97 protein-coding genes and 1 pseudogene (1 of these 98 only partly in view) are annotated in these 112461 nt (G+C 72.3%); 40 read left to right on the forward strand and 58 right to left on the reverse strand.

Features of this window, described 5'->3' with window-relative positions; all coding sequences use genetic code 11:
* Positions 1–122: 122 nt before the first annotated feature.
* From ACLJQZ_RS30875 to ACLJQZ_RS30885, 3 genes are all read right to left on the reverse strand, one after another.
* Positions 123–5840, reverse strand: a complete 5718-nt coding sequence (locus tag ACLJQZ_RS30875) for an RHS repeat-associated core domain-containing protein (RefSeq protein WP_410623358.1) — start codon at positions 5838–5840, stop codon at positions 123–125.
* A gap of 681 nt (positions 5841–6521) precedes the next feature.
* Positions 6522–7250 carry a S1 family peptidase gene (locus tag ACLJQZ_RS30880; protein ID WP_410623359.1) on the reverse strand — a complete coding sequence of 243 codons (729 nt, stop codon included), beginning with the start codon at positions 7248–7250 and terminating at the stop codon, positions 6522–6524.
* A 117-nt stretch (positions 7251–7367) separates the two neighbouring features.
* Positions 7368–7643: a hypothetical protein gene (locus ACLJQZ_RS30885; protein WP_410623360.1), complete on the reverse strand. Its 276-nt coding sequence runs from the start codon at positions 7641–7643 to the stop codon at positions 7368–7370.
* 529 nt (positions 7644–8172) lie between these two features.
* Here ACLJQZ_RS30885 and ACLJQZ_RS30890 point away from each other — a divergent pair.
* The gene (locus tag ACLJQZ_RS30890; RefSeq protein WP_410623361.1) at positions 8173–11877 is read left to right on the forward strand and encodes a S8 family serine peptidase; all 3705 of its coding nucleotides are present in this window, start codon (positions 8173–8175) and stop codon (positions 11875–11877) included.
* Here the strand turns inward: ACLJQZ_RS30890 and ACLJQZ_RS30895 are convergent.
* Positions 11874–12938, reverse strand: a complete 1065-nt coding sequence (locus ACLJQZ_RS30895) for a helix-turn-helix domain-containing protein (RefSeq protein WP_410623362.1) — start codon at positions 12936–12938, stop codon at positions 11874–11876. The two genes, ACLJQZ_RS30890 and ACLJQZ_RS30895, sit on opposite strands and share 4 nt — an antisense overlap.
* A gap of 309 nt (positions 12939–13247) precedes the next feature.
* Between ACLJQZ_RS30895 and ACLJQZ_RS30900 the strand changes: the two genes are divergently transcribed.
* Positions 13248–14474, forward strand: coding sequence for a TetR/AcrR family transcriptional regulator (locus ACLJQZ_RS30900; protein ID WP_410623363.1), 1227 nt, complete (start codon positions 13248–13250; stop codon positions 14472–14474).
* Here ACLJQZ_RS30900 and ACLJQZ_RS30905 read toward each other — a convergent pair.
* Complete coding sequence (locus tag ACLJQZ_RS30905) at positions 14421–15632, reverse strand: oxygenase MpaB family protein (RefSeq protein WP_410623364.1); 1212 nt, start codon at positions 15630–15632, stop codon at positions 14421–14423. The two genes, ACLJQZ_RS30900 and ACLJQZ_RS30905, sit on opposite strands and share 54 nt — an antisense overlap.
* 183 nt (positions 15633–15815) lie before the next feature.
* On the opposite strand from ACLJQZ_RS30905, the gene ACLJQZ_RS30910 reads away from it, so the two are divergent.
* Positions 15816–16979, forward strand: a complete 1164-nt coding sequence (locus ACLJQZ_RS30910) for an acyl-CoA dehydrogenase family protein (protein WP_410623365.1) — start codon at positions 15816–15818, stop codon at positions 16977–16979.
* 20 nt (positions 16980–16999) lie between these two features.
* Here the strand turns inward: ACLJQZ_RS30910 and ACLJQZ_RS30915 are convergent, their stop codons facing one another.
* From ACLJQZ_RS30915 to lanKC, 3 genes are all read right to left on the reverse strand, one after another.
* Positions 17000–17608, reverse strand: a complete 609-nt coding sequence (locus ACLJQZ_RS30915; RefSeq protein WP_410623366.1) for a class I SAM-dependent DNA methyltransferase — start codon at positions 17606–17608, stop codon at positions 17000–17002.
* Between the two features lie 50 nt (positions 17609–17658).
* Entirely contained in the window at positions 17659–18903 is a 1245-nt protein-coding gene (locus ACLJQZ_RS30920) for an MFS transporter (protein WP_410623367.1), read from the reverse strand.
* A gap of 205 nt (positions 18904–19108) precedes the next feature.
* Positions 19109–21724, reverse strand: coding sequence for a class III lanthionine synthetase LanKC (gene lanKC / locus ACLJQZ_RS30925; protein ID WP_410623368.1), 2616 nt, complete (start codon positions 21722–21724; stop codon positions 19109–19111).
* A gap of 314 nt (positions 21725–22038) precedes the next feature.
* Between lanKC and ACLJQZ_RS30930 the strand changes: the two genes are divergently transcribed.
* Positions 22039–22632 carry a M15 family metallopeptidase gene (locus ACLJQZ_RS30930; protein ID WP_410623369.1) on the forward strand — a complete coding sequence of 198 codons (594 nt, stop codon included), beginning with the start codon at positions 22039–22041 and terminating at the stop codon, positions 22630–22632.
* A gap of 264 nt (positions 22633–22896) precedes the next feature.
* On the opposite strand, the gene ACLJQZ_RS30935 is transcribed toward ACLJQZ_RS30930, so the two are convergent.
* Entirely contained in the window at positions 22897–23928 is a 1032-nt protein-coding gene (locus ACLJQZ_RS30935) for an aldo/keto reductase (protein WP_410623370.1), read from the reverse strand.
* A 64-nt stretch (positions 23929–23992) separates the two neighbouring features.
* Entirely contained in the window at positions 23993–24460 is a 468-nt protein-coding gene (locus tag ACLJQZ_RS30940) for a VOC family protein (protein ID WP_410623371.1), read from the reverse strand.
* A gap of 113 nt (positions 24461–24573) precedes the next feature.
* On the opposite strand from ACLJQZ_RS30940, the gene ACLJQZ_RS30945 reads away from it, so the two are divergent.
* Positions 24574–25554: a helix-turn-helix transcriptional regulator gene (locus tag ACLJQZ_RS30945; RefSeq protein ID WP_410623372.1), complete on the forward strand. Its 981-nt coding sequence runs from the start codon at positions 24574–24576 to the stop codon at positions 25552–25554.
* Positions 25555–25743: 189 nt separating this feature from the next.
* Here the strand turns inward: ACLJQZ_RS30945 and ACLJQZ_RS30950 are convergent, their stop codons facing one another.
* The 3 genes from ACLJQZ_RS30950 to ACLJQZ_RS30960 are packed head-to-tail and all read right to left on the reverse strand — an operon-like array spanning position 25744 to position 29353.
* Positions 25744–26922, reverse strand: coding sequence for a cytochrome P450 (locus ACLJQZ_RS30950; protein WP_410623538.1), 1179 nt, complete (start codon positions 26920–26922; stop codon positions 25744–25746).
* On the reverse strand, positions 26922–27629 hold the full coding sequence (locus tag ACLJQZ_RS30955) for a thioesterase II family protein (RefSeq protein ID WP_410623373.1): 708 nt from the start codon (positions 27627–27629) through the stop codon (positions 26922–26924). Before ACLJQZ_RS30955 ends, ACLJQZ_RS30950 begins: the two co-directional genes overlap by 1 nt.
* On the reverse strand, positions 27626–29353 hold the full coding sequence (locus ACLJQZ_RS30960) for a non-ribosomal peptide synthetase (RefSeq protein WP_410623374.1): 1728 nt from the start codon (positions 29351–29353) through the stop codon (positions 27626–27628). The genes ACLJQZ_RS30955 and ACLJQZ_RS30960 overlap by 4 nt, the downstream gene beginning before the upstream one ends.
* A 687-nt stretch (positions 29354–30040) precedes the next feature.
* On the opposite strand from ACLJQZ_RS30960, the gene ACLJQZ_RS30965 reads away from it, so the two are divergent.
* Together ACLJQZ_RS30965 and mdlC are read left to right on the forward strand one after the other, a co-directional pair.
* Positions 30041–30820, forward strand: coding sequence for a class I SAM-dependent methyltransferase (locus ACLJQZ_RS30965; RefSeq protein ID WP_410623375.1), 780 nt, complete (start codon positions 30041–30043; stop codon positions 30818–30820).
* Between the two features lie 178 nt (positions 30821–30998).
* A complete protein-coding gene (gene mdlC, locus ACLJQZ_RS30970; RefSeq protein WP_410623376.1) occupies positions 30999–32585 on the forward strand; it encodes a benzoylformate decarboxylase in 1587 nt (528 codons plus the stop codon).
* A gap of 188 nt (positions 32586–32773) precedes the next feature.
* On the opposite strand, the gene ACLJQZ_RS30975 is transcribed toward mdlC, so the two are convergent.
* Positions 32774–33784: an ABC transporter substrate-binding protein gene (locus ACLJQZ_RS30975; protein ID WP_326951569.1), complete on the reverse strand. Its 1011-nt coding sequence runs from the start codon at positions 33782–33784 to the stop codon at positions 32774–32776.
* A gap of 662 nt (positions 33785–34446) precedes the next feature.
* Between ACLJQZ_RS30975 and ACLJQZ_RS30980 the strand changes: the two genes are divergently transcribed.
* Together ACLJQZ_RS30980 and ACLJQZ_RS30985 are read left to right on the forward strand one after the other, a co-directional pair.
* Complete coding sequence (locus ACLJQZ_RS30980; protein ID WP_410623377.1) at positions 34447–35442, forward strand: YncE family protein; 996 nt, start codon at positions 34447–34449, stop codon at positions 35440–35442.
* A gap of 105 nt (positions 35443–35547) precedes the next feature.
* Positions 35548–35847, forward strand: coding sequence for a hypothetical protein (locus tag ACLJQZ_RS30985; protein WP_410623378.1), 300 nt, complete (start codon positions 35548–35550; stop codon positions 35845–35847).
* Positions 35848–35896: 49 nt separating this feature from the next.
* Here the strand turns inward: ACLJQZ_RS30985 and ACLJQZ_RS30990 are convergent, their stop codons facing one another.
* Both ACLJQZ_RS30990 and ACLJQZ_RS30995 read right to left on the reverse strand, forming a co-directional pair.
* On the reverse strand, positions 35897–37594 hold the full coding sequence (locus ACLJQZ_RS30990; RefSeq protein WP_410623379.1) for a caspase, EACC1-associated type: 1698 nt from the start codon (positions 37592–37594) through the stop codon (positions 35897–35899).
* A 4-nt stretch (positions 37595–37598) separates the two neighbouring features.
* Positions 37599–37970, reverse strand: coding sequence for an effector-associated constant component EACC1 (locus ACLJQZ_RS30995; protein WP_410623380.1), 372 nt, complete (start codon positions 37968–37970; stop codon positions 37599–37601).
* 180 nt (positions 37971–38150) lie between these two features.
* Here ACLJQZ_RS30995 and ACLJQZ_RS31000 point away from each other — a divergent pair.
* A pseudogene (locus ACLJQZ_RS31000) lies at positions 38151–38321 on the forward strand (endo alpha-1,4 polygalactosaminidase); the annotation flags it as partial.
* Positions 38322–38342: 21 nt separating this feature from the next.
* Here ACLJQZ_RS31000 and ACLJQZ_RS31005 read toward each other — a convergent pair.
* From ACLJQZ_RS31005 to ACLJQZ_RS31035, 7 genes are read right to left on the reverse strand one after another with little or no spacing between them, the layout of a single operon-like run.
* Positions 38343–39143, reverse strand: coding sequence for a DUF427 domain-containing protein (locus tag ACLJQZ_RS31005; RefSeq protein WP_410623381.1), 801 nt, complete (start codon positions 39141–39143; stop codon positions 38343–38345).
* Positions 39140–40162 (reverse strand): 2OG-Fe(II) oxygenase family protein, encoded by a 1023-nt coding sequence (locus ACLJQZ_RS31010; protein ID WP_410623382.1) that lies wholly within the window; start codon positions 40160–40162, stop codon positions 39140–39142. Before ACLJQZ_RS31010 ends, ACLJQZ_RS31005 begins: the two co-directional genes overlap by 4 nt.
* 1 nt (position 40163) lies before the next feature.
* Positions 40164–40709, reverse strand: a complete 546-nt coding sequence (locus ACLJQZ_RS31015; protein WP_410623383.1) for an alpha/beta fold hydrolase — start codon at positions 40707–40709, stop codon at positions 40164–40166.
* On the reverse strand, positions 40706–42712 hold the full coding sequence (locus ACLJQZ_RS31020) for an ABC transporter ATP-binding protein (protein ID WP_410623384.1): 2007 nt from the start codon (positions 42710–42712) through the stop codon (positions 40706–40708). Before ACLJQZ_RS31020 ends, ACLJQZ_RS31015 begins: the two co-directional genes overlap by 4 nt.
* Positions 42709–43584, reverse strand: coding sequence for an ABC transporter permease (locus ACLJQZ_RS31025; RefSeq protein ID WP_410623385.1), 876 nt, complete (start codon positions 43582–43584; stop codon positions 42709–42711). Before ACLJQZ_RS31025 ends, ACLJQZ_RS31020 begins: the two co-directional genes overlap by 4 nt.
* Complete coding sequence (locus ACLJQZ_RS31030) at positions 43581–44534, reverse strand: ABC transporter permease (protein WP_410623386.1); 954 nt, start codon at positions 44532–44534, stop codon at positions 43581–43583. The genes ACLJQZ_RS31025 and ACLJQZ_RS31030 overlap by 4 nt, the downstream gene beginning before the upstream one ends.
* Positions 44531–46099: an ABC transporter substrate-binding protein gene (locus ACLJQZ_RS31035; RefSeq protein WP_410623387.1), complete on the reverse strand. Its 1569-nt coding sequence runs from the start codon at positions 46097–46099 to the stop codon at positions 44531–44533. Before ACLJQZ_RS31035 ends, ACLJQZ_RS31030 begins: the two co-directional genes overlap by 4 nt.
* A gap of 327 nt (positions 46100–46426) precedes the next feature.
* Here ACLJQZ_RS31035 and ACLJQZ_RS31040 point away from each other — a divergent pair, with 327 nt between their 5' ends.
* On the forward strand, positions 46427–46981 hold the full coding sequence (locus tag ACLJQZ_RS31040) for a peptidase inhibitor family I36 protein (protein WP_410623388.1): 555 nt from the start codon (positions 46427–46429) through the stop codon (positions 46979–46981).
* Between the two features lie 364 nt (positions 46982–47345).
* On the opposite strand, the gene ACLJQZ_RS31045 is transcribed toward ACLJQZ_RS31040, so the two are convergent.
* Positions 47346–47735: an HPF/RaiA family ribosome-associated protein gene (locus ACLJQZ_RS31045; protein WP_326952459.1), complete on the reverse strand. Its 390-nt coding sequence runs from the start codon at positions 47733–47735 to the stop codon at positions 47346–47348.
* An 85-nt stretch (positions 47736–47820) separates the two neighbouring features.
* Positions 47821–48855: an alpha/beta fold hydrolase gene (locus ACLJQZ_RS31050; RefSeq protein WP_410623389.1), complete on the reverse strand. Its 1035-nt coding sequence runs from the start codon at positions 48853–48855 to the stop codon at positions 47821–47823.
* A gap of 134 nt (positions 48856–48989) precedes the next feature.
* Here ACLJQZ_RS31050 and ACLJQZ_RS31055 point away from each other — a divergent pair, with 134 nt between their 5' ends.
* From ACLJQZ_RS31055 to ACLJQZ_RS31065, 3 genes are read left to right on the forward strand one after another with little or no spacing between them, the layout of a single operon-like run.
* Positions 48990–49637, forward strand: coding sequence for a class I SAM-dependent methyltransferase (locus tag ACLJQZ_RS31055; RefSeq protein WP_410623390.1), 648 nt, complete (start codon positions 48990–48992; stop codon positions 49635–49637).
* 48 nt (positions 49638–49685) lie between these two features.
* Positions 49686–49874: a hypothetical protein gene (locus ACLJQZ_RS31060; RefSeq protein ID WP_410623391.1), complete on the forward strand. Its 189-nt coding sequence runs from the start codon at positions 49686–49688 to the stop codon at positions 49872–49874.
* Positions 49875–49905: 31 nt separating this feature from the next.
* A complete protein-coding gene (locus ACLJQZ_RS31065; protein ID WP_410623392.1) occupies positions 49906–50631 on the forward strand; it encodes an NAD(+)/NADH kinase in 726 nt (241 codons plus the stop codon).
* Positions 50632–50675: 44 nt separating this feature from the next.
* Here ACLJQZ_RS31065 and ACLJQZ_RS31070 read toward each other — a convergent pair whose 3' ends face one another.
* Together ACLJQZ_RS31070 and ACLJQZ_RS31075 are read right to left on the reverse strand one after the other, a co-directional pair.
* Complete coding sequence (locus ACLJQZ_RS31070) at positions 50676–51446, reverse strand: polysaccharide lyase family 7 protein (protein ID WP_410623393.1); 771 nt, start codon at positions 51444–51446, stop codon at positions 50676–50678.
* 80 nt (positions 51447–51526) lie between these two features.
* On the reverse strand, positions 51527–52108 hold the full coding sequence (locus ACLJQZ_RS31075; protein ID WP_410623394.1) for a TetR/AcrR family transcriptional regulator: 582 nt from the start codon (positions 52106–52108) through the stop codon (positions 51527–51529).
* 104 nt (positions 52109–52212) lie between these two features.
* On the opposite strand from ACLJQZ_RS31075, the gene ACLJQZ_RS31080 reads away from it, so the two are divergent.
* The 4 genes from ACLJQZ_RS31080 to ACLJQZ_RS31095 all read left to right on the forward strand — a co-directional run bounded on the left by ACLJQZ_RS31080 (position 52213) and on the right by ACLJQZ_RS31095 (position 55176).
* A complete protein-coding gene (locus ACLJQZ_RS31080; RefSeq protein WP_410623395.1) occupies positions 52213–52386 on the forward strand; it encodes a hypothetical protein in 174 nt (57 codons plus the stop codon).
* Between the two features lie 40 nt (positions 52387–52426).
* Positions 52427–52894, forward strand: coding sequence for a cupin domain-containing protein (locus ACLJQZ_RS31085; protein ID WP_326950658.1), 468 nt, complete (start codon positions 52427–52429; stop codon positions 52892–52894).
* Positions 52895–53079: 185 nt separating this feature from the next.
* Positions 53080–54399, forward strand: a complete 1320-nt coding sequence (locus tag ACLJQZ_RS31090) for a GH25 family lysozyme (protein ID WP_410623396.1) — start codon at positions 53080–53082, stop codon at positions 54397–54399.
* A gap of 48 nt (positions 54400–54447) precedes the next feature.
* Entirely contained in the window at positions 54448–55176 is a 729-nt protein-coding gene (locus ACLJQZ_RS31095; protein ID WP_410623397.1) for a D-Ala-D-Ala carboxypeptidase family metallohydrolase, read from the forward strand.
* A gap of 152 nt (positions 55177–55328) precedes the next feature.
* On the opposite strand, the gene ACLJQZ_RS31100 is transcribed toward ACLJQZ_RS31095, so the two are convergent.
* The 3 genes from ACLJQZ_RS31100 to ACLJQZ_RS31110 form a co-directional block, all read right to left on the reverse strand.
* Complete coding sequence (locus ACLJQZ_RS31100; protein WP_410623398.1) at positions 55329–56327, reverse strand: helix-turn-helix domain-containing protein; 999 nt, start codon at positions 56325–56327, stop codon at positions 55329–55331.
* A 114-nt stretch (positions 56328–56441) separates the two neighbouring features.
* On the reverse strand, positions 56442–56639 hold the full coding sequence (locus tag ACLJQZ_RS31105; protein ID WP_410623399.1) for a hypothetical protein: 198 nt from the start codon (positions 56637–56639) through the stop codon (positions 56442–56444).
* Between the two features lie 11 nt (positions 56640–56650).
* On the reverse strand, positions 56651–58228 hold the full coding sequence (locus ACLJQZ_RS31110) for a long-chain-fatty-acid--CoA ligase (RefSeq protein WP_410623400.1): 1578 nt from the start codon (positions 58226–58228) through the stop codon (positions 56651–56653).
* Positions 58229–58444: 216 nt separating this feature from the next.
* Here ACLJQZ_RS31110 and ggt point away from each other — a divergent pair, with 216 nt between their 5' ends.
* The gene (gene ggt / locus ACLJQZ_RS31115; RefSeq protein ID WP_410623401.1) at positions 58445–60235 is read left to right on the forward strand and encodes a gamma-glutamyltransferase; all 1791 of its coding nucleotides are present in this window, start codon (positions 58445–58447) and stop codon (positions 60233–60235) included.
* A gap of 18 nt (positions 60236–60253) precedes the next feature.
* Here ggt and ACLJQZ_RS31120 read toward each other — a convergent pair whose 3' ends face one another.
* Positions 60254–61135, reverse strand: a complete 882-nt coding sequence (locus ACLJQZ_RS31120; protein ID WP_410623402.1) for a helix-turn-helix transcriptional regulator — start codon at positions 61133–61135, stop codon at positions 60254–60256.
* 114 nt (positions 61136–61249) lie between these two features.
* Here ACLJQZ_RS31120 and ACLJQZ_RS31125 point away from each other — a divergent pair, with 114 nt between their 5' ends.
* Positions 61250–61948 (forward strand): SDR family NAD(P)-dependent oxidoreductase, encoded by a 699-nt coding sequence (locus ACLJQZ_RS31125; RefSeq protein ID WP_410623403.1) that lies wholly within the window; start codon positions 61250–61252, stop codon positions 61946–61948.
* An 8-nt stretch (positions 61949–61956) separates the two neighbouring features.
* Here the strand turns inward: ACLJQZ_RS31125 and ACLJQZ_RS31130 are convergent, their stop codons facing one another.
* From ACLJQZ_RS31130 to ACLJQZ_RS31150, 5 genes are all read right to left on the reverse strand, one after another.
* Positions 61957–62469, reverse strand: coding sequence for a roadblock/LC7 domain-containing protein (locus tag ACLJQZ_RS31130; protein WP_410623404.1), 513 nt, complete (start codon positions 62467–62469; stop codon positions 61957–61959).
* The gene (locus ACLJQZ_RS31135; protein WP_247052939.1) at positions 62466–62834 is read right to left on the reverse strand and encodes a hypothetical protein; all 369 of its coding nucleotides are present in this window, start codon (positions 62832–62834) and stop codon (positions 62466–62468) included. The genes ACLJQZ_RS31130 and ACLJQZ_RS31135 overlap by 4 nt, the downstream gene beginning before the upstream one ends.
* Complete coding sequence (locus ACLJQZ_RS31140) at positions 62831–63295, reverse strand: hypothetical protein (RefSeq protein ID WP_410623405.1); 465 nt, start codon at positions 63293–63295, stop codon at positions 62831–62833. The genes ACLJQZ_RS31135 and ACLJQZ_RS31140 overlap by 4 nt, the downstream gene beginning before the upstream one ends.
* Positions 63296–63318: 23 nt before the next feature.
* On the reverse strand, positions 63319–64416 hold the full coding sequence (locus tag ACLJQZ_RS31145; RefSeq protein ID WP_410623406.1) for a glycoside hydrolase family 3 N-terminal domain-containing protein: 1098 nt from the start codon (positions 64414–64416) through the stop codon (positions 63319–63321).
* Positions 64417–64774: 358 nt separating this feature from the next.
* Positions 64775–65329 carry a CGNR zinc finger domain-containing protein gene (locus ACLJQZ_RS31150; RefSeq protein ID WP_410623407.1) on the reverse strand — a complete coding sequence of 185 codons (555 nt, stop codon included), beginning with the start codon at positions 65327–65329 and terminating at the stop codon, positions 64775–64777.
* A gap of 148 nt (positions 65330–65477) precedes the next feature.
* Here ACLJQZ_RS31150 and ACLJQZ_RS31155 point away from each other — a divergent pair, with 148 nt between their 5' ends.
* The 3 genes from ACLJQZ_RS31155 (at position 65478) to ACLJQZ_RS31165 (ending at position 68045) form a co-directional block, all read left to right on the forward strand.
* Positions 65478–66161: an AzlC family ABC transporter permease gene (locus ACLJQZ_RS31155; RefSeq protein WP_326952478.1), complete on the forward strand. Its 684-nt coding sequence runs from the start codon at positions 65478–65480 to the stop codon at positions 66159–66161.
* Positions 66158–66478: an AzlD domain-containing protein gene (locus tag ACLJQZ_RS31160; RefSeq protein WP_410623408.1), complete on the forward strand. Its 321-nt coding sequence runs from the start codon at positions 66158–66160 to the stop codon at positions 66476–66478. The genes ACLJQZ_RS31155 and ACLJQZ_RS31160 overlap by 4 nt, the downstream gene beginning before the upstream one ends.
* A gap of 643 nt (positions 66479–67121) precedes the next feature.
* Complete coding sequence (locus ACLJQZ_RS31165) at positions 67122–68045, forward strand: LysR family transcriptional regulator (protein ID WP_410623409.1); 924 nt, start codon at positions 67122–67124, stop codon at positions 68043–68045.
* Between the two features lie 364 nt (positions 68046–68409).
* On the opposite strand, the gene ACLJQZ_RS31170 is transcribed toward ACLJQZ_RS31165, so the two are convergent.
* The 14 genes from ACLJQZ_RS31170 to ACLJQZ_RS31235 are packed head-to-tail and all read right to left on the reverse strand — an operon-like array spanning position 68410 to position 82399.
* Positions 68410–69111 carry a flavin reductase family protein gene (locus ACLJQZ_RS31170; RefSeq protein ID WP_410623410.1) on the reverse strand — a complete coding sequence of 234 codons (702 nt, stop codon included), beginning with the start codon at positions 69109–69111 and terminating at the stop codon, positions 68410–68412.
* Positions 69108–70622 (reverse strand): amino acid adenylation domain-containing protein, encoded by a 1515-nt coding sequence (locus tag ACLJQZ_RS31175; protein ID WP_410623411.1) that lies wholly within the window; start codon positions 70620–70622, stop codon positions 69108–69110. The genes ACLJQZ_RS31170 and ACLJQZ_RS31175 overlap by 4 nt, the downstream gene beginning before the upstream one ends.
* A gap of 5 nt (positions 70623–70627) precedes the next feature.
* Positions 70628–71614, reverse strand: coding sequence for a hypothetical protein (locus ACLJQZ_RS31180; RefSeq protein ID WP_410623412.1), 987 nt, complete (start codon positions 71612–71614; stop codon positions 70628–70630).
* Positions 71615–71618: 4 nt separating this feature from the next.
* Positions 71619–72299 carry a 4'-phosphopantetheinyl transferase family protein gene (locus ACLJQZ_RS31185; RefSeq protein WP_410623413.1) on the reverse strand — a complete coding sequence of 227 codons (681 nt, stop codon included), beginning with the start codon at positions 72297–72299 and terminating at the stop codon, positions 71619–71621.
* Positions 72296–73426 (reverse strand): acyl-CoA dehydrogenase family protein, encoded by a 1131-nt coding sequence (locus ACLJQZ_RS31190; RefSeq protein ID WP_410623414.1) that lies wholly within the window; start codon positions 73424–73426, stop codon positions 72296–72298. Before ACLJQZ_RS31190 ends, ACLJQZ_RS31185 begins: the two co-directional genes overlap by 4 nt.
* Positions 73419–74570 carry an acyl-CoA dehydrogenase family protein gene (locus ACLJQZ_RS31195; RefSeq protein WP_410623415.1) on the reverse strand — a complete coding sequence of 384 codons (1152 nt, stop codon included), beginning with the start codon at positions 74568–74570 and terminating at the stop codon, positions 73419–73421. Before ACLJQZ_RS31195 ends, ACLJQZ_RS31190 begins: the two co-directional genes overlap by 8 nt.
* Entirely contained in the window at positions 74567–74818 is a 252-nt protein-coding gene (locus ACLJQZ_RS31200) for an acyl carrier protein (protein ID WP_410623416.1), read from the reverse strand. The genes ACLJQZ_RS31195 and ACLJQZ_RS31200 overlap by 4 nt, the downstream gene beginning before the upstream one ends.
* Positions 74819–74829: 11 nt before the next feature.
* Positions 74830–76122, reverse strand: a complete 1293-nt coding sequence (locus ACLJQZ_RS31205) for a type III PLP-dependent enzyme (RefSeq protein WP_410623417.1) — start codon at positions 76120–76122, stop codon at positions 74830–74832.
* Complete coding sequence (locus ACLJQZ_RS31210) at positions 76106–77608, reverse strand: class I adenylate-forming enzyme family protein (protein WP_410623418.1); 1503 nt, start codon at positions 77606–77608, stop codon at positions 76106–76108. The genes ACLJQZ_RS31205 and ACLJQZ_RS31210 overlap by 17 nt, the downstream gene beginning before the upstream one ends.
* Positions 77605–78711: an acyl carrier protein gene (locus ACLJQZ_RS31215; protein ID WP_410623419.1), complete on the reverse strand. Its 1107-nt coding sequence runs from the start codon at positions 78709–78711 to the stop codon at positions 77605–77607. The genes ACLJQZ_RS31210 and ACLJQZ_RS31215 overlap by 4 nt, the downstream gene beginning before the upstream one ends.
* Positions 78701–80065, reverse strand: coding sequence for a TrpB-like pyridoxal phosphate-dependent enzyme (locus ACLJQZ_RS31220; RefSeq protein ID WP_410623420.1), 1365 nt, complete (start codon positions 80063–80065; stop codon positions 78701–78703). The genes ACLJQZ_RS31215 and ACLJQZ_RS31220 overlap by 11 nt, the downstream gene beginning before the upstream one ends.
* On the reverse strand, positions 80062–80349 hold the full coding sequence (locus ACLJQZ_RS31225) for an acyl carrier protein (protein ID WP_410623421.1): 288 nt from the start codon (positions 80347–80349) through the stop codon (positions 80062–80064). Before ACLJQZ_RS31225 ends, ACLJQZ_RS31220 begins: the two co-directional genes overlap by 4 nt.
* Positions 80350–80405: 56 nt before the next feature.
* Positions 80406–81134 (reverse strand): alpha/beta fold hydrolase, encoded by a 729-nt coding sequence (locus ACLJQZ_RS31230; protein WP_410623422.1) that lies wholly within the window; start codon positions 81132–81134, stop codon positions 80406–80408.
* Positions 81134–82399: a glutamate-5-semialdehyde dehydrogenase gene (locus ACLJQZ_RS31235; protein WP_410623423.1), complete on the reverse strand. Its 1266-nt coding sequence runs from the start codon at positions 82397–82399 to the stop codon at positions 81134–81136. Before ACLJQZ_RS31235 ends, ACLJQZ_RS31230 begins: the two co-directional genes overlap by 1 nt.
* 225 nt (positions 82400–82624) lie before the next feature.
* Here ACLJQZ_RS31235 and ACLJQZ_RS31240 point away from each other — a divergent pair, with 225 nt between their 5' ends.
* The 4 genes from ACLJQZ_RS31240 (at position 82625) to ACLJQZ_RS31255 (ending at position 86962) form a co-directional block, all read left to right on the forward strand.
* On the forward strand, positions 82625–83626 hold the full coding sequence (locus tag ACLJQZ_RS31240; protein WP_410623424.1) for an aldo/keto reductase family protein: 1002 nt from the start codon (positions 82625–82627) through the stop codon (positions 83624–83626).
* Between the two features lie 216 nt (positions 83627–83842).
* Positions 83843–84901 carry a fatty acid desaturase gene (locus ACLJQZ_RS31245; RefSeq protein WP_410623425.1) on the forward strand — a complete coding sequence of 353 codons (1059 nt, stop codon included), beginning with the start codon at positions 83843–83845 and terminating at the stop codon, positions 84899–84901.
* Positions 84888–86225, forward strand: coding sequence for an O-acetylhomoserine aminocarboxypropyltransferase/cysteine synthase family protein (locus ACLJQZ_RS31250; RefSeq protein ID WP_410623426.1), 1338 nt, complete (start codon positions 84888–84890; stop codon positions 86223–86225). The genes ACLJQZ_RS31245 and ACLJQZ_RS31250 overlap by 14 nt, the downstream gene beginning before the upstream one ends.
* Positions 86222–86962 (forward strand): gamma-glutamyl-gamma-aminobutyrate hydrolase family protein, encoded by a 741-nt coding sequence (locus ACLJQZ_RS31255; RefSeq protein WP_410623427.1) that lies wholly within the window; start codon positions 86222–86224, stop codon positions 86960–86962. The genes ACLJQZ_RS31250 and ACLJQZ_RS31255 overlap by 4 nt, the downstream gene beginning before the upstream one ends.
* Before the next feature lie 5 nt (positions 86963–86967).
* Here the strand turns inward: ACLJQZ_RS31255 and ACLJQZ_RS31260 are convergent, their stop codons facing one another.
* Both ACLJQZ_RS31260 and ACLJQZ_RS31265 read right to left on the reverse strand, forming a co-directional pair.
* A complete protein-coding gene (locus tag ACLJQZ_RS31260; RefSeq protein WP_410623428.1) occupies positions 86968–87606 on the reverse strand; it encodes a YczE/YyaS/YitT family protein in 639 nt (212 codons plus the stop codon).
* A 3-nt stretch (positions 87607–87609) separates the two neighbouring features.
* On the reverse strand, positions 87610–88260 hold the full coding sequence (locus ACLJQZ_RS31265) for a DUF4230 domain-containing protein (protein WP_410623429.1): 651 nt from the start codon (positions 88258–88260) through the stop codon (positions 87610–87612).
* Positions 88261–88357: 97 nt separating this feature from the next.
* On the opposite strand from ACLJQZ_RS31265, the gene ACLJQZ_RS31270 reads away from it, so the two are divergent.
* Positions 88358–88528 carry a hypothetical protein gene (locus ACLJQZ_RS31270; RefSeq protein ID WP_410623430.1) on the forward strand — a complete coding sequence of 57 codons (171 nt, stop codon included), beginning with the start codon at positions 88358–88360 and terminating at the stop codon, positions 88526–88528.
* On the opposite strand, the gene ACLJQZ_RS31275 is transcribed toward ACLJQZ_RS31270, so the two are convergent.
* From ACLJQZ_RS31275 to ACLJQZ_RS31285, 3 genes are all read right to left on the reverse strand, one after another.
* Positions 88483–93804: an RHS repeat-associated core domain-containing protein gene (locus ACLJQZ_RS31275; protein WP_410623431.1), complete on the reverse strand. Its 5322-nt coding sequence runs from the start codon at positions 93802–93804 to the stop codon at positions 88483–88485. The genes ACLJQZ_RS31270 and ACLJQZ_RS31275 overlap by 46 nt on opposite strands.
* Before the next feature lie 136 nt (positions 93805–93940).
* The gene (locus tag ACLJQZ_RS31280; protein WP_410623432.1) at positions 93941–94564 is read right to left on the reverse strand and encodes a response regulator transcription factor; all 624 of its coding nucleotides are present in this window, start codon (positions 94562–94564) and stop codon (positions 93941–93943) included.
* A gap of 99 nt (positions 94565–94663) precedes the next feature.
* Positions 94664–96811 (reverse strand): ATP-binding protein, encoded by a 2148-nt coding sequence (locus tag ACLJQZ_RS31285; RefSeq protein WP_410623433.1) that lies wholly within the window; start codon positions 96809–96811, stop codon positions 94664–94666.
* A 680-nt stretch (positions 96812–97491) separates the two neighbouring features.
* On the opposite strand from ACLJQZ_RS31285, the gene ACLJQZ_RS31290 reads away from it, so the two are divergent.
* From ACLJQZ_RS31290 to ACLJQZ_RS31320, 7 genes are read left to right on the forward strand one after another with little or no spacing between them, the layout of a single operon-like run.
* Positions 97492–98352 (forward strand): 3-hydroxybutyryl-CoA dehydrogenase, encoded by an 861-nt coding sequence (locus ACLJQZ_RS31290; RefSeq protein ID WP_410623434.1) that lies wholly within the window; start codon positions 97492–97494, stop codon positions 98350–98352.
* A gap of 19 nt (positions 98353–98371) precedes the next feature.
* On the forward strand, positions 98372–99577 hold the full coding sequence (locus ACLJQZ_RS31295; RefSeq protein WP_410623435.1) for an aminotransferase class I/II-fold pyridoxal phosphate-dependent enzyme: 1206 nt from the start codon (positions 98372–98374) through the stop codon (positions 99575–99577).
* A complete protein-coding gene (locus ACLJQZ_RS31300) occupies positions 99574–101178 on the forward strand; it encodes a carboxyl transferase domain-containing protein (RefSeq protein ID WP_410623436.1) in 1605 nt (534 codons plus the stop codon). The genes ACLJQZ_RS31295 and ACLJQZ_RS31300 overlap by 4 nt, the downstream gene beginning before the upstream one ends.
* 7 nt (positions 101179–101185) lie before the next feature.
* Positions 101186–103156, forward strand: a complete 1971-nt coding sequence (locus tag ACLJQZ_RS31305; RefSeq protein WP_410623437.1) for an acetyl/propionyl/methylcrotonyl-CoA carboxylase subunit alpha — start codon at positions 101186–101188, stop codon at positions 103154–103156.
* The gene (locus tag ACLJQZ_RS31310; RefSeq protein WP_410623438.1) at positions 103149–104447 is read left to right on the forward strand and encodes an ATP-grasp domain-containing protein; all 1299 of its coding nucleotides are present in this window, start codon (positions 103149–103151) and stop codon (positions 104445–104447) included. The genes ACLJQZ_RS31305 and ACLJQZ_RS31310 overlap by 8 nt, the downstream gene beginning before the upstream one ends.
* A 15-nt stretch (positions 104448–104462) precedes the next feature.
* Entirely contained in the window at positions 104463–105503 is a 1041-nt protein-coding gene (locus ACLJQZ_RS31315) for a 3-oxoacyl-ACP synthase III family protein (protein ID WP_410623439.1), read from the forward strand.
* 12 nt (positions 105504–105515) lie between these two features.
* Positions 105516–106736, forward strand: a complete 1221-nt coding sequence (locus tag ACLJQZ_RS31320; protein WP_410623440.1) for an MFS transporter — start codon at positions 105516–105518, stop codon at positions 106734–106736.
* Between the two features lie 4 nt (positions 106737–106740).
* On the opposite strand, the gene ACLJQZ_RS31325 is transcribed toward ACLJQZ_RS31320, so the two are convergent.
* Positions 106741–107679, reverse strand: a complete 939-nt coding sequence (locus ACLJQZ_RS31325; protein ID WP_410623441.1) for an amidohydrolase family protein — start codon at positions 107677–107679, stop codon at positions 106741–106743.
* 57 nt (positions 107680–107736) lie between these two features.
* Between ACLJQZ_RS31325 and ACLJQZ_RS31330 the strand changes: the two genes are divergently transcribed.
* A complete protein-coding gene (locus tag ACLJQZ_RS31330; RefSeq protein ID WP_410623442.1) occupies positions 107737–108210 on the forward strand; it encodes a MarR family winged helix-turn-helix transcriptional regulator in 474 nt (157 codons plus the stop codon).
* On the opposite strand, the gene ACLJQZ_RS31335 is transcribed toward ACLJQZ_RS31330, so the two are convergent.
* Positions 108188–108826: a TetR/AcrR family transcriptional regulator gene (locus ACLJQZ_RS31335; RefSeq protein WP_410623443.1), complete on the reverse strand. Its 639-nt coding sequence runs from the start codon at positions 108824–108826 to the stop codon at positions 108188–108190. The genes ACLJQZ_RS31330 and ACLJQZ_RS31335 overlap by 23 nt on opposite strands.
* A gap of 114 nt (positions 108827–108940) precedes the next feature.
* Here ACLJQZ_RS31335 and ACLJQZ_RS31340 point away from each other — a divergent pair, with 114 nt between their 5' ends.
* From ACLJQZ_RS31340 to ACLJQZ_RS31355, 4 genes are all read left to right on the forward strand, one after another.
* Positions 108941–110119: an acyl-CoA dehydrogenase family protein gene (locus ACLJQZ_RS31340; protein WP_410623444.1), complete on the forward strand. Its 1179-nt coding sequence runs from the start codon at positions 108941–108943 to the stop codon at positions 110117–110119.
* Positions 110120–110219: 100 nt separating this feature from the next.
* A complete protein-coding gene (locus ACLJQZ_RS31345) occupies positions 110220–110657 on the forward strand; it encodes a VOC family protein (RefSeq protein WP_410623445.1) in 438 nt (145 codons plus the stop codon).
* A gap of 69 nt (positions 110658–110726) precedes the next feature.
* Entirely contained in the window at positions 110727–110993 is a 267-nt protein-coding gene (locus ACLJQZ_RS31350) for a nitroreductase/quinone reductase family protein (protein WP_410623446.1), read from the forward strand.
* A 262-nt stretch (positions 110994–111255) separates the two neighbouring features.
* Positions 111256–111930, forward strand: coding sequence for a fasciclin domain-containing protein (locus tag ACLJQZ_RS31355; RefSeq protein ID WP_410623447.1), 675 nt, complete (start codon positions 111256–111258; stop codon positions 111928–111930).
* 329 nt (positions 111931–112259) lie between these two features.
* Here the strand turns inward: ACLJQZ_RS31355 and ACLJQZ_RS31360 are convergent, their stop codons facing one another.
* Positions 112260–112461, reverse strand: partial view of a vWA domain-containing protein gene (locus ACLJQZ_RS31360; protein ID WP_410623448.1) — the final stretch only. 1436 nt of this gene lie beyond the right edge of the window; the window shows 202 of its 1638 coding nt (coding positions 1437–1638); its start codon lies beyond the right edge, outside the window; it ends in the stop codon at positions 112260–112262.

Below are 112461 nucleotides of genomic sequence, written 5' to 3' on the forward strand. Positions count from 1 at the left end.
CGCGACCAGCGAATCAACTGCTCACGCTCGACATCAGCCAACACCAGCTCAGCCTTCGGACGCCCGGTTCTCGACATATCCCCATACTACCCACTTAACTCACGAATTTACGACGCGACACACTAGGAGAACGGCGAGTGGGCGGTGGGAGCCTGGACGGTGGGATCGTCCTCGATGACGTTGTCGTAGCGCCACGCCCGGTACTCGCTGTTCGGGTGACTGTCCAGGGTCCGATCGTTGATGTTGGCCGTGCGGTGCTTCACCGGGGTGGAGCCGAACGAGTAGTACTCGAAGTTCCCCTTGTTGTCGATCCACCGGTGGAAGAGGACCACGTGGTGCTCGGCCGAGTTGAGGATGTCTCCGGGCCTGAGGTCGTCGCGGCTGATCTCGTGCGAGTAGTCGGGCAGGGTCCACGTGCTCGCGCTCCAGCTGAGGTGCCAGGCCATCGAAACGTAACCGGAGCAGTCGCGGCGGTACGAGCGCCCGTCGCCCGGTCCGGGTGAGAAACCGGTGTCACCGGGTGCGAGGTTCTCCGGGTCGTAGTACGGACCGGGCTGGTGATCGACCCAGTTCTGCGCGCGGTCGATGATTTCCGACCTGCTGATCTTGACCTCGTCCTTGGCGTCGCACTTCTTGCCGGCGGACGTCTGGCAGGAGAGGCCGGTGTGGTCGGTCTGGTTCACCGGGTCGTTCGCGGCGTAGGCGTACCGGTTGAGGCCGACGGTGTCCTCGCCGTCGATGGTGGGGTCGGGCGAGATGAACCGGCCGAGCTGCGGGTCGTAGTAGCGGGCGTTGAGGTACACCAGCCCGGTCGAGTCCTGGCGTTCGGCGGTGAAGCCGCGCGACTCGAAGGGCAGCGACCCGCCGGCCGACAGGACCTCGCCGAAGGGCCGGTACTTCTTGCGGTGGACCTCCACGCCGGCGGCGTTGGTCTCGGCCTGGATCGAGCCCTGGATGTCGGTGTGCACCCAGTACTTCGTCCCGCCGTCGACCCGGGCCACCGGGGTTCCGTCGATCGAGATGTACTTGGTGGTGGTGCCGGCGGAGACGTCGACCTCGTAGTCGGCACCGAGGTAGCGGCGCGTGGAACTGCCCTCGACCTGCTGGAGGCGGGCGCCGTCGGCGTCGTAGGTGAAGGTGGCGGTGACGCCGTTCTTGACGACCGAGGCCAGCAGCCCGTCGCCGTTCCAGGTCAGGGTGCGGCCGGCCCCGGAGGTCATGTTGCCCGCCGCGTCGTAGGTGTAGGCGTTCGCACCGGCGGTGGTCACCGCGTGCGGGTGCGCCGCGTCGTAGGTGTAGTCACCGGTCCGGGAGTTCGCGGCGATGTTGCCGGCCGCGTCGTAGGACACGGACTGGTTGTTCGCCGTGCCGGTGTCCGCGGTCGCGCTGGTGAGCTGGTCGGCCTCGTCGTAGGCGTACGTCCAGCTCTCGTCGGGGAACGGGCTGGTGACCTTCGTGATCTTGCCGCTCGCGTCGCGGGTGAACGCGTTGTCCTGCACGACGTTCGCGCCCGACTTCGTCTCGATGCCGGTGAGCCAGCCGCGGGCCCCGTCGTGCGGGCGGGTGGTCACGGTGCCGTTGGCGTTGGCGATCGTGGTCACCTTGCCGTCGGCGTTGTAGGTCGCCGAGGTGACGTAGCCGGGAATCGCCGCGAGCCGGCCCGCGCCGTCGTAGCGCAGCGGCGCCGCCGCGGTGCCCTGCGTGTCACCGTCGGGGTAGGTGGTCCACAGCTTCCGGTCGCCCGTGTCGAAGCCGTACCGGAACTCGTAGGCCGTGCCGCCCACGGTGCGCACCGTCTTGACGACGTGGCCGAGGGCGTCGTAGCCGAACGTCCTGGTGCCGGCCGCGTCGGCGTTCGAGGTGACCTTGCCGACGTTGTAGAAGCCGTCCTGGACCTGGTCGTAGGTCCAGGACACCGTTGCGGCGGAAGCGGTGCCCGCGTTGGACGTCTTGCCGGTCTCGCGCCCCAGCAGGTCGTTGGTGAAGGTCGTGCGGTGGTTGTTCGCGTCGGTCTGCGCGGTCGCCCGGCCGGCGTCGTCCCACTCGTAGGTGGTGGTGCCCTTGTCCGGATCCGCCACCTTCGTCTGCCGGCCGAACGAGTCGGTGGTGTAGGCGATGACGTACCCGGACGGGTCGGTCGACTGCGCGAGGTTGCCGCGCAGGTCGTAGCCGTACCGCGCGGTACTGGGCTTGCCGCCGACGACCTGCTGACGCTCGATGCGCTTGCCGTACGCGTCCGTGCGGTCGGTCGTGGTGTGGCCGCTCTCGTCGGTGGTGGTGGTCGACCACGGGCCGTAGCTCTTGGTCTGGGTCGCGCCGTCCGGCAGCGTGGTCCTGGTCGACCGGTCGAGTCCGTCGTAGGCGGTGGTCGTCGGGTAGGTCGCCGGCTGCGCCTGGCCCGCCACGCGGTAGTAGGGCGCGGTCTTCGACGCGACCTGGCCGCGGGCGTTGTACGCCGTGTCGACGTAGATGTCGCCGGTCGCGGCGTCCGGGCCCTTCGCCGCGGTGCGGTACGGGCGCTGCAGACCGTCGACGTAGCGGCGGCTCCACTGCGGAGCGCTCGTGCCGTCCGCGGCCGGCTTCTCGATCTGCTCGTACTGCCCGGCCGGATCGCCGACGTTCACCCACTTGTGGCGTTCGAACTTGCCGCCGGGCTGAGTGGTCTCGACCACCCGGCACAGCGGGTCGTAGGTGAGCGTGGTCGGCTGCTTGTTGAGGTCGTTCACCCGGGTCGGCGTGCCGCAGCCGGCGTCCCACGTCGCGTCGACCGCCTGGGACAGCGCGTTGGTCTCCGAGGTCTGGAACACGTGGTAGGCCGGGTCGTAGCCGAGCGTCGTGCGCGCGCCGACCGGGTCGATCTCCGCGGTGAGGTTGCCCCAGGCGTCGTACTCCTTGCCGGTCTCGACGAACGCGTCCCTGGTCGAGAGCCACCGCGCGGACGTCGTCTCGAAGCCGGCCGTCGGCGCCTGGTCCCACGCTTTCACGCCGTCATAACCGGTGCGGGTCTCGCTGAGCCTGGTCCCACCGGCGCCGACGCCGGCGACGACCTTCACCGCGGCGGGTTTGTTCACGATGTAGGCGGCCGTGTTGGGCACGAACGTGGTCACCGTCGTGCGCTCGTCGCCCGTCTGCTCTTCGTCGCCGTGCTCGATCCGGGTCACCACCTCGCCGTAGGCGTTGTACGCCAGGCTCGTGTGGGTGCGCTTGCAGTCCGCTCCGGGGCAGACCGCGCTCCGGCCGGTGTACGCGTACTCCCAGGTGCCGGTCGGCAGCACCGTCCTCGGCACGGTCGTACCGTTGGTGGCGTATTCGGTGACCGTCGCGCTCAGCAGCGCGCCGTCACCCTCGTGGTTCTCGACGCGCTCCGGCCGGCCGATCGCGGCGAGGTCCTGGCGGAAGGTCGTGTCGGTGTACGGGCACGCCGTCTCGCCCGCGTTGCAGGGCTTGGTTTCCCGCTGCGTGCGGAACCCGAGGAACGTGCGCTCCGGGTGGTAGTACGTTCCGCCGGCGTAGCTGTAGTTCGTGGTCGCGGCGCCGCCCGGGCCGGCGTCGTCGGTCACCGCGGACACCGTCTGGGTCAGCGGCGGGTTGTTCGTGTTCGCCCACGCCGACGACGGCTGGTAGCTCACCGTCGTCTTGGCGCCCCACTCGTTGGTGCGGGACGTCAGCACGTCGGTCGCCGCGCCACCCATGTTCCAGATGTGGCGCCCCTTGTTGAGGCCGAAGTTGGTGTTGTAGAGCTCCACCATCTCCGTGCGCATGTCGCCGTTGACGTCCATCTCGAGGAAGTCGGCGGTGCAGTTGCCCTTGCTGCAGGAGTAGGTCCCCATCGTCGGGTCGCTCGCGCCGGGCGTGAAGCCGGTTCCGGTGGACAGCCAGATGTCGCGCTTCGTCGAGGCCCCCAGGAATCCCGGGGAGAGGGTGACCATGTCCATCCGGTGGTCGCCGTTGACGTCCATCACGAGCTGTTTGGACGCCGGGCTGTAGCCCATGCTCGTGTCGGTGGCCCCCAGCTTGTAGCCGTAGCCGGTGGAGAGCCAGGTCCGGCGGGTGTACGTGCCGAACGCCGGGTAGAGCTCGACCATGTCGGCTTTGTCGTCGTCGTTGACGTCCATGATCAGGAACCGGCTGCCGGCGCCCTCCGCGTCCGGCGCGCTCCAGGAGATGCCGCCGTCGGTCGCCCCGGAGACGAAGCCGGTGCCGGTGGACAGCCAGATGTGCCGGGTACCGGCGCCGAACAGCGCGGGCAGCAACTCGATGAAGTCGGACTTGCCGTCGCCGTTCACATCGGCGGCCTCGAACTGCCGATCCGCGCTCATCCCGATGCCGGCGTCGTTGGAGGCGAGGGTGAAGGTGGTGCCGTCCGAAAGCCACGTCGCGCGGCAGAAGTTCACCGGGAAGATGCCGCAGGAATACAGTTCCAGTACGTCGGTCTTGCCGTCGCCGTTGACGTCCATCGGGATGAAGCGCGAGTTCGCGTCGTTGCGGCCCTGGGCCGCGCCGGTCGAACCCGCCGTGAAGCCGGTGCCGGTGGACACCCACAGCTGCCGCGCCATGCCCAGGCCCGAGGGGGAGAACTCCAGCAGATCGGACTTCCCGTCACCGGTGAAGTCACCGGGCAGGTAGCGCGCGTTCTGGTTGAGCGACGTCGCGCCCTCCGTCGACGCGAGCGTGAAGTCGGTACCGTTGGAGAGCCACGTCTTGCGTTGGTAGGAACCGAAGTTCGGCCACAGCTCGAGCATGTCGGTCTTGCCGTCGCCGTTGATGTCCATCGGGAAGTTCTTGGCGGTGTTGTTGTTGCCGGTGTACGCCTGGTTGTTGTTGCCGGAGACGAACGCGGGCGCGCCGGCCTGGTAGGTCGCCGAGACGGCCGGCATCGCCGTGCCACCGGTGACGGTGCCGGTGGCGTCCAGCACGGCGTCGGTGCCGAACTGCTGCACGGCCGACAGGAGCGACCGTCCCGTCGCGTCACTGGTGGCGTAGGTCAGCTTGTACGCGCGGACCCGGCTGCCGCTCACGCTCACGTCGACGGTCTTGATGCGCCCTTGGACGGTCCGGAGGCCGCCGTTGCCCATCGCCTCGAGGTCGGTGTCGGTGCGCTGCTCGTAGGTGAACTTGACCGTCGTCCCGTTGTAGGTGACCGAATCCAGGTACTCCCAGCAGCACGCGAACTGGTTGACCGCCCAGTTGTAGGAGACCGTGTTGCCCAACGCGTCGACGACCTGGCTGAGGCCCCACCGGTAGACGAGATCGGTCGCGGCGGACAGCACCGGCGCGTAGACGCGCTTGACGCCGTCCTTCGCGGTCAAGGTCCACCGGCTGGCGGCGCCGGTGCCGGTCAGCGCGACCCTCCCGAAGGACTCGTTCTTGGTCGAGTGCGTGCCACCCGAGGTACAGCTCGGGCTCACACTGCCGGCGGCGCAGGGCACGAGCTCCTCGCCGTCCAGGAGGTAGCCGTCCGAGCCGTCGTACCGGGGCGCGCCCTTGCCGGTGCCGGCCCGCTCGATCTCGCTCAGGCCGTTGAGCGTCCAGCCGACCCCGGCCAGCCCGTTGCGGGCCGAGGAATCGTAGGCCAGCGAAAGTTCCGGGGTGATGTTGTGGAAGGCCGGGACGCGGATCGCGATGTCGTCGGTGAACGTGCCGTTGCCGTCGACCTGCCAGGATTTGTCCGGGACCTGCGGTTCCGGCGTCTTGGCGACGTCGGCGAGCGGAGTGCGCGCCGCTTCTTTCTGGCTGTCGGCGGGCGCGGTCACCGCCCCTGCCGTGCTCACACTGCCGGCGACCAGCACAACGGCGACGAAGAATCCGCGCAGCGCGCGGCCGACTCCTACCGACCTCATGGGTCCGACACCTCGGCATGGGAGTGGACGGGCGAACCGTCCAGGAGATTGTGCCGTCCGGGCCCCGATTCCGTCGGCTTGATCAACTCCGATGGTACATCGCAGACTGTGCACTGAAAAGGGTAAGTGTCACATTGCGGCTACGGGCCGCTACCTCGCCCGTGCCCTCTCGATCACTCACGGTTACGCTTCAGAGGGGCCGCGGGTAGTAGTCCGACTCGACACACCGTGACCGAAACGTCGGCGGGATCCGCAGGGTGCCCGTTCCGGGACTTCGGCGCGAAAGCGGTTGATCAATGGTGTCACGATCAATTCCGCTGGGTTTCGGGGTCGTCGAGCGGCGCCGATACCCGGCGCTGCCCGATGTGGGCAGGTTCGCGGGCGAGGATGGTGACCCTGCGCGACAACGAGCGCATGATTTCCCCGAAACGAAGCGTCTTCGGTCGGCCTCAGCGGGTGTCGGCGAGGTTCGGGTGAGAGCCTGCGGAAGGTGCTGGTGCGAACGGGCTCGACCGGCGATCGCCAGTCACGACGTCGAATTCGCCTACGACGACGCCGGGCGGGAAGCCGTCCGCAGCATCGACGGCGCGGTGGTGCTCCGGCGGCGGTTCGACGAACAGGACCGGTTCGCAGAGGAAGACGTCGCCGGGGTCGGGCGGCGCACCTACCGCTACCGGCCGGTCAGCCGCCGACGACCCGGCGGATCCAGCTCAGCTGCCGGAAGACGTCGCCGGCCCCGGCGATGGTGTCACGGTCGGAGGTGTCGAAGACCCCGACGAGCGTGCCCGCCGCGGCGCCGGTGCCCATGACCGGGCCGCCGGAGTCGCCGCCCGCCGGGATGCCGGTGACGCCCGTGGTGCAGAAGTCGGTTCCGCCCGGGACGGCGAAGCCGTCGCAGCGCGGGTCGTCGGCGGACAGGACCCGCAGGAGCGACTGCTTGAGCACGTCCGACTGGCAGCTGTTCTCGTCGCCCTGGCAGGTGGCGCCCCAGCCGTACTGCCGCACGTGCCGCCCCGGCCGGACCGGGCCCGTGGTGGGGAGCTTCGCCGGGGTGACGGTCATCGGCGGCACCTTGATCAGCATCATGTCGGCGTCCGCGCTGCCCTGCCTGCTGCCGGGCACCGGCCGGACCACGGTGCCCTTCCGCTGGTCGAGGCGGCCGACGTGGAACTCGATGCGGGTGTCCGCGATGGCCTCGGCCTGCTCGAAGAAGCAGTGCGACGCGCTGATGATCCAGTCGCGCGTGATCGCGGTTCCGGTGCACTCGCCCTTGCCGTCGACGAGCATCCGCACGGCCCACGGCCCGCTGGTGCTGACCGAGCCGCCGATCACCGCCGACGCCGCGGGGGCCGTGGCCAGCGTGGCCGGCGCGACCAGCGCCAGCAGGACGAGCAGACGGCGAAGCCTCATGCGGAGTCCGTTCATCGGTCGGTGTTCGAGGCGGATCGGGCGTTCGTGAATTCTTCCGGCTGCCGGCCCGATCGGCTCGGCGAGGACCGATCGATCACCCAGGCGATCTCGGTTTCTTCAGCTGCACCATCCGGTGAACGCGTGGTCCGCCTGGTAGCGGAGGTTCACCGTCCGGGTGTTGGGCGGGAGCCTGATCGGGCCCGGGCGGTCCGGGTCGAACGCGAAGCCGCCGACGAAGGTCGCGCGTGAGCGGGCCGGGTCGGCGGGGCTGTCGCCGACGGCCCAGATCTCGATCGCGGTGACCTTGCGGCCGAAGTGGGCGGCGACGAACAGGCTGCTCCTGCCGTCGCACGGGATCGAGACGTAATCGTCGGCAGCGGCGGGAGCCAGCATGGCAAGAACTTCTTCCGATGTAGGGGGCCGGGGGTCGGGGTCGACGCCGGGCCAGTGGCCGGCGACCGACGAGACGTCGTAGCCGGGGCGACGTCGCCGCGGTACTGCTTGGCGACCGCGCCGGCGGGGATCGTGGGATCGCCGTCGAACCGGGCGATCCAGTAGTGGGGCTCGGCCACCCCCGCCGAGCCGAAGGCGGCGCGGACGGCCGGCCAGGTGGACGCGTTGCAGTAGATCGTCGGATCGGTTCCGGCGGCGCGGCGCAGCCGGACCCAGGCGGGGGCTTCCGCGGGCGTGGCGTCACCGGGTTCGACGTCGAGCACGTGCCCGGCGTTAGCCGGCGACCATGGCCGCCGTGCTGGGGATGTGCGCCGCCGTCACGGCGTCGTACAGGGTGCACATGCTTCCTCCGTCGGCGACAATCCGCCGACAACGGCGACCGGTGAGCGGCTGACGAAGATGCGACGTGTCGTGTTTTGGACGCGGCCGCCCTAGTGACGGATGACGATCACGGCGCGAGCCTGGTGCGATGCACTGGAGATCACGTGTTCTGGTCCTGACCTGCGTCGCCACCCTGGTCGCGGGCACCGCCGGAGCCGCGGACGCGGCCCCCGGCCCGACAGCGGCGCCGGCACCGTCGGCCACCGAACGGCATTCGGTCACCCTGCTCACCGGGGACGTCGTCCAGGTCGAACGGCAGCCCGGCGGCAAGCAGGCCGTCACCGTCCAGCCCGCGCCGGGCCGGGAGAAGATCCGGTTCCACCAGCAGGAGATCGACGGCCACCTCAGCGTCTTCCCCGAGGACGTCGCCCCCCGGCTCGGCTCGAAGCAGGTCGACCGGAGCCTGTTCGACGTCACCGAGCTGATCGCCGAGGGCTACGCCGACGAGCAGTCGAAGACGCTCCCGCTGATCCTCACCTACCGCAAGGGCGCGGACCTGCGCACCGCCGAGGCGGCCCCGAAGGCCGCCGAGCTGGGCGTGACGCTGACCAGCGTCAACGGCCGTTCCGCGCGAGCCAGCAAGGCCAACGCCACCGCGTTCTGGACCTCGTCGGCGGGCAACGCGATCGAGCGGATCTCCCTGGACCGCAAGGTCCGTGCCTCCCTCGACCGGAGCGTCCCGCAGATCGGCGCCCCCGAGGCGTGGGCCGCGGGCTACGACGGCACCGGCACCACGGTCGCGGTGCTCGACACCGGCTACGACCCCACGCACCCCGACCTGGCCGGGCGCGTGAAGGAGGCGGTCAACTTCACGACCAGCCCCGACACCACCGACCACTTCGGCCACGGCACGCACGTCGCCTCGACGATCGCGGGCTCCGGCGCCGCTTCGGGCGGGCGGCTCAAGGGCGCCGCGCCGGGCGCGAAACTGCTCGTCGGCAAGGTCCTCGACGACGACGGCTTCGGCTACGAGTCCTGGGTCCTCGCCGGGATGGAGTGGGCGGCGCACTCCGGCGCCAAGGCGGTCAACATGAGCCTCGGCGGCGGCCCGACCGACGGCACCGACGAGCTCAGCCTCGGCCTTGAGGCGCTCAGCGCGCAGACCGGCACGCTCTTCGTGGTGGCCGGCGGCAACGACGGCGAACTGGGCGCGTACACGATCGGCTCGCCGGGCACCGCCGCGGCCGCGCTGACCGTCGGCGCCGTCGGCCGTGACGAGAGCCTGGCGCCGTTCTCCAGCCGCGGCCCGCGCCTGGGCGACAACGCCGTCAAGCCCGACATCACCGCGCCCGGCGTCGGCATCGTCGCCGCGCGCGCCGCGGGGACCGCCATGGGCGACGTCGTCGACGACCACTACACCGCCGCGTCCGGCACGTCGATGGCCACGCCGCACGTCGCGGGCGCGGTGGCGATCCTCGCCCAGCAACACCCCGACTGGCCGGGCAGCCGGCTCAAGGACGCGCTGGCCAGCACCTCCCTGGCTAGCGCGTCTCAACTCTCGGTGTTCGAGCAGGGCGGTGGCCGGGTCGACGTCGCCCGCGCGGTGAAGCAGAAGGTCTTCGCCACCGGCACGCTCGACCTCGGCGCCGTCGAGGACGGCAAGGCGCCGGTGGCCAAGCAGGTCACCTACACCAACGTCGGCACCACGCCGGTCTCCCTGAAGCTCGCCCTCGACGCCAAGTCCCTCGCCGGCGTCCCCGCCGCCGACGGGATCCGGCTCGGCAACTCCACTGTGGACGTTCCGGCCGGTGGCCAGGCGAGCGTCACGATCACCGGCGACCCGGCGAAACTGGCGGCGGGCACCTACAGCGGGCGGCTCACGGCGACCGCGTCCGGCGTGGTCGTGCACACCTCGCTCGGCGCGGACAAGACCGCGCCGAAGCACAAGGTCACGCTCACCGCCCTCGACCTGCAGGGCAAGCCGACGGTCGCGCCGTGGCTGCTGATGTACGGCGAGGACTACCGCTTCGACGTGAACACCTGGCTGGCCGGCGACGGCCTGACGGTCGAGCTCGGCGACGGCGTGTACTACCTGACCGCGCAGGTCAACGGCGTCCCGAGCAGTGACTACGTCTACCAGGTCGTCCAGCCGGAGATCCGGATCACCGGCGACACGACGATCGTGCTGGACGCCCGCAAGGCGGTGAAGGTGCAGATCGAGACCCCGAAACCGTCGGAACAGGCCGGGATCTGGAGCTACTACACCTACCGCGAACTCGGCTCGCGCAAGATCGCGAACTACGCCATGCAGTTCGACTACACGCGCGAACTCTGGGTCACGCCGACGCCGAAGGTGACGACCGGGGCCTTCGAGTTCGGCTCCCGCTGGTCGCGGATCGCGCCGCCGTTGACGGCGAACGTCCTGGGCGGCCGTGCTCCGCTCACGACCCGCTACCTCGCCGGATCGCCCAAGCTGGACGGCTGGCGGCTGCTGCAGGCCGTCTCCGCGGGGGCGGGGAAACCGGCGGACTTCACGAAGGCGAACGTGCGCGGGAAGGCCGCGATCGTCGACCCGGACCCGGCGGACTACAACCGCGACGAGGTCTCCCGCGCCGCCGCGGACGCCGGGGCGGCGATCGTCTTCATCGTCGTGCCGGACGGCTGGGGGACCGCCGCGGTGCCGTCGATCAGCGCGGCGCCTTTCCTGAGGATCCCGACCGTCCAGCTCGACCGGGACGAAGGCGTGGCCCTGCTCGCCAAGATCAAGCGTTTCCCGGCTTTCCTGAGCCTGCAGGGGATCGCGGTCAGCCCGTACCTCTACGACGTGGTGCAGACCGAGCGCGACCGGATCCCGGAGAAGCTCGTCCACCGGGTCACCGCGGCGAACACCGCGACCGTCACCACCCACTACCGCCAGACCGGCAGCGGCGGGGAGGCCAAGGAACAGCGGTTCGCGTGGAAGCCGTGGCAGGACTTCGCCGTCAACGAGTACCAGCGGTACGTGGCGACGCCGTCGACCCGGGAGGAGTACGTCAGCTCCGGGGACATCCAGTGGCAGCACCGGGTCAAGCACGGCCTGGTCTGGGACAACGACTCGCCGCTCGACGGCGGCATGACCGCGGCGCCGCGCACCTACACGGGCAAGGAAAACCTGACCGAGGACTGGTTCGCACCGGTCGTGCGGCCCGCCATCCCGCGGGGCGTGCCCGGCATGGATTCGACCCGCGAGGGCGACAACCTGCACATCCGGATCCCGGAGTTCGTCGACAGCCAGGCCGGTCACTACGGTTTCAACGAAGGTGACGACCAGGCCGCCCCGGCCACCACGTCGGCGAAACTGTTCCGTGACGGCAAGCTCGTGTCGGAACAGCCCTACGCGTTCGGCACCTTCCCCGCCGGCGCGGACCCGGCGACCTACCGGCTCGACCTGTCGGTGCGGCGCGATTCGCCGGAGTGGCTGTTCGGCACCAGCACGCAGACGTCGTGGACGTTCCGCTCGGCCCGGTCGGCGGCACCGGCGCTGCTACCGTTGCTGCAGCTGGACTACGCGGTGGACGCCGACTCCGGCAACCGGCTCCCGGCCGGTCGCAAGGCCAGGATCGGCCTGAGCGCGCGGTTCCAGGATGGGATGGCCGCGCCGGACGTGCGGGCGGTGAAGGCCTGGGCGTCCTACGACGACGGCAGGACCTGGCGCGCCGTCGACGTCAAGCGCACCGGGAAGTCCTACGAGGCCACGATCGACCACCCGTCGCTCGGGGCCACGAACAAGTACGTCGCGCTGCGGGTGCAAGCCACCGACAACGCGGGCGACACCGTCGACCAGACGGTGGTCCGGGCGTACGGGCTGCGCTAGCCGGTTTCGCTCAAGGGCTCCGGGTGCCTTCCGCCGGTTCGCGGCAGGAGGTGCCCGGGGCTCGGCTCGTCCAGCCAGCCGAGTTTGCTGGCCTGCCAGGCCAGCTGCATCCGGGTGTGGGCGTTGACCCGGCGCATCAGGTCCCGCAGGCGCCGCTGGACGGTCCGGTAGCTGACGTCGAGCTGCGTGGCGATCGACTTGTCGCTGACCCCGCCGATGAGCAGGGACAGCAGCCGCCGCTCGTCGGGGTCGAGGTGGCTCGTGGGCGCGGTGTCGCCGATCCGCAGCGGCGACGCGCGTTCCCAGTAGACCTCGAACAACGCGACCAGCGCGGACAGCAGGCTGCTCTCCCGGACGAGCGCGGCGGTCGGCTCGCCCGTGCTGTCGTGGCTGACCAGCGGGCACAGCGCCACCGAGCGGTCGGAGATGGCCAGGCGCACCGGCAGCTTCGAGATCGAGCGGGCGATTTCGCCACCTTCGATCCCCTCCAGGACGTTGACGATCCGGCCGGGTTCCTCGAGCAGGCCGGTCTCGTAGATCACGCGGTAGCGCACGCCGCGGGCCTGCGCCAGCGCCTCCTCGACGTTCTCCGACGCCGCCATCGCGACGTTGCCCTCCAGGCAGAACCACAGCGACTCCTCGCGGGCCCCGCGCTGGATGGCGAGGGCCTGCCGCCGGATCGCGTCCACCCCGGTGACGACCTCGACGAGCTGCGCGGAGTCCCGCCGCCGCGCGCTGCCGCGGTACTCCTCGGCGAGCTGGGACACCGCGGCCCTGGCGGCCTCCAGCTTCTCCTGGCCGTGCACCAGCAGCGGGCCGAGCGAGACGTCCGGCGGCGCGGACACGTAGTGCTCGTCGGTCTTGTTGACGAGCCCCTTCGCCAGCAGGACCTCCAGGATCGGGTCCACCTCGCCGCGGCCCACGCCGGCCTTGTCCGCGATCTCGTCGGGCGCGGTCCGGTAGCCGCCGACGATCGCGCGGTAGACCCGTTCTTCATCGGGGGTCATGCCCAGTGCTTCCAGCACAATGCCTCCTGGCCACGTGGCCGGCGGGTGTCCCATCGACGCTGACGGCTTGTCGACAACGTACAACGCGGGCGCAAACGGGTGAACGGGTCACACCGCTTCATGATCTTGCCGGTCGCCCCGCGGCGATGCCGGGACGTGCCCGGGTGGCGCGCACCGCCAGGCCGGCCGCGGGCTTCACCGTGCCCGGCGAAGGCACTGGCCAGGACGGTGCAAGTCAATCGACAATCGCATGGGAGGCGGCCAGGGGACGTCCGGGTCGTGCTGATCCCGGGCCCTCGGTCCGGCTCGTGATTGACTGGCACGCATGGCCCTGCACCCGCGTCCGCTCGCCCGGGTCCGCCGATGACCGCCGAGTCGCCCGCGGCCACCCGGCCGCGCAACCGCAAGCAGCTCATCGTCGAAGCGGCGGGCCGGGTGTTCAGCGAGCGCGGCTACCACGCCGCGTCCATGGAGGAGATCGCCACCACGGTGGGCATCACCGCGGCGGCGCTGTACCGGCACTTCCCGAACAAGTACGCGTTGTTCGCCGAGTGCGCGAACGTCATGGTGGACCGGCTCGTCGCCGCGGTCGACGAGGTGCCGCCCGAAGCGGCCTTGGCGGACGTGCTCGCCGCCGTCACCCGGGTCACCGTCGCCCATCGCGCGGCGGGCGGGCTGTACCGGTGGGAGGCGCGGTACCTCGACCGCGGCGACCGCCGGGTCCTCCGGGCGAAGTTCGCGCACGTCGTCGCGCGGGTGACCGGGGTGGTGCGGCGTGAGCACCCGCTGCCGGACGAGCACCTGCGGGCCGCTGCGGCCCTCGGCGCGATCGCGTCGGTCACGATGCACCGCACCTCGATCGCCCCGCGCCGGGCCGAGGACCTGCTGCTGGCGGCCGCCTTGCGCGTGGCCGCGACCAGCCCCGCGGCGGCCGTCGGGAGCGCGCGCGCCGTCGAGCTGCCCGTCCTGCCCGTGCCGCGCACCCGGCGCGCGGAGATCCTCGCCGCCGCCGTCCCGCTGTTCGAACGGGACGGCTTCGCCACCGTCACGAACGGCCGGATCGCCGAGGCCGCGGGCCTGGTCCCGTCGACGATCTACCGCCACTTCCCCGCCAAGGCCGACATCCTGGCCGCGGCCTGCCTGCAGGCCGCGGGGCTGCTGGCCCAAGCGGTGGAACAGAACCTGCACGGGGTGGCCGGCCCGTACGACGCCGTCGTCGCACTGGCGGCGACGTACGTGGCCTACAGCTTCGAGCACACCGCGCTCACCAGCGTCGCCGACGCCGAGGTCGCCGGCCTGCCGGCCGCCCTGCAGCGCCCGCTGGCCGTCGCGCAGCGCGAGCACATCGCCGTCTGGGAGCAGCAACTGCGGCTGGCCCGCCCGGACCTCGATCCGCGCCAGGCCCGGGCCCTGGTGCACGCGGGGTTCGGCGTGGTGGTCGAGGCCGGACGGCGACTGCGGTGGCAGGACGGCCCGGACCACCGCGCCGCCGTCACCGCGTTGGTCGTCGGGGCGCTGGGACTCCCGGCGCGCCGGTCAGGCGCCGGGCCGGTTCGCGGTGGGGATCACGATGGTGGTGCTCGTCGGTGACGTCCCGTTGTTGAGGAACAACATCGCCAGCGCGCGCACGAACTGGTCGAACATGTAGAACCCGACGGGCAGGACGGGCAACAGCCCCTCCCGGAACGCGATGTAGGCCGGCCACCCGGTGCGGACCAGGGTGGCCGCCGCGTAGTCGCGGGGCAGGGAGAGCCAGTCGCCGATCTTGTCGTTCAGCACGTAGCGCACGAACTCGTTCAGGAATCCGCGTGTGACACCCAAATCGACCTGCGCGGTCAGGCCGAGCAGGTCCTTGGCCAGTTCCTTGCCCTCGGTCGTCGGGGCGAGGATCGGCGTGAGCGCGTACGCCGACTGCGCGTTCGCGTCGGCCCACGTCTGGGGGATGAACTCGTCTCGCACGCCGAGCAGGTGGATGGCGACCTGCCACATGTGCAGGAAGGCGTCCTCTTCCGCGGCCGTCATCGGGACCCTCCACTCGACCAGCTTCCGGTGCACGAAGGTGCCCAGGCTGTGGAAGGTGACCAGGATGTCGCCGTTGCTGATCGGGATCGGCGTGTCGGTGGCCGCCCGCCAGTGCGCCGACCGCGGCAGCAGGTGACGCACCGCGGCGTGCACCAGCCGCGTCTTGTTGGCGGTGACGACGAACTGACCGGTGGGTTCGTAGGCGGTCAGCTCGCTCAGGTCGTAGCCGAACGTGAACGTCTTGGCCGCGCGGTCCTTCATGTTGGCACCGCCCGCGGACCAGTAGACCGACTCGGCCTCACGCGGGATGACCGTGCTCATGATGCCGCTGCCGAGGCCGTACAGCATGAACAGGTAGGTGTCCTTGCGCCGGTTGAAGTCGGCGGCGAGCCGGAGCTTGGCGCGGTCGGCCCAGGCGGGCAGGGTCGCGGCCTGCTGAAGGTGGGCGGCGAGGGCGGCCGGCAGGCTGCCGGGCAGCGGGTCGTCGTTGTTCGCCCACGACGCCAGCGCGGTGTTGACCGCCGGGACCTGGCCGTTGTCGAGCAGCGCCGCCACCAGACCGTCGACCGGGTCGTCCCAGACCTGCCACGGGTCGGCTCCCGTGCCGGTTCCGGCCACCGACCCCGTCGACGACCAGGCCCACGCGGGGGCGGCCGTGCTCGCCACACCCGCGAGCCCCAGCGCCGCGCCGAGGGACAAGACACTCCTTCTGCTGAGATTGCTCATTTACATACCTGCTTCCTTGGAGGCATCTCCGTGCATCTCTGCTGTCTGGCCTGGACTTGGTGCCACGACTTCGTGTTCGAGCTTGTCTACAAGTGCGATTCCTCGTTAACATATCGAAGCGGGGTGCCGGTCAGCAAGGCCGGCGCCGGCCGGAACCGGTTCGCAGGCGTCGAAGGAGTTCGTGTGACCACAGTCAGCCCGGCCAAGCGGTCGCTCTACGACCAGGACCACGAGCTCCTGCGGGACACGGTCCGCGCGTTCGTCGACAAGCACGCCGCGCCCCACGCCGAACGGTGGCGGGCGGCGGGCAAGGTCGACCGCGAGCTCTTCCGGGAGGCCGCCCGCGCCGGGATCCTCGGCTTTTCCATCCCCGAGGAGTACGGCGGGGGCGGGATCACCGACTACCGCTTCAACGCCGTGATCGGCGAGGAGTTCTCGCGTTACCCCGTGTCGGACGGGCTCGCCTGCGTGGCGCTGTCCAACGACATCGTCGTGCCCTACTTCACCGACCTGACCGACGACGAGCAGAAAGCCCGCTGGCTGCCCGGTATCGCCGCCGGCGAGCTGGTCGTCGCGGTCGCGATGACCGAGCCCGGCACCGGCAGCGACCTGGCGGGGATCAGCACCACCGCCGTCCGCGACGGCGACGGCTACGTGGTCGACGGCAGCAAGGTCTTCATCTCCAACGGCCAGAACGCCGACCTCGTCGTCACCGCGGTCCGGACCGGCCCGGACCGTCACGGCGGGCTCAGCCTGCTGGTCGTCGAGGCCGATCGGGCCGGCTTCTCCCGCGGCCGCAACCTGGAGAAGATCGGCCTGCACGCCCAGGACACCAGCGAGATCTTCTTCCAGGGCGTCCGGGTGCCCGCCGCCAACCGGCTCGGCGCGGAGGGGGCGGGCTTCGCCGGCCTGATGCGCAACCTGCCGCAGGAGCGGATCTCGATCGCCGCCAACGCCGTCGCTTCGTCCGAGGGCGTGCTGGAGCGCACCCTGGACTACGTCAAGCAGCGCGAGGCGTTCGGCAAGCCGATCGGATCGTTCCAGAACACGCGCTTCGAGCTGGCGGAAATGGTCACCGCCGTGCGGGTGAGCCGCAGCTACATCGACGACCTGCTCGCCAGGCATTCCCGCGGCGAACTGTCCGCAGTGGACGCCGCGGCGGCGAAGTTCTGGACCACGGAACAGTACGTCGACATCGTCGGGCGGTGCCTGCAGCTGCACGGCGGTTACGGCTACATGCTCGAATACCGCATCGCGCACGACTACCTCGACTCACGCGTCTCCACCATCTACGGCGGCACCACGGAGATCATGAAGGAGATCGTCGGCCGCGACCTGGGCCTGTGAGTCTCGCTTCGCCCGGGACGCTAAGACTCGCGGCGTGCGAAGAGAACCGCTCCCGGTTTCTCGTCCGGGTGCAGCAGAAACTGGGCCTCGATCGCGAAACCGGCTTCGCGCAGCCAGGTGGCCACCTGCTCCGGCCGGCGGAGGTGCTCGGTTTCCGACGGTGATCCGTCGCCGACGTGGAATCCCAGTTGCAGTGGCCCGCCCGGCCGCAGTGCTCGGTGGAAGTGCCCGAACACGGCCGGCACCTCGTCGTCGGGGATGTGGATCAACGACCACCAGGCGATCAGGCCGGCCACCGAGGCGTCGGGCAGGGCCAGGTCCGTCATCGAGCCCACTTCGAACCGCAGGCCGGGGTGGTCGCGCCGGGCCACGTCGATCATCCCGGGGGAGAGGTCGACGCCGAACGCGTCGACGCCGAGTTCGTGCAGGTGGGCGGTGACGTATCCGGGTCCGCAGCCGACGTCCGCCACCGGTCCGCCGCCGGCGGCCCGCACGTTGCCGGCGAACAGCGCGAGAGCCGTTCGCAGGTACGGCTGCTCGGTCAAGAGATCGCGCACTTGGTCGGCGTAGCGGACGGCGATGGTGTCGTACGAGGTCCGGATGTCGCCCAGCCAGTCGTCGGTGCCCATGATCCGCACGGTAGCCCACGATCCGGCGCCGGCGACCGGAATGCCGGATCTCAAGCCGCGTCCGGCGATGTCCCTGCTCGGCTCCGGCGCGACACCCACAGCAGCACCAAGGCCGCGAAACCGTCGAGTGCGACGCAGATCCAGATGCCGTCGCGGGTGCCGAACGACTCGGCGAGCACGCCGCCGGCGACGGCGCCCAGTGTGCCGGCGAACGTGCTCGTCGTCGCCAGGAGCGTGGCCACCCGGCCGAAGAACTCGTCGCCGATGTCGGCACCGAGCATCGTGATCAGGCCGATGTTCGCCAGTGCCCCGAAGAACGCCGGCGCCGCGATCCCGAACGCGGTCGCCACCAGTACCCACGCGGTCGGACCGCCGGCCGCGGGCAGGGCCGCGGTGGTGACCGCCGCGGCCGGCAGGCCGACCAGCACCAGCCGCCGGGGCGCGACGCCGCGGGAGATCAGCCGCGGGGCCAGCAGCGCGCCGCCGGCCCCCAGCAACGTGGCCGCGACCGTCGGCACCGTGAACAGGGCGACCGGCAGGTCAAGGTCGTCGAGAAGGAAGATCGCCCGCTGCGCCAGGACGCCGCTCGAGGCGACACCGCCGATCAGCAGGTAGACCACGAAGCCCGTGAGCACGGGATGCCCGCGCAGGACGCGCAGTCCGTCGGCGAACTCGCGCCGGAACCCGGCCTTCCGGTCCGCCGTCCCGACGCGCCGGTCGGGCGAGCGCAGCGACAGCAGGGCCCCGGCGCTGACCAGGTAGGTCAGCGCGTCGACGAGGAACAGCAAGGGCACGGCGAGGGCCGCGGCGAGGGGGCCGGCCACCGAGCCGGCCGCCGATCTCGAAAACAGCTCGCCGGCCTGCAGCCGGGCCCGTGCCGTCCCGATGTCCGACACCCCCAGGCCGTGCAGGTGCGGGAAGTACAGGCCCTCCATCACGATCCCGACCGTGCCGAGGACGAAGTTGAGGGCGGCCAGCACGGCGACGCCCATGACGCCGGTGAGGCCGGCGACCGCGGTGGCGCCGACCGCGCCCGCCGCGATCAGGTCGGCCGCGATCAGGGTCCGGCGGGGCCGGTTCACCCGGTCGAGCAGCACGCCGATGACCGGGCCGAAGAGCAGCATCGGCACCACGCCGGCCCCGACGATCAGCGCGACCCCGACCGGCCCGGCGTGGAGCACCACGACGGCGATGACCGACATCGCGGTGGCCGTCAGGGTGCCGCCGAACACCGAGGTCACCTGTCCGGCCAGCAACCGGCGAAGGTCCTGGGCCGTGCTGGAGATCGTGGTCATGACGCCCCCTTTCCGAGGAGAGCCGGGTGCGGAGCAGGTCGCTCCGCACCCGGCGGTGCGGTGCTCGATCAGCCGTTGCTGCACACGATGCTGAAGCTGCTGGCGAAGCCCAGCACGTCCTCGGCGGTCGAATCCGTCAGAATCTGCAGGTTCAGGACCTCGGTCATGGTTACCTCCCCTCATGAGTCGGTGATCGGTACAGTCCTCAGTGGACCATCGAGGACTGGCTGACAGGCGGTGCTTCCACGGTCGTTTCGGCGACCGCCTGGTCGAGGGTGAACAGCAGGTCACGCCGGCGCGTGAGCATGCGTTCCAGCGCGAGCAGGACACCAGCGGACCCGCTCCACAGTTCCGCGCTCAGCCGGTGCCCGTAGCCGCCGGTCCAGCGCACCCCCGAGGAATGGGGCACCGCGTACTTGAACAGCGCGCGGCCCGCGTCGATCTCGGCGTCGTGCAGTTCGGGCCGGTCGTGCAGGCCGGCGATCTCCCCTTGCACGAAAGCGAGTCCGGCCTGCCCGGGGAACAGGCCACCGGCGACGGTGAACCGGATGGTCAGCGTCCGCAGGCAGCGCTCGAGCACGACGGCGAGGTCCGGCTCGTCGACGCAGGTGAGGTACCGGGCGAGGACGTGCGCGTAGCCCGCGCTGCCGATGTGCAGGTAGTCCAGGTTGCGACTGTCCACTGTGGACCCACGGAAGCCTGTCGCGTCGTTGTCCATGGGCAGGGCGTACTTCAGCTCGTCGCGCAGGAGCTTGGTCCCCCGGATGAGGTGCTCGGTGTCCCCGGTGAACCGGCCCAGGTAGTACAGGGCGAGCGCGACTCCCGGGCGGCCTTGGGCAAGCCCGGAGGCTTCGTGGGCGCCCAGCCGCCCGGCCAGCGACTCGTCGTCGGGCACCCGGCCGAGCAGCTCTTCCGCGCGATCGAGGTGGCTCTTGTCGCCGGTGCGGCAGTAGACCGAAAGCTCGGCCATGGCGACACCGGCGGCGCCGCCCGCCAGGGTCGCCGATCGCGTGGCGAGCGGGTGGTCCGCCGCCGCGGTCAGCAACGTCGAAGCGGCTTCGTGCTCACCGAGGTCGTCGAGCACCCAGGCGATGCCGGCGTTGCCGAAGAACAGGCCGGGCGCGGTGTCCGTCCGCGCGGCGAGGGAGTCGTCACGCAGCCGCGTGACGATCGACCGCTCGACGGGCCGGCCGGCCGCGAGCAGGGCGTGCACCACCCCGGCGGTGCCGTAGGCGACGCAGCGGAGGTTGGCCCGGTACCCGTCCGGAATGGACGGATAGATCCGGTCGCGGTGGTCGTGCTCCGCCATGGCCGTCAGCGCGTCGGCGGTGCGGTCGCGCAGCCACCGCAGGTGCGTCAGCGGGGCGTCGGCGACTTCGGCCGGGCTGGGCAACGCCGGCCGGCCCGGCCGCGGGCGGAACCTGGTCGCCGCGCGCCACAGCTCACACGGTACCGGCCCCAGCTCGGCCAGTCCGGCGTGCACGTGGTCGAGGACGTCCGGGCTGCGTTCGGCGATCGAGTGCACCGGGAAGAGCAGCAGCTGGATCAGTGCCGCGACGGCGTATTCGTCGTAGTGCCGCGGGTCGAGCGAGGCGCGCTTGCGCGGATCGGTGGCTTCCGGCGGGGTGAAGCCGGGCGTGCCGATCAGCCCGACCTCCTCGCCGATCCGCCGCACGGTCTCGAAGTCGATCAACCGGACGTGATCGTCCTCGTCGACCAGGACGTTGCCCGGGCTGAGGTCCGCGAACACGGAGCCGAGCGCGTGCAGCCGGTCGACGGCCGCCCGGATCTGCTTCGCGATGGAGAGGCAACGCCGGTAGTAGCCGGCGAACGCGCGCGGTGACTGCCCGACCCGGATGGCGGGGGAATGGGTGACGACCCAGTTGTTCAGCGCGATTCCCGGGACGAGCTCGGTCGCCAGGTAGGTGTGCTCCCAATGGGTGAACAAGTCCAGCGGCTCCGGGCCCAGCCCCGGCGCGACGGCGTGGAGGGCCCGCAGCGTGAGGTACTCGCGTTCGAGGGCGGCGCGTGCGTCGACGGATTCACTGGTGTACCCGTTGCACGCCCGGGCTTCCTTGAGGAACGCGGGAGTGCCGTCGGGGCCGTGGGCGCGGTACGCCCCACCGGCGTTGCTGTGCCGGACGACGGCGTCGAACGTGAACCCGTTGAGCGTGACCGCGCCTTCGTGGGGCTGAGGTGCGGCTTCGGTGAACGGATCGGTCATGCCGGCGGGCAGCCGGAACGCGGGGACGCGTTCGTCCGGGATCGCCTGTCCGTCCGGCGTGACCATGACCAGGGTGCTGGTGCCGTCCGCTTCCAGCCGCTCCTGGCGGCGGAACGCGCCGTACCGGTAGGAGACGCACCGCGAAGCGCCGAACCGCCGATCGGTGAGGACGAACGGCCCGGCGACGCCGGCGAGGTCGCGTTCCAGGCGGCGCAGCAGCTCGCCGGCCACGCGCTCGTCCGGTGGGTAGAGCGTGCAGAACTTGCCGCTCTGCACCCGGCTGGAGTGCTTGCTGTGCAGCCACAGGAAGTAGTTCCGCCCGGCGAGGTGCTTGAACGCGACGCCGAACTCGACGCACGCCGCGGCGACGACGTCCACGACCACGGACGCGTTCGCGGCGGCCGTGGAAACGTGGATCTTCCAGCCCTGGCCGGGTAACTCCGTGCCGGGCGGCGTCCACGACGCCCACACGTCGTGGGCCGAGTGCGTCCAGTCTTCCGGCAGGCCGGCGGGGGAGTAGCGCGGCCCGGCGTCGGCCGCCGCGACCGGTGCGTAGAAATCGGGATCCGCGAGAGTGAAGTGCAGGTCGTAGCGCACCCGCCGCCCCTTTCCTGCTCGGCGCCCCGGAATGTGGAGCCCTTGTCGAGAGGGATCGTGGCAACCGGCGTCGACAGTCCGTCGACAGTCCGTCGACATCCGCCATGCCCGGAGCTACCCGGCCGCGGCGGAAACCGGGCCAGAGCCGGAGAACCGGCCCGGCTGTGGCGAATCCGACTCCGGCTAAGCCGAACCGCGGGGCCAGGCGTGGTGGCTTCATGAGACCGAGAACAAAAGTCTTCGCTGTCATCACGTTCCTACTGTCCGTGGTCTTCGCCGGTGCCACGCCGGCGCCGGCCGCCACGGTTCAGACCGTGGAAGTCGCCGCGCCGGTGGCCGGCGGCCTCCCGCCTTACGTCGCCTTCATCAGACCGGTCACCGCGCAGCGGCTCGCTTCCAGCTGGCACGAGGGCTGCCCCGTCGGTCCCGACCAGCTGCGGCTGATGAGCTTGCGGTTCTTCGGCTTCGACGGCGCGGTGCACCAGGGTGAACTGGTCGTCAACGCCGATCGCGCCGTCGAAGTCGCCTACGCCTTCGCCGACCTGTACGCCGCCCGGTTCCCGATCGAGCGGATGGAGACCGTGGAGAAGTACGGCTCCGACGACGACGCGTCGATGGCGGCGAACAACACCTCGGCGTTCAACTGCCGGGCGATCACCGGCGGCACCGCGTGGTCCAACCACTCCTACGGGCGCGCCATCGACGTCAACACCGTGCAGAACCCCTACATCTCCGGCAGTGGCGCGGTCTACCCGCCCAACGGCGCGCCCTACGCCGACCGCACGCAGAGTGTGCCGGGCATGATCCACGCGGGCGACACCACCGAGCGCGCGTTCAGCACCCGCGGCTGGACCTGGGGCGGCTCCTGGGACACCCCGATCGACTACCAGCATTTCGAGAAGCCCTGACACCGTAAGGAAAACCGAAGGAGCGGAACACGCCCAGGATCGCCGCCGGACGGGTCGGCGGCGGCCCTGGGCGGGTCGTCGTGGCGGCAGCGGGCCGCGCGGCGCTAGGGTGTTTCCCTTGGCGAGAAGGGGAACGACCTCACGGAGGGCAGCGAGGTGTTCTCGCTGCTGCGGAACAGCTCCTTGCCGAAGGAGGCGTACCTGGACCGGCACTTCGACACCGGCGGGGAACACCAGAGCGCGCGCTGACCGGCCGAGCCGGCGTCAAGATCGGTGCGCCGCCGCGCGCCGGCGGAGTTCCGGGTGCGCGAGTGCCGGTGGGACGTAGGCGACGTCGATCGGTCCGACGTCCGTTCCCGGCGGGACGATCTCGTCGATGCGGTCGAGCAGGTCGTCGTCGAGGCGCGTGCCGGCGCCCGCGAGCAGGTCGTCGAGCTGCTCGGGCGTGCGTGGGCCGATGATCGCCGACGTGACCGCCGGGTGGGCGGCCACGAACGCCAGCGCGAGGTGGGGCAGCGACAGCCCGGCCTGGTCGGCGACGCCGGCGAGGGCTTCGACGGCGTCGAGCTTGCGTTCGTCGGTCAGGTGCCGCCCCGCCCAGTGCAGCCGGCCGGCCGAGGCCGTTTCCGCGCTGCCCTTGCGGAGACGCCCGGCGAGCAGGCCCATCGCCAGCGGGCTCCACACCAGGACACCCAGCCCGTACCGCTCGCAGACCGGCAGGATCTCGCGTTCGATCCCGCGGTTGAGGATCGAGTAGTGCGGCTGTTCGGACCGGAAGCGGGCCAGCCGGCTGCGCTGCGCCACCCACTGGGCCTCGACGATGTCCGACGCGGGCAGGTTGGAGTGACCGATCGCGCGGACCTTGCCCGCACGCAGCAGGTCGGTCAGCGCGCCGAGGGTTTCCTCGACGTCGGTGCCGGGCTCGGGGTGGTGGGCCTGGTAGAGGTCGATGTGGTCGACACCCAGCCGCCGCAGCGATCCTTCGACGGCGGACACGATCCACCGGCGGGAACTGCCGCGTTCGTTGGGGCCGGAACCCATCGGGCCGTTGAACTTCGTGGCCAGGACGACGTCGTTGCGGCGGCCGCGCAAGGCTTTCCCGACGATCTTCTCGGATTCGCCGTCGCCGCCGTAGACGTCGGCGGTGTCGATGACGGTGATGCCGCCGTCGAGGGCGCGGTGGACGATGCGCACGCAGTCGTCGGGATCGGGATTGCCGTACGGCCCGAACATCATCGTGCCCAGGGCGTAGGCGCTGACCTGGATGCCGGTCCGGCCGAGCGGGCGGGTCTGCATGGGTTTCTCCGGTGGGGGGTGCGGGGAGTGCGGCCGGGACCCGGCCGCACTCCCCGCGGGGTGGTCAGGCCTGGGCGTACTCGGCCGCGACGTCGACGATCCAGGTGACGCCGAAGCGGTCGGCGAGCATCCCGAAGGCGGGCGCCCACGGGGCCGGGCCGAACGCCTCGATCACGGTCGCGCCCTTGGCGAGGCCCTCCCACACGGGGGTGACCTCGTCGACGCTGCCGCCGCGGACGGAGAGGAAGAACGGCTCCGTGGTGATCGTGGTGCCGTTTTCGCGACGCGTGGTGGGCGCGCCCGGGCCGGCCGGCGTGTGCTCGCCGGGCACGTCGTAGGCCATGACCCGGAAGCCGTTTTCGGCGACGACCTGGCCGAACACGACGCGGTCGGCGCCGGGCACGTCGGCGGGCATCCCGAAGTCGGCGTAGGTGGCGACGGTGAGCTGCCCGCCGAACACCGACTGGTAGAACTCCAGGGCTTCGCGAGCCTGGCCGTGGAAGTTCAGGTGGGTGACAGCGTTGAGCGACATGGTGTTCCGGTCCTTCACGAGTGGTTCCCGGCGCCGGAGGTTTCCGGCGACAGGAACGACGATGTCAGCAGTAGCGGTCAGGGAACGTCCGCTACTTGTGGCATGGTGAAACCATGCCGATCGCCTCCTCGACGACCACCTCCAGCCGGCTGCTGTCGCTGCTGTCCATGCTGCAGGCCCGCCGTGACTGGCCGGGCGGCCTGCTCGCCGAGCGGCTGGGCGTCAGCGAGCGGACCGTGCGCCGCGACGTCGACCGGCTGCGCGAGCTGGGCTATCCCGTCCACGCGGTCAAGGGCCCCGACGGCGGCTACCGGCTCGAAGCTGGCAGTCAGCTGCCGCCTCTGTTGTTCGACGAGGAGCAAGCGGTCGCGCTCACGGTGGCGCTGCGGATCGCCGTCGGCACCGGCGCGGGCATCGAGGAGGCGGCCGCACGGGCCCTGACCACGGTGCGGCAGGTGCTGCCGTCACGGCTGCGGCAGCGCGTCGACGCCCTCGAGCTCAGCGCGGCCGGCCCCGGCGGACCCCAGGTCGACACCGGGGTGCTGCTCACGCTGAGCGCCGCGGTCCGCGCGGGGGAGGAGCTGCGGTTCGGCTACCGCTCGCCGGGGCGCCCCGAAGACGCCGAGCCGGGCCCGCCGCGGCGAGTGCAGCCCCACCACCTGGTGGTGCGGGCCGGGCGCTGGTACGTCGTCGGCTGGGATCCCGACCGCGAAGACTGGCGGACCTACCGCGCCGACCGGATGACACCGCGGGTCCCGAACGGGCCGCGGTTCGCGCCCCGCGAAGTGCCGGGCGGCGACGTGGCCGCGTTCCTGTCGGCCCGGTTCAAGGGATCCGGGAGCGCGGACGCCTGGCCCTGCCGCGGCGAGGTGATCCTCGACCTGCCGGTGGCGGAGGTGGCTCCGTTCGCCGGCGACGGCGTCGTCGAGGAGTTCGGCGCGGCCCGGACCAGGCTGACGTCGGGCTCCTGGTCCTGGGCCGCCCTCGCCGCGGCGCTGGCCCGCTTCGACACCGAGATCGAGGTGATCGCCCCGTCGCAGCTGCGTACGGCGTTCGCGGAGCTGTCCCGCCGGGCCGGCCGCGCCGCCGGTTAGTGTCGTGCGTCTGAGGTTCGTCGACGGGGTCCGGGCGATGCGCCCCAATGTGGCGTTGGGTGCGTTGGACGCACCGAACGCCACATTGGGTGCGTTGGACGCACCCAACGCCACATTGGGGCGTTTGGGGCCGGGACGCTCCCGGAGGTCGCGGCCCGGCTGGGGGACTCGCGACGCGACACCAGGCGGTCAGGCCGAGTGCAGGCGCACCGGCAGTTCGCGCACACCCCAGGTGAAGTTCGACGCCGTGTAGCGGGGCTCGCCCACGATGTCCACGGCCGTCACCCGGTTCAGCAGCTCCTCCAGGAACACGGTCAGTTCCAGGCGGGCCAGGCGCGCCCCCAGGCACTGGTGGCGGCCGCCGCCGAAGGCGAGGTGGCGGTTGGGCGTGCGGTCCACCCGGAAGCGGCCGGCGTCGCCGAACTCGGCGTCGTCGCGGTTGGCGGAGACGTTCCACAGGGTCACCCGGTCGCCCGCGGCGATGTCGACGCCGCCGATCGTGGTGGGCGCGGTCGCGGTGCGCAGCACGTGCACGCCGGGGGTGGTCCAGCGCAGGACCTCCTCGACCGCGCTCGGCAGCAGCCCGGGGTCGGCACGCAGCGCGGCCCACTGGTCCGGGTGCTCGATCAGGGCGAGGACGGCGCCGGCCGCGGAGTAGCGCGTGGTCTCGTTGCCGCCCGCGAGGACACCGTTGCAGTTCACCACGATCTCGGTGTCGGTCAGCGGCCGCTTCGTGCCGTCCGCCGTGGACCGCCGGTCGGCGGCGATGCGGCTGACGAAGTCGTCGCCCGGGTGCTCCCGGCGGTCGAGCACCAGTTCCGAGAAGTACAGGAAGATCTCGGCGTGCGCGGCGAGCCGGCTCTGTTCGTCCTCGCCCTCGAAGGCGTCGTTCATCGTGCCGCCGAGCCAGTCCCACTCCTCACGCGGCACGCCCATCAGCGCGCACACCACGCGGGTCGGCAGCCGGCGCGCGGTCTCCACGACGTCCACCTCGCCCGCGGCGACGGCGTCGTCGAGCAGGCCACGCACCACGGTGCGCACCAGGTCCTCCGCGTGCGGGATCGCGGCGGGCGAGAAACCCTTGGCCAGCACGGTCTTCAGCTGCGCGTGGTCCGGCTGGTCGGAGACGATCAGCATCTGCCCGGTCACGGCGTCCACCGCGGTCTGGTTGGTGCCCAGCCGCATCCCGTGCCGGGAGCTGAACCCGGCCGCGTCGCGGTAGACCGACAGCACGTCGGCGTACCGGCTGACCACCCAGAATCCGCCGTGGGCGTCGGGGTGCCGGCTCACCGGGTCGTGTTCGCGCAGCCACGCGAAGTGCGGCCAGAATTCGGTGCCGGCGAAGCTCAGGTCGTCGGTCAGGTCCATCAGCACAGCAGGCTCCCCAGCGCGGGCACGGTTTCGTCGGCGAGGTCGGTCAGGAAGGTGTGGCTCCCGGCGAAGGCGCGCCGGGTGGTGCCGGCGGTGCTGTAGCCGGCCCAGCCGTCGAGCAGGTGTCCCGGCACGACCTCGTCCAGGTCGCCGGACCAGGCGTGGATCGGGCAGTCCACCTGGAACTTCTCGGCGAGCACGTGGGTGTCGGCGAGCTTGTCGTCCCGGCGCAGCACGTCGAGCAGGAACTCCTGGCTGTCCTCGTCGAGATCGCGGAGCTCGGGCGGGCCGGAGACGAACAGGTCGCGCAGGATCTGCTCGTCGATGACCAGGTGCTCGGCGGCCGACCGGTTGCCCGGCGGCTCGGTCGCGGCGAGCACGAGCGCGTCCGGCCCCACCGCCCGCGCGAGCTCGTAGGCGAGCAGGCCGCCGAAGCTCTCGCCGACGATGACGAGCGGCGCGCCCGCCCGGAGCTCGGCGAGGTCCGCGGCGACGGCGGCGACGGCGTCGGCGAAGGTCGCCGGATGCTCTTCGGCGAACCGGTTCTCCCGCCCGGGAAGCTGCACGCCGACCACCGAGACGGCCAGCCCGAGCCGGGCCTGCCAGCCGCGGAAGCGGTTGCAGCCGGAGCCGCCGGGCGGCGCGCAGACCAGGGTCGGGCGGCCGGCGGGGGAGGGGTGCCACGGCACCACCCAGGCGCTCACGCGGACACCGCCGCGAGCAGGTCCAGCTCCCGGGCCAGCGCGGCCGGGTTGGGGTTGCCCAGCAGCAACGGGATCGACGCCCGCAGCCCGGTCCGCTTGCGCAGCGTGGCCACCATCCGGGCGGCGAGCAGCGAGTGGCCGCCGAGCTCGAAGAAGTCGGCGGCCACGTCGGCCACCGGCTGGTCGAGCACCTCGGCGAAGACGGCGCAGACCTCGTGTTCGCGGGCGGTGGCCGGCGCCCGGCCCGCGGGGCGCGCCGCGTCGGCGGCCACCGCGAGCGCGTCCCGGTCGACCTTGCCGCGGTCGGTGTAGGGCAACGCGGGTACGAAGTCCACTGTGGACGGCAGCAGGTGCTCGGGCAGGAACGTCCGGCAGTGCTCGCGCACGAGCAGGGCGCCGGCGACCGGGTCGTGCCCGTCGGCGAGCACGGCGGCGACACCGAGGGTGCCGCCCGCGGTCCGCACGAACGCCGTGGCCGCGAGCACGGCCGGCAGCTGCTCGACGACCCGCTCGAGCTCGCCGAGCTCGATCCGGAACCCGCGCACCTTGACCTGGGTGTCGAGCCGGCCGAGGAACTCGAGCTGCCCGTCCGGGCGGGCGAGGACCTCGTCACCGGTGCGGAACAGCCGTTCGCCGTCCACGGTGACGAACCGGCGCGCGGTGAGGTCGGGGTCGCCACGGTAGCCCCGGGCGAGCGCGGGGCCGCCGAGGCACAGCTCGCCGCGGGTGCCCGCGGGCACCGGTCGCAGGCCGTCGTCGAGCACCCGGGCCAGGTAGCCGGGCAGCGGGCGCCCGATGGTCGTGACGTCGTCGCCGCGGGCGCTGTCGGCGCAGGTCGCGGCGATCGTGGCCTCGGTGGGGCCGTAGACGTTCAGCACCCGGTGCCGGGCCAGCAGCACCTCGAGCAGCCCGCGCGGGCAGCGTTCCCCGGCGACCACCACGACCTCGGCCCCGGCGAGCGCGTCGGCGCAGGAGGCCAGCAGCGACGGGGTGAGGCTGGCCGTGCGCGGCGCGATCGCGGCGATCCGGCCGGCGAGGTCGACGTGCTCGCCGTCGTCGGCGAGGTCGAGGATCGCCGTGCCGATCCCGTTCAGCAGGTGCAGCAGCACGCACCAGAGCCAGCCGTCGAACGCGGGCGAAAGCGGGTTGATCCCCAGGCCGCCCGGTCCGATGTGGAGGGTGCTCATGGCGCCCAGCGCGGTTTCCAGGCCCGCGTAGGTGACTTCGACGCCCTTCGGCTGCCCCGCGCTGCCCGAAGTGTGGATGAGGTAGGCGATCTCGCCCCCGGCCGCGGCGAACGCGCCGCCCCGGGCGCTCTCCGGGTCGAGCACGAGCAGGTCGGCCGGCGCACCCGGCGGCCGCCGGCCGAGGATCAGCGACACGCCGGCGTCGGCGAGCACGTCGGCGGTCCGGGCGGCCGGGTGCCGCTCGTCCAGCGGCGCCGCCGTCGCGCCGAGGCGCCACACGGCGAGCAGGCTCGCCACGGCCAGCCGGGACCGTCCGGTGGTCAGCGCGACGGTGGTGCCCGGTCCCGCACCGGCGGCCGCCAGCGCCCCGGCGATCGCCGTCGTCCGCTCGGCCAGGCCGGCGAAGTCGAGCACGCCGTCCGGCGCGGAGCACGCCGTGGCGGTGGGCCGCTCGGCCGCCCACCGCTCGACCGCGGCCTCCAGCAACCCGATGCTCCTGCTTCGGGCGGCGTTCACCGGCAACGCGAGATCCGTCATCGTGCTGGAATCCATTCTTTCGGACGCGACAATGAAACCGACAAAGGGTGACCCGGCGCGTTCGTCGACGGGGGGTGATCGTCAGGACCGGGGAAGGGCCGACTGATCGCTGGAGAAGTTACGGTGAGATCGCGTCCGAAGCAATACCACTCGAAGGTGTTCGACCCTCTTCGCCTAGTCGGACTGTACGCAGCGCAACTGCTCCGAATGCGCCGCCGACCATGGTATGCGACCGTTCGTGGCAGGGTGGATAACCCGATTAGCGTAGGAGCGGTCGGATTCACCAATGATTTGACAGTATTGCGAAAAGTGACTATCCACATCGCGCGCCGCGCGAGTTTGTGACTGCCTGTGACAGTGATCGGCGGCGGCTGGTCCCAAGTTCCGGAACCGGCTCCCGCGCCTTGGATCGCCGCGGCGCTTTCCCGGTCGCCGGTCCGGCGTGGATAGTGCGGTAGCCGGCCGGGCAGTGATGCCCGTCACGTCCGGCGGCGGTGATTACGCCAGTCGGTCCAATTCGGAGCGTCGACGGCGGACCGCGACGACGGCTTTTGCGATCGCCGGCGCGTTCGGCAGGCCGGCTTTGTTCGAGGGCGCCGAAAAAAGGGGAGTTCGGGCCTGTCGGACGCGACGCGGCGAGCCGTACGATGCGGCGTCGCCCGATCTGATCGAATGAGGAAACACCGGATGTCACAGACCATCGGCTGGAACAACTTCGTCGACACCCAGGCGGAGGCCGAGCGCCGCCGGCTCGGCCTGCTGGAGAAGAGCTTCGACCCGTTCAGCTTCCGGCAGCTCGAAAGCCTCGGGGTGCGGCGGGGGTGGCGGTGCCTGGAGGTCGGCGCCGGAGCGGGTTCGGTGGCCGACAGGATGGCCGACCTGGCCGGCCCGGAGAACGTGGTGGCGACGGACCTCAGCCTCGCGTTCCTCGGCCCGCTCGCCGACCGCGGGGTGACCGTGCTGCACCACGACGTCACCACGGACGACGCGCCCGGGGAGTTCGACGTCATCCACACCCGGTTCGTGCTGGAGCACCTGCCCGCGCGCGACGCCGTGATCAAGCGGTTGTCGTCGTGGCTCAAGCCCGGTGGGTGGCTGCTCATCGAGATCGGTGTCACGCTGCCCGAGCTGTCCTCGCACCCGGCGACCCGCCAGACCATGGCGGCGCTCGCGCGGGTCATGGCGGACCGGGTCGGTACCGCCCCGGAGTGGGGCCGCACCCTGCCGGTCGCGCTGGAGGCGGCCGGCCTGCTCGAGTGCGCCGCGGAGGGCGTGGTCCTGCCGGCGCGGGGCGGGCAGCCGCTGGCGGGCTGGCTCAAGGGCACGACGAAGCTCGTCGAGGAGCACGCGCTCGCCACCGGGCTGGTCACCCGGGAGGTGCTCGACGAGGCGTACGCGGTGTACGAGGATCCGTCCTTTGTGGACTACAGCTGGATGACCGTCGGCGCGCGCGGCCGCCGGGGCTGAGCGAACCCATCCCTTCGGTGGCCGGGGGAGTGGTCTCGACCACGACCCCGCCCCGACCGGCGTGCACGAAGAGCACGTCTCCGATTGCCGTCAGTGATAACGCAAACACGCGGCCCAGCGCGGTACCGGGCGGCCCTTTGGGGGTTTCCTTCGCGAAGCTAAGCGTTAGTCTGTGGGCATGATCAAGCGCACGGTCCTCGACGCCACCCGTGAACTCCTCCGCGAACTCGGCCTCACCACGGTGTTCGGGAACCCCGGCACCACCGAGGTCCCGTTCCTGACCGACTGGCCGGACGACTTCGACTACATCCTCGGGCTACAGGAATCCGCCGTCGTGGCGATGGCCGAGGCCTATTCCCAAGCGGCCCGCAAAGCCGTGCTCGTCAACCTGCACTCCGCCGGCGGCGTCGGGCACGGTCTCGGCAGCCTTTACACCGCCTACAAGAACCGGACGCCGCTGATCATCGTCGCCGGGCAGCAGAGCCGCTCGCTGCTGCCGCACGATCCCTTCCTCGGCGCGATGGACGCCCCCGAATTCCCGAAGCCGTACGTGAAGTGGTCGATCGAACCCGCGACGGCCGAGGACGTCCCGGCCGCACTGGCGCGGGCCTACCACGTCGCGACGCAGGCGCCGTCCGGTCCGGTCTTCGTGTCCGTCCCGGCCGACGACTGGACCGCCACCACCGAACGCCCGATGATCAGCCGGTCGCGGATCCGTGGCTTCGCACCGGATCCCGAAGCCGTCGCCGAACTCGCCGCCGCGCTGGAGGCCGCCGAACGGCCCGCCATCGTCGTCGGCGGGGCCGTCGACCAGGACGGTGCCGTCGAGGAGACCGTCGCCCTCGCCGAGCGCGTCCGGGCCGGCGTGTGGGTCGCGCCGATGTCGTCCCGGTGCTCGTTCCCCGAGAACCACCCGCTGTTCCAAGGGTTCCTGGACCCCGAGCGCGGCGCGATCTCGGACAAGCTGGCCGCGCACGACCTCGTCGTCGTGCTCGGCGCACCCGCTTTCACCTACCACGTCGACCGCGGTCGCGGGGAGGCTCCGCTGCCGTCGCTGTTCATCGTCAGCGACGACGAGCAGATCCTGGCGCGGGCCTTCGAAGGCACCGGCATCCGCGCCACGCCGAAGCTCGGCATCCGCGCGCTCGTCGACGCCGTCGGCGAGACGAGCCGGCCCGCGCCCGCGCCGTTGGAGCGGCCCGCGAAGCCGAGCAGCGAGAAGCTGACCGGCGAGTTCGTCTACTCGACGCTCACGGACCTGTTGCCGGACAACGCGATCGTCGTCGAGGAGGCCCCCAGCCACCGCGGGGTGATGCACGACCACCTGCCGATCACCGCGACCGACACGGGCTTCCTGACGGTCGCCAGCGGCACGCTCGGCTACGGCGTCCCGGGTGTGGTCGGCGCGGCGCTCGCCCGGCCGGACCGAAAGGTGATCGGTGTGGTCGGTGACGGCTCGAGCATGTACGGCATCCAGGCGCTCTGGACGGCCGCGCGTCAGGAGCTGCCGGTGACGATCCTGATCCTGGACAACACCGAGTACGCGGCGGTCCGCATCTTCGGCGACTCGATCGGTGGCGGGAAGCTGCCGGGCACCGTGCTGGGCGGCATCGACTTCGCCGCACTGGCGTCGAGCATGGGCTGCCAGGGTGTGACGATCTCGGAGCCGTCCGGCCTGGTTCCCGGCCTGACGGCGGCGTTCGCCGACTCGCGCCCGACGCTGGTGCACATCCGCGTCACCTCGGCGGAGAAGTCGCCGTACTGACGCACCGGCGTCGCCGCTGAGTCCCTCGGTTCCGCCAGAACGCCCGTCTTCCGCAGCACATACCGGCTGCGGAAGGCGGGCGTTCCTGTGTGGAGCGTGGCTCCTGCTACGCAAAGCGGCCTGGCCGGCTTCCTCCCAGAGCAGGGGAAGCCGGCCAGGCCGGTGAGTCCGCGGAAGCGGTTGCTACCTCAGCTGGTCACCTGCGGGGCGATCATCGAGGCGGCGTCCACGGCGGTCGTGATCGCGCCCATCTGGAGCATCAGGTCGGGCACGCGCTGGAGGCGCCGGGCGTCCAGCTTGGCGACGAAGGCGGGCAGGTTGAGCAGCTTCGCCGTGCCTTCGTCGATCTTGGCGTACTTGACCAGGATCGGCTCGACCTTGGACCGGTCGTTGGTCGTGTCACTGGTGGCCTTCGCCATCGCGCGCTGGAAGGCGGCCAGGGTCTTCGGGTTCGCCTGCACCCACTTCCGGGTCGAGGCGTATCCCGAAAGCGGGAAGTCCTGGGTGGCGCCGGTGTTGACGTCGACCACCGGGATCGCGCCCGCGGACTTGGCGGCCTGCGAGAGGAACGGCTCGGGCAGCAAGGCCGCGTCGACCTGACCCTGCTGCAGGGCCGCCGCGACGTTCGGGAACGGCATCTGGACCCAGTTCACCTTGGTGATGTCGACGCCGTGGTCCTTCATCTGGGACTTGGCCAGCAGGTCGCTCGCCGTGTTCTTGGCGGTCATCGCGATCTTCTTGCCCTCGAGGTCGTTGATCGACTTCACCGGCGAGTTCGGGACCGTGACGATCGAGACGGACTTCGGGCTGATCGACGTCGCGTCCGAGACGAACTGCAGGTCGGCCGCACCCGTGCTCTTCGCGACGAAGAACGGGAAGTAGCTCGAGATCGCGATGTCGGTTTCGCCGGAAATCGCCTTCGTCATGGCCGCCTGGCCACTCGCGGCCACAACGGCTTCGACCTCGAGGCCCTCGGCCTTGAAGTAGCCGTTGTCCTGGGCGAGCCACAGCGGAGCGGTGTCGACGGTGGGCAAGATCGCGACCTTGATCTTGGTCTTCTCCAGACCGCCGCCCCCAGTCGACGAGGCGTTCGAGCTGTCCGAGCCGAGCGAGCTGCACCCGGAGAGGGCGGTGGCGGCGACGGCGATGAGGGCGAGCCCGAGCGCGGCGCGGCGAGTGCGAACCCGGCCACCGCTCATGGCGTTTCCAAGCAAGGCTTGCTCCTTGAAGAAATTGACGGTTCGGGGACCGAATCCGATGGGAGTGCGTGACTCATTCTCGGGGAGTCACGCGGGCCACTGTAGAGGCGGTGACAGCTTGCTCACAACGGGTGGGGTCAATACTCGGGAGGATGACACACGTCACTTTTTTGGCCTTCGGTCTAGACTCACTGGTCCGTTCGTAGGAGCTGTTCACCCAGTGTAGGACGAAGATCGTGAATCTGAAACGTCAGGAACTCCCGGTGGTCGAGTGCGCCGGAGTGGGCCTGGACCAGGGCGGGTGTGGCCCGGACGGTCGCGTCCGGTGTGGACGGCGGGCGCGGCTGTGCGGCGGATCCCAGGTGGACGACTCGGTCGAAACAGGACGTTCCGGAACGGACAGTCACCGGACCGGGCGCGCCTTGTCCGATCGCGACAGATCGCTCGGAGGCGGGTTCCGTGCCCGGCCTCGACGTGCTGCGGACCCCGCCGCTCCCGAGGAGTCCATCGTGGCCACTGCCGGCCCTCGCCCGCGTCGATGAGCCACGGTCGTCGAGCCGGATCGGCTCCGACCTTACGGCCTCCTTACCGAACGCGGCACCGGCCCACCTGACCAGCGCGGGGTGCCTAACGTGGGCGGCCTTCGTCGAAAGGGGTTACCGGTGCGTTTCGCTCCGTGGTGCCTGGCCGCCGTCCTCCTCGCCGGCTGCTCGAGTCCGGTCGCGGACAAGCCCGCCGAGCTGCCGCCGGCCGCCGAACCCGCCGCCGCTCCCGGGGTGGCCCGGCCCCCGGCCGGCCAGGTCCTGCCGATCGGCGCGGCCCCCGAAGGGGTCGTGGCCGACGCGCGCACCCACCTGGTCGCGGTCGGTGTCCGCGAGCCGAACGCGCTCGCCCTCGTCGACGCGCGGACCGGCCAGGTGGTGAAACGGGTGCCGCTGCCCGGCTGGCTGCGGCACCTCCAGCTGGCCGCGCCCGGTGGGCCGGTGCTGGTGCCCGACGAGACGTCCAACTCCCTGCTGACCATCGCCCTGCCCGGTGGTGAGGTGACCACGACGGTGGTGACCGGGGTGGTCCCGCACGACGCCACCCGGGCCGCCAACGGCTCGTACTTCGTGGCCAATGAGCTGGGCAAGAGCGTCGTCGTCGTCCGCGACGGGCACGTCGTGCACACCTTTCCCGACGTCACCCAGCCCGCCGGGCTCGCCGCGGTCGGCGACCTCGTCGGGCTGGTCGACGTCCGGCAGAACGACCTCACCGTCTACGACGCGGGGGCGTTGCGGCAGGTCGGGCGCGTGCCCGCCGGCGCAGGGCCCACGCACGTCCTCGCCGACAAGCGCGGTCACCTCGCCGTCGCCGACACCCGCGGCAACGCCGTGCTGCTCTACCAGCTCACCCCGCGGCTCGAGCAGATCGGGAAGCTGGCGCTGCCGGGAACGCCGTACGGGATCGCCTACGACGCCGTGCGCGACCGGATGTGGGTGACGCTGACCGCGCGCAACGAGGTGGTCGGCATCGACCTCTCCTCGGGTACGCCGACGGAGGTCATGCGGCTGCCGACGGTCCGGCAGCCGAACACGGTCAGCGTGGATTCGTCGACGGGGCGGCTGTTCGTCACCGGCACGGCCGACGGCGTCCTCGAGCTGATCGACCCGCGCTGACCGTTGTGCACAGTGGACAGTCGGCCGGGCCGTAACGCTCAGGTAAGGATCATCGGCGCCGTGACGTGGGACGCTCGACGTATCACCGAATCAGGAGGGTATGTCATGACCCACCAGCATTCCTGGCGCACGATGGTCGCCAAGCCGGCCGGAGTCCGTCCACTGCACTGGCTGGTGATCGCCGGTTACGCGCTGGTGGTCGCCGGGGGCGCCAAGGGCGTTTCACTGCTCACCGCGGGCATGATGACGGGTTTCCCGTTGGTGGGCGCGTGGTTGATGCTCGCCTTGGGGCTGGCCTACGCCGGCGTGCGGCTCCGCCCGGCCATCGGCGGCGCGCTGCTCGTCGGGTTCGGCGTCGGTGCCCTGCTGGTCGTGTTCTTCGCGGGGATGCGGATGCTCGGATGACGGCACGAGCGGTCCCCCGTGAGTCCGATGTGGACTGCCACGTCCGGTGTCATTCCGTGAGCTGCGGACCGGTGTTGATTTCGGGGATCAGGCGGCCGAGGGAGTCCTTCCAGGCTCGGGCGTAGCGGCCGTCGCGGTAGCTGTGCGCCAGAATGTCGTGGATCGCCTGCCTGAGCGTCGGATCGTCGATGGCGACCGCGATCCCGTAGGCCGTGTCGCCGAAGCTGGTGTTGAGGAGACGGGTGCGTCCGGCCAGCGCCTTGTCGTAGGCGACCAGCAGTGACCGGTCGCCGGTCACGGCCTCGACCTGGTGGCGCAGCAGCAGCCTGAGGCACTCGTCGACCGAGGTCCGGGTGACGATCTGCCCGGCGTCGCCGAGGTAGGGTTTCACCCCTTCCAACCCGGTGCTGCCGGCGACCGCGCACAGGGTTTTGCCGCCCGTGCGGAGGTCTTCGGGATCGTTGATCGCCGTGTCCCCGGCGAGGACGAGCAGGGTCTGAGCGCTGATCTCGTAAGGGCCCGCGAAGGCGATGCGGCGTTTCCGCTCGGTGGAGATCGCCATGCTCCCGGCGACGAAGTCGACCTCGTGTTGTTGCAGGGCCGAGACCCTGGCCGCGACCGGGAGTTCGGTCCAGGAGATCCGGCCGGGTGGGTAGCCGAGGTCGGCGGCGATGATTTCGCCGATGGCGACGTCGAAGCCGCGCAGGCTCCCGTCGGCGCAGCGTTCGGTGTGACCCGGCCGGCCGGACACGATCCCGACGACGATCCGACCGTGGGCCTGCCGGTTCGCGCGCGCCTGGGTGACGGCGGGTGTGGTTTCGCCGTCGACGGCGGCCGGTGACGGCGGTGGTGCGGGGTTGGCGCAGGCCAGCACGGCGTTGACCGGCTGGTCCGGCGTCGGCGGCGGCAGCGTGTCGGCGCTGGTGAGCAGCACGGCCGCGGCCGCCACCGCGGCGGGCCAGCGTCGCCGAGGCACGGCCAGGGCCACGGCCGGCGGCCGCGCCGCGGTGGCCGCCGTGTTGCGGACGAGGACGATGCGGTGGCCGGCGTTGCGGCTGCGCAGCTGGGGGATCGGCCGGTTGCGGGCGTCGAGTTCCGCGCGCAGGTGGTGGTAGATCGTCTCGACGTCCAGGAGGGCGGGGCCGTCCGGCACGCCAGTGCTCAAGGTGTGGAGCAGGGCGCCGGTGAAGGCGGTGAACGGCTCGCCGCGCGGCGCGAGGGCGGTCCTGGTTTCGGCGGTGGCCGTGAGCACGCAGGTGCCGCTGATGGCGACCCGATCGCCCAGGGCCGCGGGGCCGGCGAGCGAGCCGCCGAGGGCGATGCCGCTGTAGCAGCAGTCGAGGAGGACGACCTTGCGGCGGGAGCGGATGGTGGGGTGCTGCATGGCGTGGCGCAGCCAGCGGTAGGGGAGCGCGGTCCAGGGCCGGTCGGGGTCGGTGCCGGTCAGGGCGAGGTGGAGCTCGTCGGAGTCGGGGTCGACGAAGCCGTGGCCGGCGAGGTGGAGGACGAACAGGTCGGTGGCTTCGGCGGCGGCCGCGCGGACGGCGTCGAGCACGGTCGTGGCGGAGGGCGGATCGGCCAGCACGCGGCAGTGCGCGGCCGGCAGCCCCCACAGCCGCGGGTCGGTCAGGGCGGTGGCGAGCTGGGCCGCGCCGCGGGTGACGGACGGCAGGTGCGGCAGGCAGCGGTAGCGCCCGGTGCCGACGATCACGGCTCGGGAGCGCCCGGTGTCGGCGAGGGAGTCCATGGCCTCAGGCGGGTTCGTCGTCCTCGGGAATCCTCAGCGCGCGGGCGATGGCGGCGATCTCCTCGGCCGAGGCACCGGTGACGTCGACGACGACTCCGTCTCGTTCCAGTGTCACGGTGGGCGGCACCGCTCGGCGCTGGGCCCGCCAGCCCGCGACCGCCACGACGAGGCTGGACAGCGCCAACCCGTTGGCGACGACCGTGTTGATCACCTCGAAGGTACCCTGCTGTTCGTCGTCGGAGGGGCCGCCGAAGCCGGTCAGCAGCGCGTGGGCGTCCGGGTCGTCGCCCAGCCAGCGCCACAGGGAGCCGGGCTCCCGGTCCGGGCGGACGGTGATGACGGCGGCGTGGTTCTCGATCGCGGGGTTCAGGGTCACGCACAGCAAGTCGCGGGAGGAGGGCTGTCCGCTACAAGCTGTCCTCGGGAGTGGGCCGAGGCCGCCGATCGCGGCACCGGACGGGCCGTCGATATCGGGTGGACCGGATGTGCTGTGCGGTCAATCGATCATTTTCTCCATTCGGCCGTGAATGATTAGACCATCCCCAATGGAGTCGATGTGACGCGCAACCCTGACAAGGTCGTCGACCCGGACTGGCACGAGGCGTTGCTCGACCTCCGCACGGCCGACAAGCGCTCCCGGGTGGCCGCGCAGATCAACGGGATCGTCGACTCCTGTGCGGGCAAGGGGTTCCAGGCGATCGAGCCGGACAGCTACGACAGCTACGAGCGGTCGAACGCGACCCCGGGCTCACCCGGCTACGAGGCGGCTGGTGAACGGCGTCACCGGCCGTTCGAGCAGCTCGCCGTCCACCTCGATGTCGACGATCTCGTTGTAGAACGCGACGTGGTCCTTGATCGGCCCGGCGGCCGGGATCGGGGCCGGGTAGGCCCACGCCGCGTTCGGCGCGTCCGGAGTGGACCAATAGCGGGCGGTGCCCTTGTACGGGCACGACGTCTGCAGCGGAACCGGCGTCAAGCGGTCGAAGTGGACGTCCTCGGGCGGGATGTAGTAGCGGATCGGCAGGCGCGTCTCGAACAGCAGGACCGGCCGCCGGGTCTCGGCGACGAGCACGTCGCCGATCGAGACGCGCACCCACCGCGAGCCGGGCAGGGCGTCGACGCGCTTGTACGGGTCGCGGGGGTGGACGAAGTTCTCCTCTTCCTCTTCGTACCAGTGCTCGACGCCGGGCGAGGTGCGGCCGAACCAGTCGAGCGCGAGGTGCCCGGCCAGCTCGGGCACTTCCCCGGAAACGTCGTAGTCCCAGGCGAGCGCGGGGAACCGCCGCACGTCGAGGGTCAGGTCGTACCAGGTGCGCACGCCCGGCCGGTCGCGCCCGGCCGCACGCGGGGTGAGCAGGTCGGTCCGGACGTCGCCGGCCGGGAACGCGTACAGCGGCACCGGCCGGCCCGGCTCCCAGACCAGCACCGGGTGCGTGCTGTCGACGACCGTCGTCTCGCCGATCACCCCGCGCACCCGGCGCTCGCCCGGTTCGTAGGTCAGCTCGCCCGCCGGAACCGGGTGGCGCCGGGATGCCGCGAGGTCGCTCATTCGGTCACGGCCGCCACGTAGGGCCGGCCTTCGCGCCAGGCGGCGACCTGCTCGGGCCGCCCGAACACCGAGAGGTACTCCTCGACGCCGGACTTGACCGAGTCCCAGAGCAGGAACGGGTCGTACTCCGGCTCCTCGTCGCCGACGACGAACGGCGCCAGCGGCTCGACGACCGTGTCCACCCGGGGGTGCCAGAACACGCCGCTGGACAGCCGGGTCACCGTGCCGCCGGCGACGACGCGGTGGCGGCCCGCGCGCAGCACGCCGTTGGTCCACCGCGACAGCAGCGACCCGGTGAACACCTGCAGCGCGCCGGGTACGATCGGGACGGGCAGCCAGGTCCCGTCGACCTGCTGGCCCTGCAGGCCCTCGTAGTCGCCGCGCTGGTGCAGCACGGTCAGCGCGGACCCGTCCGCGTGCTCCAGCAGCAACAGCTTCTCTCCGTCCTCTGTGGACGAATCGTCGTGGGTCCACGTCGGGTAGTTGTTGACGGTGAAGGTGGTGTGGTGCGGGGTCGCGGCCACCGGGAAGACGTCCGGGTCGACCTCGAGGGCGCGGGCGTAGAGCCGGAGCACGCGGCCGGCAAGGCCGGTGGCGGCGTCGTGGTAGGCGAGGGTGACGTCGCGGAAGCCGGGGTCCTGCTGGGGCCACACGTTCGGGTGGGCGAACTCGCCGGTGTACTCGGCGGGCAGTCCGGCCGCCTCGGCGTCGGCGGGGCTGTCGTACCGGCCGATGCTGAAGCGCTCGAGCTCGAGGCGGCCGAAGTCGTCCGGCCACTGCCGCCAGCCGCGGTACGGGTGCCCGGTCGGGCTGGCCAGCCCGATCTTCTCGGCGCGGGGCAGCGCGAGCAGCGCGGCGACCCGGTTGTGGAAGTCGTCCACGAGGTCCTGCGGGACGCCGTGGTTGACGACCTGGATGATGCCCAGCTCGGTCCCGGCGGTGCGCAGCCGGGCCAGTTCGGCGGTGTTGCCCGCTTCGGCCGCGGCGACGTCGATCAGGGTGATTTCCGGTGCGCTCATCTCAGTTTCCCTTCCGGACGGTGGTGAGGGCGGCGGCGAACGCGCCGGGATCCCCGGGGGCGGCGAGTTCGGTGATCGTGGTGCCGGGCAGCTGCTCGCGCAGCGCGGTGACGTCGTCGCCGGGCTCGGTGCCGGCGAGCACGACGGTGCCCAGCTCCGCGCGCCGGAGCGCCACCGCGAGCGCGATGACGCCGCCGGCGCCGATGCCGGCGATCACCCGGGCGCGGGGCGCGAACGACGCCACGGCCTCGACGACGTCCCTGGCGGCCCGTTTGGGGGTGCCCGCGCTGCCGCCGGAGCGGCCGGTGCCCGGCGGGTCGATGACCACCACCGGCTCGCCGAGCGCCAGGGCGACGCGGTCGAGGGACCGGGCGTCGGTGCCCGGGGCGGGCAGGAGCACCAGCGCCGCCGGCCCGGCGCCCCAGAGCACGCCGCTGACGTTGATCCCGGCCGTCACGGTGACCCAGCGCCGGTGCACCACCTGCGCGGGCGCCTCGGCGGCGACCTCGGCGAACTCGTTTTCGGGCTGGATCCGGGTGTCGGTCATCGAGGCTCCTTCTCGGCGGCGAGCGGACGGGACTGGGGCAGGCGGTCGGCGGGCAGGTGGCAGCGGACGTCGTGGCCATCCCCGAGGTCGCGGGCCGGCGGTGGCTCGTCGTCGCAGAGCGGCCCCAGGTGGTGCGGGCAGCCCGCGGCGAACACGCACCCGGCGCCGGCGTCCGCGCGCCGCGGCGCTTCGGTGACCTCGGCGCGGTGGGCGGCGGTGACGAGCAGGTCCGTGTAGGGGTGGTGCGGCCCGGCGAGGACGTCGGCGGTGCGGCCGGTCTCCACCAGGCGGCCGCGGTAGAGCACGCCGACGCGGTCGGCGAGGTAGCCGACCACGGCGAGGTCGTGCGAGATGAACAGGACCGCCGTGTCGGTGGTTTCCCGTTGCCGCGCCAGCAGTTCCAGCACCCCGGCCTGCACGCTGACGTCGAGCGCGGACACCGGCTCGTCACAGATCACCAGGTCCGGCCGGCCGGCGAAGGCGCGGGCGATGGCCACCCGCTGCTGCTGCCCGCCCGACAGCGCGGTCGTCCGGGCGGCGAGCAGATCCGGGCCGAGCTGGACGCGCTCGGCGAGCTCCCGCGCGGTGCCGGTGCCCCCGAGCGTCCGGATCGCGCGGCGCAGGACGGTGCCGACGCGCTGGGCCGGGTTCAGGGTGCTTTCCGGCTGCTGGAACACCATCTGGACCCGCCGCCGGAGCCCGGACCGGCGCCGGCCGAGCGACGCGGGCAGGTCCGCGCCGGACAACGTCATCGTGCCGGCGCCCCCGCCCGGTCCCAGCCCGGCGATCGTCCGTGCGAGCGTGGTCTTGCCGCTGCCGGACTCGCCGACCAGGCCGAAGACCTCGGCCGGGCGGATCTCGAACGTCACGTCGCGGACCACGGGCCGGCCGCCGTAGCCGGCGGTGAGGCCGTCCACTCCGAGCCGGCTCCCGTCCGGCCCGCCCGAGGACGTCACTTTCGTAGGGAAAGATGCGTCCAGGGGGTCCGGAGGCGGCACTTTCCTGGTGAAAGACGCGTCCGGGCGGACTGGGAGTGGGGCGAGCCGCTCGGCGTGGTGGCAGCGCACCGTCCGGCCCGGCGCGAACTCCGTGGCGCCGGGTTCGGTGGTGCGGCACAGGTCGTCGGCGAACGCGCAGCGCGTGGCGAAGCGGCAGCCCCGGAAGCCGTCGGCGGCCGTGGCCGGCGCGCCGGGGATCGCGGCGAGCCGCCGGACCGAGCGGGGGACACCCACCTCGGGCGCGCACGCCAGCAACGCGGCGGTGTACGGGTGCGCGGGCCCGCGCAGGACGGCGTCGGCGGGGCCGAACTCGCTGCCGCGGCCGGCGTAGAGCACGGCGATGTCGTCGCAGAGCCGGCCGACCAGGTCGAGGTCGTGGCTGATCAGGACGACCGTCACGGACAGCTCGCGGCGCAGCCGGTCGAGCAGGGTGAGGATCTCCCACTCGACGGACGCGTCCAGCCCCGTCGTCGGCTCGTCCAGCACCAGCAGCTTCGGCTGCTTCGCGAGGGCGGCGGCGATGACCACCCGCTGCTGCTGCCCGCCGGACAGCTCGTGCGGGTAGCGCCGCGCCACCGACGCGGGCAGCCGCACGCGCTCCAGCAACCCGGCCGCCCGTTCCCGCCGGCCGGGGCGGGGAACGTCCTGCAGCGCCAGCGCTTCGGCCAGCTGGGCACCCACCCGCATGGTCGGGTCCAGCGCGCCGCCGGCCTCCTGGTGCACGAACGCCAGGTCCCGGCGACGCCAGGTCCGCAGGTCACGGCGGGACAGCCCGAGCACGTCGACCCCGCCCGCCGTGATCCGCCCCGACACGATCCGGCCACCGGCCGGGAAGTGCCCGCCGAGCGCGCGGGCGATGGTGGTCTTGCCGGACCCGGACTCCCCGACGATGCCCAGCATCCGCCCTTTCGCGACGGTCAGGGACACGTCGTCCACCGCGCGCACCTCGCCCACCGCCGTCCGGTAGGCGACCCCGAGGTTCTCGACGACCAGCCCGGCGCTCATGCCGCCTCGAACCGGGCGCGCAGGTCGTCGGCGACCAGCGCCACGCCGACGACGAGGGAGGCGATGGCCAGCGCCGGGGCCAGCACGGTCCACGGCGCGGTCGGCAGCCACGCGCGGTTGTCGGAGACCGAGGTGCCCCAGTCCGGCGAACCGGGTTCCTGGCCCAGGCCGAGGAAAGCGAGGGTCGCCACGGCGAACACCGCGTCGCCGAGCCGGGACGTCGCCTCGACCAGCACGGTCCGGGCGACGTTGGGCAGGATCTCGCGCAGCATCAGCGACCAGCCCGGCTCACCGCGCAGCCGGGCCGCGTCGACGTAAGGCTTGGCCCGCTCCACCAGCGTGGCCGCACGCACGCTCCGGGCGACGATCGGGACGAACGAGATGCCGATGACGAGCACCAGCACCGAGGCGGAATGCCCCAGCAGGGCGACGAACAGGACGCTCGCGATGATCGACGGGAACACCAGCACGGCGTCCAGCACGCGCATGATCACGCCGTCGACCCAGCGGCCGTAGGTGCCGGCGAGCAGGCCGATCGCGGTCCCGGCGAGGACGGCGAGCAGCGTGGCGACCGGGGCGATCCGCAGCACCGGCCGGGCACCGGCCAGCACCCGGGAGAAGGTGTCGCGGCCGAACTGGTCGGTGCCGAGCAGGCTCGCCCCGCCCGGGGCGGCCAGCCGGTGCGCCGGGTGCTGCAGCTGCGGGTCCTGCGGCGCCAGCTGCGGCCAGAACACGGCGACGACGACCCAGCCGAGCACGAGGAGGAGCCCGAGCGCGAGCACGATCGGGACCCGCTTGCGACGCCGGCCCGGCGGGAGCGCGACGGCGGTGACGAGCGCGACCGGGGGCGTCGCCTGCCGGAGGGCGCTCACGCGGCCACCCCGCGGCGGATCCGGGGGTCGAGCAGCCGGTAGGCGAGGTCGACCGCGGTCATGATCAGCACGTAGCACAGGCCCAGCACCACCGCGGTGGCCTGCAGGGTGGGCAGGTCCTTGTCCAGCGCCGACGTCAGCAGCAGCGCGCCCGCCCCCGGGTAGTTGAACAGCAGTTCCACCGCGACGAGGCCACCGAGCAGGAACTGGGCCTGCACGCCGAGCGCGCTGACCGCGGGCACGGTCGCGTTGCGCAGCACGTGCCGCCGGACGACCTGCCACCGCGTCGACCCGCGCAGCTCGGCCGCCCGCACGTAGGTGCTGTCCACCACGGACACGGTGCCGGCGCGGACATGCCGGGCGACGTAGCCGGTGCACAGCAGCACCAGCGACAGCGCGGGCAGCACCAGGTGCTCCAGCCGCAGCACCAGGCTCGCGCCGGACGGCGTCTGCGCGGACGCGGGGAACCAGCGGACGTTCACCGCGAACACGACGAGCAGCACCACACCGGTGACGAACTCCGGGATCGCGCCGAACACCAGGCCCAGCCCGCTCAGCACCCAGTCCAGCGGCCGGTCGTGGTGCAGGCCGCTGAGCACCCCGGCGGCCAGCGCGACCGGCACGAGCAGCACGAACGCGAACCCCGCCAGCAGCAGGGAGCTGCCGAGCCGGTCGAACACCAGGTCGCGCACCGGGACGTGCAGCGTGAGCGACGTACCCCAGTCGCCGCGGACGAAGTTCCCCGCCCACCGCAGGAACCGGTCGGACAACGGCTGGTCGAGCCCGAGCGACCCGCGCAGCCGGGCCACCGAAGCCTCGCTCGCCTCGCGGCCCAGCACCGTCCGCGCCGCGTCGCCGGGCAGGATCTCGGTGGCGAGGAACACCAGCAGGGACACCACGAACAGCGTCACCGGGATGGCGACGGCGCGGCGCAGCAGCAGCCCCGTCACGCTCGGGACACCGCGCTGAAGTCCACAAAGGACGACGGGTGTGCCTTGATCCCGGTGAAGCGGGTCTTGTTGTAGGCCCGGACGGCGCCGTTCCACAGGGCGAGCACCACCGGGACGTCCTCGTGCAGGACGTCGGCGATGATCTTCGCCTGCCGCTTGCGCTCGTCGTCGGTCGTGGCGCCGTCGTAGGCGACGAGCGCCGCGTCGAGCCGCGGATTGCGGTACTTCGAGCCGTTCCACACGCCGTCGGAGGTGACCATGGGCCGCACGAACTGGCTCGGCGCCGGGCGCCCGGCCCAGCCGACGAGGTTGGCCGGCGTGAACAGCCACGGCGTGTCCTTGGCCTGGTCGCCGCCGTAGAACGCCTTCGACGTCTGCTGGTCGAGGGTGACGTCGATGCCGGCCTGGCGGAGCTGGTCCTGCACCGCCAGCGCGAAGTTCTTGCTCGGCGGGTCGAACGACAGCGGGAAGCTGAGCGTCCCGACGCCGGCCGCGGCGAGCAGCTCCTTGACCTTCGCGGGGACCTTCGCCCGCTGCGGGATGTCCTTCGGACCGGCCGCGAACAGCGGGGCGTACAGGTGGTCGTTGCCCAGCTGGGCGATGCCCGCGTCGACCACCTCGTTGAGCGCGGGCCGGTCGAGGGCGTAGGCGATCGCCTGGCGGACTTCCTTGCGGTCGAACGGCGCCTGGTCCACCCGCAGGGTCAGCGCGGTCATCGCGGTGCCGGGGACCTTGTCGAGCACGACGTCGCCGGTCTCCTGGATGATCGACGGGTCGGTGATGACCAGCGCGTCGATCTCGCCGCTGCCCAGTGCGAGCTGCTCGGCCTGGGCGTCGGCGTAGAACTTGATCTCCACGCCGTCGAGGTACGGTTTCCCGGGCTGCCAGTACTTCGGGTTCCGGGTGAAGGTGGCGCCGGTGGACGGGTCGTAGCCGCCGAGCAGGAACGGGCCGGTGCCGATCGCGTGGTCGGTGAACGCGCCCGCGTAGTCCGGCTTGAGGATCACGGCGTTGTAGTTGCCCGCCGACACCAGGAACGGGAAGTCGGAGAACGCCCGGTCCAGCGTGAACACGACCGTCGAAGCGTCCCTTGTGGATACTCCGCCCGCGCTGAGCACGGACTTGAACGCGGCCAGTGCGGCGGAGTCCTGGGCCGGGTCGAGCAGCCGGTCGAACGACGCCTTCACCGCGGTGGCGTCCAGTGGCGTGCCGTCGGAGAAGGTGACGCCCGCGCGCAGGGTGAAGACCCACCGCTTGTTGCCGTCCTCCGCGGCCCACTTCTCGGCCAGCCGCGGCGTCAGGCTGAAGTCGTTCTCCAGCCAGATCAGGTAGTCCGCGACGAGCTGCACGATCGCGATCGCCGAGCCGTCGTACATCGTCACGGGATCGACGGCGGTCGGCGGCGCCGGAGTGCCGACCCGCAGCGTGCCACCGGATTTCGGCGGGCCGCCGGCAGGCCCGGCGGTGTTCCCGGCGTCCACGCCGCACGCGGCGAGCAGGGCGGCGAGGCCGATCCCGCCGGTGCCACGCAGCAGCATCCGGCGTGAGAAAGCGCTTTCGATCATGGTGGACGTCCTTGCCGAAGGCGACGAGGACGTCACCGATCATTCAGGGAAAGGGTGTGACAGCAACAAATGCGTCTGGGCCGGGTGGCCGGCGGGTGCGACGGATCGATACTCGCACGGCGCTGTCGCCGCTGCCAAGAGAGGGAAGCGGCCGTTCAGCATCTGGGAGAGGCGCCGGATTTGCCGAAGAAACGGCAACGAGATTGGGCCCTCCGGGCGTACCGGTACCGGCGACCGGACCATGGGGAAAGGCGGACCGGCTCGACGCGGGCGCTCAGCTCAGGGTCACGCACAGCAAGTCGCGGCAGGAAGACAGCGTCCGATCGGGTGAAGCAGGCTTCACCGCCTCAACGGTTCAGCCTCATGAAACGTGACCGTGCGGGTGTCCGGACCGCGGACATCGTCGCAAGACGGTCAGTGCCGTGGCGCGCAGGAGATGCCACGTCATCGACCGGACCGGGAAAGGGAATCGGCATGGGCACCATCGGGAAATCTCTCGTCCGGACGGCGTTGGCCATCGGCGGAACCATCGCCATGGTGATGGCGATGGCCACCACCGCCTCGGCGGTATCGACGCCTCGCAACGGTCACTGCGAGCCGGGTGAGTTCTGCTTGTACTACGGGAACGGCGAGACCGGCTCGGTGTCCGACTTCAACGGCTCCGTCGCCGACTACGGGCGTACCCAGCCGACCTGCTACGAGTTCAAGGGCGCCGGCCTCGGCAAGGGCAAGTGTGTTTGGAACGACGCCGCCTCGGCGAAGAACAACACCACCGGCCACACCATCTTCCTCTACTTCGCCGACACTCACTTCGCCCTGAGCGTCGGGCAGTCACTCAACATCAACAACCGGGACACTTCGCACAAGTTCGTCGTCAACTAGTCCGCCTCGACCAAGCCGCCGCCGACCTGCGCGCGCGTCTACAGTGGACACTTACCGACCTGACACCGCGACAAGACCGTTCTGGCTTGATCACGCCGCCGACCAGTGTCGCGAGTCGCGTCGGGAGCGTCCCGGCCCCCAAACGCCCCAATGTGGCGTTGGGTGCGTTCAACGCACCCAATGTGGCGTTCGGTGCGTCCAACGCACCCAACGCCACATTGGGGCGCATTACCCGGCCCCGTCAACGAACCTCGGACCGCGACACCAGGTCCGGGCAGCCAGCCCCTGTTCGTGTCCGGACGTGGTTGGCGGCGCCTCGGTGAAGGTGACCAGCGTGATCGCCACCGGCCGCGTGGGAAGGTGTTCAGTCCCGCGGCGCGTCTTCGATCGTGCCGACCTGCTCGAGGTCGTCGGGAGCGGGCATGTGCCGGATGCTTTCGCCGCCCTTGTGGTCGTGCGCCTTGGTGTACCGGGAGTCCAGCACCTTTCCCAGTTTGTGCGCCGCCCCGGCGTACGCGTCGTCCACGGTGGTGGCGTGGTGGGTGACCGCGACCGGCTGCTTGCCGCCGGGCCGGGCCTCGATCACGCACTTCTTGTCTTCCGGCTTGCCGCCGCCGTCCTCGCTGAGGTGCACCTCCACCCGGGTCAACCAGCCGTCGAACCGGGAGAGGCTGGTCTCCAGGTCGGTGGTCACGAAGGTGGCCAGTCCTTCGCCACCGTGGACGTTGTGGTCGGTGTTGACCTGGATCTGCACGAGCACCCTCCAAAGCGGGACAACGATGATCTCGTGGCAGTACCACGAGAGCGGCCGGCTCAAACCCGGTGGCGCCCGGCGCAGGTCAGAGCAGTCCGGCGGTGGCGGCGTGCGCGGCGGCCGCCGCTCGGGACGTCACGCCCAGCTTGCCGCGGATGTTCGACACGTGGCGGTGCGCCGTGTGGGCGCTGATCCCGAGCCGGCGGGCGATCTCCTGGTCGCTCAACCCCTGCGCGACCAGGCGCAGCACGTCGAGTTCGCGTTCGGAGAGCTCGTGACGCGGCGAGCCGGCCCGGCGGGCGCGCCGGCCGGCGCCGAGGAACTCCCGCACCGGGCGGACCAGCGCTTCCACGTCCCCGCGCCAGGGCAGGTGGTCGGTGCCGTCGAGCGGGACGAACGTGGCGCCCGGGATGCGGGCGGCGACGTCCTGGCCCAGAGCGAACGGGATCGCGCGGTCGTCGCGGCGGTGCAGGACGAGGGTCGGGACCGCGATCGTGCCCAGCCGGTCCCGGACGTCGAACGCGTACACCGCCGCGAGCGAGCGCTCCGCCTTCTCCGCCGTCAGGCCGGCGCGCTGGAAACGGACGAACTCGTCGCGTTCCGCCGGGGTCGCGGTCGGCAGGAACAGGTCGGCGAAGACCCGCGAGCCCACGCCCCAATGCCGGCCGACGAGCGCCAGCAGGGCGTCCCGCGCGTCCGCCGTGGCGATCTCGGTGCCGCGGGCGTAGCTGCCGTACAGGACGAGCCGCTCCACGCGGTCCGGGTGGGCCGCCGCGTACGCCATGGCGGCGCAGCCCCCGGACGAGCCGCCGAACAGGCTCACCTTCGCCCCGGCCGCGTCGACGACGGCGCTCAGCGCGGCCACTTCGTCGGCGAGCGAGGTGACCAGCGGCCCGGCGGGGTCGGACATGCCGACGCCGGGCCGGTCGTAGCGCACGAGCGTGAAGTGGTCGCCGAGCAGCCCACCGAACCGCCGGAACAGCGGGTTCCGCCAGTCCAGCTCGAGGTGCCCGCACCACCAGCCGCCGACGACGAGGGGCGGGCCCGCGCCGGTGGTGGCCCAGGCGACCGGGCGCTCGCCCGCAGCGGTGAACCGCACGGCTTGGTCTTGCTCCGGCATTTCCCCAGCTTAGGCCGGTCCACGAGCCGGCGTGGCCCGTTCCGGCCAGCACCCGGAATGGCACGAGCGGGTGATGCGGTGGGCGGGCGGCGGCTGATGTGCTGCGTCGCATCAAGTGGTGCGGAGGAGGAACGATGGCCGGAGGGGACGACGTGGGGACACGGGACGGGCTCGGGGAACGGTTCGGGGCGGCGCTGTACGACCCGTTCCTGCGCCGGGGGGAGCGGCTGGGCCTGGCCGGCCGGCGCGCGGAGCTGCTGCGGCGGGCGCGGGGACAGGTGGTCGAGATCGGGGCGGGGACCGGGCTCAACGTCCGGCACTACCCGCCGGCGGCGGAGGTCGTGCTGAGCGAGCCCGTCCCGGCGATGTACCGGCGGCTCGAGAAGCGTGTGCGCGGCCGCGCCGGGATGCGGCCGGTGCGGGCTGCTGCCGACGCGCTGCCGATGGCGGACGCCAGTGTCGACACGGTCGTGTCGACACTGGTCCTCTGCACGGTGCCCGACGTCGACCGGGTGCTGGCCGAGCTCGTGCGGGTGCTGCGGCCCGGGGGCCGGCTGCTTTTCCTCGAGCACGTGCGCGCCGAGGACCCGAAGGCGGCGCGGCGGCAGACGCGCCTGGCGGGGCCGTGGGCGGCGTTCGCGCAGGGCTGCCGGTGCGACCGCGACACCGTCGCGCTCGTCAAGCAGCGGTTCGGCATCGAGGACCTGAGCACGGCGCGCTGGCGCGGCATGCCTTCGGTGGTGCACCCGCTGATCATCGGGACGGCGACGCCTGCCCGCTGACGTCCGTCGCTCGAGCGTTCCCGGCACCGGGCGGCCAGAATGATCCTCATGGCAGATTTAGGGATCACCCGCGTCGGCGTGGTGGCGCACCCGCGGAAGCCGGTGCGCGACTCGGTCGACGTGCTGGTCTCGTTCGCCGAGCGGCACGGGGTCGAGCTGGTGGTGCGGGAGACCGACGCCGCGCAGGTCGGGGCCGGGGTGGCGGTGGTGTCCGACGAGGGGTTCGCGGCCCGATAACACCGCGCCCAGCCTCGGCGGGGACGGCACGATGCTGGGCGCGATGCGGCTGGCCGTCGAGCGGCCGGTGCCGGTGCTGGGGGTGAACTACGGCAACGTCGGCTTCCTGGTCGAGATCGCGCCGGCCGAGCTGGTCGGCGCGATCGAGCGGGTGCACGCCGGGGACTTCGAAGTCGAGCCGCACAGCTGCATCGCGCTGGCGGAGGGCGACGCGGCCGCGGTCGCGTTCAACGACGTCGTCGTCGGCGGGGCCGAGCCCGGCGCGACGGTGGAGGTCGACCTGCTGGTCGACGGGGCGCAGTTCGGGTACTACCGCTGTGACGCCCTGATCCTGAGCACCCCGACCGGCTCCACCGCCTACAACTACGCCGCCGGCGGACCGGTGATCTCCCCGGCGGCGGAAGTGCTCGCGGTGACCCCGGTCGCGTCGATGTCGGGCGTCAGCCGCTCGATCGTGCTGCCGGCCCGCGACGTCGTCACGCTGCGTGGAACGACCCGCAGCGCGCCGCCGATGCTGCGCGTCGACGGGAACGCCTGGCGGCCGCTCGAGCCCGCCACCCCGCTTACCGCCACCCTGCGCCCGGACGCGGCCCAGGTCGTCCGCCTGGATCCCGGCCGCCACGCCCGGCGCAGCCGGGTCAAGCTCAGCCTCCTCGACCTGCCGCTGCGTCCCGAGCAGATGGCCGAGCTCCTGCCCACGGACATGCGCGAGGACCTGGCCCGCCTGCGCGAACGCCGTCAGCTGCCGGAGCACTGACAGGCCGCTGAGGGCAGCCGTCGCCGGAAAGTCGTGATCCGCCTTCAGTTCGCGTGGGTGACGGTCAGGGCGTGGATGACCACTTCGCCGTAGTTGGCGTCCGAACACGGCGCGGACTTGTCGCAGTTGGCTTGCGTGTAGGCGCCGGCTTTGAAGTAGGCGCCGCTGAACTTCTGGGAGATCGTGGTCTGCAGGGCACCGTTGTAGTACGCCTTGACCTTCCCGCCGGAGACGACGTACTTGGCCTCGAACTCCGTGCCGAGCTGGTAGGTGCCGGTGACGAGCTTGTAGTGGGTGTCGTCGCCTTTGGTGACGTAGAGGTTGCTGCCTTCGAGGCGGAACACGGTCAGGTCATCGTCGGAGCCGTGGATCTGGCCGGCGACCACCTGGTTCTTGTCCTCGGGCAGGTGCGTGATCGCTTCCTTGACCACCATCGTGTGGGTGCCCGAGGTCGAGGACCAGCTCGCGTTCTTCGACCCGTCGGTCTCGCGCAGTTCCGAACGCGGGTAGCCCGACCCGCTCGTGGTGACGCCGTTCACCGCGGCCCGGAACCGCACGCCGGTGCAGTCGGCCGTCGTGGTGAACCAGGGGTCGGCGCGGTAGGTCGCCAGTTCGGGCTGCTTCACGTTCTTCGAGTTCTCGGCCTCGCCGATCGGCAGGCCCTCGTACCAGTTGCGCAGGTCCAGGACGTCGGCCGGATAGGTGCAGGACGCCCGGGCCGGGCCGCCCGGCGCCGCGATCGCGGACGCACCTCCGGCGAGCACCGCCACGGCACTCAGGACCGTCGCCACCGTCAACCCGCGCTTGACCGTCATCGGTTCCCCCTGTGTATGCGGCTGTGGACGCATCGTAAGTTTCCGTCGCCGAAGGCGTCAACGGCGTGATCTTCCGACGGTCAGCGGTTCCGGAGCCCGGCGACGTAGATGTCGGCTTGGCGGCGGGCCGTGGGTTTCCAGTCCGGGACGTCGGGCAGGCCTTGCGCCAGCAGCGCGCCGAAACCGACGATGTCGGCTCTGGTCACGTCGGGCCGGATCGTGCCGTCGTCCTGCCCTCGTTCGAGGATCGCGCCCAGCGTCCGGTGGGCTTCGTTCCGGAGCGCGACGGTGGCCTGGTCGCCGGGTGCCGGGCCGCCGTGCATCGGCAGGACGAGGTCCCGCCCGTGCTCGATGGTCCGCTCGAGGAAGAAGCGGATTCCCTCGAGCGCCGGTCCGTCGAGGGCCGCGGCCCGGCGGGCGGTGTCCAGCACGAGCTGGAAGGACCGGTGCGTCAACGCGCCGAGCAGCGCGTCCCGCGAGGGGTAGTGGCGGTAGACCGTCCCGACGCCGACCCCGGCGTCGGCCGCGATGGTGGCCATCGGGACCGCGGTCCCTTCCCGGCGGACCGCGACGGCGGCGGCCGCCAGGACCCGGTCGCGGTTGTCGGCCGCGTCCCGTCGTGGCCCCCGGCGCCGGACGACCTTGTCCTGTTCTTCGGTCACGGCACCGATCATCGCAGCTCGACGGTCCGGGGCGCCGTTGACAGGCTGTTAGACGGACGATATCGTCCGTTTAAGGCCTGCGAGTGCCGGGAAGAAGGACCTACGTGACGTCCGCGACGAGGACCTCGACTACGCCCGGCGGCTCGGCGCGGCCGGGGGTCGACGTGGAGTTCCACCTGCACCCCGGGGTGCCGCACGAGTTCGAGACCTTCGCCTGGGACACCGACGTCGCCCGCCGCGCGGTCGCCGACCGCCTGCGTGTCCTCGGTTCCCGCTGACCGTCCAGTCCGCACCCGTCCGCTTCGAACGGAGCCACCGATGAGCATGGCCTACCTCGCCCAGCCCGACCAGCAGCAGAAACTGGAGTGGCTCGACGGCGGCACGCTGTCGATCCTGCTCGACAGCGCGGCCACCGACGGCCAGCTGATGGTCGGCCGGTTCGACGTCGAGAAGGGCGAAGCGCCGCCGTTCCACCTGCACACCAGGGAAGACGAAGTGTTCATGCTCATCAAGGGCACCGCGCTGGTCTGGGTGGGGGAGGAGGAGATGGAGCTGGCGGAGGGCGGCATCGTCTTCCTGCCCAAGAACATCCCGCACGCCTACCGCATCACGTCCGCGAAGGCCGACCTGCTGGTGATCAACACCCCGGCGGGCATCGAGGGCATGTTCCGCCACGCCGGCCGCGACCGGGCCGAACCCCGGCCCGACGGTTTCGAGATCTCCCCGGACCGGATGGCCGAGGCGGCCGAGAAGTTCGGGAACGTCATCGTCGGCCCGCCGCGCTGACGTCGATCCGCGGCCGCCGGACACCGTGATCCGGACCGACCCAGGCCGCCGGGGCCGGGACGGCGTCCCAGCGGTGTCCCACGGGGGTGGCGTTCCCGCTGGTCCGGTGGGATGGGACTGTCCCGGCGTCCCGAGTCGGTCGCTGACCGCGACCGGCGGGGGCGGGCACTGCCAGCCTGATCGCCATGCAAAGACTCGCTCTGGTCGTCGCGGTGCTGCTGGTGTTCCCCGCCGCGGCCGCTGCCACAGTCGCGGCCGAACCCGTTGCGGTGTGCGGGCACACCACCGCCCAGCCGACCCTGCAGCAAGGGGCGACCGGCACCGAGGTCGCCGAGGCCCAGTGCGAACTGAACCTGGCGACCAAGGCGAGCAAGTACACGCCCATCGGCGCGGACGGCTCCTTCGGCGCGGCCACCGACGCCCGGGTGCGCGTGTTCCAGCGGTGCGCCGCGCTGAGCGTGGACGGCCAGATCGGGCCGAACACCTGGGCCGCGCTGAACTCGTGGGCCGCGCGGCCGAAGAAATGCGCCACCCAGGGCACATCGGACGCCGCGCAGAGCGTGGTGTGCGGCCTTTCCACGGCCCGCCCGACCCTGCAGAGCGGTTCGTCCGGCACGGACGTCAAGGAGCTCCAGTGCCGGCTGAACCTCGCCATGGAACCGGGGCACTACCCGCCGCTGACGGTGGACGGCAACTTCGGTGACGGCACCCGCAACCGGGTGATCCAGTTCCAGCACTGCGTCAACGCCAGTGCCGACGGCGTCGCCGGGCCCACCACGTGGGCGAAGGTGGCCGACTGGTCCAGCCGCAACGCCTACTGCGTGCCGCCGAAGCCCGCCGGGCGCCCGATCGACGGCGTCGACACGGCGAAGTACCAGCACCCCGGCGGCGCGCCGGTCAACTGGGCCGCGGTGAAGGCGTCCGGCGTCGAGTTCGCGACCGTGAAGGCGACCCGCGGCCTGAACACCACCGACGAGTACCTGGCCACGGACCTGCCCGCCGCCCGCACCGCCGGCCTGGCCGTGGGGCCGTACCACTTCTACACGGGCACCACGGCCGGCACCGGCGGCGCGCAGGCGGACCGGTTCATCGCCGCGGTGCGGGCCACCGGGTACACCGGCAAGCGCGCCGGTGACCTGCCGCCCGTGTTCGACCTGGAGTGGAAGGACGACGGCTCCGGCGGCTGCCCGCCGTACGTCACCGTCGCCGACGCCAAGGCGTGGCTGGACAAGGTCCAGGCGGCGTTCGGCCGGACCCCGATCATCTACACCCAGAAGTCGTTCCTGGACGCCTGCCTGGGCGGCACCACGGCGTTCGCGGCCTATCCGATGCAGCTCGCCGACTACCGCCAGTCCGTCACGCAGCCGGCGCTGCCCGCCGGGTCGAGCACCTGGCTGATGTGGCAGTACACCGACGCGGCCATCCCCGACGGCATCCCCGCGCCGGCGACCGGGGACGTCTTCAACGGCACCCAGGCCGATCTCGACCAGCTCGCCAACCGCTGAATCCCCGCCGGAAATCCCCGCTAGGAAAGGACGAGAATGAGTCTCTCCATGAGCCGTCGGACGCTGCTGCGCAGCGCGGCGGTGATCGGCACCGCCGTCGCGGTCAGCCCGCTCCTGCTGCCGGGCATCGCCCAGGCGTACCCGTGGTCCCGCACCCTGGCCGAGGGCAGCACGGGCGCCGACGTCACCGAACTGCAGATCCGGGTGGCGGGCTGGACGGCCGACTCGGCGAGCCACAGCCGGGTCTCGATCGACGGCGAGTTCGGCCCCGGCACGGCCGCGGCGGTCCGCCGGTTCCAGGCGGCCTACGGCCTGGGTGCGGACGGCGAAGCCGGCCCGGCCACCCAGAGCGCGCTCAACGCGCTGGAGCAGAGCGACGGGTCCACCGCGCACTTCAACTTCAGCGAGTTCACCGACCGGGTGAGCGGCACCTTCAACGGTGGCAAGGTCAGCGCGGCCACCGCCAAGGAGAACGCCCGCCGCTGCATGTACAAGCTGGAGGCGGTGCGCAAGAAGCTCGGGAACAAGCCGATCACGGTGAACTCCGGGTTCCGCAGCATCGCGCACAACGCCGAGATCGGCGGCGCCAGCGACAGCATGCACATGTACGGCACCGCGGCCGACCTGGACGTGCCGGGCGTGGCCAACAAGACCGTCTACCAGAAGGCGGAGACCAGCGGCTTCTCCGGCCTGGAGACCTACAACACCGACCACCAGCACGTGGACAGCCGGGCCGACCTCGGCCGCGCGTGGTGGTGGGAGAACGGGACGGTCTGACCGGCGCTGGGGGTCTGACGCCGGAAACCCCGGCCCCGGGGGTTTCCGGCGCCAGGATCCCCGGACCGTGCCCGCTGCCGTCGGTGTGTCGGCCGTTCCGGGAGGGGCGTGACGAGCGCTTGCACCGACGCTCGGCCCGGCGTCGCGCGCGCTCAGTGCGACCGGGGGGCCTGGAGGGCTGCCGAGCAGGACGGCCAGTCGCGGAAGTCGTGGTGCGCACTCCACAGGCGGTGCGCCGCGTCGATGTTCCAGACCGGGTCGAACGCCTGCCGTGGCGTGCCGCCCAGGTCCAGCAGGCGGGCGTCGGAGATCTGGAAGATCCCCCAGTTGCGGCTGCCGTTCGTGTTCGGTAGCACCCACAGCGGATCGAGGAACGAGGCGCAGCGGGCGATCGCGACCGCGGTGTCCGGCGCCTCGGTGAACACGGCCCGGATCCGCTGCTCCACCACCGGCCCCGACCAGGCCGCCAGGCTGGTCCGGTGGTCGTACAGCGCGTTCTTGGTGGCCTCGTCGACGACGCCGCGCGCGGGCACGCCGGCCAGCACCTGGAACGCGGTGACCCGGCGCAGCGTCTCCGGGCCGAACGAGCCGTCGACCGAGAGCCGCCCCTGGGCCGCGACCAGCAGGTTCTGCACCTCGGTGACGCACTCGTCGTGCTGGCCCATGCTCACCGGCGGCTGACAGGCCGGGGAGAACAGCACCCGGTCGGCGTACCGGCCGGCGGGCGGCTCGGACCCGTCGGCGGTGACCCAGACCAGGCCGCCCGCCAGCAGGATCATGATCGCGATGGCCAGTGCCGCGTACCCGCGTCTACGTCGCGGCGTGACGTCCGCAGCGGCGGTCGGCGGCGCGGTCGCGGGGACGACCGGCGCCTCGGCGGGCTCCGCCGGCGCTTCCTCGACCCGGCCGGCGTCGGCCAGGGCCCACAGCTGGTGCAGTTCGCGCAGTTCCTCCGCGGACGCGCCGCAGACCTTGGCGAACGAGTGGACCACGCGGTAGTCGGCGGGCACGCTCTGGCCCGAGCAGTACCGGTGCAGGCTGGAGCCGCTGGCCCCGGCCCGCCGGCCGAGACGTTCGTAGCCCTGCCCGCTGCGGTCCTTCAACATGCGCAGGTAGGCAGCGAACTTGTCCGCGTGCAGGGTCACGGTCACTGGTACACCTCGCTCGGGCGAATGACGGACGGAAGCTAGCACCGTCCCGCCGGAAGCCGGGCGGAAATTCACGGATTGGGCCACTCGGCGGCTCACGGTCCGGCCATGTGGTGGTCACCGCCGGGGCTCAGTATCCGGGGCGCAGTCCTGCACGTTCCAGGTCCCGGTGCCCTGGTCGAAGTAGCCGACGTCGATCGTGGCCGTGAAGGCGGAGCCGCCCGGCACGAGGCCGGGCGGCCCGGAGTCCGGCAGGACCGTCTTGTCCACCGCTTGCCGTCGCGGGGGCAGACCGGTGACCCGGCCATCCTGCACGTCGGCTGACCTCACACGGGATTGTCCACAGTGGATAGTTCAGTGTAGGCGATGTCCCGCCCCGCGCGCTCCCAGAGCACGTCGGGGCCGGTCAGGCCCTCGGCGGACAGCTGCCGCTTGACGACCTTGAACGTCGACGTCCGCGGCAGCTCCCGGACCGTGCGTACGTACCGGGGCACCTGTTTGGGCCCGAGATCGCGCTGGCCGGCGAGGAAGCGGCCGAACTCGGCGGGGTCCAGGGGCGTGCCGCCGGTGACGATGGCGGCCATCACCTGGTCTCCGGTCACCGGGTCGGGCACCGCGTAGACGGCGGTGTCGGTGATCGCGGGGTGGCGCAGCAGGATGCGCTCGATCGGTGCGGTGCCGAGGTTCTCCCCGTCGACGCGGAGCCAGTCGCCGAGCCGCCCGGCGAAGAAGCAGAACCCGGCGGCGTCGGCGTAGGCGAGGTCGCCGGTGTGGAACCGGCCGCCGCGCAGCCGTTCCGCGTCGGCTCCGGGGTCGCGGTAGTACCCGGCGAACCAGCCGGCGCCGGTGGTGTTGACCAGCTCGCCGACGGCTTCCCCGGCGTTGGTCAGCCGGCCGTCGGGATCGAACTCGGCCGGTGGGCACGGCCGGCCGGTGTGCGGGTGCAGGATGGCGACGTCGCCGGCCGGGCGGCCGAGGGAGCCGGCCGGGGTGTCGTCGGTGCGGGCGAAGCCCACGCCGCCCTCGGTGGAGCCGAACGCGTCGACGACCTTGCAGCCGAAGCGGTTCTCGAACGCGGCCAGGTCGGCGCTCGCGCCTTCGTTGCCGTAGACGAGACGCAGGGGGTTGTCCGCGTCGTCCGGACGTGGCGGGGTGGTGACCACGTAGGACAGGGGCTTGCCCACGTAGCTGGCGTAGGTCGCGCCGAACTTCCGCACGTCGGGCAGGAAGCCGGACGCGGAGAACCGGCGGCGCAGCGCGATGCCCGCGCCCGCCGCGAGCCCGACCGCCCAGCCGGCCATGATGGCGTTGGAGTGGAACATCGGCATCGTGACGTAGACCGTGTCCGTTGTGGACAGTTCGAAGCGCTGGGCGAGCATCGCGCCGGGAAACGCGATCTTGCCGTGGGTGCAGCGCACGGCCTTCGGGTCGCCGCTGGTGCCGGAGGTGAAGATCAGCATGAGCAGGTCGTCCGCCGCCGCGGGGACGGGATCGAGCGGCGCGTCCGCCGACGGCCACGATTCCAGGTCCCGCACGCCGATCCCGCCGAGGTCCAGTCCCGCCAGCAGGGGCCGGTACTTCCGCTCGGTGACCACGAACTGGCAGTCGGCGAGCCGGATGTCGCGCGCGAGGGCCTCACCGCGGCGGGTGGGGTTGAGCCCGACCAGCACCGCCCCGGCGAACGCGCAGGCGCCCAGGAGGACGGAGAACGCCGGCACGTTGTCGGCCAGAATGCCGACATGGGGCGGTTTGTCCCAGTCCAGCGTCGCCCGGAGGTCGGTGGCGCGGCGGGCCGAAGCCCGGACGTGCTCGGCCCAGGTGTAGCTCTCGTCCTCGAACCGCAGGCCCGGACGCTCGTCGGCGGCGCGGGCCAGCAGCAGTTCGGTCACGGTCGGGACGCTCATCCGCGCACCTCCAAGCACCGGTGGCCAAAAGTGAAACAGGTTCTACTTCTATCACGGTGACCGGTGCGGGGTCCACCACGGCCGGGTACTCCGGAAATCACCAAGTCTTCCTCAAGCCCATTTTCTTTCCCTCGCACCGGTGTTAGACCTGCGGTGGTGCTTCCGGACAGCGTGGTCACCAGGGCGGTGGTCACTCGTCCCGGAGAAGGGACGCTCATGCGCACAGTCCGATCAGTCCTCACGGTCGGCGTCGTCACCACCCTGGTGCTGACCGGGGCCGCAGCGCCCGGTCAGGCCCGGCCCCAGCCGCCGAAACAGGCCGTGGCCGTGGGGTCCGGCGGGGCGGTCGTCTCCAACACCCCCGAGTCCACCCAGGCCGGAATCGACGTCCTGCGCCGGGGCGGTACCGCGGCCGACGCCGCCGTCGCCGTGGCCGCCACCCTCGGGGTCACCGACCCCTACGTCGCCGGGCTCGGCGGCGGTGGCTACTTCGTCTACTACGACGCCCACACGAAGAAGATCTCCACCATCGACGGTCGCGAGGCGACGCCCGCCGCCGACGGCCCGAAGATGTTCATCGACCCGGCCACCGGGCAGCCCTACCCGTTCGAAACCGCCGTCGAGAGCGGCCGGTCCGTCGGGGTGCCCGGCATGCTCGCGACGTGGCAGCGGGCCCTGGACAACTGGGGCCGGTTCAGCCTGGCGGACAACCTGCGCCCCGCGGAACAGGTGGCGGACCGCGGATTCGTCGTCGACCCGGCCTTCTCGAACCAGACCACCGAGGAAGCGGCCAAGCTGGGCCAGTTCAGCTCGAGCGCGAAGCTGTTCCTCCCGGGCGGCAAGGCACCGGCCGCCGGCTCGGTCTTCCGCAACCCCGACCTCGCCGCCACCTACCGGCAGATCGGCCGCGAAGGCATCGGCGCGTTCTACGGCGGTCCGGTCGGCCGGGACCTGGTGAACACCGTCCAGCACCTGCCGCTGGCGAAGAACGCCACCATCACGCCGATCCCCGGCCCGATGCAGCTGTCGGACCTGCGCGCCTACCGGGCGCTCGACGCCGCGCCGACACACGTGAACTACCGCGGCTACGACGTCTACAGCATGGCCCCGTCCTCCAGCGGCGGCATCACCGTCGGCGAGTCGCTGAACATCTTGCAGAACTTCGACCTCGGCAAGATGTCCACCGTCCAGGCCCTGCACCACTACCTGGAGGCCAGCCGGCTCGCCTTCGCCGACCGCAACCGCTACATCGGCGACGCGCGCTACGTCGACGTCCCCCAGCAGCAGTTGCTGTCGCGGTCGTTCGCGGCGACCCGGGCCTGCAAGATCGATCCGGCCCGGGCCGGGCAGAGCCCCGTCGCGCCGGGCGATCCGTACCACCCGCAGGGCTGCAAGAGCGTCCCGGCGGCGTCGGCCGACGGCAACGAGAACCACACCAACCACTTCGTCGTCACCGACAAGCAGGGCAACGTCGTGTCCTACACGAACACGATCGAGCAGCAGGCCGGCAGCGGCATCACCGTGCCCGGCCGCGGGTTCGTGCTCAACAACGAGCTGACCGACTTCAACTTCGCGCCCACCCAGGGCACCGCCCCCGACCCGAACCTCCCGGCGGCCGGCAAGCGGCCGCGTTCGAGCATGTCCCCGAGCATCGTGCTGCGCGACGGCAAGCCGTTCCTCGCCGTCGGTTCCCCGGGCGGCGCGACGATCATCACGACCGTCCTGCAGATCCTCGTCAACCGCATCGACCTGGGCATGAGCCTGCCGCAGGCGATCGCCGCCCCTCGCGCGTCCCAGCGCAACGCGGCGACGACGGACGCCGAGGCGGCGTTCATCGCGCAGCCGACCACGGCGGGGCTCGAGGCGCTCGGCCAGAGCTTCACCGACGTCGGCGACATCGGCGTCGCGGCCGGGCTGGAGTTCCTGCCCCACGGCCGGGTCCTCGCGGCGGGCGAACCGGCCCGCCGTGACGGCGGCACGTCCGCGGCGGTCGTCTCCCGCCGGTGAGGTGCGCACCGGCCGGGTTCACCGCCTGGCCGGTGCGGCCCGCTCCCGGCTCGGCGGCCCGGTGGTCGCGGCGAGGCGCAGCTTGGTCTCGGCGGGGCTGCCGGGGACGGCGGTCATGATCACGATCTTCAGCTCGGTGTCGCCGTCCCCGAGCACGTCGCAGTTCACCTCGATCGGTCCCACCGAGGGGTGGTCGATCGTCTTCTCGTCCTCGCGGTGGGCGGCCACGGCGCCGGTGGCCCACAGCCGCGCGAACCGCCGGTTGCCCGCGGTCAGCTCGCGGATCAGGCCGGCGAGGCGGGCGTCGTGCGGGAAGCGTCCGGTGGCGCGCCGCAGGTCGGCGACGACGGCGAGGTCGGTCGTGGCGCTGTCGAGCTCGGTCACCGGCCACTGGGCGAGGCAGGTGGGGCCCGCGCCGAGCGGGAACCGGTCGCGGGCGAAGTTGCGCAGGCGGGGCTCCGCGGCGGCCGGATCACCCAGCAGCGCGGCCCAGCCGCGGTTCCACCAGACCAGCTGCCAGTCGGCCGCGAAGACCGCGACCGCGACGTCGCCGAGCCGGGAGAGCACGCGGTGGACGCCGGGCGGGATGTGGTCGGAGATCGTGCCGCCGGCCGGCGGGGTGAGACCGGCGAGCCGGTACAGGTGATCCCGTTCGGGGGTCGAAAGCTGCAGGGCCCGCGCGAGGGAGGCGACCACCTGCACCGACGGCGTGGTGGCCCGGCCCTGTTCCAGGCGCACGACGTAGTCGACCGACAGGCCGGCGAGGTCGGCGAGCTCCTCGCGCCGCAGCCCGGCCGCGCGGCGGGCCCGGCCCACCGGCAGCGCCGCGGCCGACGGGGGCAGCCGATCCCGCCAGGTGCGGATCATCGCGCCCAGCCCGGTCCCGGGTGTCGTGGTCATGCCCCCATCCTCCCCGAGTACGGCCGCCGGACCCGGCGTCGAGGGTGGTACCGCTGTTCCTACCGTCGAGGCGTCACTGGCCGGCCGCGCGCAGCGGGGGAGAGGATCGACCGCATGACGATCACCTTCATCACCGGAGCGAACAAGGGTCTCGGCCGCGAGACCGCCCGCCGCCTCGTCGAGGCCGGCCACACCGTGCTGGCCGGCGCCCGCGACCCGGAGGCGGGTGCGCGCGCCGCGGCCGCGGTCGGCGCGCGGTTCGTGCCCATCGACGTGACCGACGACGCGTCCGTCGCCGCCGCGGCCGCCGACGTCGCCGCGCACGAGGGCGCGATCGACGTGCTGATCAACAACGCCGGCGTCCACGGCCCGGCCGGCGACCCCACCGGCCTGACCGGCGCCGACGCCCTCGGCGTCTTCGACGTCAACCTCGCCGGCGTGGTCCGCACGACCACCGCGTTCCTGCCGCTGCTGCGCCGGTCGGCCGACCCGGTGATCATCAACGTCAGCAGCGGGATGGGCTCCCTCGCGCTCACCCACGACCCGTCGCGCGCCGAGTCCCGGGTCGTCGCCCCGCTCTACACCGCCTCGAAGGCGGCGCTCACGATGCTGACCACGCAGTACGCGAAAGCGTTTCCTGGCATCCGCGTCAACGCCGCCGACCCCGGCTACACGGCGACCGACCTCAACGGCCACAGCGGCCCGCAGACCGTCACCGAGGGCACCGACGCCGTCGTCGGCCTGGCCACCGAGAAGCCCGGCGCCGGCTCCGGGCGGTTCGTCGCCCGGAGCGGCGAGATCGCCTGGTCCTGAGCCGGTGTCTACTCCGGTGCCGGCCCGGCGGGGCGCGACCCGGCCGGCGCCAGGGAGATGTGCCGCAACAGGGTCAGCGCCTGTTTGGCGGCCAGGGTGAACAGCCCCATCGTGATGTCCGGCTGGCCGAACACGACCAGCAGGAGCGACGCTTCGACGGGGAAGACACAGACGTAGCCGGAGCTGCCTTCGAACATCGCGCAGCGTGACTCGCCGATGCCCGCCTGGGCGGTGAACTGCGCGGCGAGCCCGATGGCCGCCGCCGACATGGCGGCCACGCTGTCGGGCTCGACGCTGTCGGTGTCGTCGGCGAGGACCAGGCCGTCGTGGGTGGCCATGAGCAGCCCGGCGACCTGGTCGACCTGGCCCCGGATCGTGCGCAGCACCTCGAGGGTCCGGCCCGAGTCGGGCGGCGGGCTCGTGACCGCCCGTTCCGGCGGTGGGCTCGTGGTCGCGGTGGACGGTTTGCGGATCGGCAGCGGCGCTCTGAAGTGCTGGCTGTGGATGTCGGTACCGCTCATACGGACAGGCTGATCTCGATGCGCTTGAGGCTGTGCCGGGCGAGCGCGAGGTTCGCGCGTTCGCGGTCCAGCACGAGGTAGAGGAACAGCGTCGAGTTGCCGCGGGCCGACAGCGGCCGGATCACGTGGTACTGGCGGTGGAGCGTGATGAGGATGTCCTCGATGGCGTCGTCGAGCCCGAGGGAGGCCATCACGCGCAGCTTCGCCCGGACGACCTCGGTGTTGCCGGCCGCGGCGACGTCCAGGTCGAGCCAGTCGCCACCGCCCGCCGAACCGAGCGACATCCCGCTCTCGTAGTCGACGAGTGTCGCGCCGACGGCGCCGGGAATGCTCATCGCTTCTTTCAACGCCAGGTCGATCGTCATGAAAAGGGGTTCTCCTGTCGGGCGATCACGTTCGAGTGCGGCAATCGACGTGCCCGGGGCGCGAAGGCTCGCTTCGCGTAGTGGCAGTCCGTTGCGTAGGCAGGTGACGTTATGTGTCCGCGACGGTGATGAGTACGCCCGTTCGGAGCAATCTGATTAATTCTTCCGGGAGTCAGGGCGGCGCGGCTTTGTGACTTGTTCGCCCGTCCGATGGCCTGGTCCGGCATTCGTTTTCCGCCCGAAAGCGGAGTGCCGGCGAGGCCTGTCAACGCGATATGCATTCGGCAAATTGCAGATCTGACCACGGCCACGCTGTTCGCGTGGGCCGAGTGGGAAAGCCAGCCGGAGAACCGCTCCAGCTCCGCCGCCGGAAAGTTGTTCTGGGTGACCGCGTCGACACGCACCAGGTACTTGTCCCGCTTGCCGTCGAAGTGGACGACCGTGCCGACGTTCCCGGTCATCGTCCGGCCGGTGCTGGCCGGCGTCAGGGCAACCGGCTCCGCAGGGCGGAGATCCGGTCGACCGAGGCCGTGAAGTCCGCGCTCGGCAGGGTGCCGTTGCCCAGTGCGGTGGCCAGCGCGTCGGCGGCGCTGTCGCCCTGGGCGACGTCGCGGGCCGAGGCCAGGATCAGGTCCGTTCCCGCGCCGGCCGCCAGCACCGCGCGGTTGCCGGTGGTCCCGTAGCCGTTCAGGGCCCCGGCTTCCAGCGCGTCGGTGATGGTGACGCCGGAGAAACCGGTGCGCTGCCGCAGTTCCTGCCGGACGACGACCGGGGAGAGCCCGGCCGGGCGTCCGGCGTCGAGTGCCGGGTAGACGGCCCAGGACAGCATCACGAGGTCCACCGCGGCCCGGATCGCCGTCGGGTAGGGCGCTTCGTCCTTCGCGCGCAGCTCGGTCAGCGGCACGGTCAGCGTCACCGGTGCCACGTCGGTGTTCGCGCTCGCCGGGGCCGCGCCCAGGCCGGGGAAGTGCTTGGCCGTCGCCGCGACGCCGGTGGCCTGCTGCGCGGTGACGGCCGCGGCACCGAGGCGCCCGGCCACCGCCGGGTCGTTGCTGTAGGAGCGGCCGTACCGGTCGATGAAGTTGCCGGCCTGGCGGTAGACGTCCAGCACCGGCGCCAGGTTGACGTTCATCCCGGCCGCGGTCAGGGTGCGGCCCGCGCCGGTGCCGGCGGCGGTCGCGGCGGCCACCGGATCGGCCGCCTGCCCGACCTGCTTCTCCGACAGGGCGGGCTCGCCCGGCAGCCGGCGCACCTGGCCGCCCTCCTGGTCGGTCATCAGCAGCAGTGGCCGGGACACCGGGCTCTGCGCCGACGCGGCGCGCAGCTGCCGCACGACACCGGCGATCTGCTGGCTGCTCTGGACGTTTTCGCCGAAGAAGATGACGCCGCCCGCTTCGCCGGCGCGGATGCGCTGCAGGAGCGCGTCCGGTGGCGTGAGGCCGGGGTAGGAGTAGATCACCCGCTGGCCGGCGAGCTGCCGGGGCGTCAGGCCGGCCGCCCCGGGAGCGGCGCCCATGGCGCCCGCCAGCGCCACCACGGCGACCAGGGCCGGCAAAGTCCTCCTGCGCGTCACACGGGTCATGGGTCCGCTCCCTCCAGGTGACGTCCACGGTAACTCTTTCGAGTGGCTGACGGAAATTTTCTGACGGGCCGATAGGTGTTCTGCGGCCGTGGGCGCGTCAGGGAATCGCCGAAAACGGACGAGCCGGGCCGATTCCCGCGAGCGGGCAGCCGATGGAGGGGACAATGCGCGAGAATTCGCGCCGGTCGCACTTCCGGCCCCGCTGACGGCCTTTCCCAGACGGGGTCCGGGAAAGGCCGTCAGCGCGTCGCGGATTCCGGCTGCGGTGAGCGCCGGATCTCCGGTCGTGGAGCGGTTTGCCGGTGGCGTAAGCGATATCCGCAGGGCGTCTTGTCCGCCCTCGTGGCATCGGGCGGGCTCAGCCCGAGGTGCTCGCGGCCTGGCGGGCCCGGTAGGCGCGCATCTTGTGCCGGGCGCCGCAGACCGACGTCTCGCACCAGCGGCTGACCGCGTTGGGGGAGCGGTCGTAGAAGGCCCACAAGCAGTCTTCCGCGGCGCAGGTCTTCAGCCGGCGCAAGGAACCGTCCAGGCGGGTGGTGACCACGGTAGCGAGCACCCGGGTGATCGCGGTGTCCAGGGCGGTGGCGCCGTCGCCGACGAACTCCGCGCTGGGTGGGTCAACCTGCAGGAGGGGGCGGGTGCCGGTCCGGGCCAGCTCGCCGTTGAGCGCGCTCACCGCGGCCGATGCGCCCTCGGGGCGGCCCAGCAGCTGCCGCAGGGCCTCCCGGAGCCGGCGCACGCGCGTCAGATCCGCTTCCGTCGGCCGGGCCGGGCACGGCAGGCCTTCGGAATCGGCCCACGTCACCAGGCCGGCCGGGGTGCTCAGGTCGTCCCGGTCCTCCAGCAGTTCACGGGTGTTGACCAGGCGCTGGACTACGCCGAGCGGAGGCGGTGCGGCGGGACGGGGAACCATGGCAGGCACGTTACCAGCATTTTCGCTATGTGAGTTACAGGTGAGGGAGGAGATGTCCTATGGGACGGTGCGGTCACTCGCTCGGGTTACCAGCACTCGGCTTTGCTGGTAACGTCAACCCCTGACGAGTCCGAGGAGATGAGCTGTCGTGACCGAAACCACCACTGAACCCCGCTCCCCGGCCCGGGTCGTGCGCCCGGTGCTGCCGGTGGCCGCGGCCGATCTGGCGGACGGCATGGCGTTCGGCGCGCTCGCGGCTTCGGTCGGGATGGGCGTGCTGGCCCCGGTGGCCATGTCGCTGCTGGTGTTCTCCGGCAGCGCCCAGTACGGCGCGGTCGCCGTCATCGGCCAGCACGGCTCGGTATGGGCCGTGGTCGGCGCGGCGGCCGCACTCAACGCGCGTTACCTGCTGATGGGCACCACGATCGCCCCGGCGCTGACCGGGTCCGCGTGGTCGCGGGCCGGGACGGCGTTGCTGATCACCGATGGCTCCTGGGCCATCGCCCACCGCGGTGAGGGGCGCTACGACCTGCGCACGCTGCGGGTGGCCGGCTCGCTGTGCCTGTGCGGCTGGACCGCCGGGACCGCGCTGGGCGCCGTCCTCGGCGACGCCATCGGCGACCCGGGACGGCTGGGGCTGGACGCCGCGTACCCGGTGTTCTTCCTCGGTCTGCTGCGTTCGCACCTGAAGACCACGCGCGCGTGGGTCCTGGCCGTCCTCGGCGTCCTCGTCGCGGCCGCGCTGGTCTCCTGGGCACCGCCGGGTATCCCGGTGCTGGTGGCCGGGGCGGCCGGTGCCGTGGCGGGGGCGGCTCTGGGGGTGCGGCGATGACGTACCAATGGGTGATCGTGCTGGCGCTCGGCGTCACCGCGCTCACGTTGCGGGTCGTGGTGCCGCTGGCCGCCGGTGGGCGGGAACTGCCTGCCTGGCTGCGCAACGCGCTGACCTGCGCGACTCCGGCTCTCATGGCCGGGCTGGTGGTCACCTTGCTGTGGCCGGCCTCGGGTGACGTGTCCTCGATGCGGACGCTCACCGCGCTGGCGGGAGTCGGCGTCGGGGTGGCCCTGCTGGCCACCAAGCGGTCCATCCTGACCGCGATGGTCGGCGCCGCCGTCGTGAGCGCTCTGCTGCGCCTGGTGCTCGGCTGATCCGTGGTCGCCGGGCGCGTATGGAAGAACAATTCCTAAAAGTGCAAGATCGACCACCGGGCGTCCGTGAACCCGCTGGTCGGAAAGGGACTGCTCCGGCCGCCTGCGGTCGAATCGGGAACTGGAGCGGCGTTGCTCTCTTGGGGTGAAGGACAATTTCTCAGCTGGCCACGGTGGGTGAGAACGAGCAGTTTTCCTTGCCGGATAGTGGCAGTTTGCCGACCACTTACGGGTGGTATCCGAAGTGGGTCAACCAGCGGGTGAGCGTCGGCCAAGGCCGTTCCCCGCCGCTTGACAAGGACTTTCGGCAAGGGCATGAGCGAAATTATCGAATGGTCACCCGGAGCCGGAAAGAGCCGAGGGTGCCGATCGGGGGACGTTCGTCGTGAAGGGTTTCGTGCCGGCAGCGAGTAGGCGGCACCTAGGAGGTTTCGTGTTCGGGACCGAGTTCGACCACTGCGGGAGGGCGGCCAGCACGGCCGGCCGGAGAGGCCGCCGGCAACTGACGGCGGACACCTCTCACCAGAACCACGGCGAGCGGGAAGAGGCCGTGCCGCGAAAATCCACCCCGATCGATGAAGGGACCATTCGCCGCGGCGCGGGCATCGACCCCCGCACCGCTCGCCAGGATCGGTGGTGACCCGTGGACACCGCGTCCCTCACCACCTTCCTCAACGTGGCCGAGCAGTCGAGCTTCACCAAGGCCGCCAGCGATCTGAGCCTGGCGCAGCCGACGGTCACCGCCCGGATCAAGAAGCTGGAGCGCGACCTCGCCTGCGATCTGTTCCACCGCACCGGCGCGCTCATCCGGCTCACCACCGCCGGCCAGCGGTTCCGGCGTTACGCCCACAAGATCGTGAAGCTGAGCCAGATGGCGGAGGAGACGGTGCTCGAGGGCGCCGCTTCCGGGGACGCGCTGAGCGTCGGCGCCGACAGCGGGCTCGCCTCCTACCGGCTGGTGCCGATCATCGAGTACCTGTACCGGCGGCACCCGGAGCTGGCGCTGGAGATCCGGCCGATGGAGGAGGACCCGTGGAGCCGGATCGGGGACTCCGACGTCGACTGCGCGTTCTTCATCGACGTCTGCAAGTCCTCGCCGAAGGCCGATTCGACCCTGCTGTGCCCGGAGCCGCTCGTGCTGGTCACCGGCCCGGACGGCCCGCTCGGCCGGGAGCCGGTGCCGACGTCGCGGCTGGCGAAGTACCCGCTGCTGTGCGCGCACCGGGACAGCGGCTACCAGCGCCTGTTCGAGCGGACGCTGAGTGGTGCCGCCGACAGCCGGATCCGGGCACTGTCCTTCGGCTCGATCGACGCGGTGAAGCACGCGCTGACCGCGGGGCTGGGCATCGCGCTGCTGCCGCGGCTCAGCGTCGCCACCGAGCTGGCCGACGGCCGGCTGGTCGAGGTGCCGTGGACCGCGCCGTTCCAGGTCTTCACGCAGGTCGCCTGGCACCGCGAGATCCGCACCGACCCCCGGTTCTCGATGCTGCTCGACGCGGCGGCCCGTGCGACCGCGGAGCAGGTCGCGGACGCGGGAACGCGTCCGGCCCACCGGTCCGCCCTCTGAGGGCGGACCGGCGAGCCGGTCCTTTCGTCTTCAGGCCCCGAACGGGTGCTGCTCTCGTCCGCAGCGCCCCGTCGGGGCCTTCGTGTCGCCGCTCCCGCTGACCGCCCCCGCTCGACCGAAGTCCGTGGATGGCACATTAAGGGACTCTGAGTCCCTCAATGTGCCATTCACGGCTTACGTCAAGGCTGGGTCGTAGAGCACCGTGGGGGCCTTTGGTGTCTGGCAGCCGGACGATTGCCGTGGGCGGCACGGCGATCGGGGCCGGGTCGGGGTCGTGAGTGGTAATTAGGGTTCTAACCCGACTGAATACTCACGACAAGCCGCGGCAGGGTCGGGACCGGGGGCAAGGGCGAAGGTCGCTCCGTCAGGCTCCCAGCGGGTATTGCTCACGGCCGTAGAGCACCGTCGGGGCTTCGTTCGTGTGCCGCAGCCAGACGACCTTGCCGACGACCACGGTGTGGTCCAGCAGCGCCGCGGTGTCGCCCACCTCGCAGACCAGCGCCACCCCCGCGGCGGACAGCACGGGGATCCGGCGCTCGGGCTGCCACGGCACGCCGTCGAACCGCTCGGCCGGGCTGCCGGAGGCGAACTTGCGGGTCAGCGCCCGCTGCGACCAGGACAGCGTGTTGACGGCGAACGACCCCGTGTCGAGGATGGCCGCGAGGGTCCGGCTGTGGCTGCCCAGTGACACCAGGACGCTCGGGGTGTCGGCCGAGAGCGACATCACGGCGTTGGCCGTGCAGCCGACGGGGGAGTCCCCGGTGACGGTCGTGAGCACGGTGACCCCGGTCGGCAGCTTCGCGATCGCCTGGCGGAACCCCTCCGCGGGCACCAGTTCCGGTGCGGGCGGGGACTCCGGGGGCGGGCTCTGCGCCGACGGGCCGTGCGTCGCGGCCTCCGGTGCCGAAGTCCCCGGCGTCGAAACCGGCACCCCCGGCGGCGCGGCCTCCGAGGCCGGCATGCCTGGCACCGGCCGGGTTTCCGTGGGCCGGCGGGTGGTGCGGAGCGGCGACTGGGTGACGTGTGCGGTGCGCATGGTCTTCCCTTCCCGGGGGGTGGTGGTCATCCGCGCTGCCCGATCGCTTCCTTGGTGAGGGCCGAGCGGTCGATCTTGCCGTTGACGTTGAGCGGCAGCGTGTCCAGCACGGTGAGCCGCCGGGGCACCATGTACCCGGGCAGCCGGCCGGCGACGGCGGTGAGCAGCCGGTCGGAGTCCAGGTCCGAGCCGGTGCACACCGCTTCGAGCTCGGTCGTGCCGCCGCTGCCGGGCAGGGCGAGCACGATCGCGTCGCGCACCGCGTCCTGGTCCCGCAGCACAGCCTCGATCTCGCCGAGCTCGACCCGGTAGCCCTGCACCTTCACCTGCTGGTCCGACCGTCCCAAGTGGACGAGGGCACCGTCCTGCCAGGACACCCGGTCGCCGGTGCGATACCACGCGGTGTCGTCGAGCTCGTCACCCGCGGCGTGCGGCCGCGCGGTCTCGTCGCCCGGGCCGAAGTGGTAGAAGCGGCCTTCGTTGGCGGCCGGGTCGAGGTAGCCGGGGAACCGCTGGGGCCCGCGCGCGCAGAGTTCCCCTTCCACCGCCGGACGTCCCTGGTCGTCGAGCACGACGTGGCTGACGCTGGGGTAGAGACGCCCGATCGGCACGGTCCCGTTGGCGGTCTCCGGCCAGTCCGCCGGATCGGCCGGCAGCCGGTACTCCGCGCAGCTGATGGTCAGCTCCGTGGGGCCGTAGAGGTTCTCCACGACACCGCCGGGGGCGGCGCGCTGCCAGGCCGTGGCCTGGTGCGTGGTCAGCGGTTCCCCGCAGAACAGGCTCCAGCGCAGCGTCGGCATGCTCCCGGGCCGCAGGCTGCGCAGCCGCTGGGCGTAGGACACCATCGAGGGCACCGAGAACCAGTGGGTGAGCCGCTTCTCCGCGACGAACCGCACCGGCGCCAGCAGGTCCTCCCGGCTGGGGACGACGAGCGTCGCGCCGCCGCCCCACGCGGTGAACATGTCGAACACCGACAGGTCGAAGGTCAGGTCGAAGGTCTGCGAGACGCGGCTGCCCGGCTCCATGCCGTAGCGCGGTACTACGTGCTCGAGGTAGGCGCAGACGTTGCGGTGCCGGATCGGGACGCCCTTGGGCCGCCCGGTCGAGCCCGAGGTGAACAGGATGTAGGCCAGGTCCCCGGTGGCGGACGCCGGCGGGGTGCGCGCGGCGCCGCCGGTGGGCTCGGCCATGGCCAGCTCCGGCACGCCGAGGTCGGCGGGGTCCTCGGTGAGGACCAGGTCGAGACCGGCGGCCTCGGCGATCATCCGGTTGCGCTGGGCCGGAAAAGCGGGGTTGAGCGGCACGACGGTGCTGCCGAGCCGGTGCGCGGCGAGGTAGCCGGCGTAGGTGAGCACGCTGCGCTCGGCCAGCACGCCGATCCGGGCGGGCACCGACCCCAGCGCGGCGACGGCCTCGGCCGCGACGTGCCCGGCGAGCTCTTCCAGCTCGCGGTAGGTCAGGGTGCGCGCGCCGACTTCGAGCGCGGGCGCGTCGGCGTGCTTCCCGGCCGACGTTTCGAACCAGTGGTAAAGGGTGTTCATCGTTCTCATGCCTCCGATGCCGGGCCGGCGGTCGTCTTCGTGTTGGTGCGCACCAGGTCGTCGAACGTCCGCTCCAGCAGACCGGCGCGGGGCCGGCCCCGCGCGGCCGACTCCGCGGCGAACCGGACGACCTTGGGCAGCTCGCCCCAGCTCATCGCGGCCGCGGCGGCGTCCTCCGCGCAGATCTCGCCGTTCGCGGCGAGCACTTCGAGCCGGTAGGTGTAGTGCCTGCTCGCCGCCCACAGGTCGTCGCCGTAGCGCGCGGCGGCGGTCTCGTCCGCGGTCAGGACCCCGCTGATGCGGCCGAGCACTTCGGGCAGGACGCAGGTCCAGTCACCCGGTTTCGCCGCTGGGGCGGCGGGCGCCTCGCCGGCGGTGCGGGCCAGCCAGCGGAACCGGTCCGCGAGCACCGGCTCCACAGCGGCGCCCAGCGCGTGGCGATCGCGGTTGTCGATCTCCGCCGGCCACGGGCCGTGCGGTGTCAGCGCGCGCTCCAGCGCGGCGTCGTCCAGCCAGCCGAGGAACGGTTCCTGCGCGCCGAGCGGGGTCAACGCGCAGAAGTGGTCACCCACCAGCCAGTGCCCGTCGCGCCGGCCGAGCAGCAGCAGCCAGTGCGGCGAGTGCGCGGTCTCGTGCGCGGGGGACCAGGGCAGGTGGAAGGTGTCGGCGACGGTCAGCACCCGCCCCGAGCGGGTGAGCTCCGCGTCGAGGTCGCCGGCGGCCAGCGCCCAGTTCGGGGCCCCGCGGTAACCGAGCGGATCGTGCGCGGCGCTGTCGTCGACGCGGGCGTGCTGGGAGAACACGAGGTCCCCGCTGCCGCCGTCGAGCCGGACCGCGAGCCGCACGGCGTGCGCCAGGCGGGTCTTCACGCCGGGGTCGTCGGCTTCGAGGTAGGCGACCAGGTTGGTGGTGTAGCAACTGAGTTCCGGCACTACGTCCGGGGCGTTGATGAGGTGCACGTCGACCTCCGTCGTCGTGGTCGGGTTCCGCACCGGATCACCAGTGCGGAGCGGTGTGGAAGGCGCAGCTGAGCGGCACCGGCGATCGGGTGCGCAGGCTCAGCCAGGCGAACCCGCCCCAGTGCCCGGACACCGCGCCGGGCGGGACGTCGATCGACCACGGCCGCCCGGCCATGCCGGTGCCCGCGGCCTTGACGCACGCTTCCTGCACGGTCCACACCCAGGCGAACTCCCGGGCCCGCCGAGCGCGGGGCAGGGCGGTGACCTTCGGTGCGTGCGAGCCGAGGCACCGGCGCACGGTCGAGTCGGTCAGCCGGTCCGGGGGCAGCTGGACGTCCACGCCCACGTCCCCGTGTGCGCACACCGCCGCCGCGATCCGGTCCCCGTCGTGGGAGATCGTGATGCCGGGCAACGCGAGGTCCAGCGCGCCACCGGCGTCCAGCCGGGGCTTGCCGGCCGGGTCGGCACACAGCGGCAGCGCGGCCAGGTCGGGCCGCACCCGCCGCAGCAGACGCCGCAGCAGGTGCCGGCCGGCGAGGAACTCCGCGCGGCGCCAGCGCGGCCGGGTGCCGGCGTCGGCGAGGTCGCCCGGGTGGGCGAGCGCGTCGCCGAGGTCGGCGCGGGAGGCCGAAGCGACCCACACCCCGGGCGAGATCTCGGCGCCGTCGGCGGTGACGTCCAGGCCATCGCCGGCGTCGACCCGCGTTCCGGCGGTCACGCGCGCAGCTCCTCGAGCAAGGTCCCGGCGCCGTCGGCGACCGCGCCGAGCATCAGCTCGGTCACCCCGCCGCCGATGCCGAACACCGCGGCCTCGGCCCGCACGAGCTGCAGGCCGTCGTCGGCGAACCCGTCGGCGCCGCGCCAGCGCGCGCAGCGCGAGAGCACCTCGTCGGGGGTGATCCCGATCGCGGCCTTCAGCATCGCCGCGCTCGTCGTGTCGTGTTCTTCCACGACCCGTTCGCCCAAAGCTTCGTACAGCGCGCGCAGTTCGCGCACCCGCACCAGGCAGCGCGCGAACTCCTGGCGGACCGAGCCGTGGTCCCACAGCGCGCGGCCGTCGATCTCCCGCTCGGTCAGCGTGGTCCGGGTCTGCGCCAGCACCCGGCTGGTGAGCGCGGTGGCCCACTGGGCGCCGGCGAGCCGCTCGGTGCCCATGTGCCGGGCGAACAGGGCCAGCCCGCGGCCGGTCCGGCCGAGCACGGCCGAGGCGGGCAGGCGGACCCCGGAGAACTCGACGTGCCCGGTGCCCGCGCCCGCGAGCAGGATCGTCGCCGCGGGCGTGACCCGCACCCCGGCCGCGTCGGCCGGGACCAGGACCCAGGTGAAGGACGTGAAGTGCCGGCCGGGCCGGTGCCGGGCCAGCACCAGGAAGTACGCGGCGCGCGTCGCCGTGGTCACCCACCGCTTGGCGCCTTCGAGGCGGACGGTGTCGCCGTCGACCTCGATCTCCGTGCCCAGCCCGGTGAGGTCGGACCCGGCCGCCGCGGCGTCCGTGGCGGCCAGCGCGACCTCGCAGTCGCCGTCGGCGACCCGGTCGAACGCCGCCTCGGCCGGCCCGGTCCCGGCGGCCAGGATCGGCAACGCGCTCGCCGACTGCACCAGCACGCTCAGCGTGATGCCGTTGTCCCCGCGGGCGTCGACCGCGCGCAGGGTGGCGCCGAGCCGGTCCGGGTCGGCGACCAGGCCGGTGGGGGTGCGCCGGCGGTACTGCTCCCGCAGCACCCCGGCGGACCCGAGCCGCTGCCACACCTGCGCGCCGGACGCGTCGGACTCCACTGTGGACAGTGCGTCTGCCGCTCCCGGGGCGGTGCTCGTCGCGCCGTCCAGGACGGCTGACTCAGGCAAAACGCACCTCCTGGTCGAGGAGGGTGAGCCGGCCGTCGGCGAGGTGCAGCCGGTCGTTGCTGTAGTTCAGCACCGCCGAGCGCAGGTCCCGCAGCGACTGCTCCAGCCGCGTCGGGGAGTCGCGCAGGTAACCGTGGCGCATCCCGACCGCGTCGACCAGCTCGTCGACGGCGCGGTAGCACTCCTCGGCGGCGGTGATCTTCACGGCGTTGATCAGCAGCTGCACCTTCGGCACGCTGAGGTCCGCGGTGGTCTCGACGACCTCGCGAGCGTGGTCGATGAGCGCGTGCACGGTGTCCAGCCGCTGGCGCGACCGCGACAGCCGCGTCATCAGCAGCTCCGAGCTCAGGTCGGTCTTCCCGCGGCTGCCGCGCAGCGAGCCGATCACCCGGGACAGCGCCCCGGCCGCCGTGCCCAGCCAGCACGACGCCCAGCCGAGGTGGGCCAGCGGGCCGAACACGGTGGTGACGATCGTGTGGAAGTCGCCGTGCCGGCCGACGACCTGGTGGGCGGGCAGCCGCCCGCGCAGCTTCAGGGCGCCGCTGTCGCTGGCCCGCATGCCCAGCGGGTTCCAGCCGCCGGCCGGCTCGATCTCCACCTGCGAGCGGGCGGCGTAGACCAGCGAAACCTGGTTGTCCGCCTCGGAGTCGGGCGACCGCATCGTGATCAGGAACCCGTCGGCGTGCCGGCCCCCGGTGACGATCGGGGCGAAGCGGTCGACGAGCAGCTCGCCGTCGCGCCAGGCCGCGGCGGACTCGGCGGTCAGCAGGTGCCCGCCCTTGCCCGCCTCGGTGGTGACCGAGGCGATGTAGAGCCGGCCCGCGGCGATCTCGGGCACCAGCTCCGCCCGCAGCCGGCCGTCGGCGTGCGCGAGCACGGCGGCGACCTGCTGGCAGTGCATGGCGAAGATCATCGCCAGGGACATGTCCACCCGGCCCAGCTCGACGCTGGTCTCGAGCATGTCGGCCAGCGATCCGCCGAGCCCGCCCTCCTCGGCCGGCACGAGCAGGCCGAGCAGGCCGGTGGCCCGCAGCTCGTCGAGCGCCTGCACCGGGAACGCGGCGTCGTCGTCGGTCTCGCGGACGTGTTCGGCGGCGACCTTGGTCACGCGCCCCACGAGTTCGGCGAGGGGAGCGGTGGTCATGACGAGACCCCCTGGTGCGCCAGCTGGGCGCTGACCGCGGTCCACAGCGTGGCCGGGGTGGCGAAGGTGGCGTCGGTGATGTCCTCGTCCGGCAGCGAGATGCCGAACACGTCCTCGATCTCGAACAGCACGTTGATCGACTGCATCGAGTCGAGCCCGCACTCGCGCAGCGAGTCGTCCGGGCCGAGCTCGCGGCCGTTGAGGAACTTCAGGAACGGGGTCAGCAGTTCGGTCATGCGGGGGTCCATCGGTTCGCTCCTCATTTCGGGTCCGCCGTAGCGGGGTCAGTGACCGTGGTGGTCCTGACCAGTTCCACACGCGAGGTCCGCGCGGGGGTTCCGGGGCGGTCGCCGTCGACGACGACCTCCGCCGGCAGAGGGTGGCCCAGGAAGGCGATCAGGCTGGCGTACAGCCCGTAGGCGCCGACGTTCGGCACCGCCACCAGGTCGCCGGGGCTCAGGTCGGGCAGCTTCCCGTTGCGGGTCCAGGTGTCCAGCGGCGTGCACAGCGGACCGGCGACGAGCGCGTCCAGCGCGGGCGGGCCGGCCGGGCCGAGCAGGTGGGGGTTGAGCGGCGGCAGCCGCCGCATCCCCGACATGCCGCCGAGGTGGTTGATGCCGGACTCCAGCACGACGATGTCCTTGCCCTGCGAGCGTTTGACGTCCAGCACGGCCGTGACGAGGGTGCCCGCCGTGCCGACCAGGTACCGGCCGGACTCGAACACGACCTCCGGGCCCTGCTCGCGCCAGCCCGGCACCTTCTCGCCGAGCAGCGTTTCGAGCCCCTCGCGCAGGCCGGGCAGCTCGCCCGCAGTGCCTTCCTTCGCGAACGGGGCGCCGAAACCGCCGCCGAGGTCGAGGGTCCGGAAGCGGACCCCGTGCGCGGCCAAGGCTTCCTGCAGCCGCGTGGCGGTGTCCAGCGCGCGGCCGAACTGCCCGAGCAGGTCGTCGACCTGGGTGAGGTTGGTGCCCATGTAGAGGTGCAGCCCGGACGCCTCGGCGTGCGCGCCCCCGGCGAAGCGGGCGGGCTCGGCGAGGATCCAGCCGGTGTCGGCGCCGAACTGCGACGGCACGCCGGTCATCGCCAGGCCCTGGCCCGGCACCGGCTGGTCGTCGTTGACGCGCAGCAGGTAACGGGCGTGGACGCCGGCCTCGCCGGCGAGCCGGTCGAGCTGGGTGATGGCGTACGGCGAGTCCACGGAGAACTCCCGCACCCCGGCCCGCAGCGCGGCCGCGATCTCGGCGTCCCGCTTGGCCGGGCCGGTGTAGAGCACCTGCTCGCCCGCCCAGCCGGCGTCGAGCGCGGCCCGCAGCTCGCCGGAGGAGCAGACCTCCGGGCGGGCGCCGGCCTCGCGCAGTGTGGCCAGGACGTCCGGGTGCGGGTTGGCCTTCAGCGAGTACAGCAGCCCGGTGCCTTCGGGCAGGGCCTCGTCGAGCCGCCGGTGGTTGCGGCGGACCTCGGCCAGGTCGTAGACGTAGGCGGGGGTCGGCAGCCCGGCGAGCTCGCCGGGCAGGTCCGCGAGCGGGGAGGGATGCTCAGCGAGCAGCTCCACTGGACACCTCCTCCGCGATCGAAGCCAGCGCCTTGCGGTCGACCTTTCCGTTGCCGGTCAAGGGAAGCGTGTCCACCAGGCGGCAGGCCGCCGGGATCTTGAACTCCTCGATCCGGGTGCGCATCGCGTCGAGCACGCCGTCGGCGGCCAGGTCGCCGGTGACGAACAGCCAGGCCGGGCGGGTGTCCTTCGGGACCAGCACCGCGGCTTCGCGGACGCCGGGCACGCGGCGGGCGGCGGCCTCGACCTCGGTCGCGCTGACGCGGAACCCGCGCTCCTTGTAGATGTCGTCGCGGCGGCCGTCGAAGTAGAGGTAGCCCTCGTCGTCGAGCCGGCCGTAGTCACCGGTGCGCAGCTCCGGGAACAGCCCGTCCACGCGCGGGAACTTCTGCTCGGTGAGCTCCGGACGGCGCCAGTACCCGGCCATCACGTTCGGGCCGCGCACCACGATCTCGCCGACCTCGCCGGCGGGCAGCCGCTCGCCGGCGTCGTCGATGACGAAGACCTCCGTGCCGGGCAGGGCCCGGCCGCTGGAACCGGGCCGGTCCAGGTCGCCGTCCACCGGCATGATGGTGGCGCGCTTGCACTCGGTCAGCCCGAACATCAGCTGCACGCGCAGGCCGGGAATGGCTTCGCGCAGGCCTTCCAGCGTGCCGGTGGGCATCGCCGCGCCGGTGTTGGTGAGCAGCCGCAGGGCGGGGGCGGGCTTCGGGCGGCGCCGCAGCAGCGCGCTGAGCGCTTCGGCGACGGCCGGGACGGCGGGCAGCACGGTCGCGCCGGCGCGCACCAGGTTGCCGACCAGTGACGGCCCCACCTCGGTGGGCGCGCCCAGTGTCAGGTTCGAGCCCGCCGTGACGGACAGGAACACCTGGTAGAGCCCGTAGTCGAAGGACAGCGGCAGCGGGCTGTAGACGATGTCGTCGCTGCGGTACTCCAGCACCGAGGTGATCGCCCCGACGGCGAAGAGCAGCTGCTGGTGGGTGCTGACCACGGCCTTGGGCAGCGAGGTCGTGCCCGAGGTGTAGATCAGGCACACGACGTCCACCGGCAGCGGGGGAGCGGGCAGCTCGACGTCGTGACCGGGGCCGGCGGCGAGGTCCTCCACCGAGACGGCGGGGACACCGGCCGCGTCGGCCGAGCGCCGCACCTCGTCGTCGCCGGTCACCATCAGCACCGGCTCGGAGTCCGCGAGCACGTGGTCGAGGCTGCTGCCGCGGACCTGTTCGTGCAGCAGGGAAAACGCTAACCCGGCGCGGGCGGCGCCGAAGACCACCGCGGGCAGCAGGGTGCTCGCCGGGGCGTTGATCAGCAGGCGGTCGCCGCGGCGGGCGCCCCGGTCGGCCAGCGAGGCGGCGACGCGCTGCGCGGCGGCGGCGAGCTCGGCGTAGGTCGCCGACTCGCCCCGGCAGGTCAGCGCGGTCCGGTTCGGCCACTGCCGGGCGGCGTGGTCGAGCAGTTCGTGGAGCACTCGAGGGGAGTAGGTCATCGTGTTCCTCCTGCGGCCAGGACGGCGCGGCAGAGGCCGTCGACGTGGGTGAGCTTTTCCGGGACCAGGTCCTCGGCGGCGAACTCGACGCCGAGGTCGCTTTCGATCCGCTCGACGATCTCCATCATCCGGAACGAGCTGAAGCCGGGGATCTCGCCGAGCGCGCCGGCGCCGGCGGGGGGTTCGGTGCCCAGCACGGTCCCGATCACCGAGGTGACGGACTCGCGGACCTCGACCGGGACCTCGGCGGTGTCCACTGTGGACGTCGCGGTGATCTCGACGATGCCGCCGAACGCGGTGTGGTCCGCGGCGAAGCACTCGGCGAGGCGGGGGAACAGCGCACGCGGCTCCTCCCGGCCCGCGGACACCCGGCGGCTCGCCAGGTAGACCTGCTTGGCCAGCGCGTCCCACTCTGCCAGGTGCGCCCGCACCGCGTCGGTGTCCAGCTCCATGGCCGCGGCGTGCAGGCGGCGGCTGCGGGTGAGCAGCCAGGTCTGCAACGTCAGGCCCCGCAACGCCCGGACCCGGTCGGGGTGGTCGGCGTAGGTCGCCACGAACGAGCCGGCGTCGGCCAGTTCCACCAGCGGCGTGCGCTCGGTGGCGGAGCCGTCGGCGACGAGGTCGAAGGTCAGCGCGCCCTCGGGGAGCGCTTCGGCGAACTCCGCGTGGCCGAGCGTCCAGCGGCCCGGCCGGGCCGCGCCCCACTGGGTGTCGTTGTGGTAGCCGTCCACGACGGTGACGCCGTCCTCGGCCGGCTCGACCAGGAAGCTGTGCTCCAGGTGCTGCTCGTGGAAGTAGGGCACCCACGGCAGGTGGTAGGCGTCGGCCACGACGTAACAGCCGGGGCCCGGTTCGAGGCCGTCCGCGCCGGCGACCCGCTCGCGCCGGGTGACGCGCATGCCCAGCAGGGTGGCGGATTCGGTCACGTGCGCGTCGACCCGCGGCTCGACGGTGGGCAGGCCGTCCGCGCCCGGCCGGGGCCAGAAGCGCAGGACCCGGCCCAGCGCGAGGTGCGTGCCGTCGCCGTGGAGGCGGTCGGCGAGCTCGGCCAGGTTCACCTGGACGCAGTCGAAGAGGCGGTGGTCCAGCGGCTCAGACGGCATGACCACTCCCGGCGATCGCGAGTCCCTGGACCGGCTGCAGCTGGTCCATCGCCGCCAGGAGCGACTGCTCCACGGGCGGCTCGTTGCTGAGCTCGCCGTCCATCAGCTGCTGATAGGCGGACAGGTCGAGGTAGCCGTGCCCGCTCACGCAGGCGACCACGCCGCGGGTGGGCCGGTCCTCGTCGTCGCGGCCCGAGGCCAGGCGCGCGGCGACGGCCAGCGCGTGCCCGGATTCCGGTGCGGGGAGCACCATCTCCGTGCGGGTGAAGACCTGGCCGGCCTCCAGCGCTTCGACCTGGCCGACGGCGCGCGCGGTGATCTGGTTCTGGTGCCGCATGGCGGACAGGACCTTCGCCGCGCCGTGGAAGCGCAGGCCGGCCGAGTGCGAGTCCGGGATCGGGTAGGAGCTGCCGATCGTGTACATCGCCTCCATCGGGCTGACCCCGGTGGCGTCGGTCTTGTCGTAGGCGTAGACACCGCGGGTGAGCTTCGGGGTGGTGCTGGACTCCGCGGCCACCAGCCGCGGGCACTCCGCGCCGGTCGCGGCGGCCTCGGCGAAGAACGGCAGGGCGAGCCCGCCGAAGTTCGAGCCGGCGCCGACGCAGCCGACGACACTGTCCACTTCGGCCTCCAGCTCGGCGAGCTGCTCGATGGCCTCCAGCCCGATCACGGACTGGTGCAGGATGCTGTAGGTCTCGCCGCTGCCGATGCAGAACGCGGCCCCTTCGGTGCGCCCGGCGTATTCGACGGCTTCGCCGATGGCCAGTGCGAGGCTGTTGAACCCGCCGCCGGCGCGGGCGGCGACCTCGGTCAGGTCGCTCGGGCTGGCGTGCACGGTGGCGCCGAGGGTCCGCATGAGCGTGCCCCGGTAGGGCTTCTTCTGCAGGCTCGTGCCCACCATGAACACCCGGCAGCGCAGCCCGAAGATCGAGCAGGCGGCGGCGAGCGCGGTGCCCCACTGCCCGGCCCCGGTCCCGGTGACCAGCTCCTTCACACCGGCCTTGGCGTAGTAGTAGGCCTGTGCGAGTGCGGTGTTCAGCTTGTGGCTGCCGGAGATGTTGCCGCCCTCGTACTTGACGTAGATCGGCACCCGGGCGCCGACGGCCTCCTCGAACCGGCGGGCCCGCCACAGCTGGGTGGGCCGGAAGGTGCGGTAGGCGTCGAGCACCTCGGCGGGGATGTCCCAGAACTCGCGGCCCGGGGCGGACTGGCGCACCAGCGCGAACGGCAGGTTCACCGACACCCCGGCGTCGGAGCTCGCGGCGGTCGCCTCCGGGCTGCGGTCGGGCGGCAGCGGCTCGTCCAGGTGCGGCAGCACGCTGCGCCAGCTGGTCGGCATCGCGACGGAGCTCATCGCTGCACCTCCGTCTCGCGGGCGCCTTCGGCGACGACCTCGACCAGGTCGTTGACCGTCTTGAAGGTGCGGCCGACGAACAGGTCGTCGGGCAGTGTCACGTCGAGGGCGTCCTCCAGCTGCACCAGCATGCCGACGAAACCCATCGAGTTGATGCGCAGCAGGTCGCCGCTGAGCGGCTCGTTGTCCTGGATCTCCTCCGGCGCCAGGGAAAGCCGGGATTCGGCGATCACCACGCGCTTGACCGAGTCGGAGACCGTCGTACGGTCTGGTCCGGTTGTCATCTTTGCCCTCCCAGGCATTCGGGGATCGGTTCGTCGTTCTTCTTGCGCGGGGAAGTTCAGGCCGTGCGGGCCAGGTCGGCGTCGGTCCGGGCGAGGAACTCGTCGAGGTGGCCCAGCACAGCGGGCAGTGCTTTCCGGCCGAACACGTCGAAGTGGCCGCAGTGCAGTTCGCGCACGCGCAGCCGCCCGGACAGCCGGGTCCAGTTTTCGATCTGGGTGCGGCGGTTCGGCCCGTCGCACGCCATCAGCAGCGCGGGGCCGGGGTGGGCGCTGGTCACCCGGTGCCGGCCCGAGGCGGTGACGTGGGCGTGGGCGGTGGTTTCGGCCGACGGCTGGTCGCGGGGTGCGACCTTGGTGTGGACCGAGCGCATGATCCGCTCGACGACGTCGTCGCGCTGCGCCGCGGTGCCGAACTCGTCCCGGCGGGTGAAGCTGTCGATCATCACCACGGCGGGGGCCGGGCCGGTCGCGGCGAGCCGCGCGCCCAGCTCCCAGGCGAGGACGCCGCCCATGGACCAGCCCACCAGCAGTTCCGGGCGCCGCGGCAGGGTGTCCAGCAGCCGCAGATACCGCCGCGCCATCGCGTCGACGTCCTCGTCGGGCTGCTCGCCTTCGAACAGGCCGCTGGCGCGGATCCCGCTCACCCCACCGCGGCGGGCCAGCCGCACGGCCAGCGGGGTGTACGGGCTCAGGCCGCCACCGCCGGGGTGCACGAGCACCGCCTGCGAGGCCTGCGGCCGCCGGCTCAGCGGGAGCAGCAGGGGCGGCTTCACGGGGGCGGTCATCAGATCGCCTCGCGCAGCCGGCCGTTGGCCTCGACCACCCAGCTGTAGTTCACCAGCGCGGCCAAGGTGATCGGCCCGCGGGCGTGCAGCCTGCTGGTGCTGATCGCGATCTCCGAGCCCAGCTCCAGCGTGGGACCGTCGTTGAGCCGCAGGGACCCGTTGACGACGATGGTGGCCGCGTCCACCCGGTCGGTGAATTCGCCGGTGACCTCCGGGTCGGTGGCGGCGATCGCTTCGCTGTGCCCGGAGCCGTACCGCTGGATGAACTCCACGGCTTCGTCCGGGGAGTCCACCGCCACCACGCCGATCGTGCTGTCGAGGAACTCCCGGCCCAGGTCGTGCTCGCCGAGGGCTTCCGCCCGCCACTGCCCGGTCGTCTCCGGCTGGCGGATCCCTTCGCCGACCCGCAGGGTCAGCGGCCGGCCGTCGCGGCGGGCGCCGTCGAGCAGCGCCGCCACGAACTCGTCGGCCACCGGCCGGTCGACCAGCGCGATCTCCAGGGAGGTGCACCCGGCCGGCGCGGGCAGCTTGCTGTCCAGCGCGATCGCGACCGCCTGGTCCAGCTCGGCGCTCGAGTGCACGTAGAGGTGGTTGACCCCGCCGCCGCTGGCCAGCACCGGGATGGTGCCCGCGTTGTGGCAGTAGTCGACGAGCGAGGGGCTGCCGCGGGGGATGAGCACGTCGATCTCGTCGGGCCGGCGCAGCAGTTCCTTCATCAGCGCGCGGCTGGGGTCGTCCAGCACGGTGACCAGGCCCGTGGGCAGGTCGGCGTCCGCCAGCGCGGCGGTGACGGCGGCGCCGAGCGCGGCGTTGGTCCGCGCGATCTCCTTGCCACCGCGCAGGATCACCGCGTTGCCGGCCGCGACGTTGAGCAGCGCGCCCTCGACGGTGACGGTCGGGCGGGCCTCGAAGATCATCAGTACCACGCCCAGCGGCCGCGGCACGCGGCGGCGCGTGCCCCAGTCGCCGATCGGGGTGCCCGGCGGGCGGTGGGTCAGCTCGCGCATCTCGCCGGCGACCGTCGAGGTCAGGGTCACCAGGTCCGCCAGGTGCTCCTCGGTCAGCCGGAGCCGGTCGACGAGCACGTCGGGTAGGCCCTGCTCTTGAGCCCGGCCGACGTCGGCGTCGTTCTCCGCGCGGATCCGCGGCCACGCCGAGGTGAGCCGGTGGGCCAGCCCGGTGCAGAAACGGTCGTACGCTTCGGTGCCGAGCGGCGGGGCCGCCACGGTCGCCGCACGTGCGGCGCTCACGATCTTGTCTACCATTTTTCTCCCGACCTCGAACCGGATTCCAGCCGCGGCGACTCCGCGGCGATTCCGATGATTTCCCCCGGTAGATGCCTTACGCTCCCACCGGGAAATGGTCGGGGCAAATGTGATCATGGCCCCGCTGATGGGCTCATCAATAGTTTCTATGACCCCATCAACCGCACCCTTTTTCGCGGTTCTAAACGTTGACTACGTGGAAATTTCCTTGGAGTGTCTTCAGGCATGGAACATCGACGACTGGGCCGCAGCGGCCTCTCCCTGAGCAGGATCGCCTACGGCAATTGGATCACCCACGGATCGCAGGTGGCGGAAGAGCAAGCGAAGAAATGCGTGGAAGCGGCGCTCGACGCCGGCATCACCACTTTCGACACCGCCGACATGTACGCGAACACCCGCGCCGAAGAGGTGCTGGGACGCGCGCTCTCGGGCCGTCGCCGGGAAAGCCTGGAGATCTGCACCAAGGTGTACTGGCCGACCGGGCCCGGCGGCCCCAACGACCAGGGCCTGGGCCGCAAGCACATCATGGAGTCCGCGCACGGCTCCCTGCGCCGGCTCGGGACCGACTACCTCGACCTCTACCAGGCCCACCAGTTCGACCCCACGGTCGAACTGGAGGAGACCATGCTGGCCTTCGCCGACCTGGTGCGCCAGGGCAAGGTCCTCTACGTCGGGGTCTCGGAGTGGACCGCCGACCAGATCACCCGCGCCGCCGCGCTGGCCCGCGAGCTGCGTGTCCCGCTGATCGGCAGCCAGACGCAGTACTCGATGCTGTGGCGGGTCATCGAGGCCCAGGTCATCCCGGCCTGCGAGCGCGAGGGCATGGGCCAGCTCGTCTGGTCGCCGATGGCCCAGGGGGTGCTCACCGGCAAGTACCTGCCCGGTCAGCGCCCGCCCGAGGGCTCCCGCGCCACCGACGGCGAGGGCAGCGGCTACATGGTCCGCTGGCTGCAGGACGACGTGCTCCGCAAGGTGCAGGAACTGCGCCCGGTCGCCGAGGAGCTCGGCCTGACCATGGCCCAGCTGGCCCTCGCCTGGGTGCTGCAGAACCCCAACGTCACCTCCGCGATCACCGGTGCCTCGCGCCCCGAGCAGCTCACGGACAACCTCAAGGCCGTCGACGTCGTGCTCGAGGACGCCGTGATGGCCAAGATCGACGAGCTGCTCGACGGCGTCAGCCGCTTCGACCCGACCTTCATCGGCGTGCCGCTCACGGCCCTCGTCTGATCAAGACTCCCACTTTACGCGGGGTGTGTTGGCCGTTCCGGTCGCCGAGTTGGCCACTCCGGTCGGCATGTCGGCCGTTCCGGACGCCACAACGGCGACCCCGGTAGGCCCGGTTACGACCGCAAGTGCCCACACACCGACCGGAACGGCCAACACGGTGACCGGAACGGCCAACACACGACGTAAACCAGCGACACCAGATCTCAGGAGAAACGCGTGTCGGACACCGAATGGGCCTACGACGGAAAGCGCTATCGGTCGCACCGCTTCCCCGGTGAAGTCCGGGCGGAGATGAAACCCCTCAACCGCAGCGACAACTGGCACGCCGGACTGGCGTGGCTGGAGGACGTCTGCTGGATCGCGGCGTGCGTGTGGCTGTGCGTCGCGGTGTCGTGGTGGTGCTACCCGCTGGCGGCGCTGGTCATCGGCGCCCGCCAGCGGGGGCTGTCCACGATCCTGCACGACTGCGCCCACGGCGTCGGCGCGGCCGACCACCGGGTGCGGATGCTGCTCGGCACCGTGCTCACCGCGTACCCGATCTTCCAGCAGCACTACGCCTACAAGGTTTCGCACGTGTTCACCCACCACCCGCGGCTGGGTGATCCGGACCAGGACCCGGATCTGCGGTTCTTCATCGAGCAGGGGGCCTACCGGGCCGCGTCGCCGCGGACCTACGTCCGCCGGGTGGTGCTGATGCCGCTGTTCGGCACGCAGACCTGGGCCTACCTGCGGTACCTGGTGCGCAACCGGTACCGGGTGCTGCGGGCGGGCCGGGTCCAGGAGTCCTCTCCGGTTCAGCCCCGCAAGCGGGCGCTCGACCGCGCCGGGTTCTGGGCGTTCTGGGCCGTCGTCGCCGGCGTGTGCTGGTCACAGGGCTGGACGACGGAACTGCTGCTGTTCTGGTTCGTGCCCTACCTGACGAGCTTCCAGATCCTGGGCTGGTACATCGAGCTGTCCGAGCACACCCCGCTCGTCCGGGACTCCCGGGTGGACCTGCACATGACGCGCAACCGCAAGAGCCGCGGCTGGGAGAAGTTCCTCACCGGCATCCACAACGACAACTACCACCTGGAACACCACCTCGACCCGCGCACGCCGTTCTGGAACCTCGGCAAGGCGCGGCGGGTGCGGCTGGCCGATCCGGAGTACGCCGCGGTCGACGCCGTGCTGGGCGGTCTGTTCACCCGCGGGCCGCAGGGCCAGCCCAGCGCCGTCACCGCGATCGTCACGTCCATGTCCGAGCAGCCGAGGGAGCACGCCCATGCCGGTCGGTGACAGAGGCGCCAGCACGCCGAAGCAGTACCGGCGGCCCGAGTCCGCGGTGCTGCACGCCGGCGCCGAGCTGCGCACCGGCCCGACCGCGCCGGTGGTCACGCCCATCTTCCAGACCGCGGCCTACGAGCTGCCCGGCACCGGGGCCGCCGCGGGCATCTTCGACCTCAGCGAGGACGGCCACGCCTACACCCGCCTCAACAACCCCACCTGCGACGTCCTCGAGGCGCGGATCGCCGCGGTCGACGGCGCCCTGGCGGCGCTGGCCGTCTCCTCCGGCCAGGCCGCGACCACCGTCGCGCTGCTCAACCTGTGCCAGGCCGGTGACAACATCGTCAGCTCCGACGAGCTCTACGGCGGTACGTGGAACCTGCTGGCCAACACCTTCGCCCGGTTCGGCATCGAGACCCGGTTCGTCAGCCCGGAGGACCCGAAGAACTTCGCGGCCGCCACCGACGAGCGCACCCGGTGCTACTTCGGCGAAACCCTGCCCAACCCCAAGCTGCGCATCTTCCCCATCGAGGACGTCGCCGGGCTCGCGGACCAGGCCGGGGTGCCGCTGGTGCTGGACAACACCCTGCTCCCGATGGTCTGCAACCCGCTGAAGTTCGGCGCGAACATCCTGGTGTACTCGGCGACGAAGTACATCGGCGGGCACGGCAGCGCCCTGGGCGGGCTCATCGTGGACGGCGGCACCTTCGACTGGACCCGCCACGCCGCGCGGCACCCGCTGCTCACCGAGCCCGACGCCGCCCACGGTGGCGAGGTGTGGACCGAGGCCGGTGCCGGGCTCGAGGGCGCGCTGGGTCGCAGCCCGTACCTGCTCAAGGCGCGGGAAACGCTGTTGCGCGACCTCGGGCCGTGCCTGAGCCCGTTCAACGCCTTCCTGCTCATCCAGGGCATCGAGACGCTGCCGCTGCGGATGCGGGCGCACGGGGACAACGCGGCCGCGGTGGCCCGGTTCCTCGCCGCGCACCCGGCGGTGGCCTCGGTGCGCCACCCGAGCCTGGCCGGCGGCGAGCAGGAGGACCTGCTGAAGCGCTACCTCGGCGGCAACGGCGGCCCGCTGGTGCAGTTCGAGCTCACCGGCGGGCAGGAGGCGGGCAGCCGGTTCATCGAAGCCCTCCGCCTCTTCGCGCACGTGACCAACATCGGCGACGTCCGGTCCCTGGCCACGCACCCGGCGTCCACCACCCACGCCCAGCTGCCCGTGGCCGACCAGCTCGCGGCGGGCGTGACCCCGGGCTCGGTCCGGTTGTCCCTGGGCCTGGAGCACCCCGACGACCTGCTCGAAGATCTCGCCCAGGCGCTGGAGCAAGGCCGGTGAGCCGCCCGCTGATCGCGCTCGCCGCGTCGGCCGAACCGGTCGACGACGTGTCGCACATCGCGGTGCGCGAGGTCTACGTCCGGGCCCTGGAACGGGTTTCCGGCTGCGCGGTGGCCGTTGTCGGCGGCCCCGCGCCGTACCTGGCGGAGCTGCTCGGCCGGTTCGACGGCGTCGTGTTCGGCGGCCACCAGACCGACGTCCAGCCCGCCCGCTACGGCGGTGCCCCCCGGCTGGCCCCGGCGGACCCGGCCCGCGACGAGCTCGCGTTGCGGGTGCTGCCCGCCGCGTTGCGGGCGCGGCTGCCGGTGCTGGGGGTCTGCCGCGGGCTGCAGGAGCTCAACGTCGCCTTGGGCGGAACGTTGCGCGACCTGCCTCACGACGGGCACCGCGAGGACCTCTCGCAGCCCCGGGACCGGCAGTACCTGCCCGCCCACGAGATCCGCCTGCGCGAAGGCGGGGTGCTGCGGCGGCTGCTGGGCACCTCGGCCGTCTCGGTCAACTCGCTGCACCACCAGGCGATCGACCGGGTCGCCCCGGACCTGCGGGTGGAAGCGGTGTCCGCCGACGGCGTGATCGAGGCCGTCTCGGCGGCGACGGGCTCGTTCTGCCTCGCCGTGCAGTGGCACCCGGAGTGGTACGCCGGCACGGATCCGGTCTCCGCCGCGCTCTTCCGCGAGTTCGGCGTCGCGGCCCGGCTCGCCGCCGACCGCCGATCGCACCTGGCCGAGGCCGGCTGAGCCGCTCAGTCCGGCTTTCCCTGGCCACGCCCCATGTCCAGCAGCGGCATGAACAGCTGGGCCAGCGGCCCGATCGTGCAGGCGTACAGCACGGTCCCGATGCCCACGGTGGCGCCGAGGGCGAACCCGATCACCAGCACCGCGATCTCGATGCCCCAGCGCACCGCCCAGATCGGGTGCCCGCGCCGGGCGAGCCCGGTCATCAGGCCGTCGCGCGGCCCCGGGCCGGCCTGCGCGCCGATGTAGCAGCCGGTGGCGAAGCCGTTGAGCACGATGCCCGCGACCAGCACGACCCAGCGCAGCCACAGGTGGTCGAACGACGGCAGCAGCGCCAGGGTGAGGTCCATCGAGGTGCCGACGAGCAGGACGTTGCACAGCGTGCCCAGCCCCGGTTTCTGCCGCAGCGGGATCCACAGCAGCAGCACGGCGGCGCCGATCAGGTTGGTCCAGACGCCGATGCTGAGCCCGACCGTGCGGGTCAGCCCCTGGGCGAGCGCGTCCCACGGCTCGACGCCGAGGCCGGCCGCCACGACCATCGCGTCGCTGATCCCGTAGAGCACCAGCCCGAAGAGCAGCTGGCTCACCCGCCGGACGAGCCGGCCCGGCGGCACCAGCGGTGACTGCAGCAGATCGGTTACCGGCACCGGTCAGCCGACGGAGTTGTCGGCGTAGTTCACGGTGATGTTCTTGAAACCGAGCGACTGCAGCAGGCCGACCAGCATCGTCCGGGTGTTCTTCTCCGCGTCGGCCACCAGCGGGCTCTTCTCGGCCGCGGCCTGGATCTGCTTCTGGGCGAGCTCGTACAGCGCCTGCTGGGAGTTCGGGTTGCCGCTGAGGAACTCGTTGATCCGGGTGAACAGGCCCTGCTGCTGCGCGTAGACGTGGGACTCGTGCACGTCCAGGGTCGCCGGCTCCAGTTGGGCGTGGCCCAGGGTGATCGTGGCGGACAGGCGGTCGTCGGAGACCTTGATCGCGTCGCCCTTCAGGTGTGAGAAGTCGACGAAGGCGTTGTCCGTGCCGACGCCGATGAACAGCGTGTCGCTGCCCACGAGGAAGCTGGGCAGCACCGAACCGGTCGTGATGTCGACGACCACCTGGAACGAGCCGCTGGCCGCCTCGTAGCGCGAGAGCTCGACGATCGACTGCAGCAGCACCGGACCGGAGTGCTCTTCGGTGTGTTCGGCGAACGGGTTCCGCAACTGGGGTAACAGGTGTACGGCCGATCCGACGAGCACCGCCGCGACGACGACCACTACGGCCACGGCCATGGCGATGAGCCGCTTGCCCCATTTACTCATACCGGCAGGAATACCCACGTCGCCGCCCGGTCAAGCGGCCGGCGGCGGTACGGTGTTGCCCGCTCGCGTGGCCGGCCCTCCGACGACGGGAAACATCGTGCGCAAGTCCCTGTGGCTGTGGATCCTGCTCCTCGTCCTCGTCCTCGCCGTCCTGGTACTGGGAATGATCTTCGGCGGCTACCGCATGGGCACCAAGCTCGGCGAAAGCCCGCCGGGCGGCGATCAGCCGTCGACGTCCATCGCGTTCGGGTCCTTCGGCGGCTTGTAGGTCGCGTTGAAGTCCGCGATGTCCTTGTCCGTGATCGACTTGAGCTCCTTCGGGTCGAGGTCGCCGCGCTCCAGCGCGGCCCAGTCGTCGGCCGTCGGGTTCTTGTAGAAGCCGCCGTAGCCCGGCCATTCGCCGGTGCGGGCCGCGTCGCGGGCGCCGTGCATCTCGGCCGCGTCCCACTTGTCGATCGGCTTGGTCGTCACGTGGCCGGTGCCGTCCACCGTGTGGCCGCCCGCCGGGGTGGCCTGGCCGGCCTGCGGGTTGTACCGCATGCCCTCGCCGCCGGAGTGCATGTCGTCGACCATCTTGTGGTACGAGTCGTCGGCGATGTCCATCCGCTTCTGCTCGGCGTCGTAGGAGGCCCGGTCCGGGTGGTTCGGGTCGGCCTTGACGGCGTCCCGGCGGTCCTGCTCGGCCTTCGCCGCGTCCGCCGTGTCCTTGTCGTACAGCGGGTGGTCCTTGTTGTGGACGTGGTTGGGATCGTCCCCGTGGTAGACCTGATCCGAGAAGCTGTGCGGCTTGTCGTAGCCCGCGCCGATGGTCTGCGAGTTCTGGAAACCCTGCTGGTGGCCGTAACCGAGCTGGTTGAGCTGGACCGCGCTGCTCGGGTCGTTGGCCTCGATGGCGTTGCGCTGCGCGTTGCGGTACGACCCGAGGCGGTCGTCGTAGCCGAGGTCGGGCTTCCCGTCCTTGTTGGGCGAGACGTTGGGCTCGTCCCGGACGTCGCCCTTGGTGAACCCGGACTCGTGGTTGGCGCCGCCCTTGCCCGTGCCCGGGTGGTACCGGTGGTTGGCGTAGTCCTCGTAGTAGGCGTTGGCGTTGTTCTCCAGCGGCTTGCTGCTCTTGTCCGTCCGGGAGGCCTTCGCGGCGCCGTTGTCGGTCAGGATGTCGTAGCCGGCGGCGTGCTCGGACTGGTGCGTCTTGTCCCCGTCGATCTTGAAGTCGTACTTGTCGTCGAGGCGCTTGCGCTCGGCGTTCCGGTCGCCGTAGGTGCCTTCCGGGTACTTGCGCTTGCTCGTCGACGGCCCGGAGTTCCCGCGGGCGTAGGGGTGCGCCTGGGCCTTGGCGGCCGCGGCCGCGCAGGGCGTGGTCCGCGTCGGGGTCAGGCCGAGCGGGTCGATCATCGCGGTCGGGTTGCCGACGTAGGCCAGGGAGTCCGGCGCCGGGGTCAGGCCCAGCGGGTCGTGGGAGAGGTACCGGCCGGTCTCCGGGTCGTAGTAGCGGTGCCGGTTGTAGTGCAGCCCGGTCTCGGGGTCGTGGTACTGGCCCGGGAACCGCAACGGCGTCCCGGCGGTGCCGCCGGCCGAGACGACCGGGCCCCACAGCGCGGTGTGCACGTGCCCGGCCAGCGCGCCGGTGTCGTCGACCAGCTCCGCGGGCGCCCCGACCAGGTCCGAGACGATCGCGTGGAACCGGTCGCCGCCCGCGCCGAGGACGCGTTCGGTCTGGGTGAGCGGAAGCCGCGCGCCGGGCGCGTACTCCCACACCGTGGCGACCGGCGGCCGTCCCGGTCCACTGTGGACCTGTTCGGCGGGAAGCTGCCCGTCCCAGGCGAATTCGACCTGCTCGGCGACGCCGCCGGTGGCGTCGAGGCGCTGCTTGGCGACGCGCCGGCCGAGCGGGTCGTAGCGGTAGCGCCACACGGTGCCCTCCGGCGTGCGGACGCCGAGCAGCCGGTTCTCCGCGCTCCACTCGTAGGTCCAGCGCTTCCCGCCGCGCTCGCGGGCGGTGACGCGCCCTTCGCCGTCGTGGGTGTAGCCGGTGGGGCCGGCGGTGGTGAGCAGAGTGCCGGTGTAGGCGCGCGGCCCGGTGGCCTCCGGCGCGCCGGACCAGCCGGCTCCGGTGACGGCGCCGGTCACGTCGTAGTCGTAGTTCTCCTGCCAGCGCGGACCACGCACCGCGCGGACCCGCCCGGCGGCGTCGACGTCGAGCGTGCGCGGCCCGGAGATCAGGTCGTCGACGCCGGTGAGGTAGCCGTCGATCAGATAGCCGTACTCCCGCCGCTGCACGGTGTCCGCGCCGCGGAGCACCGTCTGCGCCGAGAGCTGCCCGGTGGGGGTCCAGTCCTGGCGCAGTTCCGCCACCGGCCCGGCACCCTTGTGCAGCCGGCGCACCGTTTCGCGGCCCGCGGCGTCGTAGCCGAACCGCAGGGTGCGCCCGGCGGTGGCCAGCGCGGTCGGCCGGTCGGCGGCGTCGTAGCCGATCACCGACTCCGCGCCCGAGGGCGTCCGGCGGCCCACGCGGCGGCCGAGGGGGTCGTAGCGGGAGTACACGACCCGGCCGTTGATCGACTCGGACAGCACGCGCCCGAGCGCGTCGTAGGTGAACCGGACCTCGCTGTGCGCGTTGGCGGCCGACAGCATCCGGTCGGCCGCGTCGTAGGTGAACACGGCGACCTCGTCGGCGCTGCTGCGCCGCACGACCCGGCCCACGCTGTCCCGCTCGAGGGTGATGGTCTGCCCGGCGCCGTTGGTCCGGTGCACGAGCCGACTCGCGGCGTCGTAGCCGTAGCGCAGGACGCGCCCGTTGTAGTCGGTCTCGCCGACCTTCCGGCCCGCGGCGTCGTACTCGTAGCGCCACACCAGGCCGCGTTCGTTGGTGACCGAGGTGAGCCGCAGTTCGGTGTCGTAGCCGTACTTCAGCGTGCCGCCACCGGGGCTCCGCTCGCTGACCGGCACGTCGAACTGGGCGTACTCGATGCGGCTGACGCCCCCGCGCGCGTCCGTCCGCTCCTCGAAGCTGCCCCGCGCCGTCGAGGCGAACCGCTCGACCGCGCCGTCGGCGTCCCGCGTCTGCACGAGGCGGCCGGCGGCGTCGCTGACCAGGGTGGTGGTGTGGCCCAGCGGATCGGTCGTGCTGGTGGTGTTGCCGAGCGCGTCGTAGCCGTAGCGCCACACGGCGCCGTCCGGCTCGGTGACGAGCACCGGGAGCCCGGCGGCGTTGGCCTGGATCCGGGTGACGCCGCCGAGGGCGTCGGTCGCGGAGTCCACGGTGCCGGTGAAGGGGTCGTAGGTGTAGGCGGTCGCGGCGCCGGTCGGGTCGACGGTGCGGGCGAGGCTGCCGCGCCCGTCGTACTCGTAGCGCCACACGGCGCCGTCCGGTCCGGTCACCGCGGCGGGCCGGCGCCGCTCGTCGTAGCCGACGACCATGCGGCCGCCGTCGGGCCGTGTCACCGCGATGAGGTTGCCGATCTCGTCGTAGTCCCAGCGCGTGACGTGGCCGAGCTCGTCGGTCTCGGCGACCACGCGCCCGAAGCGGTCCCGCTCGGCGCTGGTGGTGTGGCCCAGCGGGTCGGTCTGCCCGATCACCCGCAGCCGCTCGTCGAGCCGGTACCGGGTGACGGCGCCGAGCGAGTTCGTGACGGTCGTGACGCCGGGCTCGTAGGCCAGTTCGGTGTTCAGGTAGCCGCCGGTGCCCTGGGCGCGCACGCAGCGCCCCTGGGCGTCGTAGCCGTAGCGGTACCAGCGGCCGTTGACGTCGTCCCAGCGCACCAGCCGGCCGTCGGCGTCGTAGGTGAACTTCTGCGGGGTGCCGACCGCGTCGACGACCTCGACCAGCCGGCGCGCGGCGTCGTAGCCGTACTCCGCCAGCGGGATCGGCGAGCCCGCGGTGCGCAACGCCGTGACCAGGCCGTCGGCGCTGTCGATCTCGACGCGGTAGCCGCCGGAGTGCTCGATGGCCACCGGCACGCCGTCGCGGTAGCGCAGCACGATCCGGTTGCCCGCGCCGTCGACGACCGCGCGCAGGGGCAGGGTGGTGGCGCCGCGGCCGGCCGCGAAGTAGCGCATCCGGTCGGATTGGGGGTCGCCGACGATGAACCCGTGCCGGACCCGGCGCAGCGCCAGGTACGGGCCGCTCTCCGGGACCACGGCCTCGACCCCGCGCGGGACCGGGTAGCGCAGCAGCGTGCCGTCGGCCAGGGCGAGGTGCAGCCCGTCCGGCTCGACCTCGAGCCGTTCGTCCAGCGTCGATGTCCAGGTGGGGCCGAACAGCCGGCCCGCGCGGTAGGTCGACAGGTGCGTGCGCGCGATCACGAGCGGCAGCGCGCCGGGCAGCGACACGTCCTCCTGCTCCAGCATCACCGCGCCGGTCGCGACGTCGATCGGGTCGCCGCAGTCCGTCTTGTCCTTGGTCGGCGTGGTGTGTTCGTCCGGCTTGGCGTTGTTGTCCCTGATCCGCGGCCCGTCATCGGGCTTGCCCTTCGGCGTCGACGACGGCTTCGTGTCGCCACCGTCGGGGCCTTTCGACGCGGGGGGCGGCGTCGGGTCGGGACTCTTGGGCGTGTCGTCCGGGCCCTTCGACGCGGGCGGCGGGTCGGTCTTGGGCGGCGGCGCGTCCGCACCCGACGAATGCGTACCGTCACCGTCACCCTTCGCGCCGGACGGCGAGGTGTTCCCGTCACCCTTCGGCGGCGGATCCGTTTTCGGCGGCGGCGCGTCCGGCCCGCCCTTGCCCTTCGGACCACCCAAGTCCTTCGGGTTCCCCTTGATGTCGATCTTGTTCGGCGGCGGAGACGCCTTACCCGGCTTGGTCTTCCGCAACGCCTTCGCCGCATCCGAGAAGAGGTCACCCGCCCGCTTCAGCAGCGGGACAAGCGCCTTCAACGCCGTGACGAGGCGCTTCACCAGATCCGCGATCTTCGACGCCGTCTTCGCCACCGCGCCGATCACCTGCGGCACCACCCAGGTGAGGCCGATACCCAGGGTGAACACCACCTGCAACGCCCAGCTGATCAGATGCCCGATCAGCTCCGCGATGATGTCCCGCACCAACGCCCGCACCGCGGCGACGACCTCACCAGCGGTCTTCACACCGCTGGAAGCGCCTTCACAGCCCTTCTGCGCCGTGTTCAACAACGTGACGGTGTCATCGGCGCGCTGCCGGTAGCTGTCCCCGGCGGGCCCGGTCCACGACGCGGTGTCGGCCTTGACCATCCCGGTCAGGTCTTCGCCGATGCTGCCCAGCTCGGTCGCGATGTTCTTCCAGGTCTCCGACTGCGCCGCGATCTCGTCCGCGTTGCCGGTCAGCCCGTTGAGGGCCTCTTTGAGCGGCCCGACGTGCTCCATCAGCCAGCCGACACCGGCGGCGAGGATCGCCCCGAAGGGGTCCATCGCCATCGACAACGCATCCAGCGCGGTCCCGACCGCACCCATCGCGACGGAGGCCCAGTCACCCGACTCGATCGCGGACTTCAGGTCGGCCGCCGACTCCAGCAGCGACACGCCCGAATACGCCTTCGTCGAGTCCTTGGTCTCCGCGACCAGCGGATTGCTCACGTGCGACTTCCCCTCCACCGGCCGAGCTGCAACAAGTGAAGTTAACAAGAACCATCCGGGTGAACCACGTGAACCCCGGCTGAATGCCTCTTCGCTCAGCCGATCGTGCCCCGTTCCTCGTGCGGTCCACGAGGACTCACGGGCCGATGTCCGAGGCGTAGGCGAAGAGGGTGACGCGGTCGGGCAGCTTCGTCTTCGTCATCAGGCTGGACACGTGCTTTTCCACCGTCTTCGGGGAGATCAGCAGGCGCCGGGCGATCTCGGTGTTGCCGAGCCGGTGCGCGAGGAGCCGGAACACGTCGTACTCCCGGACGGTGACGCCGGCGTCGAGCAGCTCCCGGGGGAGCCGGTGCAGGCCGGGCCGTCGCTGCCGGACCGGCTCGCCCGCGCGGCGCAGCAGGACCCGGCACGCGCCGGCGACCGCCGGGACCGCGGCGTCGTGGAAGTACTCCTCCGCGGCGCGCAGCCACGGCACCGGGTCACCCCAGCCGTCGGCGAGGGCGGCCTCGGCCACGAGCCGGGCCCCGAGGTGGATCGCCATCCGGTACGGGCGGGCCGCTTCCCGGGCCTCCTTCGCCGCGGCCTCCGCACGGGCGCTGTCGCCGTGGCGGCCGTGCAGGACCGCCTCCGCCAGCGCGGTGAACTGCCGGTTCCAGCGCAACCGGCCCGCCGGGGCCGTGGCCGCGACGGCCAGCTCGTCCGGGCCCAGGTCACCGGCCAGGACGTCCAGCAGCGGCCCGAGCCCGTGCCGGCCGGACAAGGGCGCGCCGCCGGCGAGCTTCAGGTCGCGCCGGGCGCGGTCCCGGTCCTCCTCGAGCAGGGCGCAGAACGCCTGGGCCAGTCCCAGGCCGGGATCGGCTTAGGGGTCACCGTCGGCGGCGCGGATTTCGGCCAGCGCTTCGGTCATGCCCGCCCGGTCCGCCTGGTGGGCGGCGCTGACGGCGCGGGTGACGCGGGCGTGGCGGACGACGGCGTCGAGGTGGTGGCGCTCGGCGGCCGCCGCCAGCCGCGCCGCCTCGCCGGGCCGGTACTCGCCCCCGAGCACCTGGCCGTACCGGACGATCCGGGCGTCCGCCGCGTGGCTCACCGCCACCGCGCCACCGCGGTCCGCCTGGTCCCGGGCCAGCACCAGGCCGCCGACGTCGCCGTCCGCCTGCGCGAGGTGCTCGCCCAGCCGGAGCAGGACGTGCGTGCGCCACAACGGCAGCCGGTGCGTGTCGGTCAGCAGCCGGGCCCGCTCGAGGTGGTCCCGGGCCGCGTCCGGGTCCCGTTCCCAGGCGAGGACGCCGAGCGCGAGCAGGGCCTGGCAGGCGACGACCGCGTCGTCGTGCCGCTCGGCCTGCGCCAAGGCGGCCGCGGCCAGCTGCCCGGCCTCATCGGCGCCGCCCCCGCCCGGCGCCTCCAGCAGCAGGAGCGCGTGGACGGCGTCGATCGCCGCGCCCTGCCGGTCCGGGCCGGCGGACCCGTGACACGCCCGGGCGGCGGCCACCTGGGCGAGCCCGGCGTCGTACCGGCCCGCCAGGCAGGCGGCCCAGGCCAGCCGCGCGTGCAGCGCGGCGGCCCGGTGGAACAGCCCGACCTCGTCGAGCCGGCCCGACAGCTCGAAGGCCCGCTCGACCTGCCCGGTCTCGCCGAGCACGTAGGCCAGCGATTCGAGGACACCGCCGCGCAGCGGGAGATCGGGACTGTCGGTCAGCAGTGCGTCGGCGCGGCCGAACAGCCCGACCGCGGCCCCGGCCGCCCCGACGGCGAGCGCGCGCTGCCCGGCGTCCGCGAACAGCCGTCCCGCGACGGCCCGGTCGCCCGCGAGCCGCCGCAGCTCCGCGACCCGGGCGCACCAGTCGCCGGGCAGGCCGGGGTGCAGCCGTTCGGCGGCGTCCGCGGCGAGCCGGGCGAGCTCGGCCCGCCGGGTGGGACCCAGCTGGGTGAGCACGGCTTCGACGGTGAGCGGGTGCCGGAAGGCGTACCAGCCGAGCGCCGCCGGGTCCGGCTCGACGAGCCGCGCGTCGATCACGGCGTCGAGGAAGCCGGCCACCGTCCGGTCGTCGGCCCCGGCGGCCCGCTGGACCACCGGCGCGGCGAACCGGGCGCCCATCACGGCCGCGGCGGCCAGCAGCTCGGCGCCGTCGGGTCCCAGCTGGGTCATCCGGGCCTCGATGCTGGTGACCAGCGCGACCGGCACGGTCCCGGCCGGTTTGTCCGCGAGATGCCAGCCGTCGGCCCGCTCGAGCAGCAGCCCGTCGTGGATCAGTTCGTGGAGGAGTTCTTCGACGAGGAACGGGATCCCGGTGCTGAGCTGCCACAGGTGCCCGGCCGTCGCGCCCGGCACCCGCTCGCGGTCCGTGCCGAGGCACGCCGCGATCACGCCGTGCACGTCGTCGCGGCCCAGCCGGTGCAGGGTCCGGACGGCGCAGACGCCGTGCCGGGCCGCCGACCGGGCGATGTCGCGAGCGGCGGAGGTGTGGTCGCGGATCGTGCCGATCAGCAGCACCCGGGCCGATTCCAGGTTGCTGACCAGGTACTCCAGCACGAACAGGGTCTCCGCGTCGGTGTCGTGGAGGTCGTCGAGCACCAGCACGCAGCCGCCGGCCCGGCCCACCACCGCGAGCAGCCGCAGCACCGCCTCGGCGACGACCAGCAGCGGCGGCGCCGGGTCGTCGTCCGGGCCGGTGCGCCAGTCGGGGACGAGGACGCCGAGCGCCGGCAGGTACGGGCCGAGCTCGGCGACGTCGAGGGGTTCGGTGTCCCGGGTCAGCGAGAGCAGGGCCTCGGCCAGCGGGCGGAACGGCACCAGCGGGCCGATCGAGCTGCCCTGGCCGCGCAGCACCCGGGCGCCGCGCCCGGCCGCCCGGGCGGCCACCTCCCGCGCGAGCCGGGACTTGCCGATCCCGCTTTCCCCGACGAGGACGACGGCGCGGCCGTGCCCCGCCAGCGCGTCGTCGAAGGCCGTGGCGAGTTCCCGCAGCTCGCCGTCCCGGCCGATCAGGTCCGGCGACCGGATCAGCATGCCCGGTGGGTACCGGGTAACGGGACATGATCATCGGAATAATCGTATTCGCTCATCGAATTGTTCCCCCAGCTCTCCGGCCACTCCGGATAGGCACTTCTTGGATACACGACGAGCGTGATCACGCCAAGCGGGACCGAATACTGGAATAAGCGGGAGCGTTGCGCGGAGGTCTTCTGGTAACGGGGCGGGCGAGTCCCCCAGGTTTTCCCGGCCGGATCGCGGGACCCCGGAATCCGGGGCTCGCCCGATCGGGGGTTGACACGCGCCGGGCGCGTCCGCGTCCCGCTCCGGCGCCGTGAGCCACGCCGCACCGGTGGTCCGGGCCGGTGGGGACGACGCGCCGGCCGGGCCGGATTCGCGCTGCTGACGGCGATTCCGCGGGACGGCGGGGGCCGTCCGCGGAAAGGTGGGGGAGCGGCCCCCATGGCGCCGCGACGCCCGGCATGGGCAGACTGGCGATCGCCACGGCTGGGGTGCGGTGGACCGGGGCACTGAGGTGACACGGCGGGAATGCGACGCGGAGCGATCCGCGCCGCACATCGGCGCGAACTCGTATTCGGCGGGGTCGCCGGATTCGGCGCGCCTTTCGCCGTGCTCCCGGGCAATCATCTCGAACAGGACAACTCCTTGACGCGGCGACGCGGAAGTCGCGGACCGGCAGAATGCGGGGAAAACAAGTGCTTGCGAACGGAATCACCCGGGTCGGCGTGGTCGGCTCGGGCACGATGGGCGCGGGGATCGCCGAGCTCTGCGTGACGAAGGGCGTCGACGTCTGGCTGGCGGTGTCGCGGGAGTCGTCGCTGGTCTCGGCGCCACGGCGGATCGCGGCGTCGCTCACCCGCCGCGTCGAGAAGGGGAAGCTGACCCCGGCCGAGCGCGACGCCGCGCTGGCCCGCCTCTCGGTCGGCACGGACCTCGCCGACCTCGCCGACCGGCAGCTGGTGATCGAGGCGATCCCGGAGGACGAGCAGCTCAAGCTCGGCCTGTTCGCCACGCTCGACAAGGTCGCCGGCGACGACGCGGTGCTGGCCACGACGACGTCGGCGATCGCGATCACCCGGCTCGCCGCGGTGACCAGCCGCCCGGAGCGGGTGATCGGCCTGCACTTCTTCAACCCGGTCACCGCGCTGCGGCTCGTCGAGGTCGTCCCGGCGCTGCCGACGGCCGACGCGGTGACCGACCTGGTGACGGCCTTCGCCGAGGAAACACTGGACCGGAAGGCGGTCACCGTCGCCGACCGCAGCGGCTTCGTGGTCAACGCGCTGCTGATCCCGTACCTGCTCGCGGCGATCCGGATGGTCGAGGCCGGCTACTGCCCGGCCGAGCGGGTCGACCTCGCGATGGAACTGGGCTGCGCGCACCCGATGGGCCCGCTGCGGCTGGCCGACCTGATCGGCCTGGACGTCGTCGCCGCCATCGCGGCCGCGCTGCACGCGGAGTTCAAGGAGCCGCTGTACGCCACGCCGCCGTCACTGGCGCGGCTGGTCGAAGCCGGGCACCTCGGCCGCAAGACCGGCCGCGGCTTCCACACCTACTGAAACCCTTGAGGAGAAACCGATGCATTCGTTCCTGAACATCAAGAAGTCGGCCCGGATCAGCGACGACTTCTGGGACGTCACCAACAAGGCCGGGCTGTTCGACGTCGTCGTGGCCGGGCTCGGCGACGGCCGCCACCGCGCGCTCGCCGACGGCCACGAGTTCGTGAACATGTCGTCCTACTCCTACCTCGGCCTCGACACGCACCCGAAGCTGGTGCGGGCCGCGGCCGACGCCGTGCTCGCCGAAGGCGCGCTGAACACCTCGACGTCCCGGATGCGGGTGCGCTTCGGCGCGCTCAGGGACGCCGAAGCGGCGCTGTCGGAGCTGTTCGACGTCGAGGCCGTCACGCTCAACTCCTGCGCCGCCGCCGCGTGGGCGGCCCTGCCGCTCGTCGCGTCCGGCATCTTCACCGAGGGCGAGCCGCCGCTGATGGTGTTCGACAAGAACGCGCACTTCTGCCTCAACGCCATGAAGCCGAGCGTCGCCGACGAAACCGAAGTCGCCGTGGTGCCGCACAACGACGTCGAAGCGCTCGAAGAACTGTGCAAGCAGCACAAGCGGGTCGCCTACGTCGCCGACGGCGTCTACAGCACCGGGGGCCAGGCGCCGGTGAAGGAACTGCTGCGCCTGCAGGAGAAGTACGGCCTGTTCCTGGTCTTCGACGAGGCCCACGGCATCTCCACGGTCGGCCACCGCGGCCGCGGTGTCGTGCTCGAAGAGCTCGGCCAGATCAACGATCGCACGATCATCATCACCTCGCTGAACAAGGGCTTCGGCGCGTCCGGCGGCGCGATCTTCCTCGGCCGCCGCGGGTCCCAGTGGCGGCTGGACACCGCGCAGCGCAACGGCGGCCCGCTGATGTGGTCGCAGCGGATCAACACCGCGGGCCTGGGCGGGCTGCTCGCGTCCGCGGAACTGCACCGCACCCCCGAGCTGACCGCGTTGCAGCAGCGGCTGCAGGACAACATCGCCCTGTTCGACCGCCTGGTGGAGACCGGCGAACGCGGCGACGGCCTGCCGATCCGGTTCGTGTGGGTGGGGTCGGAGGACGCGACCGTCCGGCTCGCGCAGGACCTGTTCCGCAACGGCTTCTACGTCTCGCCGATCTTCTTCCCGATCATCGGCCGCGGCAAGGCGGGGCTGCGGATCATGCTGCGCGCCAGCATGACCACCGCGGAGATCGAGCGGTTCGCCGCGTTGCTGGGCACGTTGGGGGAGGCGTGACGGCCCTGCGTTCGCACGTCGACGTCGCCTCGGCCGGCTTCCGCCGCAACGCCGAGGACTTCGAGGTCAACCGCGCGGTGATCGCCCTGGCCAAGGCCGCGGCGCTCGCGGGCGGCAGCGAGAAGGCCCACCGCAAGCACGCCGGCCGCGGCAAACTGACCGCGCGACAACGGATCTCACGGCTGCTCGACCCCGGCACGCCGCTCCTGGAGGTCGGCCAGCTCGCCGCGCACGACGTCTACGACGAGCCGGTCCCCTCGGCCGCGCTCGTCACCGGGATCGGGATCGTGGCCGGCCGGCCGTTCATGATCTTCGCCAACGACGCCACGGTGAAGGGCGGCACGTACTTCCCCCTCGGCGTCCGCAAGCACCTGCGCGGGCAGAAGATCGCCCGCGAGAACGGCCTGGGCTGCCTCTACCTGGTCGACTCCGGCGGGGTGTTCCTGCCGCTGCAGGAGGACCTCTTCCCCGACGAGGACCACCTCGGCCGGATCTTCCGCAACATCGCGGAGATGTCGGCCGAGGGGCTGCCTCAGCTGGCGGCCGTGATGGGGTCGTGCACCGCGGGCGGCGCCTACATCCCGGCGATGTGCGACGAGACGGTGATGGTCCGCGGCACCGGCACCGTGTTCCTCGGCGGCCCGCAGCTGGTGCGCGCGGCGACCGGGGAGGTCGTCGACGCCGAGACGCTCGGCGGGGCCGACCTGCACACCCGCGTCACCGGCGTGGCCGACCACCTCGCCGAGAACGACGACCACGCCCTCGCGATCCTGCGTGACCTCGCCGCGCGCAGCACCCGGCCGCGGCTGGCGGAACCACCGCGGGCACCGCGGCCGCCGAAGTACGACCCCGCCGAGCTGCCGGGCGTCGTCAGCGCCGGGCTCAAGGAGCACATCCCGGCGCGCGAGATCCTGGCGCGGCTGCTCGACGACAGCGAGCTGACCGAGTACCGCGCCCGGTTCGGCCCGACGATCGTCTGCGGGACCGGGCACGTCGGCGGTTACCCGGTCGGGGTGCTGATCAACGACGGCGTCCTGTTCTCCGAGAGCGCGCAGAAGGCCGCGAACTTCATCGAGGTGTGCGCCCAGCGCGACATCCCGCTGCTGTTCCTGCACAACATCAACGGGTTCATGGTCGGCGCCGAGTACGAGGCCGGCGGGATCACCAAGCACGGCGCGAAGCTGGTCAACGCCGTCTCGTGCGCCAAGGTGCCGAAGTTCAGCCTGGTGGTCGGCGGCAGTTACGGCGCCGGCAACTTCGCGATGTGCGGGCGGTCGATGGGCTCGCAGCTGATGGCGATGTGGCCGAGCGCGCGGTCCACGGTCGTCGGCGCGGAGCAGACGGCGAAGGTGATGACCCTCATCCGCGGCGACCAGCTCGCCAAGGAGGGCCGCGAGCTCACGCCCGAGGAGGAGATGGCGATCCGCGAGCCGATCCTCGCCTCCTACGAGCGGCAGGCCCAGCCGTTGTACTACGCGGCCCGGCTGTGGGTCGACGCCGTCGTCGACCCGGTCGAGACCCGGGACTGGCTGGCGCTGTGCCTGGCCATGGCCGCCGACGCGCCGAAGCGGGAGACCCGCTTCGGGGTCTTCAGGATGTGAGGGGAAGATGCCGAAACGTGTGCTGATCGCCAACCGCGGCGAGATCGCCCGCCGGATCGCGCGCACCTGCCGCCGGCTCGGCGTCGACCACGTCGCCGTGCACTCCGACGCCGACGCGGGCGCCGCCCACCTCGAAGGCGCCTTCGAGACCGTCCACATCGGACCATCGGCGGCCCGGGACAGCTACCTCGACATCGACGCGGTCGTCGGCGCGGCGCTGCGGACCGACTGCGACGCCGTCCACCCCGGTTACGGTTTCCTGTCGGAGAACCCGGAGTTCGCGGCGCGGGTGGCCGAGGCCGGGCTGGTCTACATCGGACCGGACGCCGCCACGATCGCGGCGATGGGGGACAAGGCCCGGGCCCGCGAGCTGATGGCCGCGGCCGGCGTGCCGGTGCTGCCTGGTTCGGAGCACGCGACGGAGTCCGCGGAGCAGTTGCGCGCCGACGCCGCGCGGATCGGGTACCCGGTGATCCTCAAGCCCGTCGCCGGGGGCGGCGGCAAGGGCATGCGCGTCGTCCACGGCGACGCCGAGCTGCCCGGCGCGGTGGCCGAAGCCGTCCGCCTCGGCCGGGCCGGCTTCGGCGACGGCCGGCTGCTGGCCGAGCGGTACGTCGCCGCGCCCCGGCACATCGAGGTCCAGGTGTTCGGCGACCGGCACGGGAACGTGGTGCACCTGCTCGAACGCGAGTGCTCGCTGCAGCGCCGGCACCAGAAGATCGTCGAGGAGGCCCCGGCCCCGCACCTGCCGCCGGTCACCCGCAAGGCCCTGCTCGACGCGGCCGTGCGGGGCGCCACCGCGCTGGGTTACGTCGGCGCCGGCACGTTCGAGTTCATCCTCGACGGCGACGGCCGGTTCTTCTTCCTCGAGGTCAACACCCGGCTGCAGGTGGAGCACCCGGTCACCGAGGAGATCACCGGGCTCGACCTGGTCGAGTGGCAGCTGCGCGTCGCCGACGGCGAGCCGCTCCCGCTGCCGCAGCACCGGATCCGGGCCACCGGCCACGCGATCGAGTGCCGGGTGTACGCCGAGGACCCGGCCCACGGGTTCCGGCCCGCGCCCGGCCGCGCCGAGGTCGTCGAGTGGCCGCCCGAGGTCCGCGTCGAAGCCGCCTTCGACGGTCCCGGCGCGGTGCCGGGCTTCTACGACCCGATGGTCGCGAAGCTGGTGGCCGCCGGGCCGGACCGGGAAACGGCGCTCGCCCGCCTCCGCACCGCGATCGGCGAGACCACGCTCGTCGGGCTGACCACCAACCTCGGCTTCCTCGGCGAGCTGCTGGCCGAACCCCGGGTGCTCGACGGCCGCGTCGACACCCACCTGGTCGACGCCTTCACCGCCCGGTCCGCGCCGCCGGACCGGGCGGCGCGGGCCCTCGCCTGCGCGGCGGCCATGGCGGTGCCGGACCGGACCGCCGGGGCCTCGCCGTGGTCGGGCAGCGTCGGGGTGTTCGACCGCGCCGCCCTCGACCCCGACGCGCCGCTCGGGCGGATCGGGCTCCGCCACGAGGGCCGGGACCACGAGGCCCGGCTGCTGTCGCGCGACCGCGCCGGGCTGCGCGTCGACACCGACGGCGGCCGCTTCACCGTGCTCGCCGGACCCGCACCGGGCGGGCTGGTCCGCGGCACCGTCGGGACCACCCAGTGGACCGGGTTGGCCACCGCGGCCGGCTACGAGATCGTCATCGGCGGCCACCGCGTCGCGCTGGGCCGCCGAACCTTCGACGAGGGCGGCGGTGACACCTCCGACGGCGCCGTGCGCACGCCGATGCCGGGGGTCGTCGTCGGGGTGGCCTGCGCACCCGGTGCCCGGGTCGAAGCGGGGGAGCTGCTGGTGGTCGTCGAGGCGATGAAGATGGAGAACCGCATCGTCGCGCCGTTCGCCGGGACGATCGAGCGGCTTTCCTGCGCGCAGCACGAAACCGTCACCGCCGACCAGGTCCTGGTCACGCTCACACCCGAAGGAGACACCCATGCCTGACGCACCGAACCTGCTGTTCGTCGGCGGCGCGCGGCCGCTGAGCTTCAGCCTCGACATGGCCACCGAGGCGCTCGCCCAGGCCGCCGCGCGCGGCCTGCGCGTGCACGTCACCAACACCGCCGAGATCCTCGCCGCCACCGAGCCGGTCGTCGCGGCGGCCGCCGCCGCGTCCACTGTGGACGTCCTGGCGCCCGGCGCCTCCGCCGCGTGGGCCGCGGCCCGGGTCGCGGCCGGCGAGCGGTTCGACGCCGTGTACGCGCTGCAGGAGCTGGCGCAGGTCGCCGTGGCCGAGACGGCCGAAGCCGTCGGCGCGCCCGGCAACCCGCCGGCCGCGGTGCACCGCGTCCGGACCAAGGACGCGTGCCGCGAGGCGCTCGCCGCGGCCGGGTTCCCCCAGCCGGTCGTCGGGCTCTGTGCCGGCGAAGCCGAGGCGGCGGTGTTCCTGAAGGAGCACGACGGGCCGTGGATCGTGAAGCCGCGCGACGCCATGGGCAGCGTCGGCGTCAGCCTGGTCACCGACGCCGCCGACTTGCCTGCGGCGCTCGCCCTGCTGCCGGACGCGAAGCCGTTCCTCGTCGAGCAGTTCGTCGACGGGCCGGAGTTCAGCGTGGAAGGCGTCTTCCTCGGCGGGGTCCCGAAGATCCTCGCCGTCACCGCCAAGGAGAAGGTCCCGCCGCCGTTCTTCGTCGAGACCGGGCACGTGCTGCCGGCCCCGCTGCCCGACGCGCGGCGCCGCGAGATCGAAGCCACCGTGGCGGCCGCGCTCACCACGCTCGGGCTGCGGACCGGCGGCTTCCACGTCGAACTCTGGCTCACCCCCGCCGGCGTCGTGCTCGGCGAGGTGCACGGCCGCTTCGGCGGCGACTGGATCCACCGCATGCTCGCCCACGCCATCCCCGGCCTGGAGCTCTACGGGCTGGTCTTCGACGACATGCTCGGCCGGCCGGGCACCGGCGTCCCGCTGGAGCCGAGCCGCGGCGCGGCCGTCCGGTACTTCACGCCGCCGCCGGGACGCCTCGCCGCCGTCGAGGGCTGGGAGCAGGTGCTCGCGCACCCCGCCGTGCTGCACGCCGAACTGGGCGTCGGGCCCGGCGACGAGATCAAGCCGTTGCAGCGCTCCGGCGACCGCGTCGGCTTCGTGGTCGTCGGTGCCGACACGCCCGAGGCGGCGAGCGCGCTGGCCGCGGACCTCACCGGCTCCGTGAAGTTCCTCTTCGAACCCGAGATCGAGCTCGCGATCGACCCCGAACCCGAGCCCGGCCGGCTGCCCGGTCTCTGGGCCCTGCGCTGACGACCGAAGGACGACATGACCAGCGACATCGGCATCATCGCCACCGGCTCCTACCTGCCCGACCGCGTCGTCACCAACGCCGAGATCGCCCCGGCGGCCGGCGTCGACGCCGCGTGGATCGAACGCAAGACCGGCATCCGCGAACGCCGGCACGCCGCCCCCGGCCAGGCCACGTCGAACCTCGCGGCGATCGCGGCCGACCGGGCCCTGCTCGCCGCCGGGCTGAGCCCGGACGACGTCGACCACATCGTCGTCGCCACCTCCACCCCGGACCACCCGCAGCCGGCGACGGCCAGCCTCGTCCAGCACCTGATCGGCGCCCGCTCGGCGAGCGCCGTCGACGTCAACGCCGTGTGCAGCGGGTTCGTCTACGCACTGGCGATGGCGCAGGGGCTCGTGCGCGCTGGCGGGCACGCGCTGGTGATCGGCGCCGACGTCTACTCCCGCATCCTGGACGTGCGTGACCGCAGGACCGCGATCCTGTTCGGTGACGGTGCGGGGGCGGTCGTGCTCGGAGCGGTACCGGCGGGAGGGGGCGTCATCGGCACGCGGCTGCGCGGACACGGTGCCGACCACCGGCTCATCGGCGTGCGCGCGGGCGGCAGCCGGGTGCCCGCGTCGGTCCGCTCGGTGCTGGACGGCGAGCACTACTTCCGGATGGACGGGCGTGGCGTGCGCGAGTTCGTCAGCGGGCACGTCCCGGCGGCCATCGCCGGGACCCTGCGGGAGAGCGGGCTGCCCGCCACCGCCGTCGACCACCTCGTGCCGCACCAGGCCAACGGGGTGATGTTGCGCGAACTGGGGGAGGCGCTCGACCTGCCGAACGCGACCCTGCACCTGACCGTCGACCGGTTCGCCAACACCGGCGCGGCGTCCGTGCCGATCACGCTCGACGCCGCCCACCGCGCCGGCGCGCTCGACGTCGGCGACCTCGTGCTGCTGGCCGGGTTCGGCGGCGGGATGAACCTCGGCGTCGGCCTCTGCCGCTGGACGGCCGCGCCGCCGCGGAGCGACACCGCCGTCCGGAACCACACCAGCGCCCTGTCCCACGGCTGAGAAAGGTCTGTCATGCCCGCGCTCCTTCCCCGCAGCGGACCGCCCCGGCTGCTCGCGGTGGCGACGCTGATCACGATGACCGGTTACGGCGTCTACCTGACCGCCGGTGTCCTGTACTTCACCCGGGCCGTCCACCTGCCCGCCGGTCAGGTCGGGGCCGGGCTGACGATCGCCGGTGCCGTGTCGCTCTCGGCCGGGATCCCGTTCGGCCACCTCGCCGACCGCCACGGCGCCCGCACGGTCTACGCGCTGACGCTGGTGCTCGGCGCGATCTCGATGGCGGGGTTGTGCTTCGCCGGCGGGTTCTGGTCGTTCGTGGTGTTCGCGAGCCTCGGCGCCGCGGCCCAGACGGCCGGGCCGGCCGCCCGCAGCCCGCTCGTCCAGGAGTACGGCGGCGAGCGGCCCGCCGAGTTCCGCGGCTACCTGCGGTCGGTGACCAACCTGGGCATCGCGTTCGGCGCGCTGCTGGCCGGCTGGGGCGTCGCCGCGGACACCCGCAACGCCTACCTGCTGCTCATCGCGGCCAGCGCGGTGTCCTACACCGCGAGCGTGGTCGTCGTGCAGTTCCTCCCGTCCGTGCCGCCGAAACCGGCGGGCGCCGGCCCGCGCTGGGTGGCCCTGCGCGACCGGCCGTACCTCGTGCTCACGGTGCTGGACGGCGTGATGGCGATCCAGTACCGCGTGCTGACGGCGGCGGTTCCGCTCTGGCTGGTCAGCCGGACGACGGCGCCGAACTGGACGATCTCCGGCGTGATGATCGTGAACACCGCGATCGTCGTGTTCTTCCAGGTCCGGGCCAGCCGCCGGATCGACACGACCCACGCGGGCGCGGTGGCGTTCCGCCGCGCCGGCTTCGCGTTCTTCGCCGCCTGCGTCGCGATCGCCGCCATGGCGGGCGCGCCCACCTGGCTGGCGCTGGTGTTCCTGCTGGCGGCGGTGGTCGTGCACACGATCGGCGAGATCTGGCAGGCGGCGGGCGGGTTCGAGCTGTCGTTCACGCTGGCCCCACCGCACGCCGTCGGCCAGTACCAGGGTCTGTTCGGCATGGGACTGGGCCTGGGCGTGACGCTCGGCCCGGCGGTGCTGATCGCGCTGTGCATCACGTGGGGCACCCCGGGCTGGTGGGTGGTGGGCGGCATTTTCGTGGTGACCGGCCTCGCGGTCCCGCCGGTGGTCCGCTGGGCCGAGCGCGACCGGGCCCGCCGAGCGGTGGCCGAGCCGCAGGTGGCTTGAGAGGTCAGGAGCCGGTGGCGAGGCGGGGGAACAGGGCCTCCGCGGCCGTGCGGTCGACGTCGGGGAAACGGTCGGCGTCTGGACCGTCGTAGGCGGTCAGGTTCCGGTCGAACCCTTCGCGCCATTCCTTGGGGGCGAACGGGAAGTCGCTGCCGTAGAGGACGTGGCCCGGCTCGGCGAAGGCGTACAGGGACGGCAGGGCGGTCGGGGTGGCGGACAGCGCCGTGTCGAAGTAGAACTTCCGCAGCCCGGCCAGGATGCCGTCCGGGGTGGTGCCGGGGTTGAACATCGCCGCGCCGGTGAAGCGGTGCGCGGCGAAGGGCAGGAAGCCGCCCGCGTGCGAGAGGATGACGCGCAGTTCCGGGTGCCGGTCGAACACGCCGTGGGCCACCAGGTCGAGCGCGGCGCGCGTGGTGTCGAACGGGAAGTCCAGCAGCGGGCTCGGCAGGCCGCCGAGCCGCGCGATCGGCGGCTCGGCCGGGTGCACGAACACCACGGCGCGGCGGGCGGCCAGCTCCGTCCACAGTGGACCGTACGCCGGGTCGCCCAGGTAGCGGCCGCGGGCGTTGGACAGCAGGACGACGCCGTCGGCGTGCAGTTCGTCCAGCGCGCGCACGGCTTCGGCGACGGCGCCGTCGAAGTCCGGCAGCGGCAGCACGGCGAAGTGCCCGAAGCGGTCGGGGTCGTTTTTGACCAGTTCCGCCTGGAAGTCGTTGACCTCGCGAGCGAGGTCGCGGGCCGCGGCGTCGTCGCCGAAGTGGACGCCCGGTGCGCTGATCGACAGCAGCCCGGTGGCGATGCCCGCGCCGTCCATCATCGCGGTCGCGGCGCCGGGGCTCCACGAGGGCATCGGCCACCCGCCCGCGGTCTCGCCGTTGTCGTCAAGGGCCTTCAGGTAGCGGGGCGGGAGCAGGTGCTGGTGTACGTCGATCCGGCCGGTCACGATGTCTAGCCTCCTAATAGATAGGTTGCTAACTATTGCTTTGCTAGGCTAGCTCGCATGACGACGACCGGCAACCACCCGCCCACCGCCGAGGAGGTCGACCGGCTCGTGCACGCGGCCGACACGGTGTTCTTCGCGATGCGGAAGGCCCGCTCGGCGGGGGCGGACCGGGACGGCGGGCTGTCGCTGCCGCAGCTCACGATGCTCGAGCCCCTGGCCGCCGAGCCGGAACTGCCGGTCGGCCGGCTCGCGGCGGCCGCGGACGTCTCCATCCCGACGGCCACCCGGATGCTCCAGCAGCTGGAAGCCGCCGGGGTGGTGGTGCGCCGGCGCTCGGCCGAGGACGAGCGCAAGGTGCTGGTCGCGTTGACGGCGGAGGGCAGCGAACGGCTGACGCGGCTGGTCGCCCGCCGCCGGGAACGTCAGGCGGAGGCGTTCGCCGTCTTCACGCCCGCGGAGCGCGAACAGCTCGTCGCCCTGCTCCGGAAGCTCGCGCCGGTGATCGACGTCAACCTGGGTGGCCGGGACTGAGCAGGTAGGCCATCGCCATGTCGGCGAGTTCGTCCGCGTACCGGCGCTGGGCCGCTTCGTCGGTGAAACTGTCCGGCCGCACGGAGTTGTGGAAGCAGGCGCCGAGGATGGCGCGGGCCACGGTGTCCAGCGCCGTCCCCGGGTCGGCGCGCCGGATCTGCCCGGCGTGGGGGAGGGCCGCGTCGAGCAGGAGCCGGTGGATTTCGGTGATGGTGCGGGCGCCCAGCGCCAGCGCGTCGGTTTCCCGCGCGCGCAGCAGCTCGGGGAAGAGGTTGCTGCTGTCGGTGAACGACTGCAGCAACGCGTGCGCGTAGGCGGTCACGACGCCGGCCAGTGACGGCCTTGCCGCGCGCAGCCGCTCGGCCACGAACTCCTCGCGCTCGTCCAGCATCCGCTCCGTCAACGCGGTGATCAGCTGCTGCTTGCCTTCGAAGCGGCGGTAGATCGAGCCGACCGAGACGCCGGCGCGTTCGGCGACGCCGTTGATCGTCAGCTCCTCGAGGCCGAGCGAGGACGCGAGTTCCCCGGCCGCCTGCAGGACCCGGGCCAGGGTCGCGGCACTGCGTGCCTGCCGGGGTTCCCGGTAGTGCGGTTCGCGGCTCGGCTCTTCGGACATGTCCGGTATGGTACGGCGGCTCCGGTCGGCGATCTTGACAAGCGGCACGCGGTCGACGCGACAGTAGCGAATGCGAGTTCGCATTCACATATGACTCTGGGTAGAGGAGCTGTCATGTCGACGCAGGGGGAGGCCCGCGCCCTGATCGCCGCGGTCCGGGAGCGCCGGGGAGAACTGGCCGAGGGTGGTTTCGCCGCCGACCGCGACAACGCGGACCCCACCGCGAACCTGGCTTTGCTGGCCGGGATCGGCGTGGCCCGGCTGGCCGTGCCCGCCGCGTACGGCGGGCTGTGGGACGGCACGGAACGCGGCGGGTGGGGCGCGATCATCCGGGCGGTGCGGGAGATCAGCGCGGGCGACGGTCCCACCGGGCAGAACTGGCTCACCACCGCGCTGGTGGCCCGTGAGCTGTTCGGTCCGGACCGCGGCCTGCCGGAACCGACCCGCGCCGACCTGGCGCGCCGCCTGCTCGACGACGGCCTGCGGCTCGTCTCCTCCGCCGCCGAAACAGGCGTCTCGGGCAGGACGACCGCGCGGCCGGTGGCCGGCGGAGTGGTGCTGAACGGCACGAAGTCCTTCAACACCAACAGCGGCGGCCTCGGCGTGGCCGCCGTCCGCTGCCTGCCGGCGGGTGAACCGCCCACGCCGCACCAGGTCCTGGTGGACCTAACCCACCCGCAGGTGCGGCTGCACGACGACTGGGACACCATGGGCCAGCGCGGCACCCGCAGCCAGACGGTCACCTACCAGGACGTCTTCGTCCCCGACGGCCGGCACCAGCCCCTCGCCGGGCCGTTCTCCCCGGTCTTCCTGGGCGCGGCGATGCTGCTGCACGCCGGCCTGCTGCAGGGCATCGGCGAAGGCGCCCTGCACGCCCTGGTCCAGCACACGCGCACCATGAAACGCGGCTCGCTGCCCCAGTTCGCCACCCCAGCCGAGGACCCGCTGATCCTGCGTCGCCTCGGCGCCCTCTCCAGCAGGCTCGCCGCGTCCCGCGCCCTGCTCCACGCCGCGGCCGATCACCTGGAAACCGGCCAAGGCGGCGAAGACGACAGCATCGTCGACTGCTTCCGAGCCAAGGTCGCCGCCGTCGACGCCGCCCTCGAAGCCGCCGCCGGGATCCACGAGATCACCGGCGCGCGCAGCACGTCCAACGCCTTCCGGTACAACCGCTACTGGCGCAACGCCCGCACCTTCGCCTCGCACGACCCCACGGACGCGAAGAACGTCTACATCGGCGGTTACGAACTCAGCGGGCACCTCCCCGCGTTGTCGAGCATCATCCGTCTCTGAGGGTGACCACGGTCACACGCGGCGGGTGTCGAGAACGTCGTGCCGGTTCCGTCCCCGGGGCAAGAGCGGTCACGAGGGCCGCGCGACACAGGAGGACAGCATGACGATCCACCGGATGGACCACGTCGGCGTCGTGGTCGGGGATCTCGCGGCCGCCATCGCGTTCTTCGTCGAACTGGGCCTGGAGCTGGAGGGCGAGGCATCCGTCGAGGGCGACTGGGCGGACCGGCTCATCGGGCTGGACGGCGTCCGCACGGACATCGCCGTCGTGCGGACGCCGGACGGCCACGGCCGGGTCGAGTTGTCGACTTTCCGCTCGCCGGTGACCACGGCCACCGCGCCGCGGCCGTCGGTGGACGTCCCGGGCATCCCGCGGCTCACGTTCGTCGTGGACGCCGTCGACGACGTCCTCGACCGCCTGCGCGGCCACGGCGCCGAGCTCATCGGCGAAGTGGTGCGGTACGAGGACTACTGCCGGTACTGCTACGTTCGTGGGCCCGAGGGCATCATCATCGGGCTGGTCGAAGAACTCGCCTGACGTGCTCCCTGACCGGAAAGGACTCTCGCCACGACCGGCCGCTGGACGGGCGAGGCCCGCTGCACCTGCGTGATCTACGGCACCGCGGGGGACGACTTCGTCGTCGTCGCCTCGAAAGGCGGCGCCGACGAGGATCCGGCGTGGCTCAAGAACCTCCAGGCGGACCCGAGCGTCGGCGTCCAGGGCCACGAGACCACGGTGAACCTGATCGGCACGGCCTGCTCGCGTTGCTGCGTCACCCCGTGCGTCTCGTGCCCGGCCACGAACTCGCCGATGATCCGGAAGATCTCGCCGCTCACGGCCGCGATCAGGTCGTCCTTGCCCGCGAAGTGGTAGGAGATCGTCCGCGTCGACCGGATCCCCGCCCGCTGGGCGACGGCCTGCAAGGTGGCCTTCCTTCCCTCGATCGAGGGAGATGATGAAACCCACCTGTCCGGCGACGCGCCGGCTGCGAACAGAGGGCATACCCGGAACAACCCGGGTGAAGTTCTCCGCCGATCGGCCAAACCGGTCCGGCGGGAGCGCCGAATCACCGCCAGTACCCCGGCAGATCCACAGTGGACTGTCTCCGCCGCCGCAATCCGTGGAGTGATTTCGCATGAGCAAGCTTCGTATCGCCGGTATCGGCCTGACCGCGGTCGCCGCGCTGGCCCTGACCGCGTGCAGCAGCAACGACACCGCCTCTTCGGGCTCGGCGAGCAGCAGCGCGTCCGCGCCGGCCCCGATGTCCTCCTCGGCCGCCGCGCCGGCCGGTGGCGCCACCGACGGCGTGACCACCAACGCCGACGTCTTCGGCCCCGCCTGCTCCCAGCTGCCGCAGGGCTCTTCGCCCGGTTCGCTGGACTCGATGGGCCCGCAGCCGGTCGCGTCGGCGGCGTCGACGAACCCGCTGCTGACCAAGCTGGTCGCCGCGGTCAAGGCCACCAACCTGGTCGACACCCTGAACAGCGCGCCGGCCATCACCGTGTTCGCGCCGGCCGACCCGGCCTTCGCGGCGCTGGGTGACGCCAAGTTCAACGAGCTGGCGGGCAAGCCGGCCGAGCTGTCGCCGATCCTGCAGTACCACGTCGTCGGCAAGCGTTACGACGCCAAGGGCCTCGCCTCGGCCGGTTCGCTCGACTCGCTGAACGCCGCGGGTGGCCCGCTGAAGATCGAGGGCACCGGGGACAACATGACCGTCAACGGCGCGAAGATCCTGTGCGGCAACATCCCCACCAAGAACGCCACCGTCTTCGTGATCGACAAGGTGCTGACCCCGGGCACCAACAAGTAACACCGGATCTCCCGGGCCACCTCACCCCTCCCGCGTGGGTGGTCCGGTGACAGCAGGCCGCCGCGGCTCCGCCAACTCGGAGCCGCGGCGGTCGCGTCGCATCCACGAGGTGACGCGCCTCGTGGTGTCCGGCCTGGCGGCGGGTTGCAGGAGATCCGCCGCCGGGGGACGCCGAAGCGGCGGCGTTCCGCCGGTCGCCGGCTCTGCCGGTTCACTCCAGGGCAGGGCCGGCGGCCGGCCCTTGGGCCTCGTCAGCCGTGAAGTGCTTACCGGCGAAGAAAACGAAGGCCACCTCGGGACGCGCCCGAGGTGGCCTTCGGCACAACTTCCTACTGGTCGGTGGAGAGCTGGAACTCGACGCCGCCGAGGTCGTCCTTGCCGTCGGACTGCGACATCCGGAACACGAACTCACCGCCGGCCGCCGCGTCGGTCGCGGTGAACGTCACCGCCGTTTCGAGCCGTTCCTTCGGCTCGATCACCAGACCCTGCAGCGTCGCCTGCTGCGGGTCGACGATCTCGACCTGCGTCTCG

The organism is Amycolatopsis sp. cmx-8-4 (assembly GCF_046548675.1).
Taxonomy (GTDB): Bacteria; Actinomycetota; Actinomycetes; order Mycobacteriales; family Pseudonocardiaceae; genus Amycolatopsis.

Coding starts and splice junctions, on each gene's coding strand:
- ACLJQZ_RS31010 (WP_410623382.1), bottom strand. CDS start 40,162: ATGAGCGCACCGGAAATCACCCTGATCGACGTCGCCGCGGCCGAAGCG.
- ACLJQZ_RS31150 (WP_410623407.1), bottom strand. CDS start 65,329: ATGGTTCCCCGTCCCGCCGCACCGCCTCCGCTCGGCGTAGTCCAGCGC.
- ACLJQZ_RS31070 (WP_410623393.1), bottom strand. CDS start 51,446: ATGACGGTCAAGCGCGGGTTGACGGTGGCGACGGTCCTGAGTGCCGTG.
- ACLJQZ_RS31210 (WP_410623418.1), bottom strand. CDS start 77,608: ATGACCTACTCCCCTCGAGTGCTCCACGAACTGCTCGACCACGCCGCC.
- ACLJQZ_RS31120 (WP_410623402.1), bottom strand. CDS start 61,135: ATGACCACGACACCCGGGACCGGGCTGGGCGCGATGATCCGCACCTGG.
- ACLJQZ_RS31085 (WP_326950658.1), top strand. CDS start 52,427: ATGAGCATGGCCTACCTCGCCCAGCCCGACCAGCAGCAGAAACTGGAG.
- ACLJQZ_RS31035 (WP_410623387.1), bottom strand. CDS start 46,099: ATGATCGAAAGCGCTTTCTCACGCCGGATGCTGCTGCGTGGCACCGGC.
- ACLJQZ_RS31310 (WP_410623438.1), top strand. CDS start 103,149: ATGCCTGACGCACCGAACCTGCTGTTCGTCGGCGGCGCGCGGCCGCTG.
- ACLJQZ_RS30945 (WP_410623372.1), top strand. CDS start 24,574: ATGCCGATCGCCTCCTCGACGACCACCTCCAGCCGGCTGCTGTCGCTG.
- ACLJQZ_RS31135 (WP_247052939.1), bottom strand. CDS start 62,834: ATGACGATCGACCTGGCGTTGAAAGAAGCGATGAGCATTCCCGGCGCC.
- ACLJQZ_RS30985 (WP_410623378.1), top strand. CDS start 35,548: ATGACCCACCAGCATTCCTGGCGCACGATGGTCGCCAAGCCGGCCGGA.
- ACLJQZ_RS30950 (WP_410623538.1), bottom strand. CDS start 26,922: ATGGACCTGACCGACGACCTGAGCTTCGCCGGCACCGAATTCTGGCCG.
- ACLJQZ_RS30895 (WP_410623362.1), bottom strand. CDS start 12,938: ATGGGACACCCGCCGGCCACGTGGCCAGGAGGCATTGTGCTGGAAGCA.
- ACLJQZ_RS31335 (WP_410623443.1), bottom strand. CDS start 108,826: ATGTCCGAAGAGCCGAGCCGCGAACCGCACTACCGGGAACCCCGGCAG.
- ACLJQZ_RS31225 (WP_410623421.1), bottom strand. CDS start 80,349: ATGACAACCGGACCAGACCGTACGACGGTCTCCGACTCGGTCAAGCGC.
- ACLJQZ_RS31285 (WP_410623433.1), bottom strand. CDS start 96,811: ATGCTGATCCGGTCGCCGGACCTGATCGGCCGGGACGGCGAGCTGCGG.
- ACLJQZ_RS31065 (WP_410623392.1), top strand. CDS start 49,906: ATGCTGGGCGCGATGCGGCTGGCCGTCGAGCGGCCGGTGCCGGTGCTG.
- ACLJQZ_RS30875 (WP_410623358.1), bottom strand. CDS start 5,840: ATGAGGTCGGTAGGAGTCGGCCGCGCGCTGCGCGGATTCTTCGTCGCC.
- ACLJQZ_RS31295 (WP_410623435.1), top strand. CDS start 98,372: ATGCATTCGTTCCTGAACATCAAGAAGTCGGCCCGGATCAGCGACGAC.
- ACLJQZ_RS30975 (WP_326951569.1), bottom strand. CDS start 33,784: ATGAGCGGTGGCCGGGTTCGCACTCGCCGCGCCGCGCTCGGGCTCGCC.
- ACLJQZ_RS31050 (WP_410623389.1), bottom strand. CDS start 48,855: ATGCCGGAGCAAGACCAAGCCGTGCGGTTCACCGCTGCGGGCGAGCGC.
- ACLJQZ_RS30885 (WP_410623360.1), bottom strand. CDS start 7,643: ATGCTGGCTCCCGCCGCTGCCGACGATTACGTCTCGATCCCGTGCGAC.
- ACLJQZ_RS31235 (WP_410623423.1), bottom strand. CDS start 82,399: ATGGTAGACAAGATCGTGAGCGCCGCACGTGCGGCGACCGTGGCGGCC.
- ACLJQZ_RS31130 (WP_410623404.1), bottom strand. CDS start 62,469: ATGAGCGGTACCGACATCCACAGCCAGCACTTCAGAGCGCCGCTGCCG.
- ACLJQZ_RS30905 (WP_410623364.1), bottom strand. CDS start 15,632: ATGAGCAATCTCAGCAGAAGGAGTGTCTTGTCCCTCGGCGCGGCGCTG.
- ACLJQZ_RS31005 (WP_410623381.1), bottom strand. CDS start 39,143: ATGAGCGACCTCGCGGCATCCCGGCGCCACCCGGTTCCGGCGGGCGAG.
- ACLJQZ_RS31240 (WP_410623424.1), top strand. CDS start 82,625: ATGGAACATCGACGACTGGGCCGCAGCGGCCTCTCCCTGAGCAGGATC.
- ACLJQZ_RS31145 (WP_410623406.1), bottom strand. CDS start 64,416: ATGACCCGTGTGACGCGCAGGAGGACTTTGCCGGCCCTGGTCGCCGTG.
- ACLJQZ_RS31355 (WP_410623447.1), top strand. CDS start 111,256: ATGAGCAAGCTTCGTATCGCCGGTATCGGCCTGACCGCGGTCGCCGCG.
- ACLJQZ_RS31110 (WP_410623400.1), bottom strand. CDS start 58,228: ATGAGCGTCCCGACCGTGACCGAACTGCTGCTGGCCCGCGCCGCCGAC.
- ACLJQZ_RS31215 (WP_410623419.1), bottom strand. CDS start 78,711: ATGCCGTCTGAGCCGCTGGACCACCGCCTCTTCGACTGCGTCCAGGTG.
- ACLJQZ_RS31170 (WP_410623410.1), bottom strand. CDS start 69,111: ATGACCACCACCCCCCGGGAAGGGAAGACCATGCGCACCGCACACGTC.
- ACLJQZ_RS31060 (WP_410623391.1), top strand. CDS start 49,686: ATGGCAGATTTAGGGATCACCCGCGTCGGCGTGGTGGCGCACCCGCGG.
- mdlC (WP_410623376.1), top strand. CDS start 30,999: ATGATCAAGCGCACGGTCCTCGACGCCACCCGTGAACTCCTCCGCGAA.
- ACLJQZ_RS31265 (WP_410623429.1), bottom strand. CDS start 88,260: ATGAGTAAATGGGGCAAGCGGCTCATCGCCATGGCCGTGGCCGTAGTG.
- ACLJQZ_RS31160 (WP_410623408.1), top strand. CDS start 66,158: ATGACGTACCAATGGGTGATCGTGCTGGCGCTCGGCGTCACCGCGCTC.
- ACLJQZ_RS30915 (WP_410623366.1), bottom strand. CDS start 17,608: ATGGGCACCGACGACTGGCTGGGCGACATCCGGACCTCGTACGACACC.
- ACLJQZ_RS31220 (WP_410623420.1), bottom strand. CDS start 80,065: ATGAGCTCCGTCGCGATGCCGACCAGCTGGCGCAGCGTGCTGCCGCAC.
- ACLJQZ_RS30935 (WP_410623370.1), bottom strand. CDS start 23,928: ATGCAGACCCGCCCGCTCGGCCGGACCGGCATCCAGGTCAGCGCCTAC.
- ACLJQZ_RS31345 (WP_410623445.1), top strand. CDS start 110,220: ATGACGATCCACCGGATGGACCACGTCGGCGTCGTGGTCGGGGATCTC.
- ACLJQZ_RS31200 (WP_410623416.1), bottom strand. CDS start 74,818: ATGGACCCCCGCATGACCGAACTGCTGACCCCGTTCCTGAAGTTCCTC.
- ACLJQZ_RS31195 (WP_410623415.1), bottom strand. CDS start 74,570: ATGACCACCGCTCCCCTCGCCGAACTCGTGGGGCGCGTGACCAAGGTC.
- ACLJQZ_RS31330 (WP_410623442.1), top strand. CDS start 107,737: ATGACGACGACCGGCAACCACCCGCCCACCGCCGAGGAGGTCGACCGG.
- ACLJQZ_RS31020 (WP_410623384.1), bottom strand. CDS start 42,712: ATGAGCGCCGGGCTGGTCGTCGAGAACCTCGGGGTCGCCTACCGGACG.
- ACLJQZ_RS31315 (WP_410623439.1), top strand. CDS start 104,463: ATGACCAGCGACATCGGCATCATCGCCACCGGCTCCTACCTGCCCGAC.
- ACLJQZ_RS31015 (WP_410623383.1), bottom strand. CDS start 40,709: ATGACCGACACCCGGATCCAGCCCGAAAACGAGTTCGCCGAGGTCGCC.
- ACLJQZ_RS31090 (WP_410623396.1), top strand. CDS start 53,080: ATGCAAAGACTCGCTCTGGTCGTCGCGGTGCTGCTGGTGTTCCCCGCC.
- ACLJQZ_RS30900 (WP_410623363.1), top strand. CDS start 13,248: ATGACCGCCGAGTCGCCCGCGGCCACCCGGCCGCGCAACCGCAAGCAG.
- ggt (WP_410623401.1), top strand. CDS start 58,445: ATGCGCACAGTCCGATCAGTCCTCACGGTCGGCGTCGTCACCACCCTG.
- ACLJQZ_RS31055 (WP_410623390.1), top strand. CDS start 48,990: ATGGCCGGAGGGGACGACGTGGGGACACGGGACGGGCTCGGGGAACGG.
- ACLJQZ_RS31340 (WP_410623444.1), top strand. CDS start 108,941: ATGTCGACGCAGGGGGAGGCCCGCGCCCTGATCGCCGCGGTCCGGGAG.
- ACLJQZ_RS30880 (WP_410623359.1), bottom strand. CDS start 7,250: ATGAGGCTTCGCCGTCTGCTCGTCCTGCTGGCGCTGGTCGCGCCGGCC.
- ACLJQZ_RS31230 (WP_410623422.1), bottom strand. CDS start 81,134: ATGACCGCCCCCGTGAAGCCGCCCCTGCTGCTCCCGCTGAGCCGGCGG.
- ACLJQZ_RS31140 (WP_410623405.1), bottom strand. CDS start 63,295: ATGACCGGGAACGTCGGCACGGTCGTCCACTTCGACGGCAAGCGGGAC.
- ACLJQZ_RS31125 (WP_410623403.1), top strand. CDS start 61,250: ATGACGATCACCTTCATCACCGGAGCGAACAAGGGTCTCGGCCGCGAG.
- ACLJQZ_RS31095 (WP_410623397.1), top strand. CDS start 54,448: ATGAGCCGTCGGACGCTGCTGCGCAGCGCGGCGGTGATCGGCACCGCC.
- ACLJQZ_RS30890 (WP_410623361.1), top strand. CDS start 8,173: ATGCACTGGAGATCACGTGTTCTGGTCCTGACCTGCGTCGCCACCCTG.
- ACLJQZ_RS30990 (WP_410623379.1), bottom strand. CDS start 37,594: ATGGACTCCCTCGCCGACACCGGGCGCTCCCGAGCCGTGATCGTCGGC.
- ACLJQZ_RS31250 (WP_410623426.1), top strand. CDS start 84,888: ATGCCGGTCGGTGACAGAGGCGCCAGCACGCCGAAGCAGTACCGGCGG.
- ACLJQZ_RS30920 (WP_410623367.1), bottom strand. CDS start 18,903: ATGACCACGATCTCCAGCACGGCCCAGGACCTTCGCCGGTTGCTGGCC.
- ACLJQZ_RS30940 (WP_410623371.1), bottom strand. CDS start 24,460: ATGTCGCTCAACGCTGTCACCCACCTGAACTTCCACGGCCAGGCTCGC.
- ACLJQZ_RS30960 (WP_410623374.1), bottom strand. CDS start 29,353: ATGACGGATCTCGCGTTGCCGGTGAACGCCGCCCGAAGCAGGAGCATC.
- ACLJQZ_RS31175 (WP_410623411.1), bottom strand. CDS start 70,622: ATGAACACCCTTTACCACTGGTTCGAAACGTCGGCCGGGAAGCACGCC.
- ACLJQZ_RS31320 (WP_410623440.1), top strand. CDS start 105,516: ATGCCCGCGCTCCTTCCCCGCAGCGGACCGCCCCGGCTGCTCGCGGTG.
- ACLJQZ_RS30965 (WP_410623375.1), top strand. CDS start 30,041: ATGTCACAGACCATCGGCTGGAACAACTTCGTCGACACCCAGGCGGAG.
- ACLJQZ_RS31305 (WP_410623437.1), top strand. CDS start 101,186: ATGCCGAAACGTGTGCTGATCGCCAACCGCGGCGAGATCGCCCGCCGG.